The sequence below is a fragment of the Mycobacterium sp. DL99 genome, from assembly GCF_004762045.1.
Classification (GTDB): Bacteria; Actinomycetota; Actinomycetes; order Mycobacteriales; family Mycobacteriaceae; genus Mycobacterium.
This window is the reverse complement of the sequence record NZ_SJOM01000007.1, coordinates 1,628,916-1,743,300: the sequence shown is the minus strand read 5'-3', so window position 1 is coordinate 1,743,300 and position 114,385 is coordinate 1,628,916. Positions and strand designations below refer to the sequence as shown.

At 66.9% G+C, this 114,385-nt stretch carries 111 protein-coding genes (1 of these 111 running past the window's edge); 52 read left to right on the top strand and 59 right to left on the bottom strand.

Annotated elements, in window-relative coordinates; genetic code table 11:
* A protein-coding gene (locus EYZ64_RS08730) for a bifunctional methylenetetrahydrofolate dehydrogenase/methenyltetrahydrofolate cyclohydrolase (RefSeq protein WP_036445663.1) crosses the window boundary here: on the bottom strand, positions 1-473 show its 5' portion. It extends 379 nt beyond the left edge of the window; 473 of the gene's 852 nt are visible here — the first part of the coding sequence; the start codon lies at positions 471-473; its stop codon lies off the left edge, out of view.
* A 37-nt stretch (positions 474-510) separates the two neighbouring features.
* On the opposite strand from EYZ64_RS08730, the gene EYZ64_RS08725 reads away from it, so the two are divergent.
* Positions 511-1,734 (top strand): NADH:flavin oxidoreductase, encoded by a 1,224-nt coding sequence (locus EYZ64_RS08725; protein WP_135453081.1) that lies wholly within the window; start codon positions 511-513, stop codon positions 1,732-1,734.
* 7 nt (positions 1,735-1,741) lie between these two features.
* Positions 1,742-2,647, top strand: a complete 906-nt coding sequence (locus EYZ64_RS08720; RefSeq protein WP_135453080.1) for a diphosphate--fructose-6-phosphate 1-phosphotransferase — start codon at positions 1,742-1,744, stop codon at positions 2,645-2,647.
* On the opposite strand, the gene EYZ64_RS08715 is transcribed toward EYZ64_RS08720, so the two are convergent.
* Entirely contained in the window at positions 2,644-4,413 is a 1,770-nt protein-coding gene (locus EYZ64_RS08715; protein WP_135453079.1) for an outer membrane protein assembly factor BamB family protein, read from the bottom strand. The two genes, EYZ64_RS08720 and EYZ64_RS08715, sit on opposite strands and share 4 nt — an antisense overlap.
* Before the next feature lie 76 nt (positions 4,414-4,489).
* Between EYZ64_RS08715 and EYZ64_RS08710 the strand changes: the two genes are divergently transcribed.
* Entirely contained in the window at positions 4,490-7,138 is a 2,649-nt protein-coding gene (locus EYZ64_RS08710; protein WP_167857755.1) for an FHA domain-containing protein, read from the top strand.
* Positions 7,139-7,238: 100 nt separating this feature from the next.
* Here the strand turns inward: EYZ64_RS08710 and EYZ64_RS08705 are convergent, their stop codons facing one another.
* The 5 genes from EYZ64_RS08705 to EYZ64_RS08685 are packed head-to-tail and all read right to left on the bottom strand — an operon-like array spanning position 7,239 to position 12,180.
* Positions 7,239-7,802, bottom strand: coding sequence for a pentapeptide repeat-containing protein (locus tag EYZ64_RS08705; protein WP_135453077.1), 564 nt, complete (start codon positions 7,800-7,802; stop codon positions 7,239-7,241).
* 3 nt (positions 7,803-7,805) lie between these two features.
* On the bottom strand, positions 7,806-8,417 hold the full coding sequence (locus tag EYZ64_RS08700) for a GTP-binding protein (RefSeq protein WP_450070391.1): 612 nt from the start codon (positions 8,415-8,417) through the stop codon (positions 7,806-7,808).
* Positions 8,398-8,763, bottom strand: coding sequence for a DUF742 domain-containing protein (locus tag EYZ64_RS08695; protein WP_135453076.1), 366 nt, complete (start codon positions 8,761-8,763; stop codon positions 8,398-8,400). Before EYZ64_RS08695 ends, EYZ64_RS08700 begins: the two co-directional genes overlap by 20 nt.
* A 34-nt stretch (positions 8,764-8,797) precedes the next feature.
* Entirely contained in the window at positions 8,798-9,205 is a 408-nt protein-coding gene (locus EYZ64_RS08690; RefSeq protein WP_019346515.1) for a roadblock/LC7 domain-containing protein, read from the bottom strand.
* On the bottom strand, positions 9,202-12,180 hold the full coding sequence (locus EYZ64_RS08685; RefSeq protein ID WP_135453075.1) for a HAMP domain-containing sensor histidine kinase: 2,979 nt from the start codon (positions 12,178-12,180) through the stop codon (positions 9,202-9,204). Before EYZ64_RS08685 ends, EYZ64_RS08690 begins: the two co-directional genes overlap by 4 nt.
* Positions 12,181-12,511: 331 nt before the next feature.
* On the opposite strand from EYZ64_RS08685, the gene EYZ64_RS08680 reads away from it, so the two are divergent.
* A complete protein-coding gene (locus EYZ64_RS08680; RefSeq protein ID WP_135453074.1) occupies positions 12,512-12,976 on the top strand; it encodes a tRNA (cytidine(34)-2'-O)-methyltransferase in 465 nt (154 codons plus the stop codon).
* Positions 12,977-13,089: 113 nt separating this feature from the next.
* Here EYZ64_RS08680 and EYZ64_RS08675 read toward each other — a convergent pair whose 3' ends face one another.
* Positions 13,090-13,743, bottom strand: coding sequence for a nitroreductase family protein (locus EYZ64_RS08675; protein ID WP_135453073.1), 654 nt, complete (start codon positions 13,741-13,743; stop codon positions 13,090-13,092).
* Positions 13,744-13,890: 147 nt separating this feature from the next.
* Positions 13,891-14,463 carry an XRE family transcriptional regulator gene (locus EYZ64_RS08670; RefSeq protein WP_135453072.1) on the bottom strand — a complete coding sequence of 191 codons (573 nt, stop codon included), beginning with the start codon at positions 14,461-14,463 and terminating at the stop codon, positions 13,891-13,893.
* Between the two features lie 318 nt (positions 14,464-14,781).
* Between EYZ64_RS08670 and EYZ64_RS08665 the strand changes: the two genes are divergently transcribed.
* The gene (locus tag EYZ64_RS08665; RefSeq protein ID WP_135453071.1) at positions 14,782-15,720 is read left to right on the top strand and encodes a hypothetical protein; all 939 of its coding nucleotides are present in this window, start codon (positions 14,782-14,784) and stop codon (positions 15,718-15,720) included.
* Between the two features lie 11 nt (positions 15,721-15,731).
* Here the strand turns inward: EYZ64_RS08665 and EYZ64_RS08660 are convergent, their stop codons facing one another.
* Positions 15,732-19,016 carry an error-prone DNA polymerase gene (locus EYZ64_RS08660; RefSeq protein ID WP_135453070.1) on the bottom strand — a complete coding sequence of 1,095 codons (3,285 nt, stop codon included), beginning with the start codon at positions 19,014-19,016 and terminating at the stop codon, positions 15,732-15,734.
* Positions 19,017-19,158: 142 nt separating this feature from the next.
* Between EYZ64_RS08660 and EYZ64_RS08655 the strand changes: the two genes are divergently transcribed.
* Complete coding sequence (locus tag EYZ64_RS08655) at positions 19,159-20,169, top strand: hypothetical protein (protein ID WP_135453069.1); 1,011 nt, start codon at positions 19,159-19,161, stop codon at positions 20,167-20,169.
* Between the two features lie 172 nt (positions 20,170-20,341).
* Here EYZ64_RS08655 and EYZ64_RS08650 read toward each other — a convergent pair whose 3' ends face one another.
* From EYZ64_RS08650 to EYZ64_RS08640, 3 genes are all read right to left on the bottom strand, one after another.
* Positions 20,342-21,898, bottom strand: a complete 1,557-nt coding sequence (locus EYZ64_RS08650) for an APC family permease (RefSeq protein ID WP_135453068.1) — start codon at positions 21,896-21,898, stop codon at positions 20,342-20,344.
* Positions 21,891-22,787, bottom strand: coding sequence for a universal stress protein (locus EYZ64_RS08645; RefSeq protein WP_135459903.1), 897 nt, complete (start codon positions 22,785-22,787; stop codon positions 21,891-21,893). The genes EYZ64_RS08650 and EYZ64_RS08645 overlap by 8 nt, the downstream gene beginning before the upstream one ends.
* A gap of 115 nt (positions 22,788-22,902) precedes the next feature.
* The gene (locus EYZ64_RS08640; protein ID WP_135453067.1) at positions 22,903-23,772 is read right to left on the bottom strand and encodes a MaoC family dehydratase; all 870 of its coding nucleotides are present in this window, start codon (positions 23,770-23,772) and stop codon (positions 22,903-22,905) included.
* A 69-nt stretch (positions 23,773-23,841) separates the two neighbouring features.
* On the opposite strand from EYZ64_RS08640, the gene EYZ64_RS08635 reads away from it, so the two are divergent.
* Entirely contained in the window at positions 23,842-25,869 is a 2,028-nt protein-coding gene (locus EYZ64_RS08635; RefSeq protein WP_135453066.1) for an SDR family oxidoreductase, read from the top strand.
* A gap of 1 nt (position 25,870) precedes the next feature.
* Here EYZ64_RS08635 and EYZ64_RS08630 read toward each other — a convergent pair whose 3' ends face one another.
* Positions 25,871-26,518 carry a TetR/AcrR family transcriptional regulator gene (locus tag EYZ64_RS08630; protein WP_135453065.1) on the bottom strand — a complete coding sequence of 216 codons (648 nt, stop codon included), beginning with the start codon at positions 26,516-26,518 and terminating at the stop codon, positions 25,871-25,873.
* Positions 26,519-26,569: 51 nt separating this feature from the next.
* On the opposite strand from EYZ64_RS08630, the gene EYZ64_RS08625 reads away from it, so the two are divergent.
* The 3 genes from EYZ64_RS08625 to EYZ64_RS08615 are packed head-to-tail and all read left to right on the top strand — an operon-like array spanning position 26,570 to position 28,717.
* Complete coding sequence (locus EYZ64_RS08625) at positions 26,570-27,316, top strand: SDR family NAD(P)-dependent oxidoreductase (RefSeq protein ID WP_135453064.1); 747 nt, start codon at positions 26,570-26,572, stop codon at positions 27,314-27,316.
* A gap of 16 nt (positions 27,317-27,332) precedes the next feature.
* Positions 27,333-27,650, top strand: coding sequence for a DMT family transporter (locus tag EYZ64_RS08620; RefSeq protein WP_135453063.1), 318 nt, complete (start codon positions 27,333-27,335; stop codon positions 27,648-27,650).
* Positions 27,651-27,676: 26 nt separating this feature from the next.
* Positions 27,677-28,717 carry a nucleoside hydrolase gene (locus EYZ64_RS08615; protein WP_286174695.1) on the top strand — a complete coding sequence of 347 codons (1,041 nt, stop codon included), beginning with the start codon at positions 27,677-27,679 and terminating at the stop codon, positions 28,715-28,717.
* Between the two features lie 14 nt (positions 28,718-28,731).
* Here EYZ64_RS08615 and EYZ64_RS08610 read toward each other — a convergent pair whose 3' ends face one another.
* A complete protein-coding gene (locus EYZ64_RS08610; protein WP_135453061.1) occupies positions 28,732-30,321 on the bottom strand; it encodes a DNA polymerase Y family protein in 1,590 nt (529 codons plus the stop codon).
* Between the two features lie 3 nt (positions 30,322-30,324).
* A complete protein-coding gene (gene imuA', locus EYZ64_RS08605; protein WP_135453060.1) occupies positions 30,325-31,032 on the bottom strand; it encodes a DnaE2-dependent mutagenesis accessory factor ImuA' in 708 nt (235 codons plus the stop codon).
* A gap of 293 nt (positions 31,033-31,325) precedes the next feature.
* Here imuA' and EYZ64_RS08600 point away from each other — a divergent pair, with 293 nt between their 5' ends.
* The 11 genes from EYZ64_RS08600 (at position 31,326) to EYZ64_RS08550 (ending at position 42,693) form a co-directional block, all read left to right on the top strand.
* Entirely contained in the window at positions 31,326-31,613 is a 288-nt protein-coding gene (locus EYZ64_RS08600; RefSeq protein WP_135453059.1) for a hypothetical protein, read from the top strand.
* 42 nt (positions 31,614-31,655) lie between these two features.
* Positions 31,656-33,269 (top strand): S53 family peptidase, encoded by a 1,614-nt coding sequence (locus tag EYZ64_RS08595; RefSeq protein ID WP_450070398.1) that lies wholly within the window; start codon positions 31,656-31,658, stop codon positions 33,267-33,269.
* Positions 33,266-34,462, top strand: coding sequence for a zinc ribbon domain-containing protein (locus tag EYZ64_RS08590; RefSeq protein WP_135453057.1), 1,197 nt, complete (start codon positions 33,266-33,268; stop codon positions 34,460-34,462). Before EYZ64_RS08595 ends, EYZ64_RS08590 begins: the two co-directional genes overlap by 4 nt.
* On the top strand, positions 34,459-35,178 hold the full coding sequence (locus EYZ64_RS08585; protein WP_135453056.1) for a hypothetical protein: 720 nt from the start codon (positions 34,459-34,461) through the stop codon (positions 35,176-35,178). The genes EYZ64_RS08590 and EYZ64_RS08585 overlap by 4 nt, the downstream gene beginning before the upstream one ends.
* A gap of 144 nt (positions 35,179-35,322) precedes the next feature.
* Positions 35,323-35,613, top strand: a complete 291-nt coding sequence (locus EYZ64_RS08580) for a hypothetical protein (RefSeq protein WP_135453055.1) — start codon at positions 35,323-35,325, stop codon at positions 35,611-35,613.
* Between the two features lie 270 nt (positions 35,614-35,883).
* Positions 35,884-37,419: a zinc ribbon domain-containing protein gene (locus EYZ64_RS08575; protein WP_353653672.1), complete on the top strand. Its 1,536-nt coding sequence runs from the start codon at positions 35,884-35,886 to the stop codon at positions 37,417-37,419.
* Between the two features lie 92 nt (positions 37,420-37,511).
* Positions 37,512-38,510, top strand: a complete 999-nt coding sequence (locus EYZ64_RS08570) for an alpha/beta hydrolase (protein ID WP_135453054.1) — start codon at positions 37,512-37,514, stop codon at positions 38,508-38,510.
* The gene (locus EYZ64_RS08565) at positions 38,507-39,361 is read left to right on the top strand and encodes an SDR family NAD(P)-dependent oxidoreductase (protein ID WP_463741591.1); all 855 of its coding nucleotides are present in this window, start codon (positions 38,507-38,509) and stop codon (positions 39,359-39,361) included. The genes EYZ64_RS08570 and EYZ64_RS08565 overlap by 4 nt, the downstream gene beginning before the upstream one ends.
* Positions 39,361-40,281 carry a ferritin-like domain-containing protein gene (locus EYZ64_RS08560; protein ID WP_135453053.1) on the top strand — a complete coding sequence of 307 codons (921 nt, stop codon included), beginning with the start codon at positions 39,361-39,363 and terminating at the stop codon, positions 40,279-40,281. Before EYZ64_RS08565 ends, EYZ64_RS08560 begins: the two co-directional genes overlap by 1 nt.
* A 1-nt stretch (position 40,282) precedes the next feature.
* On the top strand, positions 40,283-41,773 hold the full coding sequence (locus EYZ64_RS08555; RefSeq protein WP_135453052.1) for a flavin-containing monooxygenase: 1,491 nt from the start codon (positions 40,283-40,285) through the stop codon (positions 41,771-41,773).
* Entirely contained in the window at positions 41,773-42,693 is a 921-nt protein-coding gene (locus EYZ64_RS08550; protein ID WP_135453051.1) for a MerR family transcriptional regulator, read from the top strand. The genes EYZ64_RS08555 and EYZ64_RS08550 overlap by 1 nt, the downstream gene beginning before the upstream one ends.
* Before the next feature lie 60 nt (positions 42,694-42,753).
* Here EYZ64_RS08550 and EYZ64_RS08545 read toward each other — a convergent pair whose 3' ends face one another.
* On the bottom strand, positions 42,754-43,452 hold the full coding sequence (locus tag EYZ64_RS08545; RefSeq protein WP_135453050.1) for a hypothetical protein: 699 nt from the start codon (positions 43,450-43,452) through the stop codon (positions 42,754-42,756).
* Entirely contained in the window at positions 43,412-44,971 is a 1,560-nt protein-coding gene (guaA, locus tag EYZ64_RS08540) for a glutamine-hydrolyzing GMP synthase (RefSeq protein WP_135453049.1), read from the bottom strand. Before guaA ends, EYZ64_RS08545 begins: the two co-directional genes overlap by 41 nt.
* Before the next feature lie 117 nt (positions 44,972-45,088).
* On the opposite strand from guaA, the gene EYZ64_RS08535 reads away from it, so the two are divergent.
* Positions 45,089-45,337, top strand: coding sequence for a DUF7683 domain-containing protein (locus tag EYZ64_RS08535; protein ID WP_135453048.1), 249 nt, complete (start codon positions 45,089-45,091; stop codon positions 45,335-45,337).
* 1 nt (position 45,338) lies between these two features.
* On the opposite strand, the gene EYZ64_RS08530 is transcribed toward EYZ64_RS08535, so the two are convergent.
* Together EYZ64_RS08530 and EYZ64_RS08525 are read right to left on the bottom strand one after the other, a co-directional pair.
* Positions 45,339-46,157: a cytochrome P450 gene (locus EYZ64_RS08530; RefSeq protein ID WP_135453047.1), complete on the bottom strand. Its 819-nt coding sequence runs from the start codon at positions 46,155-46,157 to the stop codon at positions 45,339-45,341.
* A gap of 33 nt (positions 46,158-46,190) precedes the next feature.
* A complete protein-coding gene (locus EYZ64_RS08525) occupies positions 46,191-47,090 on the bottom strand; it encodes a polyprenyl synthetase family protein (protein WP_286174692.1) in 900 nt (299 codons plus the stop codon).
* A 412-nt stretch (positions 47,091-47,502) separates the two neighbouring features.
* Between EYZ64_RS08525 and EYZ64_RS08520 the strand changes: the two genes are divergently transcribed.
* The 3 genes from EYZ64_RS08520 to EYZ64_RS08510 all read left to right on the top strand — a co-directional run bounded on the left by EYZ64_RS08520 (position 47,503) and on the right by EYZ64_RS08510 (position 52,182).
* Positions 47,503-48,237: a beta-phosphoglucomutase family hydrolase gene (locus EYZ64_RS08520; RefSeq protein ID WP_135453046.1), complete on the top strand. Its 735-nt coding sequence runs from the start codon at positions 47,503-47,505 to the stop codon at positions 48,235-48,237.
* 7 nt (positions 48,238-48,244) lie between these two features.
* Positions 48,245-50,611 carry a glycoside hydrolase family 65 protein gene (locus EYZ64_RS08515; RefSeq protein WP_135459900.1) on the top strand — a complete coding sequence of 789 codons (2,367 nt, stop codon included), beginning with the start codon at positions 48,245-48,247 and terminating at the stop codon, positions 50,609-50,611.
* Positions 50,612-50,727: 116 nt separating this feature from the next.
* On the top strand, positions 50,728-52,182 hold the full coding sequence (locus EYZ64_RS08510) for a catalase (protein ID WP_135453045.1): 1,455 nt from the start codon (positions 50,728-50,730) through the stop codon (positions 52,180-52,182).
* Here the strand turns inward: EYZ64_RS08510 and EYZ64_RS08505 are convergent, their stop codons facing one another.
* Positions 52,183-52,767 (bottom strand): TetR/AcrR family transcriptional regulator, encoded by a 585-nt coding sequence (locus EYZ64_RS08505; RefSeq protein WP_135453044.1) that lies wholly within the window; start codon positions 52,765-52,767, stop codon positions 52,183-52,185. It abuts the gene before it with no gap.
* Between the two features lie 74 nt (positions 52,768-52,841).
* Here EYZ64_RS08505 and EYZ64_RS08500 point away from each other — a divergent pair, with 74 nt between their 5' ends.
* Complete coding sequence (locus EYZ64_RS08500) at positions 52,842-53,741, top strand: TauD/TfdA dioxygenase family protein (RefSeq protein WP_135453043.1); 900 nt, start codon at positions 52,842-52,844, stop codon at positions 53,739-53,741.
* Between the two features lies 1 nt (position 53,742).
* Here EYZ64_RS08500 and EYZ64_RS08495 read toward each other — a convergent pair whose 3' ends face one another.
* Both EYZ64_RS08495 and EYZ64_RS08490 read right to left on the bottom strand, forming a co-directional pair.
* The gene (locus EYZ64_RS08495) at positions 53,743-55,671 is read right to left on the bottom strand and encodes a YhgE/Pip domain-containing protein (protein WP_286175268.1); all 1,929 of its coding nucleotides are present in this window, start codon (positions 55,669-55,671) and stop codon (positions 53,743-53,745) included.
* Between the two features lie 83 nt (positions 55,672-55,754).
* Positions 55,755-56,498, bottom strand: a complete 744-nt coding sequence (locus EYZ64_RS08490; protein ID WP_286174691.1) for a P-loop NTPase family protein — start codon at positions 56,496-56,498, stop codon at positions 55,755-55,757.
* A gap of 58 nt (positions 56,499-56,556) precedes the next feature.
* Here EYZ64_RS08490 and EYZ64_RS08485 point away from each other — a divergent pair, with 58 nt between their 5' ends.
* The gene (locus EYZ64_RS08485; RefSeq protein WP_234941143.1) at positions 56,557-57,171 is read left to right on the top strand and encodes a TetR/AcrR family transcriptional regulator; all 615 of its coding nucleotides are present in this window, start codon (positions 56,557-56,559) and stop codon (positions 57,169-57,171) included.
* A gap of 4 nt (positions 57,172-57,175) precedes the next feature.
* On the opposite strand, the gene phoU is transcribed toward EYZ64_RS08485, so the two are convergent.
* The 4 genes from phoU to guaB form a co-directional block, all read right to left on the bottom strand.
* Positions 57,176-57,835: a phosphate signaling complex protein PhoU gene (gene phoU, locus EYZ64_RS08480; RefSeq protein ID WP_135453041.1), complete on the bottom strand. Its 660-nt coding sequence runs from the start codon at positions 57,833-57,835 to the stop codon at positions 57,176-57,178.
* A gap of 67 nt (positions 57,836-57,902) precedes the next feature.
* Positions 57,903-59,639, bottom strand: a complete 1,737-nt coding sequence (locus EYZ64_RS08475; RefSeq protein ID WP_135453040.1) for a GMC family oxidoreductase — start codon at positions 59,637-59,639, stop codon at positions 57,903-57,905.
* A 159-nt stretch (positions 59,640-59,798) separates the two neighbouring features.
* Positions 59,799-60,926: a GuaB3 family IMP dehydrogenase-related protein gene (locus tag EYZ64_RS08470; protein ID WP_210115633.1), complete on the bottom strand. Its 1,128-nt coding sequence runs from the start codon at positions 60,924-60,926 to the stop codon at positions 59,799-59,801.
* Between the two features lie 38 nt (positions 60,927-60,964).
* Entirely contained in the window at positions 60,965-62,506 is a 1,542-nt protein-coding gene (guaB, locus tag EYZ64_RS08465; RefSeq protein WP_135453038.1) for an IMP dehydrogenase, read from the bottom strand.
* 146 nt (positions 62,507-62,652) lie between these two features.
* Between guaB and EYZ64_RS08460 the strand changes: the two genes are divergently transcribed.
* Entirely contained in the window at positions 62,653-63,057 is a 405-nt protein-coding gene (locus EYZ64_RS08460) for a DUF5319 domain-containing protein (protein WP_003882245.1), read from the top strand.
* Here EYZ64_RS08460 and EYZ64_RS08455 read toward each other — a convergent pair.
* The 3 genes from EYZ64_RS08455 to EYZ64_RS08445 all read right to left on the bottom strand — a co-directional run bounded on the left by EYZ64_RS08455 (position 63,048) and on the right by EYZ64_RS08445 (position 65,702).
* Complete coding sequence (locus tag EYZ64_RS08455; protein WP_135453037.1) at positions 63,048-64,232, bottom strand: anti-sigma-D factor RsdA; 1,185 nt, start codon at positions 64,230-64,232, stop codon at positions 63,048-63,050. The two genes, EYZ64_RS08460 and EYZ64_RS08455, sit on opposite strands and share 10 nt — an antisense overlap.
* On the bottom strand, positions 64,225-64,803 hold the full coding sequence (locus EYZ64_RS08450) for a sigma-70 family RNA polymerase sigma factor (protein WP_135453036.1): 579 nt from the start codon (positions 64,801-64,803) through the stop codon (positions 64,225-64,227). Before EYZ64_RS08450 ends, EYZ64_RS08455 begins: the two co-directional genes overlap by 8 nt.
* A 101-nt stretch (positions 64,804-64,904) precedes the next feature.
* Entirely contained in the window at positions 64,905-65,702 is a 798-nt protein-coding gene (locus tag EYZ64_RS08445; RefSeq protein ID WP_135453035.1) for a hypothetical protein, read from the bottom strand.
* A gap of 436 nt (positions 65,703-66,138) precedes the next feature.
* On the opposite strand from EYZ64_RS08445, the gene EYZ64_RS08440 reads away from it, so the two are divergent.
* The 12 genes from EYZ64_RS08440 to EYZ64_RS08385 all read left to right on the top strand — a co-directional run bounded on the left by EYZ64_RS08440 (position 66,139) and on the right by EYZ64_RS08385 (position 77,053).
* The gene (locus EYZ64_RS08440) at positions 66,139-66,429 is read left to right on the top strand and encodes a WhiB family transcriptional regulator (protein ID WP_029107049.1); all 291 of its coding nucleotides are present in this window, start codon (positions 66,139-66,141) and stop codon (positions 66,427-66,429) included.
* Positions 66,430-66,593: 164 nt separating this feature from the next.
* Positions 66,594-67,352: a GntR family transcriptional regulator gene (locus tag EYZ64_RS08435; protein WP_135453034.1), complete on the top strand. Its 759-nt coding sequence runs from the start codon at positions 66,594-66,596 to the stop codon at positions 67,350-67,352.
* A gap of 119 nt (positions 67,353-67,471) precedes the next feature.
* A complete protein-coding gene (locus tag EYZ64_RS08430; protein ID WP_210115489.1) occupies positions 67,472-68,236 on the top strand; it encodes a BtpA/SgcQ family protein in 765 nt (254 codons plus the stop codon).
* A gap of 10 nt (positions 68,237-68,246) precedes the next feature.
* Positions 68,247-68,705 (top strand): ureidoglycolate lyase, encoded by a 459-nt coding sequence (locus EYZ64_RS08425; protein WP_167857753.1) that lies wholly within the window; start codon positions 68,247-68,249, stop codon positions 68,703-68,705.
* The gene (locus EYZ64_RS08420) at positions 68,702-69,694 is read left to right on the top strand and encodes a carbohydrate kinase family protein (RefSeq protein ID WP_135453032.1); all 993 of its coding nucleotides are present in this window, start codon (positions 68,702-68,704) and stop codon (positions 69,692-69,694) included. The genes EYZ64_RS08425 and EYZ64_RS08420 overlap by 4 nt, the downstream gene beginning before the upstream one ends.
* A gap of 92 nt (positions 69,695-69,786) precedes the next feature.
* Entirely contained in the window at positions 69,787-71,346 is a 1,560-nt protein-coding gene (locus EYZ64_RS08415) for an ABC transporter substrate-binding protein (RefSeq protein ID WP_135453031.1), read from the top strand.
* The gene (locus EYZ64_RS08410) at positions 71,340-73,313 is read left to right on the top strand and encodes a dipeptide ABC transporter ATP-binding protein (protein ID WP_135453030.1); all 1,974 of its coding nucleotides are present in this window, start codon (positions 71,340-71,342) and stop codon (positions 73,311-73,313) included. The genes EYZ64_RS08415 and EYZ64_RS08410 overlap by 7 nt, the downstream gene beginning before the upstream one ends.
* Positions 73,310-74,170 (top strand): ABC transporter permease, encoded by an 861-nt coding sequence (locus EYZ64_RS08405; RefSeq protein WP_135453029.1) that lies wholly within the window; start codon positions 73,310-73,312, stop codon positions 74,168-74,170. The genes EYZ64_RS08410 and EYZ64_RS08405 overlap by 4 nt, the downstream gene beginning before the upstream one ends.
* Positions 74,171-74,181: 11 nt before the next feature.
* Positions 74,182-75,177, top strand: coding sequence for an ABC transporter permease (locus EYZ64_RS08400; protein ID WP_135453028.1), 996 nt, complete (start codon positions 74,182-74,184; stop codon positions 75,175-75,177).
* Between the two features lie 44 nt (positions 75,178-75,221).
* Positions 75,222-75,962, top strand: a complete 741-nt coding sequence (locus EYZ64_RS08395) for a glutamine amidotransferase (RefSeq protein WP_135453027.1) — start codon at positions 75,222-75,224, stop codon at positions 75,960-75,962.
* A gap of 2 nt (positions 75,963-75,964) precedes the next feature.
* Positions 75,965-76,648, top strand: a complete 684-nt coding sequence (locus EYZ64_RS08390; RefSeq protein WP_135453026.1) for a TenA family protein — start codon at positions 75,965-75,967, stop codon at positions 76,646-76,648.
* A 114-nt stretch (positions 76,649-76,762) separates the two neighbouring features.
* The gene (locus tag EYZ64_RS08385; protein WP_135453025.1) at positions 76,763-77,053 is read left to right on the top strand and encodes a WhiB family transcriptional regulator; all 291 of its coding nucleotides are present in this window, start codon (positions 76,763-76,765) and stop codon (positions 77,051-77,053) included.
* A gap of 76 nt (positions 77,054-77,129) precedes the next feature.
* Here the strand turns inward: EYZ64_RS08385 and EYZ64_RS08380 are convergent, their stop codons facing one another.
* Entirely contained in the window at positions 77,130-77,492 is a 363-nt protein-coding gene (locus EYZ64_RS08380) for a DoxX family protein (protein ID WP_135453024.1), read from the bottom strand.
* Positions 77,493-77,659: 167 nt separating this feature from the next.
* Here EYZ64_RS08380 and EYZ64_RS08375 point away from each other — a divergent pair, with 167 nt between their 5' ends.
* Together EYZ64_RS08375 and EYZ64_RS08370 are read left to right on the top strand one after the other, a co-directional pair.
* Positions 77,660-78,085, top strand: a complete 426-nt coding sequence (locus tag EYZ64_RS08375; protein WP_135453023.1) for an OsmC family protein — start codon at positions 77,660-77,662, stop codon at positions 78,083-78,085.
* 63 nt (positions 78,086-78,148) lie between these two features.
* Positions 78,149-78,556, top strand: coding sequence for a nitroreductase family deazaflavin-dependent oxidoreductase (locus EYZ64_RS08370; RefSeq protein WP_135453022.1), 408 nt, complete (start codon positions 78,149-78,151; stop codon positions 78,554-78,556).
* 15 nt (positions 78,557-78,571) lie between these two features.
* Here the strand turns inward: EYZ64_RS08370 and EYZ64_RS08365 are convergent, their stop codons facing one another.
* Both EYZ64_RS08365 and EYZ64_RS08360 read right to left on the bottom strand, forming a co-directional pair.
* On the bottom strand, positions 78,572-78,931 hold the full coding sequence (locus EYZ64_RS08365) for a hypothetical protein (protein ID WP_210115488.1): 360 nt from the start codon (positions 78,929-78,931) through the stop codon (positions 78,572-78,574).
* A gap of 36 nt (positions 78,932-78,967) precedes the next feature.
* Positions 78,968-79,516, bottom strand: a complete 549-nt coding sequence (locus EYZ64_RS08360) for a TetR/AcrR family transcriptional regulator (protein WP_135453021.1) — start codon at positions 79,514-79,516, stop codon at positions 78,968-78,970.
* A 134-nt stretch (positions 79,517-79,650) separates the two neighbouring features.
* Between EYZ64_RS08360 and EYZ64_RS08355 the strand changes: the two genes are divergently transcribed.
* Entirely contained in the window at positions 79,651-80,055 is a 405-nt protein-coding gene (locus EYZ64_RS08355) for a hypothetical protein (RefSeq protein ID WP_210115487.1), read from the top strand.
* Positions 80,056-80,073: 18 nt separating this feature from the next.
* Here EYZ64_RS08355 and EYZ64_RS08350 read toward each other — a convergent pair whose 3' ends face one another.
* The gene (locus tag EYZ64_RS08350; RefSeq protein WP_135453020.1) at positions 80,074-80,856 is read right to left on the bottom strand and encodes an enoyl-CoA hydratase; all 783 of its coding nucleotides are present in this window, start codon (positions 80,854-80,856) and stop codon (positions 80,074-80,076) included.
* Positions 80,853-81,887 (bottom strand): zinc-binding dehydrogenase, encoded by a 1,035-nt coding sequence (locus EYZ64_RS08345; RefSeq protein WP_135453019.1) that lies wholly within the window; start codon positions 81,885-81,887, stop codon positions 80,853-80,855. Before EYZ64_RS08345 ends, EYZ64_RS08350 begins: the two co-directional genes overlap by 4 nt.
* A 171-nt stretch (positions 81,888-82,058) precedes the next feature.
* Between EYZ64_RS08345 and EYZ64_RS08340 the strand changes: the two genes are divergently transcribed.
* A complete protein-coding gene (locus EYZ64_RS08340; RefSeq protein WP_135453018.1) occupies positions 82,059-83,270 on the top strand; it encodes a cytochrome P450 in 1,212 nt (403 codons plus the stop codon).
* A gap of 9 nt (positions 83,271-83,279) precedes the next feature.
* Here EYZ64_RS08340 and EYZ64_RS08335 read toward each other — a convergent pair whose 3' ends face one another.
* The 4 genes from EYZ64_RS08335 to EYZ64_RS08310 all read right to left on the bottom strand — a co-directional run bounded on the left by EYZ64_RS08335 (position 83,280) and on the right by EYZ64_RS08310 (position 87,128).
* Positions 83,280-84,059: a bestrophin-like domain gene (locus tag EYZ64_RS08335; RefSeq protein WP_135453017.1), complete on the bottom strand. Its 780-nt coding sequence runs from the start codon at positions 84,057-84,059 to the stop codon at positions 83,280-83,282.
* Between the two features lie 37 nt (positions 84,060-84,096).
* A complete protein-coding gene (locus EYZ64_RS08330) occupies positions 84,097-84,459 on the bottom strand; it encodes a heme-binding protein (protein ID WP_135453016.1) in 363 nt (120 codons plus the stop codon).
* A gap of 549 nt (positions 84,460-85,008) precedes the next feature.
* A complete protein-coding gene (locus EYZ64_RS08315; protein WP_353653671.1) occupies positions 85,009-85,596 on the bottom strand; it encodes an HD domain-containing protein in 588 nt (195 codons plus the stop codon).
* A 74-nt stretch (positions 85,597-85,670) separates the two neighbouring features.
* Positions 85,671-87,128, bottom strand: a complete 1,458-nt coding sequence (locus tag EYZ64_RS08310; RefSeq protein ID WP_135453014.1) for an FAD-binding oxidoreductase — start codon at positions 87,126-87,128, stop codon at positions 85,671-85,673.
* Between the two features lie 177 nt (positions 87,129-87,305).
* Here EYZ64_RS08310 and EYZ64_RS08305 point away from each other — a divergent pair, with 177 nt between their 5' ends.
* Both EYZ64_RS08305 and EYZ64_RS08300 read left to right on the top strand, forming a co-directional pair.
* The gene (locus tag EYZ64_RS08305) at positions 87,306-87,971 is read left to right on the top strand and encodes a DUF6891 domain-containing protein (RefSeq protein ID WP_135453013.1); all 666 of its coding nucleotides are present in this window, start codon (positions 87,306-87,308) and stop codon (positions 87,969-87,971) included.
* A gap of 66 nt (positions 87,972-88,037) precedes the next feature.
* Entirely contained in the window at positions 88,038-88,550 is a 513-nt protein-coding gene (locus EYZ64_RS08300) for a hypothetical protein (protein ID WP_286174685.1), read from the top strand.
* A gap of 11 nt (positions 88,551-88,561) precedes the next feature.
* Here the strand turns inward: EYZ64_RS08300 and EYZ64_RS08295 are convergent, their stop codons facing one another.
* Together EYZ64_RS08295 and EYZ64_RS08290 are read right to left on the bottom strand one after the other, a co-directional pair.
* On the bottom strand, positions 88,562-89,041 hold the full coding sequence (locus EYZ64_RS08295; protein ID WP_135453012.1) for an SRPBCC family protein: 480 nt from the start codon (positions 89,039-89,041) through the stop codon (positions 88,562-88,564).
* Between the two features lie 389 nt (positions 89,042-89,430).
* The gene (locus EYZ64_RS08290; protein ID WP_135453011.1) at positions 89,431-89,859 is read right to left on the bottom strand and encodes a hypothetical protein; all 429 of its coding nucleotides are present in this window, start codon (positions 89,857-89,859) and stop codon (positions 89,431-89,433) included.
* A 215-nt stretch (positions 89,860-90,074) separates the two neighbouring features.
* Here EYZ64_RS08290 and EYZ64_RS32740 point away from each other — a divergent pair, with 215 nt between their 5' ends.
* Complete coding sequence (locus EYZ64_RS32740) at positions 90,075-90,374, top strand: hypothetical protein (protein WP_135453010.1); 300 nt, start codon at positions 90,075-90,077, stop codon at positions 90,372-90,374.
* A gap of 695 nt (positions 90,375-91,069) precedes the next feature.
* Here the strand turns inward: EYZ64_RS32740 and EYZ64_RS08280 are convergent.
* A complete protein-coding gene (locus EYZ64_RS08280; protein ID WP_135453009.1) occupies positions 91,070-91,525 on the bottom strand; it encodes a hypothetical protein in 456 nt (151 codons plus the stop codon).
* Here EYZ64_RS08280 and EYZ64_RS08275 point away from each other — a divergent pair.
* A complete protein-coding gene (locus tag EYZ64_RS08275) occupies positions 91,491-92,243 on the top strand; it encodes a hypothetical protein (protein ID WP_135453008.1) in 753 nt (250 codons plus the stop codon). The two genes, EYZ64_RS08280 and EYZ64_RS08275, sit on opposite strands and share 35 nt — an antisense overlap.
* Positions 92,244-92,354: 111 nt before the next feature.
* Here EYZ64_RS08275 and groL read toward each other — a convergent pair whose 3' ends face one another.
* From groL to pdxR, 12 genes are all read right to left on the bottom strand, one after another.
* A complete protein-coding gene (groL, locus tag EYZ64_RS08270; RefSeq protein WP_135453007.1) occupies positions 92,355-93,974 on the bottom strand; it encodes a chaperonin GroEL in 1,620 nt (539 codons plus the stop codon).
* A 96-nt stretch (positions 93,975-94,070) separates the two neighbouring features.
* Positions 94,071-94,373: a co-chaperone GroES gene (gene groES / locus EYZ64_RS08265; protein ID WP_036390082.1), complete on the bottom strand. Its 303-nt coding sequence runs from the start codon at positions 94,371-94,373 to the stop codon at positions 94,071-94,073.
* Between the two features lie 176 nt (positions 94,374-94,549).
* The gene (locus tag EYZ64_RS08260) at positions 94,550-94,990 is read right to left on the bottom strand and encodes a nuclear transport factor 2 family protein (RefSeq protein ID WP_135453006.1); all 441 of its coding nucleotides are present in this window, start codon (positions 94,988-94,990) and stop codon (positions 94,550-94,552) included.
* A complete protein-coding gene (gene tsaD, locus EYZ64_RS08255; protein WP_135453005.1) occupies positions 94,987-96,009 on the bottom strand; it encodes a tRNA (adenosine(37)-N6)-threonylcarbamoyltransferase complex transferase subunit TsaD in 1,023 nt (340 codons plus the stop codon). The genes EYZ64_RS08260 and tsaD overlap by 4 nt, the downstream gene beginning before the upstream one ends.
* Positions 96,006-96,467 carry a ribosomal protein S18-alanine N-acetyltransferase gene (gene rimI / locus EYZ64_RS08250; protein ID WP_135453004.1) on the bottom strand — a complete coding sequence of 154 codons (462 nt, stop codon included), beginning with the start codon at positions 96,465-96,467 and terminating at the stop codon, positions 96,006-96,008. The genes tsaD and rimI overlap by 4 nt, the downstream gene beginning before the upstream one ends.
* On the bottom strand, positions 96,464-97,102 hold the full coding sequence (tsaB, locus tag EYZ64_RS08245) for a tRNA (adenosine(37)-N6)-threonylcarbamoyltransferase complex dimerization subunit type 1 TsaB (RefSeq protein WP_135453003.1): 639 nt from the start codon (positions 97,100-97,102) through the stop codon (positions 96,464-96,466). The genes rimI and tsaB overlap by 4 nt, the downstream gene beginning before the upstream one ends.
* Positions 97,099-97,566 carry a tRNA (adenosine(37)-N6)-threonylcarbamoyltransferase complex ATPase subunit type 1 TsaE gene (tsaE, locus tag EYZ64_RS08240; RefSeq protein ID WP_135453002.1) on the bottom strand — a complete coding sequence of 156 codons (468 nt, stop codon included), beginning with the start codon at positions 97,564-97,566 and terminating at the stop codon, positions 97,099-97,101. Before tsaE ends, tsaB begins: the two co-directional genes overlap by 4 nt.
* Entirely contained in the window at positions 97,559-98,647 is a 1,089-nt protein-coding gene (locus tag EYZ64_RS08235) for an alpha/beta fold hydrolase (protein ID WP_167857752.1), read from the bottom strand. The genes tsaE and EYZ64_RS08235 overlap by 8 nt, the downstream gene beginning before the upstream one ends.
* Positions 98,644-99,813 (bottom strand): alanine racemase, encoded by a 1,170-nt coding sequence (gene alr, locus EYZ64_RS08230; RefSeq protein ID WP_135453001.1) that lies wholly within the window; start codon positions 99,811-99,813, stop codon positions 98,644-98,646. The genes EYZ64_RS08235 and alr overlap by 4 nt, the downstream gene beginning before the upstream one ends.
* 69 nt (positions 99,814-99,882) lie before the next feature.
* Positions 99,883-101,265: a glutamate decarboxylase gene (gene gad / locus EYZ64_RS08225; protein WP_135453000.1), complete on the bottom strand. Its 1,383-nt coding sequence runs from the start codon at positions 101,263-101,265 to the stop codon at positions 99,883-99,885.
* Between the two features lie 14 nt (positions 101,266-101,279).
* Positions 101,280-102,692 (bottom strand): NAD(P)H-hydrate dehydratase, encoded by a 1,413-nt coding sequence (locus EYZ64_RS08220; protein ID WP_135459892.1) that lies wholly within the window; start codon positions 102,690-102,692, stop codon positions 101,280-101,282.
* Between the two features lie 124 nt (positions 102,693-102,816).
* Positions 102,817-104,223, bottom strand: a complete 1,407-nt coding sequence (pdxR, locus tag EYZ64_RS08215) for a MocR-like pyridoxine biosynthesis transcription factor PdxR (RefSeq protein WP_135452999.1) — start codon at positions 104,221-104,223, stop codon at positions 102,817-102,819.
* Between the two features lie 57 nt (positions 104,224-104,280).
* Here pdxR and EYZ64_RS08210 point away from each other — a divergent pair, with 57 nt between their 5' ends.
* Positions 104,281-105,189 carry a DMT family transporter gene (locus EYZ64_RS08210; protein ID WP_135452998.1) on the top strand — a complete coding sequence of 303 codons (909 nt, stop codon included), beginning with the start codon at positions 104,281-104,283 and terminating at the stop codon, positions 105,187-105,189.
* Here EYZ64_RS08210 and EYZ64_RS08205 read toward each other — a convergent pair.
* On the bottom strand, positions 105,146-106,225 hold the full coding sequence (locus EYZ64_RS08205; RefSeq protein ID WP_135452997.1) for a zinc-dependent dehydrogenase: 1,080 nt from the start codon (positions 106,223-106,225) through the stop codon (positions 105,146-105,148). The two genes, EYZ64_RS08210 and EYZ64_RS08205, sit on opposite strands and share 44 nt — an antisense overlap.
* Positions 106,226-106,420: 195 nt before the next feature.
* On the opposite strand from EYZ64_RS08205, the gene EYZ64_RS08200 reads away from it, so the two are divergent.
* Both EYZ64_RS08200 and EYZ64_RS08195 read left to right on the top strand, forming a co-directional pair.
* Positions 106,421-108,373, top strand: a complete 1,953-nt coding sequence (locus tag EYZ64_RS08200) for a PTS mannitol transporter subunit IICBA (protein WP_135452996.1) — start codon at positions 106,421-106,423, stop codon at positions 108,371-108,373.
* Between the two features lie 35 nt (positions 108,374-108,408).
* Positions 108,409-109,167: a DeoR/GlpR family DNA-binding transcription regulator gene (locus EYZ64_RS08195; protein WP_135452995.1), complete on the top strand. Its 759-nt coding sequence runs from the start codon at positions 108,409-108,411 to the stop codon at positions 109,165-109,167.
* Positions 109,168-109,186: 19 nt separating this feature from the next.
* Here EYZ64_RS08195 and EYZ64_RS08190 read toward each other — a convergent pair whose 3' ends face one another.
* Both EYZ64_RS08190 and glmS read right to left on the bottom strand, forming a co-directional pair.
* Positions 109,187-110,107, bottom strand: a complete 921-nt coding sequence (locus EYZ64_RS08190) for an alpha/beta fold hydrolase (protein WP_135452994.1) — start codon at positions 110,105-110,107, stop codon at positions 109,187-109,189.
* Positions 110,107-111,984, bottom strand: coding sequence for a glutamine--fructose-6-phosphate transaminase (isomerizing) (gene glmS, locus EYZ64_RS08185; RefSeq protein WP_135452993.1), 1,878 nt, complete (start codon positions 111,982-111,984; stop codon positions 110,107-110,109). Before glmS ends, EYZ64_RS08190 begins: the two co-directional genes overlap by 1 nt.
* A 142-nt stretch (positions 111,985-112,126) precedes the next feature.
* Here glmS and EYZ64_RS08180 point away from each other — a divergent pair, with 142 nt between their 5' ends.
* Positions 112,127-112,978, top strand: coding sequence for a dienelactone hydrolase family protein (locus EYZ64_RS08180; protein WP_135452992.1), 852 nt, complete (start codon positions 112,127-112,129; stop codon positions 112,976-112,978).
* Here the strand turns inward: EYZ64_RS08180 and EYZ64_RS08175 are convergent.
* Complete coding sequence (locus tag EYZ64_RS08175; RefSeq protein ID WP_135452991.1) at positions 112,968-114,107, bottom strand: CaiB/BaiF CoA transferase family protein; 1,140 nt, start codon at positions 114,105-114,107, stop codon at positions 112,968-112,970. The two genes, EYZ64_RS08180 and EYZ64_RS08175, sit on opposite strands and share 11 nt — an antisense overlap.
* The coding region (locus EYZ64_RS32355) for an aldehyde dehydrogenase family protein (RefSeq protein WP_286174684.1) at positions 114,104-114,385 on the bottom strand (282 nt) is incomplete at its 5' end. The genes EYZ64_RS08175 and EYZ64_RS32355, both read right to left, overlap by 4 nt.

The following is a 114,385-nucleotide window of genomic DNA, read 5'->3' as shown; positions in this document are numbered from 1 at the left end:
CCGGCGATCGGCACATCGAACCGGCGCAGCAGGTGCACTATGCCGCGCGGCGTGCACGGCAGCGGCGCATCTTTTCCGAGCACCAGTCGGCCCAGGTTGGTCGGATGCAGACCGTCGGCGTCCTTGGCCGGGTCGATGCGCTCCAGCGCGGCGTTCTCATCCAGATGCTTGGGCAGCGGCAGCTGCACGATGTAGCCCGTGCAGTCCGGGTTGGCGTTGAGCTCGTCGATCGTCTCATCGAGCTGGGCCTGCGTGATATCGGCGGGCAGGTCGCGGCGGATCGAGTTGATCCCGACCTTTGCGCAGTCAGCATGCTTGCCGCGCACATAGGCCTGAGAGCCAGGGTCGTCACCGACCAACACGGTTCCGAGGCCGGGCGTCCGTCCCGCTTCGGTCAACTTCGCTACGCGCTGCTTGAGGTCGACGAAGATCTCGTCGCGCGTCGCCTTACCGTCCAACACAATGGAACCCACGCTCCCCATTGTGTCAGCCGCGTGGCAGGCTCAGCATATGAACACCCAGCCCAATGTGTTCACTGATGTTTTCAGTGAGGCCAAGCTCGGCCCGGTGACGCTGCGCAACCGCATCATCAAGGCCGCCACCTTCGAAGCGTCCACGCCTGATGCGCTGGTCACGGAGGATTTGATCAACTACCACCGGCTACCCGCGGCCGGCGGTGTCGGCATGACCACCGTCGCCTACTGCGCGGTGGCACCCGGTGGCCGCACTGACGGCTGGCAGATCTGGATGCGGCCCGAGGCCGTACCCGGACTGACCAAACTGACCGAGACCATCCATGCCGAGGGCGCGGCAATCAGCGCCCAGATCGGCCACGCCGGCCCGGTGGCCAACTCCCGGACCAACAAGGCCAAGGCGCTGGCGCCGGTCCGGTTCTTCAACCCGCTGTCGATGCGGTTCGCCAAGAAGGCCTCGATCGACGACATCCGCGACGTCACCGAAGCGCACGCCAACGCCGCACGGCTGGCCATCGACTCCGGCTTCGACGCGGTCGAGGTTCACCTCGGCCACAACTACCTGGCCAGCTCGTTCCTGTCCCCGCTGATCAACCGGCGCACCGACGAGTTCGGCGGATCGCTGGAGAACCGGGCCAAGGTCGCCCGTGGAGTCGTGCGCGCGGTGCGCGACGCCGTCGACAAGCACGGCGACCGGAAGATCGCCGTCATCGCCAAACTCAACATGAGCGACGGTGTCCGCGGCGGCATCCCGATCGACGAGTCCCTGCAGACGGCGAAGTGGCTCGAAGAGGACGGCGGCCTGGACGCCATCGAGCTCACCGCGGGCAGCTCTTTGGTCAACCCGATGTACCTGTTCCGCGGCGGCGCGCCGGTCAAGGAGTTCGCCGCGAACTTCAAACCCCCGATCAGCTGGGGCATCCGGATGAGCGGCAACAAGTTCTTCCGCGAGTATCCGTACCACGAGGCGTATCTGATGCGCGACGCCGAGAAGTTCCGCGCCGAGCTGAGCATGCCGATCATCCTGCTGGGCGGCATCACCAACCGCGAGACGATGGACCGGGCGATGGCAGCGGGCTTCGAGTTCGTCGCGATGGGGCGCGCGCTGCTCGCCGAGCCGGACCTGCTCAACCGGATCAAGGCCGAGGAAGCCAAGGGTTCGGTCAAGTCGCTGTGTACGCATTGCAACATGTGCATGCCGACGATCTACAGCCACACTCACTGCGTGGTGACGGGAGCCCCGGACTCACTCGTGAGCTAATAGCTCCATGGTCGGCAACCCCAGCGACACCATGGTGACCTACCGCTACGTGCGGGTCGGTCTGGTGGCGCTGGTGGTGTTCCTGTTGTGTTCTCTCGCGTTGACCTGGGCGCACACTTGCCCGCAGGGTTCCATCAGCGCGTTCTTCTACACCCGCACCCACGCGGTGTTCCTTGCCTCCCTGTGCGCCATCGGCATCTGCCTGATCGCCTACAAGGGCAGCCGGGTGGGCGAAGAGGCGCTGCTGAACTATGCCGGATTCCTGGCCTTCATCGTCGCCCTGGTGCCCACCGGTCCCGCCGACCTGTGTCAGCCGTGGCTTCCCAGCGTGGCCGACCCGTTCGGCGGCGTCGCCAACAACGTCGCCGCGCTGTTCGTGGCCGTGGCCGTCGGCGCCACCATGTACTTCACGCTGGACCACTGGCGCCGCCCCAGGGACGCACCCGTGCCGTCCCCGCTGTCGTGCGCCGAGGCCGCCTCCCTGTGGAAGACCGTCGCCACCGCGTTGCTGCGATCCGAGAAATGGCTTCCCACAGTGTTGGTGATCCTCGCGATCGCCGGGGCGCCGCTCATGCTCTGGGACTGGTTTGCCGATCACGCACACGCCATCGCGGCGGTCGCGATGTTCCTGGCCATCACGCTCGTGGCGGTCTACCACGCGTGCTACGCCAGGGCCGCGGTGCGCCGGCACCTGGCCCGGTTCTATGCGGCGATCGCCGCGCTGATGCTGATCACCGTCGTGGCCGGCGTCGTGCTGCTGATCCTGGGATGGCACTTCGGGGTGCTCGCCGTCGAACTCATCCTCATCGTGCTGTTCGCCGTGTTCTGGGCGGTGCAGACCTGGGACGTCTGGGACGCCCAGGACCGCTACCCGGAAGAGGCCGTGCCCACGCTGGCCAACAGTCCCACTTAGTCCGTGTACCCGTCGATCTGCAGCGTCTGCCCGTCACGCCACAGCACCAGCACCGCGCCCGGCGCCGGGACGAATCCTTCGACCGATTTCACGGGCACCGCTGCGGTCTGAGCGCACGACTTCGCATCGAACGTGCGCAACGATGCCGCGCCGCCGCGCGGACCGCGGTCGGCGACGACGAGGGAACCGGACGCCGTGAAGTAGGCCGGTTGATCGACCGGCTGACTCGGCACGTTCGACCGGACCGGCTCGATATCGCCGGGGAGGCCACATCGTTCGCGTCCGTCGGGGCCGAACAGGGTCAGGCGGGTCGATACGTCCTCGAGGTACCACACCAGGAAGTCGTCGTTGAGGCCCGATGATTCACTGGGGCGTCCGCGAGGCGGCAGGGTACTGACGGTGCGGTCGACGATATTGGCGTACATCGCTCCGGCCGGTGCACCGGGTCCGACGGCCGACACGAAGACTCCGACGCGGTTGCCGACGCTCACCCCGAGCTTGAGGTAGCGCTGTTCGATCGGCGCCGCCGGGTCGATGTGGCTCTCGAACAGCGTGGTGTCCCAACCGATTTCCCCGGTTTGGGGATCGAGCACAGTCAACCAGACTTTGCCGTCCCGGCATTGCACCGCGGACACCACACCCGACGAGGTCACGGTTGGTTCGACGATGCCGCAATCGGGATGCGGCGCACGTACGTTCCACATCGGCCGGCCGGTCCGGCTGTCGTACCGGGTCCACATTTGCTCGTCGTTCCAGCCCACCACCAACGGTCCGGTGGCGAATCGGTAGCGCCCACGGGCCGCCTCGAGCAGATCCGGATCGCCACTGGTCCACAGCCGGTCGCCGGTGACGGCGTCGAGGCCGACGAGCCCGGCGTCGATGAAGGCCAGCACCGTGGCGCCATCGTCGACCACGCGCATCCCGTTGACGCGCACTTCCCCGGGCCCGGTCCGTGAGTAGTACCAGCGCTCCTTGCCGTCGGCGCCATAGGCCGTGATGCGGCCCTTCTGATAGACGGCGAAACCGGCTCCGGCGGCAGCGATGTCGTACAACGGCACATCTTTGTCGGTGAACGCGTCGGGCGCCGACACCGTGAACGTGCGCTGCCCCAGCGCACCGGGCATCGCCGGAACATCGCTAGCTGCCGCCGTCGTCGCATCGACGAAGCGGCCGTCATCACCGGCGCGCAACGCACCCACGGTCACCACCGCGGCAACCACGACGGCGATCGCTGCGCCGACAGCCAGCAACTTCACCGCGCCGCGCTCCAACCGCGGGAAGGCCCGTGCCGCCAGGAAGGTCGCCGCCGCCCCGGCCAGACACAACCACCACGACGCCATCCCGGCGGGCAGTGCCGCGGTAACCGGCGCGTTGTCCATCGCCATCCGGTAGAACGCCGGGATCCCCTGGGTGATGTACGCGATGACCAGCAGCGCCGCCACGCCTGCCGCCCCGGCCGGGGTGGCCGCCAGGTCACGGCCGGTGTGGCCGCGCCAGACGCCGTAGGCCATCGCCGCGATCAGCACCACCGCGATCACCGCCACCACCAACGCCATCCGGTTCGGCAGGGCGTCGCCCCACCGGTGCAGGCCCAGCACGTACCAGGAACTCTCCCCGGCGCTGCGCGGTGCGACCAACCGCGCCCATGCACCCAGCGCCGCGGCCCACACCAACAACACCACCGCCGCGCCGGCCAGCATCGTGCCGACCGCCCTCAGCAGGCTCAGCACGCGGCCGGCCGTCTTCTGCGCCCCTTCAGAAACCATGTGAGCCATAGTCACACGCCGCGACACCTCCGCAACGGCCCAGCCCCGGCGAAAAGTACCGATAGAGTTGAGCGCGATGAGCCCTGCGCTGACTGTTCGTTACGACGGATCGACCCGTACCTTTGCCCCGGGCAACGATGTCGTCATCGGCCGAGACCTCCGTGCCGACGTCCGCATCGCCCACCCGCTGATCTCGCGCGCCCACCTGGTGCTGCGTTTCGACCAAGGTCGGTGGATCGCGATCGACAACGGCAGCCTCAACGGCATGTATGCCAACGGCCGCCGGGTGCCCTCGATCGACATCCACGACGGCCAGGTCGTCAACATCGGCAACCCGGACGGACCCCAGGTGACCTTCGAGGTCGGACGGCACCAGGGCTCCGTCGGCCGGACACCGACCGCGGCGGTACCCATCGGGAACCGGCCCAGCGGGGCGTGGCCCACTCAGGCGTCGGCCCCCGGGCGTCAGCAGTACGGGCAGCCGCCGGCGCCCCAGCGCCCCGGATACTCGTCCGGCCCGCAGCCGCGCTACCCGACCCCGCCGACCGGATATCCGAGCGGCCCCCAGGGTGGTTATCCGAGCGGACCGCAGTCGGGATATCCCAGCGGCCCCCAGGCGTACCAGTCGCAACCGGTTCGCTCCCCGGCCCCGGCGAACCCGTCCCAGGCAGCGACTTCGATGGCGCCGGCCGCCGCCTCGGACCGCGGCGGCAGCGAGGCCGGCGGCAACATCGCGACCAGCATGATGAAAATCCTGCGGCCCGGGCGCACCGCAGCGGCGCCGGCAGGTGCGGTGAAGATCGGCCGCGCCACCGACAACGACATCGTCATCCCCGACGTGCTGGCCTCACGCCATCACGCCACGTTGATCCCGTTGACCGGCGGCACCGAGATCCGCGACGAGCGCAGCATCAACGGCACCTTCGTCAACGGCGCGCGGGTGGACAGCGCGATATTGCACGACGGCGACGTGGTCACCATCGGCAACGTCGACCTGGTGTTCAGCGGCGGCACCCTGGTCCGCCGCAGCGAGACCGAGGCCGACACCCGCACCGGCGGCCTTGAGGTACGCGGTCTGACGTGGACCATCGAGGGCAACAAGACGCTGCTCGACAACATCTCCGTCGACGCCCGGCCCGGCACGCTCACCGCGGTGATCGGCCCGTCGGGTGCGGGCAAGTCGACGTTCGCCAAACAGGTCGCCGGCTACACACATCCGACCACCGGCACCATCACCTTCGAGGGCCACGACGTCCACGCCGAGTACGCCTCGCTGCGTTCCCGGATCGGCATGGTCCCGCAGGACGACGTGGTGCACGGCCAGCTCACCGTCCGGCAGGCGCTGATGTACGCCGCCGAACTGCGGCTGCCGCCGGACACCACCAAGGAAGACCGCGAACAGGTCGTCATGCAGGTGCTCGAGGAACTCGAGATGACCAAGCACCTCGACACCCGCGTCGACAAGCTGTCCGGCGGGCAGCGCAAGCGTGCCTCGGTCGCGCTCGAACTGCTGACCGGCCCGTCACTGCTGATCCTCGACGAGCCCACCTCGGGCCTGGACCCGGCACTCGACCGCCAGGTCATGACGATGCTGCGCCAGCTGGCCGACGCCGGCCGCGTGGTGCTGGTCGTCACCCACTCGCTGACCTACCTCGACGTGTGTGATCAGGTGCTGCTGCTGGCCCCCGGCGGCAAGACCGCGTTCTGCGGCTCGCCCGACCAGATCGGCCCCGAACTCGGCACCACCAACTGGGCCGACATCTTCAGCACCGTCGCGGGCGATCCGGTCGAGGCCAACCGGCGCTACCTGGCCCGTACCGGCCCGGCACCGGCAGCCGAACCGTCGTCGGCACAGCCCGGCGACCTGGGCGAGCCGGCCAAGACCAGCCTGTTCCGGCAGCTGTCCACGATCGCTCGCCGGCAAGTCCGGCTGATCGTGTCCGACCGCGGTTACACCGCGTTCCTGCTCATGCTGCCGTTCATCATGGGAGTGCTGTCGCTGTCGGTGCCCGGTACCGTCGGGTTCGGTCTGCCGGTCCCGGCCGTCCAAGGCGGCGAGGCACCCAACGAACCGGGCCAGATCCTGGTGATGCTCAACGTGGGTGCCATCTTCATGGGCACCGCGCTGACCATCCGCGCGCTGATCGGCGAGCAGGCGATCTTCCGCCGCGAGCAGGCGGTCGGCCTTTCGACGACGGCCTACCTGCTGGCCAAGATCGCGGTGTTCGCGGTGTTCGCGGTGATCCAGTCGGCCATCGTCACGGTGATCACGATCCTCGGAAAGGGCTGGGGCCCGGGCTCAGTCGACAGCGGGGCCTTCATCGGCGGCCGCAACCTGGAGTTGTTCATCGACATCTCCATGACGTGTGTGGCCTCGGCGATGGTGGGCCTGGCCCTGTCGGCGCTGGCCCGCTCGGCCGAACAGATCATGCCGCTGCTGGTGGTGACCGTGATGAGTCAGCTGGTGTTCTCCGGCGGCATGATCCCGGTGACCGGCCGCGTGGTGCTCGATCAGTTGTCCTGGATCACCCCGGCCCGCTGGGGCTTCGCGGCCTCCGCATCCACCGTCGACCTGACCCGCCTGGTGCCGCCGCCGCTGCTGCCCGCCGATTCGCACTGGAAGCACACCCCGACGGTGTGGCTGATCAACATCGGCATCCTGTTGCTGCTGTGCATCATCTACACGGGGTTCGTTCGCTGGCGGATCCGGCTCAAGGCCGGCTGAGTCCTCCCACGAGCAGTCCCCCGCAAGCGGGAGGGCCCCCAATAAAACTGCCCCTTTTCGCAGGAAAAGGGGCAGTTTTGTGTCTGCTGGGCAGGAAAGGTCAGCCGCCGTGGACGTCGAGACCATGGGCGGCTGAGTAGGCCAGCGCCTGGGCGATGTCGATCTTGGCGCCGCGCAGCTTCGCGGTGGTCCAGAAGGTGGGGTCGACGCGGGCGCCACGCAGATCGGCCTCGTCGAGCTTGGCATCCTGCACCCGTGCGCCGGTCAGGTCCGCCTGCCGTAGCACCGCCTTGCGCAGGTCCACCCCGACCAGGCTGGCCTCACGCAACCGGCAGCCCGACAGGTCAACGCTGCGCAGATCGCAGCCGCCGAGAACGGCCAGGGTCAGATCCGACTCCACGATCTTGATGGGCCGCAGCCGGCACTCGGTGAACACCGAGCCCAACAGACTGCAGTTGGTGAACGTGCTGTGCCAGAGCGTGGCACGACGAAACGTGCAGTTGCGGAACGCCGAGCCGAAATGCTCCGACTCGGACATGTCCACACCGCTGAAGTCGCACTCGGTGAACACCACGCGCTCGGTGCGCAACCGGCTCAGGTCTTCCTCGCGGAAATCGTGACCGGTGAATTCCCTGTCCGCCCAGGCGGTTTCGTCAGCTACCACGCCTCAGCCAGGCAACGCGGAAAGCGTGCTCAGCGAGTACTCGGTGACCGCGATCAACGCGGCCTTGGCCGAGTTGCGGTCGCGGGCGTCCACGGCCACCACCGGGATGTGTTCCGGCAGCGCCAGGGCCTTGCGCACTGACTGGGTGGGATGCTTTGGCGCGTCGTCGAACTCGTTGACCGCGACGATGAACGGCAGCTTGCGGGCCTCGAAGAAGTCGACCGCGGCGAAGCTGTCCTGCAGGCGACGCACGTCGACCAGGATGATCGCACCGATCGCGCCGCGCACCAGGTCGTCCCACATGAACCAGAAGCGGCGCTGCCCGGGGGTGCCGAACAGGTACAGCACCAGATCCTCGTCCAGCGTGATCCGGCCGAAGTCCATCGCGACCGTGGTGGTGCGCTTGTCTGGAGTGCCGTCCAGGGCGTCGACGCCCTCAGACACGTTGGTGACCAACGCTTCTGTGCGCAGCGGCATGATCTCGGAGACCGCGCCCACGAATGTTGTCTTCCCTGCCCCGAACCCGCCAGATATGACGATCTTCGTCGAGGCGGCCCCACGTCGGGGGGCGCCACCGGCGGAGGCCGAGCGGGGTTCAGAGTGCTCGTAGGCCACGCAGGGTCCTTCCAATCAATTCGCGGCGTTCGTCGAAGCTAGCCGAATCATCAAGGGTGGCTTCCACCCGTAGATAACCCTGCGTCACCAAGTCCCCGATCAGCACGCGCGCCACGCCGAGCGGGAGAGATAAATGAGCGGCAATTTCGGCAACCGAAGGACTGCCGGTGCACAACTCTACGATCTGTGCGCGCACATCGTGCCCAGTCCAGCGCGGTTCACGTGTCGTGTCGGTTTTTTGTACCGGCGCTTCCAGCGGAAGGTGGACGCGCGAGTCGGTACGACCGGCCGTCAGGGTGTACGGCCGCACCAAACTCGGTCGATCGGTGGGTTCTGGTTCGCCCACAGGCACCTCGCGAAGGCAGAAGGGGACAGAGGACTCAGGACGGCTGCGGGGTACGGCGCGAAGACTGAACCACCGCGCCGACCCGCTCGACCAAGATCGCCATCTCGTAGCCGACCTGCCCGATGTCACATGACGGGGCGGTCAGCGTGGCCAGGTTGGAGCCGTCACCCACCCGCATCAGCAGCAGGTACCCGTTCTCCATCTCGACCACCGACTGCATCACGTGGCCACCGTTGAACAACTGGGACGCCCCGGTGGCCAGGCTGGCCAGGCCGGAGGAGACCGCGGCGAGCTGGTCAGCCCGCTCGACCGGCATGTGTTCGCTGGCAGCCATCAGCAGTCCGTCGGCCGAAACCAGCACCGCGTGGGACACCCCGGATACCTCGCGGGCGAACTTGGACACGAGCCAGTCCAGGGAGTCGCGCTGCGTCGGGCGGGTCATTCGTTATCGGTTCCTCTGGTCTCACGGGCATGCGATCGTCCGGCGTGCACGCCTCCGAAAAGGTTGCTGGTGCTCGTACGGACAGCCTCGGGGTCACGCGGTTTGAACGCCGCGAACATGCCGCTGTCAGGTTCGTCTGCCGATGCTACCGTCTCCGAGCCGTCGTCGTTACGGTGCACTCCACCGTTGCGGTGACGGCCGTTGGACTCGCCGGCCGCGCCCACGGCTGCGGCCACGCCACCCGGCACCAGGCGGGCACCCGGCGTACGCATGGGCAGGCCTTCCTCGGTGTGCTGCTCGACGGGCGCATCCTGCGCCGCGGCCGCCACCGTCCAGCCCTTCTCCCAGACCGTCTTCCAGTCCAGGTCGGCGCTGCGCACGTGGGTCGTCGGGTCGATCTCGAATTCCGAGACCATCGACTGATAGATCGAGTCGCCCTGGACCTCGGGGCTCTCGGCCTCGACCGCGGTGGATCCGACCGGCTCCTCGGGTGCGGGCTCGGCTTGGTGAGCCGCACCGTTGACGCCATTGAGGCCGTTTACGCCATTGAGGCCGCTGTGGCCGTTCAGGCCGTTGTGACCGTTGAGGGCGCCGGCTCCGTTGACACCGTTCGTGGCGGCCTGCCCTCGGGAGGCGAAGAACGACGAGGTGTTGGTCGGTGCCTGACGCCCGGCCTCCACGTCGTCCTCTTCGGCAGCCGCCGGGTCGGCCGCACCCGCGACGTCACCCTTGGCTGCTCCCTTGGCCAGGGCCGCACTCTCTTCGGTGTGCACCGGCCACTGCTGGGGCCACTCGCCGACCGGCTCGTCCGCGGGCTCCTCGACCGGCGCCTCGGCAGCCGGTTCCGGTTGCGGGGCAAGCGTGCCCGGCAGCTCCGAGATGCCACTGGCCCCGGGACTGCGCTGCGGCAGCAGGTCGAACGGCATCTCGGCACCGTTGAGGTGGGGCTCGGCTCCGCCGGACCCCAAGGCCGACGCATCGGCAGGATCGCCGTCCAGCGACAGGGCCGTGGCGATCCCGGCGTGGGCATCAACGGGCCTGCCATAAGGAAGGTCGTCGACCGAGTCTCCGCCGTCGCGGGCCAGAAGCGTGGCCGGGATGTACACCCCTGCCGTGGTACCCGAACTCGGCTCTTCGGCAACGGTGCTGCGCAGCCGCACCACCAGACCGTGCTGGGTGGCCAGTCGCCCGACCACGAACAGACCCATGTGACGCGCGGTGTAGGGGTTGACCTCACCGCCGGACTGCAGGCGGGTGTTCGCGACCCGCAGATCGGCCTCGGTCATGCCCAGGCCGACATCGCTCACCTCGATCACCAACGCGCCCTTGGCCGCGTGCACGGCAGACACCCGCACCTGCGAGATCGGCGGCGAGTAGCGCAGCGCGTTGTCGAGCAGCTCGGCCAGGAGGTGAATCAGGTCGCCCGCCGCCGAACCGGTGATCTCGACGTCGGCCACCGACGCGGTGACCACGCGGGCGTAGTCCTCGACTTCGGAGGCGGCGGCATTGATCACGGTGGCCAGCGGCACCGGACGGCTGTGCTCGCGCGCCAGCTTGGACCCGGACAGCACCAACAGGTTCGCGCCGTTCCGGCGCATACGGGCGGCCAGATGGTCGAGCCGGAACAGACTCTCCAGACGTTCCGGGTCGTCCTCGTTGCGCTCCAGCTGATCGATGAGCGACAACTGCTGGTCGACGAGCGAGCGGCTGCGGCGAGACAGCGTCTCGAACATGTCCGAGACCTGCAACTGCAGCTGAGCCTGTTCCCCGGCGAGGAACACAGCCTGCTCGTGCAGCTCGTCGACGGCATGGGCCACCTGACCGACCTCTTCGGTGGTCTGCACCGGGATCGGGGTGACCGGCACCAACTCTCCGCCCGCACGGACCCGTTCGATCTCCTTGGCCAGGTCCTGGTGCGCGACCTTGAGCGCGCTGTCACGAAGCGTCCGCAACGGGCGCACCAGTGAGCGGGCCACCAGCAACACGATGACCATGGCGCTGACGATCGCGGTCGCCACCAGGATCGCGTCGCGGATCGCGTCGTTGCGGGCATCGTTGGCCTGGGCCTCCACCGCGGCCGGAATGCCCGTGGTGGTGTCCTCGATGATCTGCCCGGCGATCTTGTCGGTCGCTTCCAGCGAGGCCAACATGTCCGGATTGCCGACGAGTGGGATGCCGGGATTCGACATCATCGCCATGCGCTTGACCATCTCGGCGCGAAGCGTCGCCGCCGCCTCAGAACCGCCGCCGAGCACCTTCGTCAGTGCGGCGACCGTGGACGGCTCGGTACCGGCCATCGTGATCATCGACGTGCGCAACAACGGCTCCGGCTCGTCCCCGCCCCGGTTGACCAGCATCCGCTGGATCGCCATCTGGCCGCGGGCGCCGACCGCGCGGGCCAGCGCCTCAACCTGAGCCTGAACCGACTGCTGGTTGCTGTGCACCGAGCCCGTGATGGCGGCTTCCCCGGTCAGCAGCAGCGGGCCGTAATCGAGGATGCGCTGACGCAGATCGATCGACTCGGACATCACCGCGTCGACAAGCTGCTGCCCCTTACCGAGAAGGCCGGCCACGGCCTGACCGACATCCTCAGACACATCGGTGGCATCGACTCGTTGCTGCAAGTCGGATTTGCGCTCATTGAACGTGGACACGGCCGACTGACCGTCGCCGCCTTCGGTAGCCGCGATGAGGACGCCCTCCATCGCAGCCATGTACCTGTCGACGTCGGGAATCACTTCGGCCCGGTCGGCCGCCAACCGCAGATCTCCGGCAGCACTGGCGCTGGCATAGATGCGCAGGCCACCGAACGTCGCCGCCAGGATGAGTGGCACGAGGACGATGGCAAGGACTTTTCGATTGACCGGCCAGTTGGCCGGCGACCAGCGCGAGGGGCGCTTGGCCGGAGCCGATGGTGCTGGGGAGAATTCGACGAGGGTGCCGTCAGCCTGTTTCAGCTGCGTAAAGGCAGTCATCGGCGCCCAACCGTAGTACCGGCTGCGTGGCCGCAATTAACTCGTGGGGCGTGATTCATAGGACTTCCTGCTGTTTCCGCCCACGCTCGGGCGGGCGTCAAACGCCTTGGCAATTGCACGAGTATGACAGCAGCTCGCGAGCGTTTCCACAATTCTTACTGAACAGACAGAGTTCGTGACCGAGCCGTAGCGCAGTTGTGTGGTAATCGAGCAAACAGCGCTGTCCTTGCCGAATCGCGTGCCGATTTCCACTCCCTATTCCGGGCGCCGATTCGGACCTCAATTACATCCCGATTCGCCCACGGGTGGGCATTCGTACGATCATCGTCGGATGTTCCGGGTGTTGTTCTTTTCTCCCCGCATCGCACCCAACACCGGCAATGCGATCCGGATGGTGGCAGGCACCGGGTGCGAGCTGCACCTGGTCGAGCCCTTGGGCTTCGATCTGTCCGAGCCCAAGCTGCGCCGGGCCGGCCTCGACTACCACGACCTGGCATCGGTGACCGTGCATGCCGATCTGGCGGCCGCGTGGCGGGCGTTGATGCCGGCCCGCGTGTACGCGTTCACCGCCCACGCGTCGACCTCGTTCACCGATGTCGCCTACCAGCCGGGAGACGTGTTGATGTTCGGCCCGGAACCCACCGGACTGGATGCAGAAACTCTGGCCGACCCGAATATCACCGCACAGGTACGCATTCCGATGCTCGCCGGCAGGCGCTCATTGAATCTGTCCAATGCCGCGGCAGTCGCCGCCTATGAGGCGTGGCGCCAACACGGGTTCGCCGGCGGCGTCTAGTTACGCCGCGGGCGTGGGCCGCCACGCGACCCACGCCCGAATCTCACAGAGAGTTCATACAGCGGCTTCACAATTGCACCGGGGGGCAACAGGCGCCCCAGGACGCCCTGGGCTCACCAACTGTCCCAGTGCGAGAACTGCTCGGCCGGAAGGCGCTTGGCCTTCTTGAAATCGGTGCCCAAGGTGTAGGCGATCGGGAACAGGCCCGCCTGCGCGTACCGATCGAACGGAATGCCCAGCAGTTCGGCGGCCTGCTTCTCGCCGTCACCGAGCAGGTGCAACGTCGTCCAGGCCGATCCCAGGCCGCGGGACCGCAGCGCCAGCATGAAGCTCCACACCGCGGGCAGCAGTGACCCCCAGTAGGACGCACCGATACCGGCGGGTGCGCCGTCGGGGCGGCCCTCAAGGCACGGCACCATCAGCACCGGCGCCTTCTCGAAGTTGTCGGTGAGGTACCTGGCGGAGCTCATCACGGCATCCGCCTGGTGATCGCGGATGTCGCCACGCTCGGGCGCGGGCAGGTCGAGGTACGGGTAGGCGTTGGCCCGGTAGATGTCAGCCAGGGCCTTCTTCTTTGCCGGGTCCTCGACGAAAACCCATTGCCAGCCTTGTGCATTCGACCCCGTGGGGGCCTGTAGTGCCAGGTCGAGACACTCCGTGATGACCTCACGCGGCACCGGCTTATCGAAGTCGAGACGTTTGCGCACCGAGCGGGTGGTGGTGAGGAGCTCATCGACGGTCAAGTTCAGGGCTGGTTCGGCTGTCATCCCGCGAGAGTACAACCGCGGACCGAAACCAGAGCAGCTCCCCAGCGGTTTGCTGGGGAGCTGCCAATCATCGTGCGCCGCAGTGGAACTCAGCTAACAGATGAGGGTTGCGGGCCGCCGCCTCATCGGCGACGGCGCGCGGGTCGATCAGCCGACGTTATCGGAGACCAGCACGGGGTCCCAGCCGGTGCCCTGCGACTCTTCGGCCGACCCGAAGTCGACCGCGTTCGGCACGGCATGGATGCCGTGATCGTCGCCCGGCAACCCGCCCAGAGCGGCAATGGTGTCGCGGATCTTCGTTGCCTCGGCGTCGGTCGGCGTTGCGCCGGCCTCGAGCTCGTCGAGCAGTCCGTCACGCAGACCGGCGCCGTTGGCCACTTCCTGGGCCGACAGCTTCGCGTGGACGCGGGTGACGTAGATCTGCTGCCCCAGAGAGGATCCCGGCGCCGCGGCGGCATGCGCCATCAGCGAGTCGTACCGCTGACGAACTCCGCTGAGCGCCACGATGACCGCGGGAGAAGGCCGGTTGCTGCTGGCCGCCTCAGCCAGGGAGGCACGCAGCTTGCGCAGGCCGGACAGGACGACGTCGGCGCGCTTGTGGAACTTCTTGTCCTCGGGGAAAGGCAGTGCGTCGATAGCGGCGGAATACATGTGCATCGCCGCCTCCGACAGACTGACGATGACCGCCGAATCACCTTCCAGCGTCGCGTTTTGTCCCATGGGCCCTCAATTCTCCAGCGAAAAGATCAACAGAAAGTGAGCGGCCGGTTGCCGGCCCCGTAGGTCCGATTCACCGCCGCTCGCGGTGAGCACGCCGATGACACTAGCGGTTTCCGAGCGGCCCGTCATCGCTAGGGGCACTTGAAGAATGACGAAAAACAGGGTATGCGAACACGAGTGCCGCCAGCCGGTAGCACCTGCCGCCGAGGATGGCCCTACTCTGAACGCCGGCCCGGTGGCAGGCTTGGCCGATGGGAGGTCGACATGGCCGGACTAACTGAATCGACAAGGGTCGCTGAGTCTTCAGGGGGTGCCCCGTTGAACTACGGCCAGAGCGGTGAAACGACCGAGCCGATGCGGGTGGCTGCGATGGATCAAGACCCGGCTCCCAAAGCCATGTCGATCGACACCAAGGCCGGCATCGGTTGGCTGGTGTGCGGCGGCCTGGGCAGCCTGGCCGTCGTCTGGTACCTGCTGTTCAGCCCGGGCGAGCTCGGCAGCAAGGCCGAGTGGTTCTTCGGTGCCGTCGTCTTCGTCGTCGTGATGGTGACGATGTGGCTGACCCTCACCGTCCAGCGTCAGGCCAAATACGACATCGCCCAGGCCGACGAGCGTCTGCGCCGCGAGCTCGCGGCCGCCGACGAACGCTCGGCGCTGGAACTCGCCCTGACCCAGAAATGGCATCGGGCCCAGATGGAGTCGCAGCAGAAGCTGCACGATGCCGAACTGGTGGCCCAGCGGGAACTGGCCCGGATCGAGCGCAACAACCTGCTCGAACAACTTCAGAAGCAGGCGATGATCGAGGTGTCGCGTGCGATCGGCGCACACACCCGGATGCTCGCCACGTTGTGGACCGAAGGCGCGACGCAACTGCGCAACCCGGACCGCGACGAGCGGGAAGCCGCGATGAACGCGCTCTTCGAGCAGATCAGCCAAGTTGTCAGCGACGTTTCGGTCGAGCTGGACAACGCCCACCTGCTCAGCCAGGACGACCGTCTGCAGGATGCGCTGAACCGGGTCAACGACGCGGTGCTGTTGGCCATCCAGGTCGCCGAGGACCTGCACGCCGACGTGGTCGAGGGACGGGCCCCGGAAACCAACCCCATCCCGGCAGTCCAACGCCTGCTGCACGAGCGGGCCACCGCCGCGCGGCGGCTGGCGTGGTCGCTGCTGCGGACCGGGCTTGAGGACAGCACCAGCGCGAGCCCGCCCAGCGTCTCCACCGTCTCCATCGCCTCCAGCGCCGATCCGAGCTGACCGCCGGGGCCTCAGCGGAAGTCTCGCGACCGGGAGCCGACCCTCAGCTCGACCGGGCTCATCCGGTCGGCGATCACGGTGACCGCACCGCTGGCGTTCTGCACGATGCCGCGGACCACCAGTGCCGGCGCCGTCTGCGCCAGCTTGCGGTAACGCGCCCACACCCCGGGCGCACACAGCACGTTGACCATCCCGGTCTCGTCTTCCAGGTTCATGAACGTCACCCCCTGTGCGGTCGCCGGACGCTGCCGGTGAGTTACCGCCCCGGCAACCAGGATCCGGGTTCCGTCGACGACATCCAGCAACCTGTCGGCGGGAATCACGCCCAGCGCGTCGAGGTCGGCGCGCAGGTACTGGGTGGGATAGCTGTCCGGCGAGACACCGGTAGCCCACACGTCGGCGGCCGACAGCTCCAGCGCGCTCATCCCCGGCAGCGGCGGGACATGTGAGGACGAGCCCACCCCCGGCAGCCGGTCCGGCCGCTGGGTGGCCGCCGCACCCGCGGCCCACAGCGCCTCGCGCCGGCTTACCCCGAAACAACCCAGCGCACCGGCGGTGGCCAGCGCCTCGGTCTGGGATACCGACAGCTGCACCCGGTTGGTCAGGTCGATCAGGGTGGTGAACGGCCCGTTGGCATTTCGTTCGTCGACCAGACGCCCCGCCAACTCGTCACCGATGTGGCGGACACTGCCCAACCCCAGCCGCACGTCCATGCCGTGGTTCTCGCATGTCGCGTAGGCCAGGCTGGCGTTGACATCGGGGCCGTGTACCACCACCCCGTGCCTGCGCGCGTCTGCGACCAGCGACTGCGGCGAGTAGAACCCCATCGGCTGGGCCCGCAGCAGTGCCGCGCAGAACGCCGCCGGATGGTGCAGTTTGAACCACGACGAATAGAAGACGAGCGACGCGAAACTCAGCGAATGACTTTCCGGGAAACCGAAATTGGCGAACGCCTCCAGCTTCTCGTAAATCCGCTCGGCCACCTCGCCGGTGATGCCGTGAAGTTCGGCCATGCCGGCGTAGAACCGGCTGCGCAGCCTGCGCATCTTCTCGGTGGAGCGTTTGGAGCCCATCGCCCGGCGCAGCTGGTCGGCCTCGGCCGCGGTGAAACCCGCACAGTCGACCGCCAATTGCATGAGCTGTTCCTGGAACAGCGGGATGCCCAGCGTCTTGCGCAGTGCGGATTCCATGGACGGATGGTCGTAGGTGACGTCCTCCAGACCGTTGCGGCGACGAATATAGGGATGCACTGAGCCACCCTGGATCGGGCCGGGCCGGATCAGCGCCACCTCCACCACCAGGTCGTAGAACTCCCTCGGCTTGAGCCGGGGCAGGGTGGCCATCTGCGCGCGGGACTCCACCTGGAACACCCCGACCGAGTCGGCCTTCTGCAGCATCTCGTAGACCGCCGGTTCGGACAGATCCAGCTTGGCCAGGTCGACGGTGATGCCCTTGTGCTCGGCCAGCAGATCGATCGCATAGTGCAGCGCCGAGAGCATACCGAGGCCCAGCAGGTCGAACTTGACCAAACCGATTGCCGCACAGTCATCTTTGTCCCACTGCAGCACGCTGCGGTTGGCCATGCGGGCCCACTCCACCGGGCACACGTCGGCGATCGGGCGGTCACAGATCACCATGCCGCCCGAGTGGATACCGAGGTGGCGCGGCAGGTTGGCGATCTGGGTGGCCAACTCGATCACCGGCTGCGGAATGTCCTCGGCCTCCGGCGAGTCCGGGCGACCGTTCCACCGGCTGAGCTGCTTGCTCCAGGCGTCCTGCTGTCCCTGGGAGAAACCCAGCGCCCGGGCCATATCGCGGACCGCGCTGCGGCCGCGATAGGTGATGACGTTGGCCACCTGTGCGGCGTAGTCACGGCCGTAACGCTCGTAGACGTACTGAATGACGTTCTCGCGCAAGTCCGATTCGATGTCGATGTCGATGTCCGGCGGCCCGTCGCGGGCCGGAGACAGGAACCGTTCGAACAACAGCTCGTTGGCGATCGGGTCGACGTTGGTGACCTTCAGTGCGTAGCAGACCGCCGAGTTGGCCGCCGATCCCCTGCCCTGGCACAGGATGTCGTTGTCCCGGCAGAACCGGGTGATGTCGTGCACCACAAGGAAATAGCCGGGGAACTTCAGCTGCTCGATGATGCGCAGCTCGTGTTCGATCTGCGCATAGGCCTTTCTCGCGTTGTCCACGGGCCCGTACCGCTCGGCCGCCCCGGCCATCACCAACTCGCGCAGCCAGCTGTCCTCGGTGTGCCCGGCCGGGACGTCGAACGGTGGCAGCTGCGGGGCGATGAGCGCCAGACCGAACGCACACTGCTCACCGAGATTGGCTGCGGCCGTCACGATTTCGGTACCGAACAGCCGGGCCATCTCCTCCCCCGACCGCAGGTGGGACCCGCCCAGCGGGGCCAGCCAGCCCGCCGCGGTGTCCATCGAGTTCCTGGCCCGGATCGCCGCCATCGCCATTGCCAGCCGGCCCCGGTCAGGGGCGGCGAAGTGCGCACCCGTGGTGGCAACCACATCGAGGCCGAACCGCGGGGCCAGCCCGGCCAGGACGGCATTGCGTTCGTCGTCACACGGATGGCCGTGATGCGCGAGCTCGATACTGACCCGGCCGGCCCCGAATCGGTCCACCAGGTCGGCCAGGGCGGCCGCGGCGGCTTCCGGCCCACCGCAAGAAAGCGCCTGGCGGACATGGCCTTTACGGCATCCGGTGAGAATGTGCCAGTGCCCACCGGCAGCCTCGGTGAGCCCGTCGAAGTCATAGCGGGGCTTACCCTTCTCACCACCGGCCAGGTGCGCCTTTGCGATCTCGCGGGACAACCTCCGGTAGCCCTCCGGCCCACGGGCCAGTACCAGCAGATGCGGGCCGGGCGGGTCGGGATCCTCGGTGCGGGGAATGTTCCCCAACGACAACTCGGCGCCGAAGACGGTGGCCACGTCCAACTCCCTGGCCGCCTCGGCGAACCGGACCACGCCGTAGAGCCCGTCGTGATCGGTCAGCGCGATCGCCCGCAGGTTCAGCCGGGCCGCCTCCTCGACCAGCTCCTCCGGCGTGCTCGCGCCGTCGAGGAAGCTGTACGCCGAATGTGCGTGCAGTTCGGCGTAACGGACCGATGTCCGCGGCCGGTCGAGTTCCGGCGGCTGATAACTACCGCGCTTACGCGACCAGGCCGGGCTGTCCCCGCCGTCGCCCGCGGGCTCCAACGGCAGTCCGGAACGGCGGGGCTTGCCGGTAAGTACCCGCTCCATCTCCGACCAGCTCGGCGGTCCGTTATGCCAGCCCACCACGTCAGTATATCGAACATTTGTTCGAGATCCAGCGGGGTGTGTCCATCCTGCCCGAACATGTAGGTCACCTCGTGATGCCGATCACGCCGCCGCCCCCTACGATGCCCGTGGGCTGGGGATCCGCTGTGAAAGGACGGTAATGGCGTCAACGAAGTACATCGGCTATGTCGGTGGTGTCGCGGTCGCGGCGGGAGTCGGGGCGGCGATCGCCGTGGCCGGCCAGGGCACCGCACACGCTGATTCGACGGACGGTGCGTCCAAGGAATCGACCAGCAGCAGTACATCGCAGCACGTCAACGCCGGGCCGAAGCGCGGTGAGGCCAAGGCCGGTGACACCAAGCGGGCCAAGCCCCTGTCCACGTTCAAGGACAACATCGACAAGCAGGCCGACAAGATCGAGAAAGCGGCGGCACACGTCAACAAGGCCGTTCAGGCCGCCAAGCCCGCCAAGCCCGTGTCCGTCAAGCCCAAGCCGAAGCTCAGTGCCGACGAGTTCGAGGCCGGCCAGGTCGCCAAGCTCAAGGACCTGTTCAACCCCAAGCAGGCCGCGACTCCCAAGCCTTCGCCCGTGGTGGCAGACCAGCCGGAGACCGAGTCCGTCGCGCAGCCGAAGAGCGGGACCTTGGCCACCCCGAAGCTCGGCGCGGTGCGGACCCAGGCCGATACCGCTGAGGCACGGGCGGATACACCGTGGAACCCCAACCCGTTCCGCGACGACGATCCGGAGCCGACGGACATCCCCGAGCCGATCCTGAATCTCCGGAACGCGTTGATGAACACCGCACTTCCCGACGAACTCGACCCGTTCATCAGGGAAGCCACCGAGCAGATCTACCGGGGCAGTCAAATCGTGCCGTGGGTGAACGCGGTGATTCCGATCAGCAAGATTCTGCCAAGCCTGGCGCCCGCCCTCGGCGATGATGCCGCGGCCCGCGATGCACGGCAGACGATCATCAACGAGCTGATCAAGACCACCCCGCCGGGATCGCTCCTGTACTACGGGTACGACATTGCCGTCGACCTGCTCAACGTGGAAGACCAAGGCGCCGATCTCAAGGTGCAGGCCGTCACCACGGTGTGGGATCTGCTTGATCCGTTCGAGCTGGCGCACAACAAAGGCAACTCCGGCATCGGCGGCGCGGCCGGATAGTTCGCGCACGTAACGTGGTGGCGATTTTCGAGGGGTTATTTTTGCGCCACCACGTTACATACGCGGAAAGTGAGCGTGGCCCCGCCACTGTGCCGCGCAAACAGCGCGATGTGGATCTAAATGACGTGCACTGTCGCTTATTTCACTGAATTCGCTGAACTGGAGAGTATGCCTACTCCACGAGCGACGGTGTGTCGTGCCGCAATGTCTCGCCCCTGAAGAATGCCGGGCTGACCGACCGCCAGACGAACATGAGCACGACGCCGAGCAGCAGGATGCCGAAGCCCATGAAGAACACCAGTCCGATACCGCCGATCGCGGCGCCGCTTCCGTTCTCCGGATCCATGCTCTCCTTGATCGCGAGGACGAACACCCAGGCCAGCACCAGGCCGCCGATCAACGGGAACAGGAACTTGAACAGCACGTTGTGGGCGCTGGTGAACAACTCCCGACGGAAATACCAGACGCAGGCGAACGCCGTGATGCCGTAGTACCAGCAGATCATGATGCCAAGGGCGGCAATGGTATCCAGTAGCGCACTCTCGGACAGCAGACTCACCACGGTATAGAACACCCCGGTGACCACGCCGGCGACGACAGTGGCGAAGGTGGGCACCAGATAACGCGGGCTGACCTCGGCGAATCTGGGCGGGAAAGCCTTGTAGGCCCCCATGGCGAGCATGGCCCGCGCCGCGGGCAGGAACGTGGTCTGCAGGCTCGCCACCGACGAGGCCAGGATCGCCAGGAACAGCAGCGGCCCGGCATAGGTGCCCAGCACAGGGTCGGCCAACGCGGCGAACACGTTCTCCGCATTGTCGGGATTGCCCAGGCCCAGATCGGTTTCACCGACCCCGGCGTACATCATCACCGCGACGGCGATGAGCAGATACGTCGCCAGGATGGACAGCACGCACAACAGCCCGGCGCGGCCCGGCACCTTCGTCGGGTCCTTGGACTCCTCCCCCAGCGTCAGGCAGGTGTCCCAGCCCCAGAACGCGAATATCGACCCGGTCACACCAACGGCGAAGACGCCGAAGGTAAGTCCGGTGAGTGGGTTGAACCAGTCCAGGTCGAAGGACAGCCCGGCCGGCGCGTCACCGCGACCCACGTGCACCAGCGCCATCACCGCGAACGCCAGCAGCACCACCATCTGGAACCCGACCAGCACGTACTGCACCCGTTCACTGGTGGTGATACCGCGACTGGCAATGGCGGTGGCAATGGCCAGGAACACCAGCGTGGTGGCGATGTTGATGACCTTGTTGCCGGCGAGCTCGGCGATCGGGTGGTGGTTGGTGACCCGGGCGATGAACAGGTAGAAGAACTCGACGGCGATCGCGGCGAGGTTGGACAGGACGATGATCGAGGCCATCACCATGCCCCACCCGCACATCCAGCCGACATACGGGCCAAATGCCTTGGTGGACCACGTGAACGACGCGCCGCAGTCCGGCGCCCGCGAGTTCAATTCGCGGTAGGCGTAGGCAGTCAGGAACATCGGGATGAACCCGGCGATGAAGATCGCCGGCATCTTCAGTCCGACGGCCGCGACGATCAACCCGATGCTCGCCGTCAGCGTGTACCCCGGTGCCACACACGAGATCCCGAGGATCGCACCCGAGAACGTGCCGACCTTGCCTGCGGCCAGCCCCTTGGACACCAGCCCCGCGGAGTGTTCGGCGTCCTCGAGCTTCTGGTGGGACTCGTGTTCCGATGCGGACTCAGCCATGAGCGTCCTCGCCGTCTTTCAGTTCGTCCCGGGGCACAACCACCATCGGCACGTCCAACACCCGCAACATCTTGGCCGCGGTGGAACCGAGGAAGATCCGCCGCGGTGCACTGAGCCGACTGGATCCGACCATGATGATGTCGCCTTCATCCCAGCCCAACTGTTCGACGGCGGCCTCGACGCTGGGACCGTTCACGATCGTGGAGGTCACCGGAAAATCGTCCGGCAGTTCATCTTTGGCGGCTTCCAGCGTCCGCTCCGCGTGCGCGAGTGCGTGTGCCCGGACCGCCTCGGCGTCACCTCGCAGCGAGCCGAAGGTCGGATCGAGCGCCACCAGCGACACCAGCCGCAGTGGGATGCCCGCGGCCCGACTGGCCCGTACCGCGGTGGCGAGCAACAGATCCGAACCCTGGCGTTGACCGATGGCACAGGTGATTTCGTGTACCCGCTCGATCGTCGAATCGCGGGTTCCGCGCGGCGCCACCGCGACCGGAACCGGCGAGGAGTGCAACAGCTCGTTGACCACCGACCCCAGCGAGTAGCTGCCGACCAGTCCCCCGCCGGCACCGCCGACCACGATGGCGATCGCCTCGAACCGCAGCGCCTGGCGGATCAGGCCGTCGGTGAACGACTCGTCGAAGCTCAGATGCGGGTGTGCCACAACGTCGTCGGGCACCAAGGCCAGGGCGTCGTCCAACCAGCCCTGCGCCTGCTCGGCCAGCACTTCCTCGTAGCCGCCGCCTTTGGGCACGGTACCCGGCGGCGCGGTGTCGGGCGGTAGCACGATGCAGATGTTGACCTCGGCACCCAGTGTTCGGGCGAACCGGACCGCCAGGGCCAACGCATCGGCGCCACCGGGAGTGGCCAGATATCCAACGACCAGGTTCACCTGCGTCATCTGCCACCACCCATCCCGGCACCGCGCCGTCCGACCGTAGTGGGTCGATCCTGTCAACCCACCACGCGGTGTGCAGGGCTTCTACGAAATTGCCGGATCGGCTGGATCACTCGGAATACTCGGCGGCGCCGTCCTCGAGTACGAGCCGGGCATCGGCACCGTCGGGCCCGGCGGCCTCGGTGCGGAACACCGCGCGTCCCGGTTCGGTACGCCAGATCGACGTCGTCAGCGTCTCGCCCGGGAACACCGGCGAACTGAACCGCGCCGCCACCGCATGAACCTTCGTGGCATCTCCGCCGCCGAGCGCGGCGACCAGCGCCCGTCCGGCCACGCCGTAGGTGCACAGCCCGTGCAGGATCGGCTTCGGGAAACCGGCGAGATTCTGCGCGAACCAGGGATCGCTGTGCAGCGGGTTGCGGTCCCCGGAGAGCCGGTAGATCAGCGCCTGGTCCTCGCGGGTGGGCAGCACCACCTGAGCGTCGGGTTCACGGTCGGGGATCTGCGGCGCCACCGGACGCTGCCCGGGCTGCCCGCCGAATCCGCCTTCACCCCGAATCACCACGGTGGTAAGGGTTTCCGCGACGACCTCACCGCTGGCCGGATCGGAACCGATGCCCTTGAGCATGACCACCGCGTTCTTGCCTTCGCCCTTGTCCTGGATGTCGGCGACCTCGGAGACCACGGTCAGCTTTCCGGACGGGGGCAGCGGCCGATGCAGCCGGATCTCCTGGGAACCGTGCAGCAGCATGCCGAAGTTGAAGGTGCCGATCTTGAGCGCTGCCGGGAAGGGCGAGCACGCGATCACCGCATACGTCGGCAGTACCTGCTGTTCGATCTCGTGACTGTTCTCGGTGGTGAAGGCAAGGTCATCGGTGCCTGCGCCGACGCCGAGGGCGTACAGCAGGGTGTCGCGGTCGGTCCAGTCGAACGGAATCGGATCGGTCGTCTCGCCAATGGCGTCCGGGTTGAGGGGCATGCGTGCCGACGATAGTTGAGTCGACCGCCCTTGTTGACGTTTGCCCGATCTGGGGCCACGATGGCTCGCATGCGTTATGTCGTTACCGGCGGTACCGGGTTTATTGGTCGCCGAGTGATCACCCGGATTCTGTCCCGCGAGCCCGGCGCCGAGGTGTGGGTGCTGGTGCGCCGCGAGTCGCTGACCCGGTTCGAGCGGCTCGCCCAAGGCTGGGACGAGCGGGTGAAACCGCTGGTCGGCGACCTGACGGCGGCCGACCTCGGCTTGACCGACACCGATATCGCCGAGCTGGGCGACATCTCGCACGTGGTGCACTGTGCGGCCATCTACGACATGACCGTCGGTGAGTCCGAGCAACGGGCCACCAATGTGGACGGCACCCGTGCGGTGATCGAGCTGGCCCGGCGCCTGGACGCCACGTTGCACCACGTGTCCTCGATCGCGGTGGCCGGAAACCATCGGGGCGTGTTCACCGAGGACGATTTCGACGTCGCCCAGGACCTGCCCACGCCGTATCACCAGACCAAGTTCGAGGCCGAACTGCTCGTGCGCTCGACACCGGGCCTGCGCTACCGGGTGTACCGCCCGGCGGTCGTGGTCGGCGATTCGCAGACCGGTGAGATGGACAAGATCGACGGCCCGTACTACTTCTTCGGTGTACTGGCACGTCTCGCCGCGCTTCCCAAGTTCACGCCGATGATGCTGCCCGACTCCGGCCGGACCAACGTCGTGCCGGTGGACTACGTGGTCGACGCGATGGTCGCGCTCATGCATGTCGAAGGCAAGGACGGTGAGACGTTCCATCTCACCGCGCCGAAGACCATCGGGCTGCGCGAGATCTACCGCGGGGTCGCCGCCGAGGCGGGGCTGCCTCCACTACGCGGATCGCTGCCGCGGGCCACCGCGGCTCCGGTGTTGCGAGCCCGGGGACGGGTCAAGGCAGTGCGCAACATCGTCGCCACCCAGCTGGGCATCCCGGGCGAGGTGCTCGACGTCGTCGAGTTGCGGCCGACCTTCACCGCGGACAACGCCACCGCCGCGCTACGCGGTACCGGGATCGCGGTTCCCGAATTCTCTTCTTACGCACCGAAACTCTGGCGATACTGGGCGCAGCACCTCGATCCGGACCGGGCGCGGCGCGACGACCCGTCCGGCCCTCTGGTCGGCAGGCACGTCATCATCACCGGCGCTTCCAGCGGCATCGGCCGGGCCTCGGCAGTCGCCGTCGCCGAACGCGGCGGCTGCGTCTTCGCCCTGGCGCGCAACGGCGACGCACTCGACGACCTGGTCGACGAGATCCGCTCGGCCGGCGGTCAGGCCTACGCATTCACTTGTGACGTCACCGATTCGGCGTCGGTCGAGCACACGGTCAAGGACATCCTCGGCCGGTTCGGCCACGTCGACTACCTGGTGAACAACGCCGGCCGGTCCATCCGACGATCCGTGGTGAATTCGACGGACCGGTTGCACGACTATGAGCGGGTGATGGCGGTCAACTACTTCGGCTCGGTCCGGATGGTGCTGGCGCTGCTGCCACACTGGCGCGAACGCCGGTTCGGCCATGTGGTCAACGTGTCGAGCGCCGGCGTGCAGGCCAACAGCCCGAAGTACAGCGCCTACCTACCGACCAAGGCCGCGCTGGACGCGTTCTCCGAGGTGGTCGGCACCGAGACCCTCTCGGATCACATCACCTTCACCAATATCCATATGCCGCTGGTGAAGACGCCGATGATCGCACCGTCGCGCAAGCTGAACCCGGTGCCCCCGATCTCCGCCGAGCACGCCGCGGCCATGGTGGTGCGCGGTCTGGTGGAAAAGCCGGCCCGGATCGACACCCCACTGGGCACCGTGGCGGATTTCGGTACCTACCTGACCCCGAAACTGTCTCGCCGCGTTCTGCATCAGCTGTATCTGGGCTACCCGGACTCGGCGGCCGCACGTGGGCAGGCCGGCGACGGCACCGACGTTACGACCGGTGGTGAGGCGCAACGACGGCCGAAGCGACCGGTCCGCAGCACCCGAAACATCCGGGTCCCGCGTGCGGTGTCGCGCCCGGTCAAACGGGCAGTGCGATTGGTGCCCGGGGTGCACTGGTAAGTCACGGCGTACCAACCGCTTTCGTACCGGCGCCTCCGGCCGCGCTGTCCCAGGCCAGCATTGCCAGGTCCACGGTGGCATCCATGTCAGCCCGGGGCGCGCCGTCTCTTGCCTGGATCGACAACCCGTGGAGCACGGTGATCAGGAACGACGCGAGCCGTTGCGAGTCCAGATCAGCCGGTAGTTCACCGTCGGCGATGGCCGCCCGGATCCGGGCCTGCAACTGCGCGCGGTCCTCGTCCCGGTACGCCTTGAGCAGATCCCGCAACGCCTCGGTCTCGGTCGAATAGGCGATCCCGGCGAGCACGATCAGGCAACCAGGCGGGCTGTCGGGGTCGGCGTACTGGTGCACGCTGTCGCGCAACATGGCCTCGACCGCGTCTCGAATCGGAACCGGGCGTTGCAGCGCGATCATGAGCGGGGAGCGTTCCGGGGCGCCGTAGTACGCGACCGCCTCGCGGAACAGGTCCTCCTTGGAGCCGAATGTCGCATACAGGCTCGGTGCGTTGAGTCCCATCGCCTCGGTCAGGTCACTCACCCGGGTGCCTTCGTACCCACGCTCCCAGAACACGTCAGTTGCGGCCTGCAGCGCGGTGTCTCGATCGAACGCGCGTGGCCGGCCGCGACGTGCTGTGGGTTGACGGGGCATACGGACAGTCTATATTTGTAGTGTCTATTACAAAATTGATTGGAGCCACGTATGGCGTTGAAAGCATTGACATCCAAGGCCGCACTCATCACCGGTGGCAGCCGCGGAATCGGTGCGGCAATCGCGCGCCGCCTCGCGGCCGAAGGCGCCGACGTGGCCTTCACCTACCACTCATCGCCCGAGCGAGCGGCCGAAGTGGTCGACGCGATCACCGGGTTCGGCGCGAAAGCCCTTGCACTACAACTCGACAGTGCTGCGCCAGACGCCGCACCGCACGCGGTCGATGCCGTCCTCGACGCGTTCGGCCGGCTGGACATCCTGGTGAACAACGCCGGAGTCTTTCCCAACGGTCCGCTGGACCGGGTGAGCGCCGGCGATATCGACCAGGCCATCAACCTCCACATCCGCGCGCCGTTCCTGTTCAGTCAGGCTGCCGCGGCGGCCATGGGCGAGGGCGGCCGGATCATCACGATCGGCAGCAACCTGGCCGACCGCACCCCCTTTCCCGGCGTGACGCTGTATTCGACGACCAAGGCGGCCGTCGGCGCGCTCGCCCGGGGACTGGCCCGTGATCTCGGGCCACGTGGCATCACCGCCAACGTGGTACAGCCGGGCAATACCGACACTGAGATGAATCCGGCCGACAGTCCCGAGGCCATCGCCGACCTCCCGAACATTCCGCTGGGACGCTTCGCGCAGGCCGACGAAATCGCCGCCGCTGTCGCCTACCTCGCCGGTCCGGATGCGCAATACGTGAACGGCACGACCCTGACCGTCGACGGCGGCTACAACGCCTGACGCCCGGGAGGCAACAATGTCATGGTTTCTGCTGGCCTTCGCCGGACTGCTGGAGATCGTCTGGGCGCTGGCCATCAAACAGTCCGAGGGCTTCACCCGACTGTGGCCGAGCGTGGTGTGCGTGATCGCCGCGGTGGTCAGCTTCGTGATCCTGGCCCTGGTGGTCAAACACCTTCCGGTCGGCACGGCGTACGCGGTGTGGGCCGGAATCGGCGCGGTCGGGGTCACCATCGCGGGCGTGGTGCTGTTCGGTGATGCGCTGACACCGCTGCGGATGACGTTCATCGCGTTGATCGTGGTGGGCCTGGTCGGCCTGCGATTTGTTGAGCAGTGAGCCCGCCCACGCTTAAGGTTGGCGACGTGACGTCGCTACCCGTATTCGCCGATGTCGATACCGGTGTCGATGACGCCATGGCGCTGACATATCTGCTCGCCAGCCCTGAAGCCGAGTTGGTCGGTATCGCCTCGACCGGGGGAAATGTTCCGGTGCAACAGGTATGCGCCAACAATCTGGGCCTGCTGGAACTGTGCGGGGTGGCGGGGATACCGGTCTCCAAGGGAGCCGAGCAGCCGTTGAGCGCACCGTTGCGCACCGCCGAGGACACCCACGGGCCACAGGGTCTGGGATACGCGCAATTGCCGAACACCGACCGGCTGCTGACCGCACACGACGCCGCCGAGGCCTGGGTACGCGCTGCACGTGCATACCCGGGTGAATTGATCGGGCTGGCCACAGGCCCCCTGACCAACCTGGCCCTGGCCATGCGCGCCGAACCCACCCTGCCCAAGCTGCTGCGCCGGCTGGTCATCATGGGCGGGGCCTTCGACTACCGAGGCAACACCACGCCGGTGTCGGAGTGGAACATCAGCGTGGATCCCGAGTCCGCCGCCGAGGTGTTCCGCGGTTGGAATGCCGCCTGGGGTCTGGATGAGGCGACACATGTCCCTATCGTGCTGGGCCTCAACCTCACCGAGAACATCGCGTTGACTCCCGCGCTGCTGAACCGACTGGCGGCCGCGTCCGGCTCGCCGTCGGCACTGATGAGTGTGCTCGACGAGCGGGGCACCCGGTCCACGGCGGACAACCCGTTGATCCGCGTGCTCGAAGACGCCATGCGGTTCTACTTCGAGTTCCACTTCGACACCGGCGACGGGTACCTGGCGCACCTGCACGATCCCCTGGCCGCCGCGGTCGCGCTGGATCCGGAATTGGTGAGCTGCCGGGAAACCACGGTCGATGTAGAGCTGAGCGGCACCCTGACCCGCGGTATGACGGTGGCCGACTGGCGCGGACACTGGGGCCGTCCGCCCAATGCGCTCGTCGGCACGGAGGTCGACCCGACGGTGTTCTTCGACCGGTTCATCAGCCGGGTCGGGGAGTTCGCGCAACGCCCGAGCTGATCCGGCCCAGACCCTCATTCATAGGCACCCTCCAGATACCACCGGCGCTGCCGGTAACACAGCAGCAGAGCCAGGTCTCCTTCGCCGGCCCCCTCGTGACCCCCCAGCAGCACCTGGACCCGCGCGGTGCGCCCGGCCCCTCGGTTCTCCGGATCCCACCACCGCTCGTCGACCGGCCACGGCCCCGCCCACCAGCGCAGCCTGCCGTCACGCTGGCCGGCGCCGGCCAGCTGCGCCGGGTCGGACGAGAACAACCCGCGGCTGGTGACCCGGACCGGGTTTCCTTGTACGTCAAGAAGTTCCACTGGATCATCGAGCAGTACGGTCGGTGAGGGCTCGGGAAGCTGGCCGGGCCAGGGCTGCCGCGGATCGGCTCGCGGTACCTGCTCATCCCCCAACGGCGTGAAGGTGATGCGCTCGGCAGGCCCGCGGCCGCCGCTGAGCACCGGCACCTTTACCGCTTCCGGCCCGAGCAGACCCTGGACCCGCAGCAGCGCACGCCGGGCCCGCAACCGGTCTTCCTCCCCGATCCCGCCCCACAGCGGCAACTGCAGCGCCGCGGCGGACACCACCTCCACCGGGCGCAGGCGCAGCACCGTGACCGGGGCCGTGGGCCGCTCGGAAGTGCGGCGGTTCAGCCAGCCGTCCAGCTGCCAGCGCACCCGGTCGGCGGTGGCATCCTCGGTCAACGGTTCAGCGCACCGCCAGACCCGTTCCAGCTCTTCACCATTGGCGGTGACGGCATGGATGGCCAACCGGGTACAGCCGACCCCGGCCGCCTCCAGATGACGATGCAGATCACTGGCCAGTGACCGTCCCGCGAAGGCTGCGGCATCCACCCGTTCGATCGGCGGGTCACAGTTCATCACCGCATCAAGTTCGATGGCCGGATCCCGTCCGGAGGGGCCACGGTCCGGCTCCCCACAGGCAAACCGGTGCGCCGTCACCGCATCCGCGCCGAACCGGGAGGCGACATCGGTACGGGACAACTCGGCGAACTGCCCAAGGGTTCGGATACCCATCCGCCACAACAGGTCTGCCAAGTCCTCACGGCCGGGAGCGGCCAGGGCCGGTTCGGTGGCCAACTGCCGGATCGACAGGCCAGAAAGAAACAGCGCGTCGTTACCGGGTTCGACGATGCAACCCGCCCGAGCGGCGAAGACAGCGGTGGAAAGTTGATCGGCGATACCGACCTGACATTCGGCCCCCGCCGCGGCGACGGCGTCGATCAATCGTTCGGCCGCCACCGGTTCGGACCCGAAGTACCGTGCCGCGCCGCGTACCGAGAGCACCAGCAGTCCCGGACGCAGCACCTCGGCGCGCGGCACCAGATCGTCGACGGCAAGCGTCACGTTCTCGAAATGGCGGGCATCCCTGGCCGGGTCGGCGGTGACGACATGCAGTTGTGGGCACCGGGCCTGCGCCTCGCGGCGGCGCAGCCCGCGTCGGACCCCGGCCGCACGCGCCGACGCCGAGCAGGCGATCACCCGGTTGGCCAAAGTGACCGCGACCGGCACCGTCGACGTCAGGCCTGCCGCCGTCGCCGCGGCCACCGCGGGCCAGTCCATACACCAGAGGGCCAGGACCCTGGAATCCGCGGGCATGAGCTATCCGCCTGCCGCGCAAGCCGGTCCGACGCCTCGACCACGGGCCCGCATGGCCAGCCGGACCCGGCTGATCCGACCGCGCCCGGGCACCGGGACACCCCGGTCGGCACCGACCACCTCATAGCCGGACACCCGGGCCTCCAGCCGAGCCGACGCGCCCTGCCAGTCACCATCGGTGACCAGCAGGGTGCAGCCCTTCTGCCGGGCCCGCGCCACCATCACCCGGGCCCGGCTCGGCGGCACCGAACGCCCACCCAACCCGAGCACCACCAGATCCATCCCGTCCATCAGCACCGCGGCCACCTCGACGGGATCGGCGCCCGGGTCGGGGATCACCGCGAGCCGGCTCAGATCGGCGCCCATCTCCACTGCGGCCAGCAGGCCGACATCGGGTTGACCGATGATCACCGCGTGCCCACCTGCAGCCGTCACCGCCGCCACCATCCCCAGCGACAGCGACCGGGCACCCGCGGCCACCGCGACGGACCCGCGTGGCAGCATCGTCGGCAGGCCCTCGGGCAGCGTCTCAACCAGCGCCTCAGGCGGCTCCAGCAAAGATTCTGGAGCCGGGACCACCGCCGACGACCTGGGCACACCGCGATGTACCGGGCCGACCTTCCCGGACACGGAGGCAATCTTGCGCCGGAGGTGTTCTACCTGTTCGGAGCGGGTAAGCAGGCGTAAATCGAGCTCTGCCGCAGCAGTCACAACAACACCTCCCGCACCATCTGCCCATCACCATTTTCGAATATATGTTCGATCGCTCGAGTAAACACCCACCCCCCGACAGCGTCAAGCTGCGAGAGCCGGCCACCGACCCCCCAGGACAAGGCCCCCCGTAATGGCTCTGCACCCGCGCGGACCTTGGGTTAGAGTTCCGTTCACCAGAACCCGCTTCGGGATGGGACTGGCCACAACTTGCGTTGCAGGTAGTGGGAATCCACTGCGATTCGCCGAAGGCCAAGTTCTGTAACAGCACGGGGGACAGTGAGGACAGCATCATGAAGTCTGGGCAGTTGACTCGTCGGCTCACCGTCATCGTGGGCGGTGCGGCAGTCATCGGGATGATCTCGTTCACCGCGGCGTGCGGTACCGAGGAGAAGAAGGGTCCCGAGACCACCACGCCAACCACCACGACGACGACCACCACCACCACGCCGGCCGCTCCCGCCCCGCCACCTTCGGTCGAGCCGACCGAGAAGTCGATCAACCCCACCGGCGGCAATCTGTTCACGCCTGACGTGAAGGCACCGCCGGCGCCGACCGGCATCCCCGGCACCCACCGCTAGGTCGCGGGAGCGCAGAAAGTCGGTCGTTCGCCCATGGCGGGGATGAACATCGCCCCCGGACGGGCGTTACTGGCGCTGATCCTGTTCAGCGCCCTGCTGGTCTCCGACCTGCGAGCCGGCCCCGCCACAGGCGATCGGGCGTACGGTCCCACGCAAATTACGGGACCGTACGCCCAACTGCTTTCTGCCTCAACGGATCTCGGACCCGCCGAGAGCGGCTCGGCACAGCTGACCATGACGCTGCACGGCATCACCCGACCGGCTGCGCTGTTCGGGTGGGCCGAGGAGCATTCGCTGTCGGTCCGGTGGCGACCCGGTGATGCCTGGGCGATCGCCGAAGGCCGATCCGCCGCGATGGCAACCGCTTTCGGCGTGGACATCCACGACTACCGCGGCCTACGCGGTCAGGAGTTCTATGCCTCACCGCAGCAGCCGTCGGTACCCGAACCACTGACCGGGGAGGTCTCCGGAGTCGGCCGCATCCTGGGCTACACGCCGTACCGGATGTCGCTGCCGGACCTGCGGAACCTGCCTATCGATGTTCCGGACCAGGGGTTGACGCCGCAGGCGGTGCTCAACACCTACAACCTCACCAACCTGGCGAAACAGGGGTTCACCGGCAAGGGCACCACCATCGTGTTCTTCGCATTCGACGGTTTCGATCAGGCCGATCTGGACACGTTCGCCACCACCTTCGGCCTGCCCAGGTTCACTCCCACCGTGGTCGGCGGGCAACCGAGTGCCCCGCACGGTGAGACCACGATGGACCTGCAGGTCGCCCACGCCATCGCCCCTGATGCACAGAAGGTCGTGGTCAACGCCCGGCCGACCGTTCAGGGGGACGGCGCCTACGAGAAGATCGGGAAGATGCTGGAGTCCGCGGACCAGCAGTTCCCCGGCGCAGTGTGGAGTTTCTCGATCGGCTGGGGCTGCGACAAGTTGATCACCGCAGCCGATCTCGCCCCCGTCCGCTCGGCACTGGTCACCGCACACACCCACGGCACCACGGCATTCAACGCCAGCGGTGACCTGGCCGGCCTGGAATGCAAAGGCGGACAAGACTGGTCGTCCGCACCCGAAGAAGATGACATCGGCCTGGACTCAGTGGCCTCCCTGCCGGAGATCACCGATGTCGGCGGCACGACGCTGTCCACCGACGCCGACGGCGGCTGGCTGGCCGAGCAGGCCTGGTTCGACGTCCCGCTGTCGCAGGGCACCGGCGGCGGGGTGTCCTCACTGTTCGACCGCCCCGAGTGGCAGCACGGACTGTCCGCACCCGGCGATCGCGGGGAGCAACGGCGACTGACCCCGGATGTGGCCGCCGTGGCCGACCCGTTCACGGGCGTGAAAATCGTTCTGAACGGCCAGGTTCTGGTCGGCGGAGGCACATCGCAGTCCGCCCCGTTGTGGGCCGGGATGGCCGCGGTGATGAATCAGTACCTGATCGCCAACGGCGGCCGCGCCCTCGGCGATCTCAATCCCCAGCTGTACAAGATCGCCAAAGGAGCACCGCTGCCGGCTTTCCGTGATGTCGATCTCGGCGGCAATGCGGTGGCCACCGCCGCACCCGGCTACGACCTGGTGACCGGGCTGGGCTCGCCTGACGTGGAGAACCTCGTCAAGAACCTGCTCGTCCTGCAGAAGGCGAACCGATGACCGACACGCCTGACGACACCGACGTCCCCACCACCGAGTGCCGCGTCTGCAAGGTCGACGTGCCCGACGGCAAATTCTGTGGGCTGTGCGGGGTACCGATCGACAAGGAGCGAGGAGACGGACCGGAATGGTTGCGCCTCAGTGCATCCTGCGTCGCCCCCGACGAGCATCTGCTGCGCCCGTCGATCACCAGCTCGCTGTTCCCCCACCTGTCGCACCAATCCCGCACCCCGTTCCGCGTCGCGATGCTGGTCCTGTTGGCCGGGTTGGTGGCGTGCGCGCTGCTGCGGCTGCCCGCAGCCCTGATCGCGGTCGCTGCGCTCGGCCTTCCACTGCTGTTCCTGATCTATCTCTATGAGTCCGACGCCTTCCGCGACCTGCGCCGCGCCAATCTGGTGCTGACCATCGTGCTGGGAATCGCACTGGGAGTCGGATGGGTGCTTCTCACCGGCCATGTCATGGCCAAGTCCTACGGCGTCCCGCTCGGTGCCGGGGTGACCGGTTTCCGGATCATGCGCAACGGCTTGGGGATTCCGCTGGGCGGTGCGGCCCTGATGCTGGTGCCCGCTGTCGTGGTCCGGATCACTCGACCGGCCAGCCGGGAATCGTTGGACGGCTTCATGATCGGCGCGCTCGGTGCGACAGCCTTCACCGCGGCCGCCACCCTGACCCGGCTGGCACCGCAGCTCACCGCCGGCATGGTGGCGCGTAACCGCCCGATGTCCGGCCTGATCGTCGAGGCCGGGATACGCGGTGTTGCCGTGCCTTTGACCGCAGCATCCATCGGCGGTCTGATCGGTGCGGCGCTGTGGTTCACCCGCCCCGCCACCAAGATCGACAAACATGTCGGCTATGTCCGGCTGGTGATGTTCTCCTGCGCGTTTGCGGTGCTGATCATCTACACCGGGCTGGGTCTGGTCGATGTTGCCCGTATCCCCCAGTGGATCCAGCTGGCGGTGCACATCACGGTGGCAATGATGGCGCTACTGGCGCTGCGCGTCGGTCTGCATCTGGCGCTGCTGCACGAAGCACAGGACGAGATCGCCTCCGACCAACCCATCTTCTGCCCGCGCTGCGGCCACGTCGTGCCCGACATGTCGTTCTGCCCGCACTGCGGTGCGGCCACCCATGCCTCGTCACGCACGTCCAGAGAAGAGCGTCGTGAGCACCGGCCGGTGCGTGACCCGGGATGAGCACGTTCTTTCCCGGCTATGCGGTACCTATTTCCACCGGCCGCACCCGGGCCATCCGCAAGACCTCGGCACTGAAAGTGCTGGCGGTCCTGGGTACGGGAATCGCCCTGGTTGCCGGCACGCTCGCCTGGGTCTCCCATGCGACGAGCAAGCCACCGGTGCGATACATGTGCCCGCCCGAGTGCGGACAACCCCCGACCGGGCAGGCGGTAGCGATCAATCCGGTGTTCACCGCCCCCGACGGCAGCTTTTCGGTGTCCTACCCGGTGGCGTCCTCGGCCTACAAGGTCACCGCCAACCCCACCGGTGTCACCGCGGAATTCCAGGCCGGTGACGGTGGCATGCTCCAGTTGTTCAGTGAGCCGGCCGGTGGACGCAACGCCGAGGACATCGCCAATTCTCTTGTCAAAAAGACATTTCCGGATACCAAGACGGCCTACGACATCCCCAACGCGATGGTCGGTTACCACCCCGGGTTCGGCCTGGTCGCCGACTGCTGGCCACAGGGCGCCACGAGTAACTACATGCGGATGCGGGTGCTGGTGTTGGTCGCGGTCAAAGACGACCTCGCCCTCATCGCATCGGCCGTCGGACCCTACCGGGAATTCGGCCCTGGCTCAGGGGCCAGCAAGCCCTCGGGCGCCAACCTGCAGCTGGCCCTGGACATGGGCAAATACGTCAACAGTTTCCGCTGGCGCGGGGACCCCAACCGCTGACCCCCGCGGTAGACGCGCCCGCTGCCGCGACCAGAAAACCTCGCAATTGACGTCCGCGCCGGAGCGCACTGGGCTAGGGTTTGCTGGCAGACCCTGTTCGGGGCCTGTTTCTGTATCGTCCGCGGGGGACAGTGAGGACTAATCATGAGGTCAGGCCCATCAACTCGTCGCCTCGCAGTCGCCGCAGCCTCCGCCGCGATCATCGGGATGGTCGGACTCAGTGCTTGCGGTACCGGCGAGAAAGCGCCCGAGACCACGAGCCCCACCCCGACCACCACGACAACGACGACGACCACGCCGTCGGCCCCACCGCCCGTGGCCCCCACCGAGAAGCAGGTCACCCCCGGTGGCGCCAACAGCTTCACGCCCACCCACGTGGAACCGCCCGGGCCACCCACCGGGCGTCACGGGATCGGCAGCCCCCACCGGCAGTAGCACCGTCGGAAATCGGCCGCTGACCCTGCGGCCACTCACGCCATGAGCACCGTCGATTGCCGAGCATGCCGAACCGATGTTCCGGCGGGCACATTCTGCGGACGGTGCGGTGCATACCTGGACCCGTCACGGGGTAGACCCGGGTGGTTACGAATCCGGGCGTACTGTGCGGGCCGCGAGCATCTGCTGCGGCCGTCGGCGGTCAGTTCGCTGTTCCCACAGCTACCGCAACATTCGCGCGCACCGTTCCGGCTGGCAGTGGGTGCGCTGGTGATCGCAGTGGTCGCTTGCGCACTGCTACGACTGCCGGCGGCGATGAACGCGTTCGCCGCATTCGGCGTGCCGCTCCTGTTCGTCGCGTATCTACGGAGATCCGTTGTCTCTCCGGATGTTCCGGTACGCACACTGCTGCCGACCGCCGTCCTGGGAGCCACGCTGGGCGCCGCCTGGACATTGACGACCGGAGCCGCAGTGGCCAGGGAGTACGACATGCCGATGGGCGTCGATGTGCCGCAGTTGCGGATGATGCGCGACGGTCTGGGTATCCCGCTCGGCGCCATGCTGTTGATGCTCACCCCAGTGGTGGCGATCCGCCTGCTCGGGCGGCGAACACGAGACCCGTTGGGCGGCTTTGCCATCGGTGCGCTCGGCGCCCTTGCGTTCACCGCGGCTGCCACGCTGAGCCGACTGGCTCCGCAATTCGACGACGGGATGGTGGACCACGACCGGCCGCTCAGCGGGCTGTTGGTACAGGCCGGCATCCAGGCGGTGGCGGTGCCGTTGACCGCCGCGGCCGCCGGTGCCCTCGTCGGCATCGCCCTGTGGTTCACCCCGGCGCCGGACAAAGCGCGGGTCCGCACGGCCGTGCTGCTGACGGCCGCATCCGTCCCAGCCTGCTATGCGATTCTCGGTCTGATCGACATCGCGCCGGTGTCACAGATCTTGGTGCTGGCAGTGCATTTGGCCGTGATGGTGTTGGCAATGCTGGCACTGCGAGTCGGTCTGCAGCTCGCATTGCTCCACGGAGCGCACGACGCCGTTCCCGATGACGGACCCCTGTCGTGCCCACAATGCGACCACCCCGATTCCGCCATGGCGTTCTGCCCGAACTGCGGGTCCGCGGTCCGGGCGTTGTCGCGACCGGTGTACGGGGCCGGCGACCGCCGGCTACTGGGGGCCTGGGGTGCCGGGGTCGCAACAGTGGCAGCGGGCCTCGCCGGGGTGTCGGCATTGGTCAGCCACGCACCCGCGCTCTACGCATGCCCGCCGGACTGCGGCACTCCGCCGACGGCCGAACCGGTGGCGGCCAATCCCCGCTTCACCGCCTCGGACGGCGCGTTCTCCGTCGCGTATCCGGCCGCCGGTGCGGCCTACTCGGTCACCACCGCCGACGACGGTGTCACGGCGGATTTCCTGGCCGGAGACGGCGGCACGATGCAACTCATCGGCAGGCCCGCGACCGGACGAACGCCGAAGGAGATCGCCACCGCTCTGGTCGATGACACGTATCCCGATTCCGACGTCGACTACGAGATCCCGAATGCCATGGTCGGCTATCAGCTCGGATACGGGATGGTCCTCGACAACTGGCCGCAAAACGCCACCGGTGACTACATGCGGATACGGGTTGTCATCGTGGCCGCGGTCAAGAACGACCTGGCACTGATCGCCGTCGCCACCGGCCCCTATCACGCCTTCGGCCCCGATTTCGGCCCCGGCATTCCGTCCGGTGCCGATTTGGACCTGGCGCAAGATATGGGCAAGTACGTCAACAGTTTTCGGTGGCGCGGCGACCCGGCCCGCTGAGCCGAATCAAACATCACCATCACCAATTGGTGACATTGACAAATGTCATCAATTGCTGATGTACTCCTCGCACGCTTCGACGAGGAGGCCCCATGTCCGGAACCACCGGAATTCCCCCGGCCCAACGCGGATCCTTGCGATCCCGCAGCGCGTCCACAGTGAGCAGCCTCACCCTGCGCCAGGTCAGCGCCGCTCTGCCGCCGGACACCGGCTGGGGCCTGTGGACTTCCCGCAGACTGATCGCCCGGATCATGGCCACCTTCGGGCCGTCACTGTCGGGCACCCGCGTCGAACACGTCGACGTACGCATGGCCGACGGTCGACGCGTCGTGGGTGAATGGGTGCGCGGCCCCGGAGTGACCGAAGGTGAACGCGCCATCTACTACCTCCACGGCAGCGGATTCGCGCTGTGCTCGCCGCGGACCCACCGTCGGCTCACCGCCTGGCTGTCGCGCCTGACCGGACTGCCCGTGTTCTGTATCGACTACCGGCTGGCTCCCGAACACCGGTTCCCCGCCGCCGCCAACGACGTTCGCGCGGGCTGGGACTGGCTCTGCACCGAACGCGGGCTCCATCCCGGCCGCATCGTGATGGCGGGCGATTCCGCGGGCGGACACCTCGCCGTGGATCTGCTGCTGCAACCCGATGTCGTCCACCCCGCCGGGCTGGTGCTGTTCTCCCCGCTGATCGATCTGACGTTCGCCCTCGCGCGTGGCCGCGAGAGCCTGCGCCCGGACCCCGCGATTCGCGTCGCCGATGCTGCCCGCCTGGTCGAGTTGTATTGCGGGAGAGTTGATGTCAGCCATCCGAAACTGAAACTGGACGTCGCGGGCGGGCGACAGTTACCGCGGGCCCTGATCCAGGCCGGCGGCGCCGAGATGCTGCTTGCCGACGCCCGCTCGCTCGACGCGGACATCCGCGCTGCCGGGGGCGATGCCGAACTGCAAGTGTGGCCCGACCAGGTGCACGTCTTCCAGGCCCTACCCCGGCTCAGTCCGGAGGCCGCCCCAGCCGTGCAACAAGCCGCAGGATTCATCTCGGAATCCCTGCGCTGCAACACCATCGAGAACAACATCGAGGTCGCCGGGTGAACATCTTCGGATCGAGCCGCAAGCGCAGCCGGTACGCCGACGCGGTTGTCACCGGTGCGGGCAGCGGGATCGGCGCCGCCTTCGCACGCGAACTGGCTACGCGCGGTGGTCGGGTGGTGTGCAGCGACATCGACGAGGCCGCCGCCCGCGCCACCGCCGAGGCCATCACCGCCGAGGGAGGGCAGGCCACCGCGGTGCGCTGCGACGTCTCGCGGATCGAGGAAGTCACCCACCTTGCCGACGCCGCGCAAGCCTGGTTCGGCGGACCACCCTCCCTCGTCGTCAACAACGCCGGCGTCGGGGCCGGCGGACAACCCATCGGCGACACCAGCATCGACGACTGGAACTGGGTGCTCGGCATCAACCTGTGGGGGCCGATCCACGGTTGCCACGTGTTTACGCCGATCCTGCGTGCCGCGGACACGGACCAACCACGCGGCATCATCAATGTCGCTTCCGCCGCGGCATTCGGCGCTGCCCCGGGAATGGCCGCCTACAACGTCAGCAAGGCCGGGACGCTGTCGCTGTCGGAGACCCTGGCCGCAGAACTGTCCGGCACCGGCATCAACGTCACAGTGCTGTGTCCGACGTTCGTCAAGACCAACATCGTCGAAGCCGGCCGGATCACAGCCCAATCGACGCAGCTGGCCGACCGGCTGATGCGCTGGACCGGGTTCTCCCCCGAGCGCGTCGCCCGCATGTGCCTGGACACCAACGACCGTGGCGGCCTGTACTGCATGCCGCAACCGGACGCCCGGATCGGTTGGGGCATAAAACGACTCACCCCGACGGTGTACACCCGCACGGTCGGCCTTGCCACCCGCATCAGCAGTTCTGAGGAGGTTTCGTAATGACGATGGACATGGAACGAATGCTGGCGAAGATCAAGGACCGCCAGTGGGCCCTGGCCGACATCGACTGGGATGCACCGGGGGCCGAGACCATCACCGACGAGATGCGGCCGAAACTCAAGGCTTTCATGGCCGATCTGTGCTGGATCGAGAATGTCGGTGCGCGTGGGTTCGCCGCGCTGGCCAAGAAGGCGCCGACCCCGACCATCGCCGAGATCTACCGCTACTTCCACGCCGAGGAGCAGCGGCACGCCAATGCCGAGCTGGCCCTGATGAAGCGCTGGGGCATGCTCGAAGACGGCGAGATGCCCGAACCGAACGTCAACATCCGGTTGGCCATCGAGTGGCTGGACACCTTCTCCGACAACATGTCTCTGTCGGTCCTCGGTACCGTCATCCCGATGCTCGAGGTGGCTCTCGACGGAGCACTGCTGAAGTTCCTGCTCGAAGAGGTCGACGACCCCGTGTGTCACCAGGTCTTCGAGAAGATCAACAACGACGAATCCCGCCATATCGCGGTTGATTTCGAGGTTCTCGACATGATCGGCAACTCCACCGCGCGGAGACTGGCGGTCGAATTCGTCGGCAACGTGGCTTCTCCCGGAGTGATCATCGGCACGTTGATGTATGTCCCGCTGCTCAACCGGATGCGCAACAACATCGTCGACATGGGCCTGCAACCGGAGAAGCTGTACAAGGCGATGATGCGTTTCAAGGAGATCGGAGGCCGCGGTGAGCACACCTGGCGGGTCCCGACCTATCAGCTGCTCAAGCTGCACGGCCGGATGGTCACCAACCCACGCCACCCCTATCACTGGATCGCCAATCCCATGGTGTGGGCCTCCGACCGCTATCCGAAGACGCTGCTGCGGCCGATCCCCTCTTGGTTCAAAGAACTGACCCACGAGCCGGCGGCCTGACATGGCGAATCGGACTTACGACACGCTGATCGTCGGCGCCGGGTTCACCGGCATCGGCACCGCGATCAAGCTCATCGAGGCCGGAGTCGATGACTTCGTCATCCTGGACCGTTCGGACCGCGTCGGCGGGACGTGGCGCGACAACACCTATCCCGGTGCGGCATGCGATATTCCGTCGCTGCTGTACTCGTTCTCGTTCGTCAAGAACCCGGACTGGTCGCGGGCCTATTCCCCGGCCGGCGAGATTCGTCAGCACATCGAGGACATGGTCGACGCGTTCGACCTGCGCCGGCGGATCCAGTTCGGTATCGAGGTCGACGGTCTGTCGTTCGATGAAGCCGACGGGGTCTGGACGGTCAAGACAACTGGCCGCAAGCGTTTTCGGGCCCGGACAGTGGTACTGGCCTCCGGTCCCCTGCCCGACCACAAGTGGCCCGACATCCGCGGACTGGACACCTATCAGGGCCACAAGATCCACAGCGCGAACTGGGATCACGACTACGACTTCACCGGCAAGCGCGTCGCCGTCATCGGCACCGGAGCCAGCGCCGTACAGATCATCCCGGAGCTGGTGAAGACCGCAGGCTTCGTCAAGGTGTTCCAACGCACTCCAGGGTGGGTGATCCCGCGTCTGGACATCGCCACTCCCCCGGCCGCGCGCACGTTGTTCACGAAAGTACCTGCCGTCCAACAGCTCGCCCGCCAGATCCTGTTCTGGGGTCATGAGGCGAGCGCGACGGCGATGGTGTGGGACACCCCGCTGACGGGCCTGGTCGCGCGGCTCGGCAAGGCGCATCTACGCCGGCAGGTTTCCGACCCGTGGCTGCGCAGGCAGCTCACCCCGGATTTCACCCCCGGCTGTAAACGCATGCTGGTCTCCAGCGATTACTACCCGGCGCTGCAGCGCGACAACTGCAAGCTGATCGACTGGCCGATCGCCACGATGAGCCCGGTGGGTATCCGTACCAGCGACGGCATCGAACACCACCTCGACGCGATCGTGTTCGCCACCGGCTTCGACGTCCATCTCACCGGTCCGCCGTATCCCGTCACCGGTCTCGGCGGCCGGTCGCTGGCCGATGAATGGACAGGCGGCGCCCAGGCCTACAAGAGCATCAACGTCCACGGGTACCCGAACCTGTTCCTGATGACCGGCCCCAACTCGGGGCCGGGCCACAACTCACTGCTCGTCTACGTCGAGGGCCAGATCGACTACGCCGTCGCCGGTATCCGCACGATCCTGCGCAAGAATCTGCGATATCTCGACGTGCGCGCCGACGTCCAGGAGCGCCACAACACCCGGTTGCAGCGGCGACTGACGAAAACCACCTGGATGTCAGGGTGCACCAGCTGGTACCTGACCGCGGACGGATTCAACGCGTCGATGTATCCCGGAACCGCCACCCAGTATCTTCGACAGATGCGGGATTTCCGGCTCGGTGACTACGACGTGGCACGCGACGCACGTGTCGCGATCAGCTCCTCGGCCTGATGGCGGCCAAGCAGCCCCGGCAGTCGGCGGGCGCCATCTCGACGATCCTCACCGGTCTGCGCCGGGCCCCCCGGCAGATCCGGCGCGGATCGCGCGACGTCATCGAAACGGCGGTGGCCCAACTCTTCGACGCCGCCGTGCAGCCGCACGGCGTCGCGGCGTCCGGCGAATACCGCATCGACGAACTCGCGCGGCTGGCCGACACCACCACCCGCAACATTCGGGTGTACCGCGACCGGGGACTGCTGCACCCACCGCTGCGGGTCGGCCGGATCGCGTTGTTCAACGACACCCACCTGACCCGGCTGCGGCTGATCACCTCGATGCTGGATCGGGGCTACAACATCGCGCACGTCCACGAGATGCTCAGCGCATGGGAGCAGGGCAAGGACATCGGGGACGTCCTCGGGCTGGAGGACGCCATCGCCGGCAACTGGGCGACCGAGAAGCCCGAACGCATGCCGCTCGCCGATGCGAAACGTCTGGTCGATGACGACGCTGCCTTCGACCGGCTGGTCGGCAACGGCGTGATCAAGCTCGAGAAGTCATCGGGTGAGGCAATCATCGTGCGGCCCAAGCTGATCGAGGCATTCAACGAGGTGCGGCAGTACGGTGTCCCGATCGACACATTGATCAACGTGCACGAGCAGGTGGTGCCGCTCCTCGACCAGATCAGCTCGATCCTGGTGCAGGCCGGGGTGGATCAGGTGTCCGAGAAGATCAAGCCCGGCGAGTCGCTGCCGGCGGATACCGAAGTGGCCGAACTGATCACGATGCTGATTCAATTCCGGACCCAGGCGGTGTCCGCGGTCAGCGCGACACTGGCCGCCTCGATCGAGTCGACCATCGAATCGGTCGTCAGTCAGATGCTGACCGAGTACGTCGAGAACGCTGCCACCAACCCCGGCGAGCGGACGTGACCGCGGCCCGAAACCCGCGGAAATCAAACGCCCGCCGTGCGGATGACGCCCTATGGCCTGTCAGTTGTTTTGCCGCACTTTGTTCCTGAAGTCCGCATAGTACTGCCGACCGTACTCATTGTTCGCGGATTGCATCTTCTTTTCCAGATACTGCACCACCGCGCCTCGGTGTTGTTCCGGAATATCGTCGCCATATAAGTCAAGCACCACCTCGAAGGATCGTTCGGCAACCTTCTTCGGAGACAAGCTCTTTATGCCGATGAAGTAATCCCACTTATTCTCTTCACTGGCCATAAACGTGCGCATGCGAGGAAGGAAGATCGCAACGTACGGCCCGACGTTATTTCTGCGAGCATTCGACAACATCAAGTCGTAGATTTCGGAGGTTTCCTGCAAGCCATACCGTTGAAGCATGTTACCGATCGCAGAGATGACCAGAATCGTCAGCTTGTCGTCATTCGGGCGAGCCTTCTGAATGCTCAGAAGCAACCGCGCGAATTCGCCATCCTCGAACAGTTCACGATAATACTGCGAGCGTTCCGCTCTTACCGCTCTGTCATATTTTGCAACAGCTGTCGACAATTCCTGGTCATTCAGGCTCCGCCAAGACCGGATCACGTCTTTGGCAAGGCGTATTTCCTCGAGGTTCTTTCTGATCTTCGCGGGGATGGTGTTGTTCTCAGACAAAGGGTTGCCAACCAATGCCCGGCGCGCCCCGTCATTCCCACTCGATGGTGCCCGGCGGCTTGCTGGTGACATCCAGCACCACCCGGTTGACCTCGGGCACCTCATTGGTGATCCGGGTCGAAATCCGTTCCAGCACTTCGTAAGGCACCCGGGTCCAGTCCGCGGTCATGGCGTCCTCACTGGACACCGGGCGCAACACGATCGGGTGACCGTAGGTGCGTCCGTCCCCCTGCACACCGACCGATCGCACGTCGGCCAGCAGCACCACCGGGCACTGCCAGATCTGCTGGTCCAGGCCGGCGGCGGTGAGTTCCTCGCGGGCGATCGCATCGGCACGGCGCAGCGTGTCGAGCCGGTCGGCCGTCACCTCGCCCACGATCCGGATGCCCAGACCCGGGCCCGGGAAGGGTTGGCGGCCAACGATTTCCTCCGGCAGGCCCAATTCCCGGCCGACCGCGCGCACCTCGTCCTTGAACAAGAGTCGCAGCGGCTCGACGAGCTTGAACTTCAGATCGTCGGGCAGCCCACCGACATTGTGGTGGCTCTTGATGTTGGCCGTGCCGGTGCCGCCGCCGGATTCCACGACGTCGGGATACAGCGTGCCCTGCACCAGGAACTCGATCTCGCCCTCGCTCGCGCCCAAGGTGTCGCGAACCACCCGCTCGAACGCCCGGATGAACTCGCGGCCGATGATCTTGCGCTTGCCCTCGGGGTTGGTCACCCCGGACAGTGCCTCGAGGAAGCGATCAGCGACGTCGAGGGTGACCAGTTTCGCACCGGTCGCCGCGACGAAGTCACGCTCGACCTGCGCGCGCTCCCCCGCCCGCAGCAGGCCGTGGTCGACGAACACACATGTCAATCGGTCTCCGATGGCGCGCTGGACCAACGCGGCCGCCACCGCGGAGTCGACGCCGCCCGACAATGCGCAGATGGCCTGGCCGTCGCCGATCTGGGCCCGCACCGCCTCGATCAGCTGATCGGCGATATTGGCGGCGGTCCACGTCGCACCGATGCCGGCGAATTCATGCAGGAAGCGGCTCAGCACCTGCTGGCCGTGCGGTGAATGCAGCACCTCGGGGTGGTACTGCACGCCGGCAAGCCGGCGGGCCCGGTTCTCGAAGCCGGCGACAGGGGCGCCGGCGCTGGAGGCGATCACGTTGAACCCATCCGGCGCCGCGGTGACCGCGTCGCCGTGGCTCATCCACACCGGCTGGGTGCCCGGCAGTTCGGCATGCAGGTCACCACCCGATACATTCAGCTCGGTACGTCCATACTCGCTGGTCCCGGTGTGTTCGACGGTGCCGCCGAGCGCCTGGGCCATGGCCTGGAAGCCGTAGCAGATGCCGAACACCGGGACGTCGAGATCGAACAACGCGGGGTCCAGTCGTGGGGCGCCCTCGGCATAGACACTGGCCGGGCCGCCCGACAACACGATGGCCTGCGGATCCTTGGCCTTGATCTCCTCGACCGTGGTGGTGTGCGGGATGACCTCAGAAAACACCCGCGCCTCACGGACCCGGCGAGCGATCAGCTGTGCGTACTGAGCGCCGAAGTCGACGACGAGGACAGGACGGGGAGATGCAGACGTCACCGCAACAGTCTAGTGGGCAGGTCAGAGCGTGCTCGCGGCGCCGGAAATCTCGGCAGATGGCACCTGTGAGCGGGTCCTATACTTCGGGTCGACGATCTTCCAGGGGGAGGTAGCGCCATGCCACTGCAGTGGGTTCTCGAAGGGTTCCACCCCGATACCGAACAACTGGTTCACGACTACCCGCTGCCCCGCTTGACTCCAGCAGCAATACGCCAGATCTTGAATGTGCCCGAAGACATTCCGATCGAGCCCTTTAGCTTCGACATACCGGACGACAGGTCGCTACACGCGCTGGCCGAATTCGCGGGAGCGCCCGTTACCCTCGATCCGACATTCACCTATCAACTCGGTTGCTACAGCGAGTAGATCAGCCATCACGTCGATGAACCGACGAGGGAAGCACCTGAACCCTGATGGAGTGCCGACTCGGATGAGCCGGCGTGACTGTCGCCATCACGGGGCCGACGGTATTCAGCGTCACGTCTGCCCGCGCCCGCAGGGGTGCCGTAGGCACGAGGTCCAGGCGTACGGACTGTGACAGGACGGCCAGAATGAGCGTCAGCTCCAACTGGGCCAATCTCGCGCCCAGACACATGTGACGACCGCCGCCGAACGGGACATACGCATAGCGCGGGCGGGTGGACGCGTTCTCCGGGAGGAATCGTTGAGGTTCGAATCGCTCTGGCTCTGGCCAGAATTCGGGATGACGGTGCAGTAGGTACGGCGAGAGTCCGACGGTGTCGCCGGCGGAAACCGGGATGCCCAGGAGGTCGTCGTCTTGCGCGGCGTCGCGATTGATGTAGCACGCCGGCGGATAGAGCCGCAGCGCCTCTGACACCACCGCCTGCGTCCACGGCAGCACCTCGACGTCGGCCGCCGCTGGGTCCCGGCCGCGCAATACGTCGTCCACTTCGGCGATCAGACGCTCGTAGGCGGCAGGAATCTGCGACAAAAGGGGCAGCATGAACGTCAGGGCATTGGTTGTGGTCTCGTGTCCGGCAATGACCAGGGTCATGACCTCGTCCCGGATCTCCGCGCGGGACAACGGTTGCCCATCCTGTCCGGTGGACAGCAGGTCGAGTAGGTCGATGGGTTCGTCGTGCGGCTCGCGGATACGCGTGTCGATGATCCGGGCGGTCAGCGAATCCAGCGTCTGTGAGGCACGACCCAACCCAGGCGCAATCACCGAGGAGCGCCTTCAACGGCCGGTACGTGAAGCTCACATCGAACGCAGGTCACCCAGACCGAGGACTTCCGCGACCGGGCTCGACCGAGTGGGGCTGACCTCGGCAACGGGCTTGGGCGACGCACGCAGCACCTGGTGGATCGCCCCGTCGGCGGAACGCCGCACCCGCTCCAGCATCGTGGCCCAGCCAACCTGTGAGCGGGCGGCCAGCACTGCCGCTGCCAGCCGCAGTCTTCGCCGGTACGGCGCGGGCGCCCCGACTGCCGTGCACAAGAACGCCGTGGTGGTGATGGTCATATGGGCCACCGCCGCCCGGGCACGGCGCCTGGAGACACACGGGCCGACCCGGGCCAGCAGGGCGAAGCTGCCCACTGCGGGGCCGCCCTCGACGTCGCGAACATCATCCATGATCTGAAAGGCGAGGGCGAGGTGGTCCGCGTACCGCATCAGGGCTGACAGCCCATGGTGGTGGAGTCCACCCGCAGTGCCGCCGTAGGAGCAGGCCAGCCGGAACAGGGTGCCGGTCTTCGCGCCGGCCACGAGCTCGTAATGCCGGCGCAGGGCGGCGGCGTCGTCGACGGCGGGCGGCAGGCTCTCGACAAGCTGGCCGGCGGAGAGCTCGGAGATCCGGTCGAGATATGTGACGCCCGGGACCTCACCGAGCCGCGCGAAGACGGCCGGGTTGTCGGCCAGCACTCGCGCGAGCACCTGCAGAGCTTTGCCGGCCAAATGAAATCCCGCCCGGGCGGCGGTGCGGACGCCGAACGCGGCGGGCACGGAAGGCGCATCGCGCCGCAAGAGCGATCCGTCGCAGATGTCGTCGTGCACGAGCGACGCCTCGTGGAACATCTCCATCGCACAGGCCACGTCGACGGCGTCGCTCAGCGGCACCGCGGCGGCCGAGGGCTGCAGACAGGCGCAGACCAGCGCCATCCCGGCTCAGACCCGTTTCCCGGGGACGGCCAGGATGTGGCGGTAGATGGCATCGAAACTGCCACCGCTGACAAGGACTTCGTACAGTCGATCCGCGACCAGGGGCAATTGATCGGAGGGACGGGTCGGCAACGGTCGGTCAACGCTGAGGGCGTCGGGCGCGACGGATGTGCTTGCCTCACCCATCATCGTCCCTGCCGCGGTATCCCGGCGAAACGGCGGCCACCGGATCCGGTGATTCGCTCCACAACGGAAATCGTGGCTGCCGCGTGTTGCGACGAGCGCAGTAGCGCGCCACTGCAATCTCGCCTGGGCTCGGATGGTGTTACTGAGGGAACGTCACGAAGTACCCCGCGCACCGAACTGGGCATGCTGAAGTGGTACCTGTACGCATCCGGAAGCGAGGTTGCCTGTGCTGGGTCTTCCCGACGAGGTGCGCGCCTGCCTGTTCGACCTCGACGGCGTGCTCACCGATACCGCCAGCGTGCACAAGAAGGCATGGAAGGCGATGTTCGACGGGTACCTGAAGGCACGGGCCGAACGCACCGGTGAACCGTTCGTCGCCTTCGACATCGACGCCGACTATCTGAACTACGTCGACGGTAAGCGCCGGCAGGACGGTGTCCGGTCGTTCTTGGCCAGCCGCGGGATCGAGCTGCCCGAGGGCACACCGGACGACGGCACCGACGCCGACACCGTCGAGGGCCTGGGCAACCGCAAGAACGCGATGTTCCACCAGACCCTGCAGTCCGACGGGGTCGAGGTGTTCGAAGGATCGCGGCGCTACCTGCAGGCCGTGGCGCAGGCCGGCCTGCGCCGGGCCGTGGTGTCCTCCAGCGCCAACACCGAAGAAGTACTCAAGCTGACGGGATTGGACACATTCATCGAGCAGCGGGTGGACGGGGTGACGATGCGCGACGAGAACCTGCCGGGCAAACCGGCGCCGGACAGCTTCCTGCGCGCCGCCGAACTCCTGGGCGTCTCCCCCGCGCAGGCCGCCGTGTTCGAGGACGCGCTGGCCGGGGTCGCAGCCGGGCGGGCCGGAAAGTTCGGCTTCGTGGTCGGCGTTGACCGGGTCGGGCAAGCCGAGCAGTTGCGCCGCGACGGCGCCGACATCGTCGTCACCGACCTGGCGGAGTTGATGTAGCGCCATGATGATCACCCACGACGCGTACCCGGTCGAACCGTGGCAGGTGCGCGAAACCCGTTTGGACCTGAACCTGCTGGCTCAGTCCGAATCGCTGTTCGCACTGTCCAACGGTCACATCGGCCTGCGCGGCAACCTCGATGAGGGCGAGCCGTACGGCCTGCCCGGGACGTACCTGGCCGGGTTCTTCGAGGTGCGCCCGCTGCCCTACGCCGAAGCCGGATTCGGCTATCCCGAGGCAGGGCAGACCGTCGTCGACGTCACCAACGGCAAGCTGCTGCGACTGTTGGTCGATGACGAGCCCTTCGACCTGCGCTACGGCGATCTGATCGACCATGAGCGCATCCTGGATCTTCGCGCCGGCACCCTGACTCGCCTCGCGCACTGGCGCTCCCCGGCGGGAAAGCAGGTCCGGGTGGTCTCCACCCGCCTGGTGTCCTTCGCGCACCGCGGCGTGGCCGCCATCGAGTACACAGTGGAGGCTGTCGGCGAATTCACCCGGGTGACAGTGCAATCCGAACTCGTCACCAACGAGGATCAACCCGAGACCGCCGGCGACCCACGGGTATCGGCGGTGCTCAAACATCCGCTGCACGCCGTGCACCACGAAAACACCGACACCGGTGCGCTTTTGGTGCACCGCACCAGAAGCAGTGGACTGATGATGGCGGCCGCGATGGACCATGACGTCGAGGTGCCGGGGCGGGTCGAGGTGAGCACCGACTCCCGTGACGACCTGGCCCGGACCACCGTCATCTGCGGGCTGCGGGCCGGACAGAAGCTGCGCATCGTCAAATATCTCGGCTACGGATGGTCGAGCCTGCGTTCGCGTCCCGCCCTGCGCGATCAGGCCGCCGGCGCCATCGCCGGCGCCCGCTACAGCGGGTGGCAGGGGCTGCTTGACTCCCAACGCGCCTACCTCGACGAGTTCTGGGACTCCGCGGACGTCGAGGTCGAAGGTGACCCGGATTGCCAGCAGGCGGTGCGATTCGGGTTGTTCCACGTGCTGCAGGCCAGTGCCCGTGCGGAGCGACGTGCGATCGCCGGCAAAGGGCTGACCGGCACGGGTTACGACGGCCATGCCTTCTGGGACACCGAGGGTTTCGTGCTGCCGGTGCTGACGTACACCAATCCCCAGGCGGCCGCCGACGCACTGCGGTGGCGGGCCTCCACGCTGGACCTCGCCCGCGACCGTGCGCAACAGCTCGATCTGAAGGGCGCCAGTTTCCCGTGGCGCACGATCCGAGGTGAGGAATGCTCGGCGTATTGGCCGGCGGGCACCGCCGCATGGCACATCAACGCCGACATCGCCGCCGCGTTCGAGCGCTATCGCGTTGTCACCGGCGATGATTCGCTGGAGCAGGAATGCGGCCTGGAGGTCCTGGTAGACACCGCCCGGCTGTGGATGTCGTTGGGTCACCATGACCGCCACGGGATCTGGCATCTGGACGGCGTTACCGGACCCGACGAATACACCGCGGTGGTGCGCGACAACGTCTTCACCAATCTGATGGCCGCACACAACCTTCGGGTGGCCGTCGACGCCTGCACCCGCCACCCGGAGGCGTCCTACTCGATGGGCGTGACCACCGAGGAGACCGCGGCCTGGCGCGACGCCGCCGACGCCGCCCACATCCCCTACGACGACGAACTGGGGGTGCACCCGCAGTGCCAGGGCTTCACCACGCTGGCCGAATGGGACTTCACGTCCAACACCACCTATCCGCTGTTACTGAACGAGCCGTATGTCCGGCTCTACCCGGCCCAGGTGCTCAAGCAGGCAGATCTGGTGCTGGCCATGCAGTGGCGGAGCCACGCGTTCACCGCGGAACAGAAGGCCCGCAACGTCGACTACTACGAGCGGCGCACCACCCGCGACTCGTCACTGTCGGCATGTACCCAGGCGGTGATGTGCGCCGAGGTCGGCCACCTCGAGCTGGCCCACGACTACGCCTATGAGGCCGCGCTGATCGACCTGCGTGATCTGCAGCACAACACGCGCGACGGTCTGCACATGGCCTCGCTGGCCGGTGCCTGGACGGCTCTGGTGGCCGGCTTCGGTGGGCTGCGCGACGACGAGGGCGTCCTGTCGCTGGACCCGCATCTGCCCGACGGTATCTCGTGCCTACGTTTCCGGTTGCGCTGGAAGGGATTCCGGTTGACGGTCGACACGCATCACGACGCCGTCACGTACACCTTGCGCGACGGGCCGGACGGGTCGCTGGCCATCCGCCACGCCGGGGACGACGTGGTGCTCAGCACCAGTGGACCGACCACAGTCGCGGTCGTTCCCCGCCATCCGCTGCTGCCTCCGCCGCCTCAGCCGCCCGGCCGGGAACCGGTACGCCGTCGCGCCGGCCACGCCGAACAGTAACGACCCGGCTCGCCGGGTGTGGATTCGAAAGCCACTGGGTACTCAGCTCCCGTCCGTCACAGCGGTGGCGTCGCATCGCGCGGCGCTTTCCGCTGAAGAGCGAGAGGAGCGACGGGGTGACCGGTACCCAGCCCAAGCCGACAACCACCGACGCCGGAATTCCGGTGTACAGCGACGAACATTCGCTGACGATCGGTCCGGACGGACCGATCCTGCTGCAGGACCACTACCTGATCGAGCAGATGGCGATGTTCAACCGGGAGCGCATCCCGGAACGCCAGCCGCACGCCAAGGGCGGCGGCGCATTCGGCCACTTCGAGGTGACCAGCGACGTCAGCGCCTACACCAAGGCCGCACTGTTCCAGCCGGGCGTCAAAACCGATACCCTGACCCGGTTTTCGACCGTGGCCGGTGAGCGCGGCAGCCCCGACACCTGGCGTGATCCTCGTGGCTTCGCCACGAAGTTCTACACGACCGAGGGCAACTTCGACATGGTCGGCAACAACACCCCGGTGTTCTTTATGCGTGACCCGTTGAAGTTCCAGCACTTCATCCGCTCCCAGAAGCGGCGCGCGGGCAACAACCTGCGTGATCACGACATGCAGTGGGATTTCTGGACTTTGTCCCCGGAGTCGGCCCATCAGGTGACGTGGCTGATGGGTGATCGCGGCATCCCCCGCGATTGGCGGCACATGAACGGCTACTCCAGCCACACCTACAGCTGGATCAACGCGGCCGGGGAGATCTTCTGGGTCAAATACCACTTCAAGACCGACCAGGGCGTCGAGTTCCTCACGCAGGAGGAAGGCGACAAGATGGCCGGGATCGACGGCGACGCCCACCAGCGCGATCTCTACTCGGCCATCGAGCGCGGCGAGTTTCCGACCTGGTCGTTGAAAGTGCAGATCATGCCGTTCGAGGAGGCCAAGGACTATCGGTTCAACCCGTTCGACCTGACCAAGGTGTGGCCGCACGGCGACTATCCGCTGATCGACGTCGGCACTCTGCGCCTGGACCGCAACGTCACCGACTACCACACCGAGATGGAGCAGGCCGCCTTCGAACCGAACAACCGCGTGCCCGGCACCGGCTTGAGTCCGGACAAGATGCTGCTGGCCCGTGACTTCTCGTATGCCGACGCCCACCGCGCTCGGCTCGGGACCAACTACAAGCAGATCCCGGTCAACTCGCCCAAGGTCGACGTGCACAGTTATTCGAAAGACGGCGCCATGCGCATCACGAACGCCTCCGATCCGGTGTACGCCCCGAATTCGTACGGCGGCCCGCAGGCCGATCCGGCCCGCACCGGCGAATCACTGTGGCACGCCGACGGCGACATGGTTCGCGCCGCGTACACGCTGCACGCCGAGGACGACGACTGGGGCCAGGCCGGCACGATGGTGCGCGAAGTGCTCGACGACGCGGCGCGGGCCCGGCTGGTCTCCAACATCGCCGGTCACCTGTCGAAGGGCGTCTCCGACCACGTCCTGGAACGGGCCTTCGAGTACTGGAAGAACGTCGACAAACAGCTCGGCGACAAAGTCGAAGCCGCGGTCAGCGGCGGCGGCTGACTAACCCGCAGAAGAGTCGTCGGGTGCGAGGATCTGTGCGATCTCCGCGCTCACCGTGGCGCGCACGTCGTCGTCGCTGATCGAGTCCAGGCCGGTCGCCGACTTCAGGAACGGTTCGAACAAGCGCCACCCCAGTTGCAGCGCAACGGCGTTGGCGACGGCCAGCCGCCCGGTGCGCTCATCCTCGAAACGCGGCAGCACCTGTCCGAGCAGCCTCGTGACCCCCGGAAACTGGGTCTGCAGCCGGCCCACGGGGTAGCCGTCGAGCAGCGCTCTGGCCATCAACCGCATGTGTTGGTCCATGGTCCGGTCGATCTCGTCGGCTGGGCCCCCGTCGTCCAACAGCACGGTGAGCCGGCCACCGAGATGATCGAGTACGGCGCCGACCAACTGCTCCTTGGTACCGAAGTGCCGGTAGATCAGTCCGTGGTTGACCTTGGACCTGGCCGCGATGTCACGGATGGACGTGGCCGCCGGGCCGTGTTCGGCGAACAGTTCGGCCGCCGCGGACAGTGCCGCGGCCACCACCTCGTCGCGGCCCACCGGGCTCGCCGGATCTTTCGCCGGTGGCGTCGGTGTAGTCACGTGGTTACACTAGCTCACATGCAGGTGTAGTCACTTGACTACAGTTGTTCCCACCAGCGAAAAGGACTGTTCCGATGACCGCTTCCACCATCGCTCCCCTCACCGTCAAGAAGCTCGGCAGCCGTATCGGCGCCCGTATCGACGGGGTCCAGTTAGGCGGGGATCTCGACGAGAGCACGGTCGCCGACATCCGGCGCGCGCTGCTCGAGCACAAGGTGATCTTCTTCGGCGGCCAGCACCACCTCACCGACGAGGGACAGCACGCCTTCGCGCGACTGCTGGGAACCCCGGTCGGTCATCACGCGCTCAAGAACGACGGCGCTCCGATCATCACGCCGATCGACTCCGAGTACGCCAAGGCGACCCGCTGGCACACCGACGTCACCTTCGTCCCCGACTACCCCGCCGCATCCATCCTGCGCGCAGTCACCCTGCCCGAGTACGGCGGCTCCACCCTGTGGGCATCGACCGCCGCGGCTTACGAGGCACTACCCGACCCGCTCAAGCACCTCACCGAGAACCTCTGGGCAGTGCACAGCAACCGGTACGACTACGCCGCCGCAGCCGCGATCGCGCTCACCGACGAACAACAGCAGATGCGTGCCGCGTTCGAGAAGCCCGATTTCCGTACCGAGCACCCGGTGGTCCGGGTGCATCCGGAGACCGGCGAGCGCACCCTGGTGGCCGGCGACTTCACCCGCGGCTTCCTCGGCCTGGACAGCCACGAATCCGCGACGCTACTGGAGTTGCTGCAGCGCCGGATCACCGTTCCGGAGAACACCATTCGTTGGAACTGGGCGCCCGGCGACGTCGCGATCTGGGACAACCGGGCCACCCAGCACCGCGCTGTCGACGACTACGACAACCAGCGCCGGGTGATGCACCGCGTGACGCTCTCCGGTGACGTGCCCGTCGACATCCACGGGCAGCGCAGCCGGCCGCTCGCGGATGCCGCTCTGCTCCAGGCGGTCTGACTCACATCTTGATCGCCGGCATCAGCCGGATGATGTTCCACAGCCGGTTGCGCCGGGCCGACAGCGACGAGATGGTCAGGGCACCGACCCAGATCAGCAGCAGGGTGATGATCGCCTGCCAGAGCCGGTGATCGATACCGCCGAGGATGAGCTGACGTAATCCGTTGACACCGTATGTCATCGGGTCGTAGTTGTGGAACGCCTGGAACGGGCGTGACGTGGTCTCCACCGGATACATCCCGCCTGCGCTGACCAGCTGGAGCATGAGCAGGGCCATCAGCAGCACCCGACCCACCGCGGGGCCGACGAATGCGTTGATCGCCTGCGTCGCCGCCACGAAGGTGCACGAGATCAGCATCATGAAGCCCAGCATCGCGACCGGATGTGCCACCTGCATGCCCAGGGCGAACCGCACCACGCAATACAGGATGATGGCCTGGAAGATCCCGATCACCGCGGCGGGCACGTAGCTGGCGAGCACCACTCGGATCGCCAGTACCTCCGCGGCGATCGGGCGGTTCTGCAACGGACGCAACACCATCCACAGCACGAGCGCACCGAAGAACAGGGCGAGCGTGATGAAGAACGGCGCCATCCCGGTGCCGAAGTTCGGCGCGGCGTTCTCGGCCGAGTTCTGCAGGTGGACCGGGCCGCCGATGGTGTCGGCGATCGCCTCCTTCTGCGCGGGTGTCCAATCGGGCACCTGGCCGGCGCCGTCGGCGAGCTTGGTCGCCAACTCGGCCGATCCGGACCGCAACTGCGAGGTGCCGGATTTCAGCTGCCCGGCACCGGTGTCGAGTTTGGCTATGCCACTCGCCAATTCGGCGTTGCCCGAGGCCAGCTGCTGAGCTCCGCTGCGCAGCTGGTTCAGCTTGGCGTTGAGATCGGAGTTCTTGCTGCCGACCTGATCGAGCGCGGAGTTCAGCGGGCTGCCGGGGTTGCGCAGCGACGAGGTCATCGAGATCGCCGCATTCTCCGCATCGGTGAGCTGTTGGCGGATCTGCGGGGTGAGCTGGTGGGCCCGAAGGTCATCCTGGACACCCCGCAGCGTTCCGGCCGCGTTGTTGGCGAGCGGATCCGGGCTGGCCGAGAGCTGATCGATCACCGACGTCAGCGCCGTCGCAGCGGAATCCTGCGCCCCGGTGATGGCACCGATCTGGTCATTGGCCTGACGCAACGCCGCGGTGCCGTCTTCGAGTTTCTGGGTGTCGCCACCGACCTTCGACAGCGCCGAGCTCACCGCGACCAGCGGGTCAGTGGCCTTGGTGATCCCGTCGGAGAGCTGCTTGGCGCCGGTGGCCAACTGGGCCGAGCCGGACCGGGCGCTGTGAAGCCCGGTTGCCAGCTGACCGGCGCCGTCATCGACTTTCACCGCCCCGTCGGCGAGTTGGGCCGCACCGTCCGCAGCCTGCTTGATCCCGGCGCCCGAGCTGACCACGACCGAGAGCACCTGGTTGACCGCCTGGCCCGAGATCCGCGTCGACACCGCATTGAGCACCTGGTCGATCGCGGTGCGGCCGATGTTCGACGAAATGTAGTTGTTGGCGTCGTTGTAGACCGCATTCAGGTTGGCCTGCTTGGGGTTCCCGGTCAGCGGTGACGCGATCGCCTCACTGAAATCGGCCGGGAGCTCAAGCATGAAGTAGTACTGGCCGTGTTCGACGCCGCTACGCGCCTCGTCGTCATCCACCACATGCCAGTTCAGGCTCGCATCGTCGGTCAGGCTCTTGGCGATCTCGGCACCGACATTGATGTGCTGGCCCGAAACCACCGCGCCCCGATCGGCATTGACGAGTGCCACCGGCATCTTGTCGACCTGACCGAAGGGGTCCCAGTACGCCCAGAGGTACAACGCGCCGTACACCAGCGGCAACAGCATCAGCACCACTATCGCGGCGCGGGTCATCCGGCTGCGGCCGAAGCGTTTGATCTCAGAGCCGAAGGCGAGTCCGGCGGCCGGGGCACCGAAGTTGATTCCAGCAAGCGGGGATGAGCCGCTTGCGCGAAGAAAATTCAACACTGTTCGTTCTTTCCGGTCAGGATGCGGTGATCGTGCAGACCGTGGTCGGGGGCTTCGACACCGAGCGGATTGGTCACGCCGACAACGACGGTGCGCTGGGTGGCGATGGCGCCGAGTCGTTCGACTGCAACCGCCCGGCGCGAGTTGTCCCTTACCTGTTCGAGGTCGCCGACCACCAGGATCGGACGATTCGAGAACAGGGCCAGGGTGACCTTCAGCAGGAACAGATCGAGATCGGACAGTTCGCTGATGTAGGTCTCGGCCGCGGGCGGCGTCAGTTCTCCGAAGACTTCACGCAGTGCGTATTCGCCGGCCTCGATCGGAACCCGTCGATACCACGGGGCCAGCCACCGGCGCTGCTCGGCGAGCACCGTCTGCACGGTGACCGAGTCCTCCAGCTCGTCGATGTCGGCGAACGCCGCGATTGCGCAGTGCCGCCGGATCGCTCGGGGGGCGGTCTCGCCGCAGACCGTCACTGTGCCGCGGGTGGGCTTGAGCCGGCCGGCCAGCGTGAGCAGCAGTGCGGTCTGGCCCCAGCCGCCGGGCATCTGAATGGCGTGGAATCCCGGCGTGAGCTCGAGGTCGATGTTCGAGAACAACGGTCCGTGCTCGCCGTCCACCCCCAACCCGGCCGTGACGATCTGCGGCGCGTCCTGCGCGGCGTCCTCGTCGGGCGCCTCGGTCGCGTCGTCCCCCTCGGACGCCCGGGTGTCCTCGGCGTCGTCCTGATCTTCCATCTCCGACCTTTCGATACTCGCTGGTATCCAAACGATACCAGCGAGTATTGTGTTCCCCATGTCGGCTGTCAAACCCGCCCGGACCCGTCCCACCCGCGACGAGGTCCGCGACCGGATCCTCGACGCAGCGCTCAAGGTTTTCGCGGCCGAAGGGTTCGCCGGCGCCACCATCGACGCCATCGGTCACGCCGCGGGATTCACCAAAGGCGCGGTGTACTCCAACTTCGAATCCAAGGACGAGCTGTTCCTGGCCCTGTTGGACCGGCAGTTCGAGAGTCGCGGCGCCCTCATCGCAACCGCTCTCGACAGTGGGCACGGCGACACCGCCGCGATCGCCGCGGCATTGAGCCGGTCAACGCTTGATTCGATACACGATCAGACCGAGTACCAGATCGTGCTGACCGAGTACTGGCTGCGTGCGGTCCGAGATCCCCAGCTGCGCGAACGCCTGGTGGCCCGCCGCCGCGCCGCTGCCGATCAAGCGCTGCGCATCGTCGAACAGGCCGGCACGTCCCTGCCCGGTCACCAGCTGTCGGCACTCGCCCAACTGGTGGTCACCATCATCTCCGGCATCGCCACCGAGGAGGTGCTGCAACCGGGGACGGTCGATGTCGACACACTCACCCGGCTGTTCACCGCGCTGCTCGAATCCAGCCCGGCTCCCGGCCGGTAGCGGCTCAGGCCAGCTTCTTGTGCACCGGCCGCCCGCCGGTCGCCTCGAAGATCACCCGCTTGCCGATCTCGACGGCGTGATCGGCGAATCGCTCGTAGTAGCGGCCCAGCAGTGCGACGTCGACCGCCGAGCACACCCCGTCATCCCAGGGGCGGTCCAGCAGCAAAGTAAACAGATGTCGATGCGCGGCGTCGACGGCATCGTCCTCGTCGCGCAGACGTGCGGCGGCATCGGGGTCGCGGGAAACCAGCACCTCTTCTGCGGCCCGCGCCAGGCCCACCGCCTGGTCTCCCATCTCGGCAAAACAGGCGCGCACCTCCTCCGGCAGGGCGCAGTCCGGATGGCGCAGCCGGGAGATGTCGGCGACGTGCACCGCAAGCGCTCCCATGCGGTCGAGGTCGGCGGCGATGTGCATCGAACCGACGATCGCGCGCAGTTCGCCGGCGACCGGCTGCTGCAGGACCAGCAGCCGAAACGCCGACTCCTCGATACGGCAGTCGTAGGCGGCGATGTGTTCGTAGTCGGCGATGACCTGCTCGGCCAACGACAGGTCGGAGTCGAGCAGGGCCGCATTGGCGCGCTGCATCGCACTCACCGCCAGCGCGCACATCTCGGCGAGTTGAGTGGACAGTGCCGCCAACTCGTCGTGGAACACCTTCCGCATGCGCCACACCCCTCCCGGCCGGACCTCGCCGCCCGGCGACGGTTAGGTACCCGGAACGGGGCGGGAACTAACCGCCCGAGTTGACGGGTTCGATCGGCAGCCGCCGCAGTCCGGCAGGCGCCTCGGCCGGCACCACGGGATGCTCGGGCGCGATCGGCGCCAGTTTCCGGTACGGCTCATTCTGCTCCGGACGCTGGTCGTCCTGGCCCTTGTTCGGCCACAACGACGCAGCGCGTTCGGCTTGGGCCGTGATCGACAACGACGGGTTCACCCCGAGGTTCGCCGAGATCGCGGCGCCGTCCATGACATAGAGCGTGGGGTAGTTGTACACGCGCTGATACGGGTCGATGACACCGTGGTCGGCGCTGTCGCCGATGGCCGCCCCACCCAGGAAATGCGCGGTGAGCGGGATGTTGAACAGCTCGCCCCAGGTGCCGCCCGCAACCCCGTCGACCTTCTCCGCCATCCGCCTGGTGAACTCGTTCCCCACCGGGATCCACGTCGGGTTCGGCTCGCCGTGGCCCTGTTTGGACGTCATGACCCGCTTGCCGCCGGGCCCACGCTTGGTGAACGTGGTGATCGAGTTGTCCAGATGCTGCATCACCAGGGCGATGACCGTGCGCTCACTCCACCGCTGCGGGTTGAGCAGACGGATCAGCTTGCCCGGATCCTGGCGACCCTGTTCGAGGAACTGCCGCCAGCGGGGCACGTCGGTGCCCTGCGGCCCGGTGCCGTCGGTCATCAGCGTCTGCAGCAGCCCCATCGCGTTCGAGCCCTTGCCATAGCGCACCGGCTCGACGTGAGTGTCGGCGGTGGGATGCACCGAGGAGGTGATGGCCACGCCGTGGGTCAGATCCATGCCGGGTGTCACCGTGAGGGTCTGCGCACCCACGATGGACTCGGAGTTGGTGCGGGTCAGCACGCCGAGCTTGGCCGAGAGCTTGTTCAGCTTGCCGGTATCGCGCATCTTGAACAGCAGCTTCTGGGTGTTGTACGTCCCGGCCGCCAAGATCAAGTGTGTCGCGGTGAAGGTCTTGCGGCGACGACGCAGCTTGCTGCCGGTGCGCACGGTGGTGACCTCCCACAGACCGTCGGCACGCTGCTCGAAGCTTGTCACCGTGGTCATCGGATGCACTTGCGCCCCAGCCGATTCCGCCAGCCCGAGGTAGTTCTTGACGAGCGTGTTCTTGGCGCCGTGGCGACAACCGGTCATGCATTCCCCGCACTCGATACACCCGGTGCGGGCCGGTCCGACCCCGCCGAAGAACGGGTCGGGCACGGTCTTGCCCGGTGTCATCTCGCCGTCGAGGCCGAAGAACACCCCCACCGGCGTGGCGACGAAGGTGTCTCCGCAGCCCATATCGTCGGCGACCTCTTTGACTATGCGGTCCGCGTCGGTGAAGGTCGGGTTCTTCACGACGCCGAGCATCCGCTGGGCCTGGTCGTAATGCGGCATCAGCTCGGCACGCCAGTCGGTGATGTCCTTCCACTGCGGGTCGTTGAAGAACGGCGCCGGCGGCACGTAAAGGGTGTTGGCGTAGTTCAGCGATCCGCCGCCCACACCCGCACCGGCCAGGATCATCACGTTGCGCAACAGGTGGATGCGCTGGATGCCGTACATGCCCAACTGCGGAGCCCACAGGAACTTCCGCAGATCCCACGAGGTCTTGGCGAAGTCCGCGTCCGCGAACCTCTGGCCGGCTTCGAGTACACCGACCCGATAGCCCTTCTCCGTCAGCCGCAGCGCACTGACGCTGCCGCCGAACCCCGAACCGATCACCAAGACGTCGTAGTCAGGCTTCATGTGATCAGTATGACGCTACCGCCGGGTAACTTCTAGACAGGAAGCCCTAACTTGTAAAGAAGGGTCCCGTCATGCCGCGGCGATTTCTACGTCTGGGTCGCGATCTGAGCCCATCACTACCGTGGTGTAGAAATCGGCGATGCGATCCCCCGCTCGGCGCTAAGACCCGACCGTCAGGCCGACCTTCTGGAACTCCTTGAGATCGCAGTACCCGGCCTTGGCCATCGACCGGCGCAGGCCACCGACCAGGTTCAGCGAACCGAACGGATCATCGGACGGCCCGGTCAGCACCTGCTCCAGGCCCGGCCGCTCCCCGACCGCCACCTGCAGCAGGGCACCGCGCGGCAACGACGGGTGCGCGGCCGCGGTCGGCCAGAACCAGCCCCCGCCCTGGGCCTCGGCGGCCACCGCCAGCGGCGTGCCCAACACGACGGCGTCGGCGCCGCAGGCGATCGCCTTGGCCAGGTCTCCGGAGGAGTGAATGTCGCCGTCGGCCAGCACGTGCACGTAGCGTCCGCCGGTCTCGTCGAGGTACTCGCGGCGCGCGGCGGCCGCGTCGGCGATCGCCGTGGCCATCGGCACGCTGATGCCCAGAACCTCGTCGCTCGTGGTGACCCCGGCCGTGGAGCCGTAGCCGACGATCACGCCGGCCGCGCCGGTACGCATCAGGTGCAGTGCGGTGCGATGGTCGAGTACACCGCCTGCCACCACGGGCACGTCGAGCTCGGAGATGAACGTCTTCAGGTTCAGCGGCTCACCGTCGGATGCGACACGTTCGGCCGAGATGATGGTGCCCTGGATGACCAGCAGGTCGATCCCGGCAGCCACCAGTGTCGGCGTCAGTGCCTGGGCGTTCTGCGGGCTGACGCGGACGGCCGTGGTCACGCCGGCCTCACGGATGCGGGTCACCGCCGCACCGAGGAGCTCGGGGTCCAGGGGTGCGGCATGCAGCTGCTGCAGCATCCGGATGGCGGCCGAATCATCGTCGGCTGTCGCCGCGACGTCCAGGACCTGGGCGATCTTGTCCTCGACATCGGCGTGCCGGCCGATCAGCCCCTCGCCGTTGAGCACGCCGAGCCCGCCGAGCCGACCCATCTCGATCGCGAACTCCACCGACACCAGGGAGTCGGTGGGATGCGCGACGACCGGAACCTCGAAGCGGTAGGCATCGAGTTGCCAGGTCGTCGAGACGTCCTTGGACGAACGGGTGCGCCGCGACGGCACGATCGTGACGTCGTCGAGCTCATAGGTACGGCGGGCGGTTCTGCCCATGCCGATCTCAACCATGTCGCGCATGACTGTTCTTAGTCTCCTGCCCCACCGATTCAGCGGGTGTAGTAGTTGGGGGCCTCGACAGTCATGGTGATGTCGTGCGGGTGGCTTTCCTTCAACCCGGCCGCCGTGATCTGGACGAACTGCGCCTGCTGCAGCTGCTCGATGGTGCCCGAGCCGGTGTAGCCCATGGCTGCCCGCAACCCGCCGGTCAGCTGGTGGATCACCGAACCCAGCGGACCGCGGAACGGCACCCGGCCCTCGATACCCTCCGGCACCAACTTGTCCTCGGAGAGCACATCGTCCTGGAAGTAGCGGTCCTTGGAGTAGGACTTGCCACCGCCGCGTCCCTGCATGGCGCCCAGTGAGCCCATGCCGCGGTAACTCTTGAACTGCTTGCCGTTGACGAAGATCAGGTCACCGGGCGACTCCGCAGTGCCGGCCAGCAGCGACCCCAGCATGGCCGTCGAAGCGCCGGCGGCCAGCGCCTTGGCGATATCGCCGGAGTACTGCAGACCGCCGTCGGCGATCACCGGAACCCCGTAGGGCTTGCAGGCCGCGACGGCCTCCAGGATGGCGGTGATCTGCGGGGCGCCGACACCGGCGACCACGCGGGTGGTGCAGATCGAGCCGGGGCCGACACCGACCTTGACCGCATCGGCACCGGCCTGCACCAGAGCGGCCGCCGCGGCGCGGGTCGCGACGTTGCCGCCGATCACCTCGACGCGGTCGCCCACCGTCTTCTTCACGCGCGCCACCATGTCGAGCACGCCCCGGTTGTGGGCGTGGGCGGTGTCGACGACAAGCACGTCGACCCCCGCGTCGACCAGCGTCATGGCCCGGGCCCACGCATCGTCACCGACGCCGACAGCGGCGCCGACCAGCAGCCGGCCGTCGCTGTCCTTGGTGGCCAGCGGGAACTGCTCGGTCTTGACGAAATCCTTGACCGTGATCAGGCCGGTCAGCTTTCCGTGCCCGTCGACGATCGGCAGCTTCTCGATCTTGTGACGGCGCAGCAGGCCCAGCGCGGCTTCTGCCGAGACGCCTTCCTGCGCGGTGATAAGCGGCGGCTTGGTCATCACCTCGGCGACGGGCTTGTTCTCGTCCACCTCGAAGCGCATGTCGCGGTTGGTGATGATCCCCACGAGCGAGCCGGCGTCGTCGACGACCGGCAGGCCGGAGATCCGGAACCGGGCGCACATCGCGTCGACCTCGGCCAGGGTGTTGGTCGGCGAACAGGTGACCGGGTCGGTGACCATGCCGGCCTCCGACCGCTTCACCGTCTCCACCTGGGCGGCCTGTTCGGCCGCCGGCAGGTTGCGGTGCAGTACGCCCATGCCACCTGCACGGGCCATCGCGATGGCCATCCGCGATTCGGTCACAGTGTCCATCGCGGAGCTGACCATCGGCACCCGCAGACGGATGTTGCGGGTCAGCTGGCTCGAGGTGTCAGCGGTGGCCGGGACCACATCGGAGGCTGCCGGGAGCAGCAGCACATCATCAAAGGTGAGACCGAGCATTGCGATCTTGGTGGGATCATCGCCGCCGGTCGGCACGGGTACGGCAATGGGAACGCTGCTTTCAGCGATCGACATGGGTGGGGCCTCCAGTGGCAGGCGTGGGGCTTGTAACCCGATTCTATCGGCTCGGATATTGACAGTGATGTTGCCGTTCCTTGCACCTCACGGCGCACATCAGGACGGCTGGCGCGATGGGAGTACGGCTGCGTAGTGTGGGACTCGTGCGTGACCACCTCCCCCCTGGTTTGCCGCCCGATCCGTTTGCCGACGATCCTTGCGATCCGTCGGCTGCGCTGGACGCGATCGAGCCGGGCCAGCCTCTGGACCCCCAGGAACGGACGGCTGTCGAGGCTGATCTAGCCGATCTCGCGGTGTACGAAGCGTTGTTGGCGCACAAGGGAATTCGTGGCCTCGTCGTCTGCTGCGACGAATGCCAGCAGGACCACTACCACGACTGGGACATGCTGCGGGCCAACCTGCTGCAGCTACTTGTCGACGGCACGGTACGCCCGCACGAGCCGGCCTATGATCCCGAGCCTGATGCCTACGTGACGTGGGACTACTGCCGCGGTTACGCCGACGCCTCCCTCAACGAGGCCACCTCGGACACCGACGGCTACCGCTGATTGCCGCCTAGCCCCGGCAACAGGGGCAGTTCGACCGTCGGCAACGCCGACCCCCCACCTCGCCCGCCCGCCGGGCCCTCGTGATCTGCGCCACTACCGTTCTCGACAGGCGCAGGCGTCGTGGCGCGTACCGGCGGTGCCGACGGCACAGACGTGGGTTCCACCGCAGGCGCGACGGTCGTGGTGGTCACCGGCGGTGGCTCAGCTGCCGGAGCGGCCGAGGTGGTCGGTACCGATGTCGTGTGCGTCGCCGAAGGCTGTGAGGTCGCCGACGACGGAGCGGTCGCCGGGGCCGACGCGCTCGTCGTCGGCTCGGCACTGGTCGTCGGCGACGGTGTCGCGGACGAGGACGGCGGCGTCGACGGCGCAGTGGTCGTCGGTTGCGAGGTCTCCGACGGCGTCGATGTCGCCGACGGGTTCGATGTCTCCGAGCCGGGTGTGGTCTCGGTCGGTGAGGTCGAGGGTCCGGTTGTCGGCGTCGTCGTCGGGGTCTGCTCGGACGTGCTCTCAGCCGGGGACGACGGTGTCGTCGTCACGGTCACCTCAGGCAACACCACCGGCGGCGCATCAGGCGGCACGGTCGCGTTCGGATCGCGGTTCTCCACCTTCACCGACAGCTGCTGCCACTGGTCGACGAGTTCCTGTTTGCGCTGCTCGTCACCGACGGTGGCGACCGTGGTGGTGAGGGTCTGCAGCTTCTGCTGCGCCTGCTCCCACTGCCCTTCGTCGATCAGCTGCTGAACCTGTTTGAGCTCACTGGACGCCAACTCGACGCCCACATCGCGCGTCACCGGCGCCGACCCGAAGACCAGTCCGCGCACGCCGTAGAGCGCGTCGCCGGGGCCCGAGCCGTACACGGCCGCGCCGAACCCGCCGAGGCACAGCAGCGCGGCGGCCATCGACCCCACCAGCGCCATCGGCATGCGCACACGCCCCTGCCCGGTGGCCTTGTTGAGCGCCGCAACCGCCTCGCGGGGCGTCGCGATGCCCGACATCGGGGTGCGCCGTGCGTCGTCACGCCACCCGGCCAGCAGGACGGCCAGTTCGGCCTCCTCCCGGTCGGTGGCATAGACCTGACGCTCGAGGGACAAGGCCTCGATGAATTTCTCGGACCGGTTGATCTCGTTGAGGGACGGATCACCACCGTTTGAGGTCCAGCGGCCGAAGTCAGGCATGATCCCGCCCCGTCGCCATGATCTCGTTCTTCAGCCGGGCCAGGGCACGGTGCTGAGCGACGCGCACCGCACCGGCGGTGCTGCCGACCGCCTCGGCGGTCTCCTCGGCACTCATGCCGACCACGACACGCAGGATCAGGATCTCGCGCTGCTTTTCGGGCAGCACGGACAGCAGCCTGGCCATCCGTTCAGAAGATTCGGTGTCGAGCGCAGACTGCTCGGGCCCCGCGTCAAGGGAGAACCGCTCGGGCACCACATCGGTGGGCTCGGCACGATTCCTGGCCGCCGCGCGGTGCGCGTCAGCAACCTTGTGCGCAGCGATGCCATACACAAAGGCCAGGAACGGGCGTCCCTGATCTTTGTAGCGCGGCAGCGCCGTTATGGCGGCCAAGCACACCTCCTGCGCAACGTCATCAGCTGACAGACCACTGCGCTCGGTCGCCCCCACCCTCGCCCGGACATACCGAACGACGATCGGCCGAATGATCTCCAGCACTTCCGAGAGCGCGTTCCGATCACCTGCCACTGCCTCAGCAACGACAATGTCGAGACGGTCTCCCGAACTTGTCATCGTGGGCGATCTCTCCAGCGTTACGTTGCACCGACACTCGCGGCGATTGGCTCAGCTAAACAATAACGATCAAATCAGGCGGAACCGTGACGGTGCCGGTTCTACGCGCCGGCCCATACCCCGCCTCTGCGACGCACTGTATCGGCGCTGAGGTCACGGATCCGGCCGATTTGCGCGGCGTCGTGCGAGGCACTCCCGATATCGGCCAGCACGCAGGCCACCGCCCACCGCAGCGGGATCAACCCGGATTTCTCGGTGGCCGGCAGTGCCGCGTCGGCGACCTCCCGCGCCGCGTCCACCTCGCCGGCACTACACAGCGCTGCGGCGAGCACGACATCAGATTTCACGGCGTGGCGCGTCGAACGGTGACCGGCAGCCGCCGCCACACCGCGGCGGGCGTGTTCGACCGCCGTGGCACCGTCGCCCTGCACCATCGCCAGTTCGGCGCTCACCCATGCCAGCCGGATCCGCTGACGTGAGTCGCCGGGCGTGTCGACGGCGCGCGCCCGGTCGAGCAGCCGGGCCGATACACCGAAGCGCCCGACCCCGAGGGCATCGGCGGCCAGCCCGACGAGCGCGTCGGAGGCAGCCTCGTCATCGTCGCCGCAGTGAGCCCACGCCTGACCGTCGGCGCCGCGAGCGCGCTCATGCCCACCCAGCTGGCGAAGGAACGAGGCCCGGGTGCTGTGCGCCAGCGACACCAGCGGACCGGAGTCCCGGCACCGCAGGATCGCGTCGAGTTCGGTGAGGGCACAGCCGTAACGCCCCTGCGCTCCGGCGGCGACCGCCCGCAGCCACCGCTCGTGCGGGGTGGTTGCAGGGGGCAACGGCCACCGGCCGGGGTCGGCCCCGAAGGCGGCGTCAGCCAGGGCCGGAGCGGCCGCTGCGATTGCAGTCATCGGTTCGCGACGCTATCAATCCCGAGGCCCTTGCAAACCCCCGGGCAACGCGGGGCCGGCGGATACTCCGAAATTCACTTTGCTCCCCGGTCATTAGTTAACAATTGATGACTCAAATGTTAATGGCATGTCAACTAACTATCGCCCGCCCGGAATTGCACACAACGCTCCCGCCTGCCCGAACAGGGGAAACCTGAAGACCGTTGCCACTGCCCTAACACTCATGTCTCCGTCAAGGCATCGCAACGATGAACGTGATGTAAATTCTCGACCTGCGATTATGCCCTTTAGCACACCGGCAGGCTATTGACGCGGTTTATTCAGTCCCCCTAGTTTGTGTGCACGAGCGGTCATCGGCGACATGAGCTCAGTTCGGTTCCACCGACTCAAACCCGCCCGCGTTGGCGAAATGGGCGAGCAGAGAGGGGTTTTCCAAATGCCGCAGCCGCAGCAGCTTCCCGGACCCAATGCGGATATCTGGGATTGGCAAATGCAAGGACTTTGCCGTGGTGTCGATTCATCGATGTTCTTCCACCCCGATGGTGAACGCGGACGGGCCCGGGCTCAACGTGAGGTGCGCGCCAAGGAGATGTGCCGCAGCTGCCCGGTGATCACCCAGTGCCGTTCACACGCACTGGCCGTCGGCGAGCCGTACGGCATCTGGGGCGGCCTGAGTGAGTCCGAGCGCGAGCTCTTGCTCAAGCGGGGCATCCGCCGCAGCGCCTGAGCTTCACAGCAAACTTCATACGCCGAGCTGACAAGGCCCCATCCCGCAAGGGATGGGGCCTTTTTCAGTGGGACGTGACTCCGGTCCCATGGAACCCTTGACGTGATCGAGCTCACTGGGATAGATGTATAGACAGGTAGACAACTACCCCGGAGAGGACGCCGATGACGCTGTTGGACGACGAGCAGGATCGCTCACCGCTGCTGGACGAGCAGGATCGCTCACCGCTGTACGTCCAGATCGGCGCCTATCTCAAGCGCATGATCGTGTCGGGCGCGTACCCCGACGACAGCCTCCTGCCGTCGGAGTCCGAACTGCAGCGCATGTTCGGGACCACGCGTGGGACGATCCGCAACGCCCTGGCCATCCTGGTCAGTGAGGGAATGGTCCAGCAGGTCCGGGGTAAAGGGACCTACGTCCGGATGGCGCCGGTGAGCCACAGCATCTGGAACTTCGGCAGCTTCACCGAATTCGCCCGCAGCCAGCAGCAACGGCCGACGACCAAAGTCATCCAGTGCGAGGTCGATCACCGCACCGGCGAGCCGATGCTGCACCTGGTGCGCGTCCGAGGATTGAAGACCGACTCCAAAACCGTCTTCGTCAACATCGACGAATCCCGACTGTCACTGGAACGCTTCCCGAACCTGGACCAGCACGACTTCTCCGTCGAATCGCTGTATCAGGTTCTCCGCGAGGAGTACGGCGTCTCCCCACACCACACCGAACTGGAGATCTGCGCGGTGCCACCGACCGATCTGGCGCGGGAGTGGCTTGACCTGCAGCCCTCCGTGTGCTGCCTCACCCAGGTCAATGGCGTGGTGCACGACGCCGCCGGAGAGATCGTGGAACGCACGACGGTCCAGTACTCACCGCAGGCCGCCGCCGTGCGGGTCATGGTCACCGTGGGCGGGACCGATACGTAGGCCTGCGAGCGCACAGACCCGCCACCCACCTCGAACCCGACGCCCGACGCCTGTCGTCGGCGTGTCACGACCAGCAAGTTTGCCGGCGCCATCGCCGGTGTGAGAACAGGAGAACCACAGTGAGAACTGCGCGTGTGAGATTTCGCGAGTGCTTTGGCGTCGACCAACCGCTGATCGGCATGCTGCACCTTCGCGGAGACGACAACGCCGAGAAGGTCGCCATCGCGAAGGAGGAACTCGACCAGTACCTGGACAACGGGGTTGACGCTGTCATCGTCGAGGACTACTTCGCGACCCTCCCGGTCGTCGAGGAAGTCCTGGATTACCTGGCCTCGCACCGGTCAGATGTCGTGTACGGCGTCAATGCGCTGCGCGACATGGAAGCGGGATTCCGTCTGGCAAGCCAGTATTACGCGCGATTCGTCCAGCTCGATTCGGTGGCCGGACACCTTCCCCCCGACCAGGATGCCGAATTCGGCAGCCGGCTGGCCGAGTTGCGCTCATCCACCGGCGTCGTCGTACTCGGCGGAGTGCGCTTCAAGTACCAGCCGTACTTGTCCGGATTGCCCCTGCGGGACGACCTCGCCCTGGCCGAACAGCGGTGCGATGCGGTGGTCGTCACGGGTACGGGGACCGGACGCGTGACGGACATGAACAAGATCGGACGTTTCCGGGATCTGCTCGGACCCGACTTCCCGCTGATCGTGGGTGCCGGGGTGACGGAGCAGAACGTGGCACTGCAACTCGCAGATACTGATGGCGCGATCGTCGGAAGCTACTTCAAGCGCTTCCACCGCGATGACCAGCCGGTGGAGACCGAGCACGTCGCCAGCCTCGCGACAGCCTTCGAGGCGGCACGGCGACAGGTCAGCCATGCGGTGTGACGCTCGGCCGGTGTCCTCGGCCGGCTTCGCGGCCTACGGTTCCCACTTCCGCCTGTCCGAGGACTCAGACGATGTCGGGCGGGGTGCGGGTATCGGTTGGAGCGACGTACACACCCGAAGCGAATTGACCTTGGGCTCAGCCCAATTGGGCATGACGTCATGCGCCCAAGGCCCGTGGGAATGCAAGCAGATGGAGCGGCACCGCACCACGACAGAGGTCCTCGTGTGCACGAACGCCCCGATCGTGCTCGCTGTCGCGCCGCCCACCCAGGGGCCTGCGCCCATGGCCGCGCAGGTCGAGGCTTTCACTCTCGAACGTGGTGATGTCGTCATTCTCGAGCCGGGTGTCTGGCACGACGCCTGCCGCGGCCGGGACTCGGCGACGAGCTACCTGTGGATCGCCGGCCGCGTCCCCGAATCGGACGCGGCGTGGGTGGACCTGCTCGACGGCCCCGTGGTGATCGGATGAGCGCGCCGGTCCCTGCCGCCGGGCGCACCGCCGTCTTCATCGGCGATGTTGCCCTCGACGAGTACTACCGCATGGAGAAGTGGCCGACTCCACCCGACAAGGCGATGGTGCAGATGCTCCCTCCGGTTACGGGCGGGATGATCGCAAACGCGGCCTGCCGGTATGCCGGGTACTCCGGTTCCTGCGAACTGGTGACGGCGCTCAACGGTGGGGCGGTGGCAGAGCAGTTGCTGCACCGTCTCGGGGACAACGGCGTCGGGGTGAGCCACGTGCTCACCGATCCGGCATTGAACGACTCACGGACGATGATCTACCTCGTCGGGGACGAGCATGTGGTGTTCATTCCCGAGGTCGGGGAATACCAGGTCCCCGTAACGCCTGAGTTGGGGCGAGATCTCGCGACGGCACCGTTCATCTACTCCACGCCGATGGAATTGCACCGGCTCCGGCCGCCCGGTGACGTCTCGGGCCGCGAGCTGCTGCAAGACGTGCGCGCGGCGGGAGTCACCGTGGCGGTGGACCTCGATGTCTGCGCCGAAGGTGAAGAACACGACGACCTGCTGAGCGCGGTCGACATCGTTCTCGTCAATGAGGTGGGCATGGCCCGGCTCGATGCGCGTTCACCCGGAGGGAGTGGAGTCGAGGCTCTGCTCGCGAAGGGGATCAGGACCGTCGTCGTCACCCTTGGTGCCGGCGGCGCCACGGCCCACACCGACGACGGCACCCGGATCGCGATCGCCGGCATCCCCGTCTCGGCCGTGGATGTCACCGGCGCCGGCGACGCCTTCGGCAGCTCGCTGATGTACGGCCTCACTGCCGGCTGGGACCTGCAGGCCGCACTGGTATTCGCCAATGCGGCTGCCGCCAGAACCGTCACCGAGTTCGGCCCTCAGGCCGGGATCGGGCCCGTCGGCGACGTCGTGCAATTTCTCGACAACCACGACCCAGCGGGTGCTGCGGTCGTGCGCCGCTACCTCACCGAAGCCTGACAACACCCGGCGACAACCGCACGTCGCCCAACCCTTGCCTCCCTCATCGAACAATCTCAACCGCCCACACCCGATCGGATGGTGCCCTGACCATGAATCGACGACTCGTTCCCACGGTGCTCGCCACAATCGCCCTGGCATTCACGGTCGCCAGCTGCGGTGGCTCCAACGTCGCCGGCCAGCCTCCCGGCGATGCCTTGCGCCTGGCCTTCTCGTACGACCCCGGGTCGCTGGACCCGGACGTCTTCATGGACGGCGAAGGGATGAGTGTGGTCCAGGCGGCCTACGAAGGCCTGGTCCAGTACCGCGGGGACTCCTCGACGGAGATCGATCCGCTGCTGGCCACCTCCTGGGACGTCTCACCCGACCGGCTGACGTACACCTTCCACTTGCGTGACGGGGTCAAGTTCCACGACGGCACAGCAATGGACTCCGCGTCCTGGAAGGCCGAGATCGAACGCCGTAAGGCTCTCGACCTCGCGACGGTGTACCTCGTCAAGGATGTCGAGACCATCGAGACGCCCGATCCAATTACCCTCGTGCTGAAACTGTCACAACCCAATTCGGCCTTCCTGCACTATCTCGCGTCCCCCTACGGAATTCGCGCTGTGAGCTCAAAAGCGGTGGCGGACAACACTGTCGACGGGGACCACGCACAGAAATGGCTTGCGACACACTCGGCGGGCACGGGTGCCTACCAACTCGGGGCGGTAAGCCCCGGGCAGAGCTATCAACTCAAGCGCTTCGACGGGTATTGGGGTGAGAAGGCCGGCTTCCCGACGATGCAGTTCTCGATGGTCCCGAACTTCACCACCCAGCAGCTCATGCTCGAACAGGGGCAACTCGACCTGATCTACCACGGGGTGCCGTTCCGCGACCTGCAGCGGTTCGCCGAGCCGAAATTCCAGACCCAGATGTTGCCGTCCATCGTTCGGCTCAACGCCTGGATCAACCCGGACATGGAGCCGTTCAACTCCGAGCCGGTACGCCAGGCGATCGCGCAGGCAGTGGACCGCAAGGCCATCGTCGATCAGGTGTACGGAGACACCGCTTCGGTGGCGACGAGCATCCTCCCGGCTGGCGTGCTCCCCGGGGGCAAGGGCGTCTTCAACCCGACCTACGATCCGAGCAAGCTGAAGGCTCTGGTCGCGACGCTGCCCTCGAAGAAAGTCGATCTGGCCTACACCACCGACGACGCGCTGAACGCCCAGGTCGCCCAGTTGCTGCAGACCCAGTTGAGCGCTGCCGGGCTCGAGGTCACCACCCGCGGGGTCACTCAGGAGACGACCTGGGCCTGGCCGACGCAGGATCAGGGTCGTCCCAACATGCTCATCCTGCCGGCCAACTCTGACGACGCGGACCCCTCGGCGTTTCCGACGGTCTTCTACTCCCGCACAGGCGGACTGAGCTATTTCGCCCCGACGAACGTGGCTGCCGCTGATCAGCTCATCGTCGATGGCTTGCGGGCGGAGTCCGAGGCGGCAGCTGCACAGAAGTACGCGGCGGCGGCAGACCTCTACACCACCAGCGGGAACTACCTGCCCTTGGCGGATCAGCGGGCCGTCATCGTGGCGCGCTCCGGTCTGTGCGGGTGGGAGCACGACTTCACGACGATGTGGGCGTTGCGCCTCCCATCGATCAAGCCATGCTGAGCCCGTCGCCCGCGAAGGCGGATCGATCGGAGGAAGCGACCCCGGCTCCGGTCGCCGGCCTGAAGGACGTGCGGGTGTCCTTCCCGACCGGGGACGGAACGGTCCGCGCCGTGCGTGGGGTGTCTCTGGACATCCAGCCGGGCGAGGTGGTGTGTCTCGTCGGCGAGTCCGGGTCGGGCAAGACCGTCCTGGGGCTGAGCCTGCTGGGCCTGCTGCCCGACGAGGCCGGGCCCGTCATCGAGGGCGAGATGGCAGTGTGCGGTGTACCTGTCATCTCGGCCTCGCCGGGCCAAATGCGTGAGCTGCGACGGAATTCGCTGGGAGCCGTCTTCCAGGATCCGATGACCTCGCTCAACCCCACGATGACGATCGGCAACCAGATCCTGGAGGTTGCGACCGATCGGGCCGAGGCGATCCGCATCCTCTCCGAAGTCGGCGTGCCCCAGCCGGAAGAGCGGATGAGCTGGTACCCGCACCAGATGTCCGGCGGCCAGAGACAGCGCGTCATGCTGGCGATGGCCATCGTCCGGCGGCCGCGCCTGATCGTTCTGGACGAACCGACGACGGCCCTCGACGTCACGGTTCAGGCGCGTGTCCTCCGGCTCCTGCATGACCTGCGGGGCCAGTCCGATGCGTCCATGCTCTTCATCACCCACGACCTCGGGGTGGCGGCACAGATCGCCGATCGGATCGCCGTCATGTACGCCGGGCGCCTCCTTGAGGCGGGGCCGGCTTCTGAGGTCATCCACACGCCCCGGCATCCCTACACGCGGGCTCTGCTGCAATCTCGCCTGAGTCTGTCCACCGACCGCACCCACCGCCTCCCCCAGATGCCTGGTGATCTTCCCGCGCCGACGAGTGAGCCGGGCGGGTGCATCTTCAGCTCCCGGTGCGAGTACCACCACGACGCGTGCGATGCCGGAACCCCGCAGTTCCGTGGACCCGTGCCCAAGCACCTGGCCGCCTGTGTCCTCGATGACGTGCCGGCGCCGACCGCCGACACCGGGGCGGTCGGGCAGCTGATCGACTCACAGGTCATCGCCGACGCGGCGGCGACAACCGTCCCCCTCGAGGTCCGCGACGTCAGCGTCACGTTCACGTCGCGGTCGGGTTGGGGCCGCCGCCACGTCCTGCACGCCCTGGACGGAGTGAACCTCACCGTCGGGAACACGGAGTGCGTCGCCATCGTCGGAGAGAGCGGTTCGGGCAAGTCGACATTGCTGCGGGCGGTGGCCGGGCTCCAGTCGGTGTCGGCCGGCCAGTTGAACTTCGGCGGCGCGGTACGACCTCAGATGGTGTTTCAGGATGCCGGCGCGTCTCTGACGCCGTGGATGACCGCTGCCGAACTCATCGGTGAGCGATTGCGGGGTATCGGGCTCGATCGGGCGAGCCGGCTGGAGAAGGTCCGGGTCGCCTGTACCAATGTCGGATTGCCGCAGTCCGCCTTGCCGCTCAAGCCCCGCCAGCTGTCCGGCGGTCAGCGGCAACGCCTTGCGCTCGCTCGCGCGATCGTCGAACCCCCGGCCCTACTTCTCGCGGACGAACCGACGAGCGCGCTCGATGTCTCGCGCGCCGCCGGGGTACTCAATCTGCTGGGCGACCTGCGCCGGAACCTCGACATGGCAATGCTCTTCGTCACTCACGACATCGCCGCAGCGCGCATCGTCGCCGATCGGCTCGTCGTCATGTACATGGGCCGGATCGTGGAAGAAGGACCGGTCGAGGAAGTCATCTCCGCGCCCCGGCATCCCTACACGAGGGCACTGCTCGATGCGATACCGAAGTTGGAACCCCACCCGCACGTCACCGCCGCTGCCACCGATGAATCCGGACTCCCCCAGGACGGATGTGCCTACCGCCTGCGGTGCGATCGCGCACTGCCGGAGTGCACGGCAATACCCACGTTGACGGCCACGCCCGTGGTCGGGCAGCGCGTCGCTTGCTTCAATCAGGAGGCCCCGCAATGACCGAGGTCGCTGTCCGCCCCGGCCGTTGGTTGATCCCCCGCCGGGCGATCCGCACTGGCACGCACGCGGGCTGGTCCGAGCGGTTCTGGGTGGGGGCCCTGATCGCGCTCACCCTGGTTGCGCTGACCGCGCCATTGCTGGCGCCGCACAGTGCCCTGATTCCGGCCGGAACTCCCCTCACCCCGCCGGATTCCGCATTCCTGTTCGGCACGGACGATGCCGGCCGGGATCTCCTCAGCCGGTGCCTGTTGGGCCTGCGGACGAGTTGGTTCGCTGCCTTGGCGGTGATCGCCTCCGGCCTGGTCATCGGCGGCGGAATCGGTCTGGTTGCCGGAGCGGTGGGCGGCTGGGTCGACACGCTTCTCATGCGCCTGACCGATCTCTTCCTTGCCTTGCCGGCGCCGGTGCTCGCCATCGCGGTCGTCTCCGCCCTCGGGCCTTCGCTGACCCACACCCTGATCGGCGTCGCCGTCGTGTGGTGGCCCTACTACTCCCGGATCGTCCGCGGGGAGATCCGCCAGCTCGCCGCGCGGCCTCACGTCGAGGCGGCTCGGGTGGCCGGGGTCGGAGTACTCCGGCTCTGGGGGCGGCACCTGCTCCCCGGTGCGATCCCCACAATCCTGGTCGCTGCGAGCCTGGACGTCGGCGGCCTGATCGTCACCCTGGCCGGGTTGTCGTTCATCGGCCTGGGCGCACCCCAACCGGCACCGGAGCTCGGAAGCATGGCCGCCGCCGGTATTCCCATGCTGCTCAACGCCGCCTGGATCTCCGTCGCGCCTGCAATGACGGTTCTTCTGGCCGCCTTCATCGCCAACAAGGCCGGGGACGCCCTCCGCATCATGCTCGGCAATCGATAGGAGGTAGTTCAATGATTCGATTTGTCGTCAATCGACTGCTCGCGCTCGTCGCCGTGTTGCTCGTCCTCACCGGCACCCTGTTCCTGCTTCGCCAGGCCACGCCGGGAGATCCCGCCAAGCAGATTCTCGGCGCCAGCGCATCGCCGGAGGCGTTGGCGGCCAAGCGTCACGAGTTGTGGCTGGATCGATCGCTGCCCTCCCAGTACATCCACTACATCGATCGGCTGCTCCACGGCGATCTGGGTATCTCCATCCGCACCCGGCGACCGGTCAGCGAGGACGTGCTCCAGTACCTGCCGGCCAGTCTCACCCTGCTCGCGTTGGCGCTGACGCTGGCTGTTGTCGTCGGATTGACGGTGGGCGCGCTCGCCGGGCGCGGTGTCCGCGGCACCTCGGTGCTGAACAACGCACTCATCGGTCTGGCCTCGGTCCCGCCGTTTCTGCTGGGGCTGATCGCCGTCGTGGTGTTCTACGCCCAACTTGCGTGGCTTCCGGCCAGTGGTCAGACCGCGGCGTTCGATGTTCCCCAGAGCCCCACCGGGGTCGTCTTCATCGACTCTCTGCTTGCCGGCGACTTCGCACTGGCCGGAGATGCCGCCCTGCATCTGGTTCTCCCGGTCACCGTCCTTGCGCTGACTCCCGCGGTTGCCGTCGCCCGCGTCTTTCGCAGCAGCTTGACCAACACGATGGACTCGGACTACATCCGCACCGCGCGGTCAAAGGGCCTCGGCGAGTGGAGAGTCCTGTCGCGGCACGGCATTCGGAACTCGATCGGCTCGACGCTCTCGATGATCGGGCTTCAGGTAGGCGGCATCTTCGCCAGCCTGGCGGTGGTCGAGGTCATCTTCGGCTGGCCGGGAGTGGGCGCGTATGTGGCCCAGAGCATTCCGTCCGGCGACTTCCCCGGGATCGCGGGTGTGACGCTGGTGGTCGGTGTCGGGTACGTGACCGTGAACGCGATCATCGACGTACTTCAGGCGGCGGCAGACCCACGCATTCGCATCTGACCGCTTCGACTTTTCGCACCAATGTCTACACAAGGAGAAAACGCATGAGCGACATATTGCTAATTGGAGAGAGTTGGATCCGAAACACCACGGACGTCAAAGGATTTGACTCCTTCACCTACAGCTCGTACGGCGTGGGTACCGAATGGATCGAGCGGGCGGTCACCTCGGCCGGACACCGCTTCCATCACCTCCCGGCGCATTTGGTGGACGCCCAATGGCCGGAGCTGGACAAGTACGACGCCGTGCTCCTCAGTGACGTGGGCGCCAACACGTTCATGTTGACCGCGCAGTGTTGGGAGCGGGCGACCCCGACCATCAACCCGTTGACTCAGATCGTCGACTACGTGCGCGCTGGAGGCGGGTTCGCCATGATCGGCGGGTACCTCTCGTTTGCCGGCTTGGAAAACCGTGCCGCCTATGCGAATACGCCGATCGCGGAGGTCCTTCCGGTGACCATCGCCGCGGCCGATGACCGCGTCGAGCTGCCTCAGGGGGTCGATCCGACAACCGCGCATCCGGACCACGCGGCCCTGGGTGGTGCCCAGACCTTCGGCCCGCTTCTCGGCTACAACCGGCTGGTGGCCCGCGACGGCGGCGACGTGCTCCTCAACGTCGGGGCGGATCCGATTCTTGTCACCTGGCCGTACGGCGAGGGCAGGGCGTTGGCCTACGCCAGCGACTGCAGCGAGCACTGGGCTTCACGGCAGTACCTCGATTCGCAGGACTACTCACGGCTCTGGGGCGGCTTGGTGACCTGGTTGATCAACGGAAAGGAAAACTGACAATGTCAGTGCAGCAGACCGGAACAACTTCGCAGTCGACGGCAGTGAGCCCGGTGAGCGAGCGCCTGATCGGGGCGGCCGCCTCGGCGTGGGAGGCGAAGCTCGACTCGCGGTTCATCAGGGAGGCGACCGACGGCACGCTCTCCGAAGACGTCCTGGCGCGCTACATGCTGCTGGAGGCCGAGTTCGTCACCGTGGCGGCACGCGCCCTCGGGTCGGCCATCCTGCGAGCGCCGGGACTGCCGGCGATTCGCGGACACGCGGCCACCATGGCCTCGTTCATCGGTGACCAGCACGACTTCTTCGACCAGGTATCGGCGGCGGGCGGCGCGGCCGAACCCGGACCGAACGCCCGGCGTCGCGCCGAGCAACTCGGCGAGCGCGTGCTGGAGATCTGCGATACCGGAACCTATGCGGAGATCGTCGCCTGCATGTACCCGTCGGAACGGCTCTACGCGCTGTGGTGTTCGCGAGCAGCCGCCGTGCCGGCCCAGCGGTCGGAGGCCCTGCAGGAATGGATTACCTCGCATGCGGAGCTGCCCTACATCGACACCGTCGACTTCCTCACCCATGAGGTCGACAGCCTCGTCGTGAGTGACGACGAGATCGAGCACCTCGGCGCCCTGGTGTCCGAGATCCTCCACCTGGAAATGGAATTCCTGGAGGCCTGCTACGACCTCGACTGAGCTGTCCTGAGTTGATCGGGCCGACCGAACCCATCGACATCCTCAGTTGGGTTCAACCGAATTCAAACCCCGCCCGCTTTGGCGAGATGGGCGAGCAGAGAGGCGGTTTTCCAAATGCAACATCCGCAGCAGCTTCCCGGACCCAATACGGATATCTGGGATTGGCAGATGCAGGGACTTTGCCGTGGTGTCGATTCGTCGATGTTCTTCCACCCCGATGGTGAACGCGGACGGGCCCGGGCTCAACGTGAGGTGCGCGCCAAGGAGATGTGCCACAGGTGCCCGGTGATCACCCAATGCCGTTCACACGCACTGGCTATCGGTGAGTCGTACGGCATCTGGGGCGGCCTGGGTGAGTCCGAGCGCGAGCTCTTGCTCAAGCAGGGCATCGGCTGTAGCGCCTGAGCGTCACGCCGAGTTGAAAGGCTCCATCCCGCAAGGGATGGGGCCTTTTCAGTTGTGTCGAGTTGGGTCCAGGTGGTCAGCCCGCGACAAAGGCCCCCAGCGACAACACCGCGAGCACGAGGAACGTAGCGGGAAAAGCGATGTTGTAGAACACCTGTGCGCGGATGTGGGTGATGACGGCACCGATGAAGAACGCGATCAGTCCGATCGCGGCCGCGACGCCGAGCGGTGGGAACGCGAGCAGGCCCACGAGCAGTCCGACGGCTGCCGCGCCCTTGAGTAACCCGAGCACCGGTACCCAGGTCCGCGGGACGCCGACCTCCGCCGAGTTGGCCAGCACGAAGCTGGCCCCGACAAGGTTCCCGAGCGCCATTGCCGCATTGGCCGCGATGGTGATCGCGACGATCAGCGTCGCGATCACGCCGAGTTGTAGGGTCATGGTTGTCGCCTCCGATGTCCGGCCGCCAAGGGGTTCACCTTGTTGACGATTGCCGCGCGTGAAAGGTGACGACATGAACGACCAACAGGTTCGGCGAGCAGTCACAAAACTGCCCAAAGATCAGCATTTCGAGGCAGTTTTGCGTCTGCTCGCGGAAACTCGTGAATATGACCACTGACGTGACGGTCGCCGAGACAGGCGCAGGGACCTACACCCAGCAGATCACCGCCGGGCGCCACCAACTCATCGCTGACGAACCCCTCCCGGTGGGCGACGATGCCGGCCCGAATCCCTATGACCTGGTGTTGGCCGGTCTGGGAGCATGCACGTCGATGACGGTGCGGATGTACGCCAACCGCAAGGGCTGGCCCCTCGATAAGGTGCGAGTGATGTTGCGGCACTCACGCATTCATGCGAAAGACTGTGCCGACTGCGAGACCACCAAAGGCATGATCGACCATATCGACCGCGAGATCGAGTTGATCGGCGAACTCGACGACACTCAGCGGCAGCGGCTCATGGACATCGCCGAACGCTGCCCGGTACATGAGACTCTGACGTCGTCGGTCCACATCACCACTACCGAGCGATGAATCGACCGGGCGATTTCGTGATCTGCATGCACCGTCGCGGAGCCCAGGCGTAGGAAGGAAGTCATGGCAGACAACTGGAATGACAACATCATCGCCGAGTTCCGCGCCAACGGCGGCAAGGTCGGCGGACCGTTCGAGGGCGCGACGCTGCTTCTGCTGCACACCACCGGGGCCAAGAGCGGCAAGGAGCGCGTCAACCCGGTGATGGCGTTCGACCTCGACGGCAAGCTCGCCATCGTCGGTTCGTACGCGGGCGCCGACGTCGACCCCGCGTGGTTACACAACCTGCGCGCGCATCCCGATGCCCACATCGAGATCGGCACCGACGCCTATGCCGTGCACGCGCGGGAGATGCCGCTGGCCGAGCGCGACGCCGCTTATCCGCGCATCGTCGAGCAGGCCTCGGGATTCGGCGAATACCAAACCAAGACCGACCGCGTCATCCCGATCATCGAGCTGCAGCGCCGGTGAGCTCAGCCGACACGGTCAGCTGACCTCCGTCTGAGACCAAGCCGCCACAGGCAGGGTCAGATAGACACCGATCCGGCAGCCCGCACCGGTCGCGGTCTGCGCGGCGGCAAGTATGGCGTCGGCACCGGCCTGCCGATCCTCAGCCCGATCTGGAAAGAACTTCGACTTGACCTCGATCAGCACATCGAGGTCGAACCGATCGAACGGTCCGACGTCGTGGAACCGGATCAGCACATCCCCCGGCTGGAGGTTGCCATCGTAGGGTTCGTCGCCGCATTCGACGGCGATCGAGACCGCCGCCGGTAGCACTTCCGCCAGCCGCGACCGCACGGCATCGGTGGCCCACGCCCCGCACGTCACATCGATCAACGGCACTGCTTCTTCAACCCCCTGTCTGCTTCGTGGAGCAGGCTATTTGCCCGCCCGCACCGCGGGCCAGAAAAGCTTGAACAAGCGTTCCTCCCAACCGTCTTCGATGTCACCGATGCGGGCATTCTCGGCGATGTACGCACCGACCACCCCGTCTATCAGCGTCTCGGAATCAACGTCCGCGCGGATCGAACCATCGGCCTTGGCGTCGTCGATCACGGCGGCCAGCGCCGCGCGCTGGTCGATCAGGATCCGCCGGAACACCGTGGTGAATTCGGGGTCATCCTCGGTGAGCAATGCCGCGAGCCCGCCGAGTCCGATGCCGCCCTCGACCGTTGCGATCGCGTGGGTGATGAGCCACCGGAGCCGTTCCGGGGCGTCGGCGCGGGGATCGAGTGGCCCCGGTGAGGCGAGTCGCGACAGCGCGCCGGCCAACATGTCCCGCCGGTTGGGATGCCGTCGGTAGATCGTCGTCTTCGCAATTCCTGAGTGCGCGGCAACAGCTTCGACGGTCACCGCCCGAGGTCCTCCGGCGCGCAACAGGTACAGCGTCGACTCAGCGATGCCGTCTTCGACCCGCCCTTGTGCCATCGGTCCCCTACCCGGTCTGTCCGTCAGTCGACGGGAATACTTCGGCCCCGCCATGCGCTACGCTATACGTAGCAATCGATACGCTACGCGTAGCGTAGTTATTCGGTAGGTTCGAGTTCTCGTGAGGTGATCACATGTTCAAAGGCGTGGGCCGTATTCCGGTTCCCGGCCTTGCGTACGTTCTGCTGCTCGTCGGGTTCGTCTCGCTCGGGCTTTTCGTCGCAGCCCTGGCATCGGGCAGTGACCTGGCGGTGGTCGCCGGCATCGCGCTGATCGCATGCCTGGTCGGCGCCGTTGCCGGCTTCCGCACCGGCGCCCGCAATCTGGCCCGAGACCGGCAACCCGATGCCCCGACCAACAACGTGAGCATTTTCTCCACGCCGCTGCGCCGGGATGAAATGGACCGGTACCTGCGGAACTACCGCGGTGACAGTGAAGAAGGTGCCACCGCGGACCGGGCAATGGCCGTGGTTCGCGGCGACGAATCGAATGCCGTCGAAGTGTCATCAGCGCAGGCAGGCCACCGCCGCGCCGCCTGATGCGGGACGACTCGGCTGCTACGTCGGCGCCACCGACCAACGCGGCGGGCGCTTGTCGATGAAGGCCTGCACTCCTTCGAGTGCGCTCGGATCCATCATGTTGCAGGCCATCGTCGCGCCCGCGTCCGCGTAGGCGGACTCGATGTCGACGTCAATCTGCCGGTAGAACAACGCCTTACCCATCGCGACGGCGACGCGGGGCTTCGCCACGATGCTCGCGATCACCGCCTCGACCTCGGCGTCGAGGGCGTCCGCTGCCACTACCCGGTTGACCAGACCCAGGACCCGGGCCTGCTCGGCAGAGACGAATTCACCGGTCACGAGCATCTCGAAGGCAGCCTTGCGGGGCACGTTGCGCGACAGCGCCACACCCGGAGTGGCACAGAACAACCCGACGTTGACGCCGCTGACCGCGAAGCGCGCGTCATCACTGGCCACCGCAAGATCGCACATCGCGACGAGCTGGCAGCCCGCCGCCGTCGCGAGGCCTTGAACCCGCGCGATCACCGGTACCGGCAGCCGCTGGACCGACAGCATCATCGCGGTGCACTGGGCGAACAACCGCTGGTAGTACTCCAGGGACGGCTCAGCCCGCATCTCTTTGAGATCATGCCCGGCGCAGAACGCCTTGCCGGATGCCCCGAGCACGACGGCACGCACCGTGTCGTCCTGCGCCAGAGCGTCGAAGGCGTCACCGAGCGCGGTCAGCATCGCCTCGGACAACGCGTTGAACGCCTGCGGGCGGTTCAGTGTCAGGGTGACGACGACACGGTCGTCGCGATCTTGCAGCAGCAGTGTCATGGCTCGATCAACACCTTGAGGGCCTCGCGGTCGGCCATCGCGCGGTAGCCGTCGGGGGTTTCGTCGAGACCGATGGTGCGGTCGAAGACCCGTCCGGGTTCGATGGCGCCGTCGAGAACGTCGGGCATGAGTTCCTCGATGTAGGCGCGGGCCGGCGCGACTCCGCCGGTGAGGGTGACGTTGCGGAAAAACGTGCCGAAACCCATTGGCACCTCAGTGTATTGAGATACCCCGAGCCGGCTGACGCGGCCGCCGGCGCGTACCGCGTCGAGAGCGGTGGCGACCGAGGGCTCGGTCCCGACGCATTCGATCACCGCGTGGGTACCGTCGCCGCCGGTCAGTTGGCGGATCTTCTCGACGGCTTCGTCGCCGCGTTCGGCGACGACGTCGGTGGCGCCGAACTCGCGACCCAGGTCGGTCCGGACGGTGTGCCGTCCATTGAGGATGATCTGCTCGGCACCCAGCCGCTTGGCGGCCAGCACCGCGCACAGTCCCACCGCGCCGTCCCCGATGACGGTCACCGACGATCCCGGCCCCACCCCGGCGGTCACCACGCCGTGATGGCCGGTGCAGAAGACGTCCGACAAGGTCAGCAGGGAGGGCATGAGCGCAGAATCCTCGGCCACCGGAAGCTTCACCAAGGTGCCCTGCGCCTGCGGGACACGCACGGCCTCGCCCTGGCCGGCATCGACACCCCGCTCACCCCAGCCGCCACCATGGCGGCACGACGTCTGCAGCCCCTCCTTGCAGAAGTCACACGTGTTGTCCGCCCAGACGAAGGGGGCCACCACCAGATCGCCGCGCCGGAATCCGGACACATCCGAGCCGACGTCCTCGACGACGCCGATGAACTCATGACCCATCCGGCGGCCGCCATCCTTGTGCGGCATCGACTGGTACGGCCACAGGTCGCTGCCGCAGATACAGGCACGGGTGACGCGCACGATGGCGTCATTCGGCTCCTTCACGATGGGGTCGGGCACATTCTCGACACGCACGTCGCCGGCGCCGTACATCACGGTTGCTCGCATGCTCAGTTCCTTCACTCGTCCGGGTGGCAGGTGAGACCCAACGCCTCGAGGCTAGGCCGGTGTGCGTGGCCTGGGGAGTGAAGTGCGACTCGAGTTGACTCCCCCATGGGCGCGAACCCGCATCGCGAGAAAACCTAACATTTGTTCTACCGGGCCGATAGGTTCGTACTCATGACCCGGACCGTCGGCGACGACGTCGACCTGCCCACCATCCCGAGGCCGCGATCCGCACGATGCCCGCTGGCACCACCACCCGAATTCTCCGAGTGGCGCGAATCGGCTGCACCACAACGAGTGATATGGCAGGGCCGGCCGACGTGGGTGGTCAGCCGGTACGAGGACATCCGGGCTTCGTTGGTCGATCCTCGCCTCAGCGCGGACACGATCAAGCCGCGTCTGCGCGAGGTCGGCGCCGGCGACGCCTTGCCGGTGATCTTCGCACGCATCGACGATCCCGAACACAATCGACTGCGCCGCATGATGACTCGCGATTTCACCTGGCGGCGGGCCGAGGCGATGCGACCGAAGATCCAGGAACTGGTCGATCAATTCCTGGACACCATGATCGAGACCGGACCGCCGGCAGATCTCGTACGGGGCTTCGCGTTGCCCGTGCCGTCGCTCGTCATCTCGCTGTTGCTGGGTGTGCCCTACAGCGATCACGCGTTCTTCCAACACCACAGCACGGTCGGGCTGGATGCCCGGTCGTCCGAGGACGAGAAGGCCCAGGCGATCGGGGCACTCTTCGGCTACATGTTCGACCTGGTCGCACGCAAAGAACGCGAGCCCGGTGATGACCTGATGAGCCGGCTCATCACCGACCACGTCGCATCCGGTGAACTGAGCCGTGAGACGGCCGCCATGAACGGACTGATCCTCCTGCAGGCCGGACACGAGACCACAGCCAGCATGATCTCCCTGGGAACCGTTGCACTGCTGCAACATCCCGATGTCTTCGAGGTGCTCAGCCGGACCGACGACACCGCCGTCGTCGCCAACATCGTCGAAGAGTTGATGCGCTACCTCACGATCGTGCACAGCCAGGTGGACCGGGTGGCGACCGAGGATCTCACCCTCGGCGGCGAGTTGGTCCGCGCCGGGGATTTCCTGTTGATGAACCTGCCTGCCGGGAACTGGGATCCCACGTTCGTCGACGATCCCGCCCTCCTCGACATCGACCGGAACACCCGTGGGCATTTGGGTTTCGGATTCGGCGTGCATCAGTGCATCGGGCAGAACCTCGCCAGAGTCGAAATGCAGGTCGCACTGTCCACGCTGGCCCGTCGACTGCCAGGACTGTCCCTGACTGTCCCTGTCGACGAGCTGCCGTTTCAGAACCAGCAGGAAATCTATGGCGTTGAGGAAGTGCCCGTCACGTGGTGACCTCACCGCCTACTTTCCTTGATCGACCCCGTCGAAGACCTGCACGGCGTAGTCGAGCAATGTCGGCGTGACGCCGAGCTGCTGCCCGAACGGATGGTCGAGCCAGAAGATGAGGAACAGCAGAAGGCCGAGCAGGATGGCGATCGCGCTCGACAGGATCATGTGACTCACCACATTGCTGAGATGTGTGAAGCCGATGAGCCCGATGAGAAGGACAGCCCCGAACAGCAGGCCGCTCCACAGCAGACCCGGTATCCGGGGCTTCGCGTCGAGGACTCTCGTGTTCCGTTGCGATGTAAGGACATTGAGCTGATCGCGGATCTCGGCGTTGACCGGGTGGGCGGTGGGCGCTTCTTGACCCAGTACCCGGTACATGTCGGTGATCGCCCCTCGCGCCGAATCACTCGCGACATCGCGTTGCCGCGTATCCCACTCGGCCTGTGCGGCGACAGTGTAGGTACGCAGCAGTTCCCGCATTCGCGCCTGCTCAGGCCCCGGCAGGCTCACAGTCTGCCGGTACATCGTCGCCAGCGTCGATGACTCATTGGTGACGTTCTCCTCCGCCGAGGAGAACTGCTCCCACGCGACAACGACCGTGAAGCCCAGCAGCGCGCCGTAGACGAGAGCCACGGTGGTCAGAAACGGTGACAGAGTCCCCGTTTGTTTCTCGGCGCCGGACCGGTACACCGTTTTGTTGGCGATCCACACGCTCCCGACAGCCAGCAAGGCTGACGCTGCGAGGACCCCCGCTAGAAACAACCCCAAGCCCGCCAGGCTCAAGCCGCCCATCGCTCACCTCTGCTCTGGGTCGATGGACATCAAACCATCAGGGAGTCGCGGGAAGTCCGCAGCGCTCCCGGAAGTCAGAAGACGGTTGCCTGATGCGGTCGAGATCCCCGCGAACGGCGGGATTGGCATCGAGATAACCGCGAACCTTCTCCCCGATCTGGTCCTTGGGCTGGCCCTTGAGGCTGGTGAAGAAGTCGTTGACGTCGGGGTGGGCGGTCAGATAATTCGAGGTCTCGAAAGAGACGCCGGACATCACGCGCGCCATTTCGGCGGCCGTGCACGGGGGCGGGACAGGTGGATCCGCCGCGGCCGCCGCGGCACTCAGAAGTGTCAGGCCGACGAACACGCCGGCGCCGATCGCTGCGCCGGCGGCGCGGTGTGTGAGATGAGAGGACGACATGTTGGCTCCTTCAGCAAGTTGTCCACGGTTCATGACGTAGTTCCTCAACGCGGTCTGATGCCGCCACCGCCACCCGGACGGCCGGGGCCTCCCGGACCACCAGGACCTCCTGGACCACCGGGCCCGCCGGGGCGGCCCGGATCCCAGATGACATCGAGATCCCATCCGGTATCGCAGTACCAGTCGTTGGCACAGGGATAGGGAACTACCGGTGTGGCTGCCCGTGGCACTCCATCTGCGCCGCGCACGTCGCCCTGCGCACAGACCGTGGCATAGCCCGAACTTGTGCAGTCCGCCCTCGCCGGAGGTGCCATCGTGGTGACGGCTCCGAACGGGAGCATCGCCGGTAGCAGTCCTAAAATCAGGTAGCGCTGTGGTGTTCGCACGCCCGCCCCCTTTTGTCAGTTCGGCCGGGGTCTATGCACGGATGTATATCGCACTACCAGCGACAATGTGGAGTATTGACGCTCATGCCGGGTATTTCGTCGCCACTCTTCTTGACTCGGAAAGCATTTCGAGCGCTCCGTCTCGGGCTTGAAGCGACTTCGCCTAGGTGTCTAACGGATTGGCTCTGATGCGTTCGGCACCATTGTTGGCCACCGACGCAGCAGCGGCGCCACCCGGTTTGCGTCGCGCCTGATCCTCGAAGCACGCAATGAATTCGCTGCCGAACCCTTGCCTGGGATAGCGCGCAAGTATGTCGGCTCGCGTCGCGGTGGGGAACTCCTCTGGCCGGCGTCCGACGACGTCCCAGCCGGTGGCCACCTGCAAGAGGTGGGACTCGGGATCGACCGCCGCCGAAACGTCGTCGCGCATGTGCAGCACGATGATCTCCGTCGCCCTGGCTGCCCGGTCGGCAGGCCAGCCGGCGGCCACCCCGAACACCCAGGCCAGGTCCCCACCCGCCTCCTCGAACGACACCCGGTGGCTGTCGAACGGGCCGGTCAGACCGATGTCGTGCAGCAGGGCCGAGACGTAGTAGAGCTCGTTGTCGAAGGTGATGTCATGTGCCGCTGCGTACGTCGAACCCCACAGATACGAACGGATGCAGTGATTGAGCAACGCAGGCGAATAGAATTGCGTTGCGACGGCAAGGGCTGCTGCAGCCGCCGGTGTCTGCGGAACCATCTCGTCCATCGCGCCTTCTCTCAAAGAGCTGATGACCAAGATAACGCTGCGCGCGCACGATGTGGACGGCTGTCAGTACTCCGTCAAAAGTTCAAGCCCGAGAACATGATCCGACCGGGGTCATACTTCTGCCGGGTGGCGGCCAGCCGGGCGAGGTTGGCGCCGAAATACCGCGAGGCCGGCTGGTTCACCTCGAGATAGTTCACGTAACCACCCACCGAATACGCCGCCACCGCTTGGTGGGCGGTGTTGAGCCACTGGGCCGCCGCCGCCGGAGAGCCGGAGTTCTCGACGTACCACTGCACCAGTGCGGACTGCCGCCGCCACGGGAAGGCGGTGTCCCCCGGGCCCACGGTGGCGAGCGCGCCGTCGAGCGCGTGCATGATCACCAACGGACGGCCGGCTCCACTGGGAAAGGCGTTGAACGCCGCGGCGATCCCCTGGGCGACAGCCGGGGTGATCGACTGGAAGACATCGGATCCGCCGACATAGCCGAGCGGCGACGGGTTGAGGTTGTTGACGGCCAGGAATTGCACCAGGTCCAAGTAATTGAACGTGTGCTTGTCCACCCCGGTCGGTTGCAGCCCGACCGCTTGGGAGACCGCGGCCGCCACTGCGTCACCTGAGCCTGCCGGGCAGGTCGCAAGGATGCGACAGTGCGCGCCTCCCGGGTCGGTGACCGTGTCCGCCAGCGCCCAACTGTTGCGGTCGGCGGTACGCAGCCAGTTCTGCCAACCGACCAGAACCTGCGCGAATGACTGCAGCGGGAAGTGAAGACTCACCGCATCCACATCGCTGGTCGGGAAGGTGGCGAAGGTCAGCGCCGTCGTCACCCCGAAGTTGCCGCCGCCCCCGCCGCGCAACGCCCAGAACAGATCTGGGTTCTCATTGGCCGAAGCGTTGACCGCCGCGCCGCCGGGTAACACCACCGTCGCCGACACCAATTGATCGGACATCAGGCCCGCATGCCGCGATTGGGCGCCCAACCCGCCTCCCAGAGCGTGTCCGGCAGCGCCGACCGACGGACAGGTACCTGTCGGGATCCCCCGGCCGGCTCCGGCCAGCGTCTGGTGAATCGCATACAGACCGGTTGCAGGGGTCACCGTGACATACCCGGTGCCGGCGTCGTAGTTGATGTCACCGGGCAATTGGCGCAGGTCAAGGACCATGGTGCCGTTCGCCGTCGATGCGCCCACATAGGAGTGCCCACCGCCGCGCGGAGCGACTTTGAGATTGTGATTGGCAGCGAAGGCCATTGCCCTCTGTACGTCCGCCGTCGAACTCGGGGCGACGACCGCCGCAGGAGCCAGGCCGTTGAAGTTGGTGTTGAAAACCGCCTTGGCCGAGGCGAATTGCCCACCGCTGTCCGGCAGTATCACCTGCCCCCTGATGGCGGCAGTCAGATCGCCCCAGCCCGAGGTTGCCGGATCGGCACTGGCCCGCGTCGTTCCGAACACCGCCCCGACTGCCAACGCCCCAGCGGCACCCCGCAGAAACGTCTGACGTGAGATACCACGCGGTGACTCCCGCGGTTCCGTCATGCCCGAATTTTGAGGTACCCGGGGCGAAATCCGCCGCACCGTGCAACGTGTCGAGGTATCGGTCCGATACCGATTCGGCGTCGGCCCCCTGGGCGATGAGATCAGCGCCGTCCGAAGCTACGATCGCCACCGCCGGGTGATCCGCCCGGCTCCGACTGCAGACCTGGAGGCCAGCGCGTGAGCGCACCGTCGAACCCGAACGCGATCCCGACCCAAGCCACGCTCCCGAACCTCCCACTGGACGATGAGGCCCGCGCCACCCTCACCTCCGAGATCTGGGGCATGCTGGTCACCGGCAACGACGACGTCGAAGAGTTCCTCGAGATCTACGCCGAGGACTACGAACTCACCGAGGAGCAGCTCACCGACGCCTTCGCCGCTCTGCGCGAGGCGAGACTGCGCCAGCAGACCGAGATCGGCGACTACCAGTCACGGACCCGGGCGGCGTTCGACGAGTTGAACGCCAACGGCGTGATCGCCCGTGCCGACTTCTCCTGCTGCGGTACCTGCGCTTCGGCCGAAATCGGCGACGAGCGCGACGACAGCCGCCACTGGAGCGGCTTCATCTACTTCCACAGCCAGGACACTGACCGCCTGGTCGAGGACGGCTCCACCTACGTCGGCTACGGAGCGTTCGAGCCGGAGAACTTCGACGAGGAGGCGTACAACCGGCTCAGCGATCAGGCGAAGGAGGACCTGTACTTCAGCGACGTGGCCCGGATGCTCGACGAGGTCGTCTTCCCCATCGTGCGGCGCCACGGCATCGAACCGGAGTGGAACCGCGACCTCGGCACCCGGGTGCTGCTCACCAACGCCGACTGGTACGCCCCGATCGACAGCTGACGATCTGTAACTTCCGTGGCGGACGCGCCGACATATAGTTCAGCGCGTCCGAAGGGGGTAAGCCCGATGCCGAACGATCGCCGCCGTGTGATGGCAGCCGTCGGTGCTGCAGTAGCGGCACTCGTGATTCCGACCGTCCTGAACGTTGCCCCGGCCCAGGCGAACCCGCTGCCTGGCTTTTGCGTGCCGCCCAGTGTTGTCGACAACGTCTGCACCGCGCGCCTGACGTCGGTGACGGCCGATGTCGTCGACGGGACGATCACCGGGACACCTGTTGGCGGCGGCCCGGCGATCACCCTTGCGGGACCAGCAGATGCGTACCAGAAATCAACGGGATTCGGCGACACACCGCCAGATGCGGTTCAGCAATGGGACACCTCGATCGACAAGGTCAGTGACCTCGACACCTCCCCCTCCGACCCCAATTGGTACGGCAACGCCAAGGCCAGGGTGTTCCTGCCCAGGACCTTGAATGACCTGGCGACCAAGCTTCCCGCCGACGTCCTCGTCGTCCGGTTCACGCCGGACGACGCTCGGCCGGATACGTTCCGGCTGGTGTCGATTCAGCCGACGGCCTAGGACGAAACGGGCTATGCCCGATCCTGCGCCAGCCCGGCCAGGTGTTTGAGCGAGTTGTCCAGATGCTGCCGGTCGAACGGCGGGAATTCGATGTGTTCGCGAGTGGCCGCCGGCACCGCCGACCAGTCATACGTCAGGGTGACCTCCGTCCGGTCGTCGCCGAGTGGCTTGAGGTCGTAGCGCCAGATCCAGCCGCCGAAGTCGAGGTTGGCGTCGTCCGCGCCTTGGCCCGGCAGCCACGCGATCGCGTGGGGAGGCTCGAATACCTCGATCCGGTTGGCCATCTCGTAATGCAAGCCCCCGTAGTTGTCGTGGTACATCGCCATCCGGAAGATCTGCCCGGCTTCGGTCAGCCGCTTGCCGTCGAGCGACTCCCGCACCCAACCGGTGCCGTCGATCGCCTGATGGGTGGTCGGGTCGGCCAGCACCGCGAACACGGTTTCGGCCGGCGCATTGATGGTGCACGCGGTGCTCATGATGTCGTCAGTCATACCTGTACCGACCGACGACGGGTCACAAACTCATCGAGACTGCGCGTGGATCATCGAGCCTGCGCTCAGATCGCTTTTTCGCCGAAAATCGCGATCTCACCGCAGTCTCGGCGCGGTGGGACTATGGGTTGAGCCCGAAAACCTGTACGACGGCTGCACCGCGAGAAGCGAAATCACGCAAGCCGCCCACAAGTACCGTGCTCCGTACCGATCCCACGCCCATTGCCAGATTCGGTCCATGGCGCGACGGTAGACGCCATCAGCCCACCAAGTTCGCAGAAAGCGAAAACACCCCCGGCCCAAAAGGACCGGGGATGCTCCACGTGACTACCTCGTGGGCGTGGCCCTGGCGATGCTCGCCGCCTCGGTGATGCCGGGTATCGACCGTCCTAGGTGACGACGAAAGACATCTTCACTGAACAGTTCTGGCCGTCGTCCTCGAAATCCGTGATCTCGTGTGGCCGTGTGCTGAGCTGGCCAAACGAGAACTGCTCCTCGTAGCTGCCGAGTTGATCATTCGGACCGAAGTCGTCCTGCTCACCCAGATGACCTGTGATCTTGAGGAATTCCCCTTCATTGACCCGGAATTCGGCTCTGGTGTTGAGAACGAACTCGGTGCCCTGACTGATCTCCAGGGCGTTGTCGCCGTTGTGGTCGAACAGAGTGACCGCGCCTAGCGTCACGATCTCCCCGATGTCGGGGTTGAACATATTGTGTGAGACATCAAATCGACCGAAGATCTCAAGGGCGTTCCCTGGATCGGATCCGTTATGCACATTCCTGATGCTGTGCAGCGTCACGATGACGTTCTTGGACATTTCGCGCTCCCAACGTTGCCGGTTGTACCTCGACTGGTTTTAGGCAGGTCGGTGAGCGGCCGAAGCATCCGCTAACTCATCCTCTTCACCCGTTCCGTGACCCCCACAGCAACTATTGAGCTTTCTCCAAGAATTGGCGTGAGTAGTCCGCTACCTGAATTCCCAAGGGCTGTACTCCAACCCGGAGTCGATCGACATCCAACCACGTGAAGCCGTTGCCGCTCAGCCAAACCCACCTGCATCCGGTTGAACGAAGCCGACAGCGCACCGAGGTCGACGTCCTGGACCACGGGCAGCTGTCACCGGCGACGGCGGTCCGCACCGGCCGTATCGCTCCCTCCACGAAACTGTGGATATTGATCACCCCGATGGCAGCGCCGTACGCGGCACCGACGATCGCGTACTGGACCAGTCGCCAGCCGGTCGCCCCGGCGATCCCACCGACAACGACCCCGAGCAGAGGTGCCCACATCACATCGGTCGCGAGCGTTCAGATCGTCGCCTTCCGCGCGTAGGTGGAAGGTGGCGCCGAGTGACCCGGGCGTCGATGCCTGGCTACCTTTCGCTGCGGCGGCTTCAGCTGTGGCCGGCGCCGAGCACAACGTAGCCAGCTGTGCGCCCGAGTCGACTTTCCCTTGTCATACCCCAGCGATCCGAGCACCGCGAGACCAAGGACACCGAGAGCTACACACCGACTGCCTTCCCGGCACCTCGCTTCCTCGAAGCGGGCGGAGGCGGGCGCCAACTCGCCCGCGCGGCGCTTGGTTGTTTTCGCAAATTTCGAACCGAAAATGGCCCTATCCGGGTCTTGACAAAATCTGTCCCCCATCAGGATATTGAGCACAGCTGTTAGTTACGTCACGCTCGATCCTCGTGTCAGTGGCAAACACAATGCTCCGCTGCGAGGAGATGCCATGGCCACACGTATTCACCAACTAGCGGGCGTGTGCCTATTGACGACCGGACTCCTGATGAGCTGCATGAGCGGGGCGATTGCATCCGCGGATTCCGAGAACAATGCCAAGTCGGATTCGAGTCCGGGCACCAATAGCTCCACCAGTGAGGGCGGTAGGACCTCGATCCTGTCGACCACCTCGACAGCGAAGACCGGTACTTCTGCAGATGATCCGGTGGCCGCCGCAGAACGTGCCCCCAAGAACACGGGAGTTTCAGGGGCCGGCGCCGACAAACCCACTTCGACCGTCTCCGCTCAGACGAACACATCCTCGGGCACCGCGGAAGCGGCGAGCACCGCGGGCACCGCAGGCACCTCAGGCACCTCAGGCACCGCGAGCACCGCAGGCACTGCAGGCACCGCAGGCACCGCAGGCACCGCGGACGCCAAACTGCCGGCGTCACCCGAAACGTCCCGCACGGCCGCAGCCGAACCGACAGCGGCGGTAGCTGTGATTGCGGATCCGTCCCCCACGGCCGGCTCGCAGATCCAGACTCCTTTAGTAGACGAGATCCTGGCCGGCACCGACGCCCCGAGCGAATCTGCCGCCAACTCGACCGCCAACTCGGCTGCCTCCGATGCGACAACGAGCAGTTCGGACACCGCCGAATCTGCGCAGCCGCTGGCTTCGACTTCCTCAGCGACTTCCTCAGCGACTTCCTCGGCGACTTCTTCAGTGACCGCCTCGGTGACAGCCACGGCAGAGGACACGTCGACACCATCCGTCGGGACCACCAGCACCGCGGCCCCAGCCGCGACGTCGCCGGAGGCTCCCGTCGCGGCACCGACGTTCCGAGAGGCCGTTGTCTACTTCCTGCGGGTACTGGCATCGGCCAAAGATTTCGTCGACGCGATCATGCACCTTCCGGCGGAAATCCGTGCTGCGCTTGGCATTCCGTGGAATACACCAAGTGTCGGCGATTACCACGCACTGATGTCCACCCCAAACGTCGCGCTCTTGAACCTGTTGGTGGTCTCACTCTCACAGGCTCCTTCGGGTCCCGGCAGCAGCCCCCTTGCGGTCCATGGCAGCGGTATCGAGGCGGACGGGGGGATCACACTGCTGACCGCACAGCGGCAGCAACTGGAGCCTGCACCACTCGCGGCTCCTGCGCCCCCGCACCGCTCGGCGCCCACGGTTATCAAGGACACCGTCGCGGCGATTGTGGTGGCGCTGTCGCTATGGTCGATCTTCTATGCGGCATTGCCCGGCCTCGGCGGTTTACTCTCCTTCGGGGCAGCCGGCGTACGGATCGGTTACCGTCAAGCCAACGCCGGGCTCGCCTTGCACACAACTGAAGTGGCACGTTTCCTTCGACCCGGTCCGATCGGTGTCGTACGTACCGGCTCACTCGTTTCCATTCACTCACGCACTACACCTCCCTCCGGCCGCACGACCCAACGGCGTTACCTCAAACCCGCCGCCTAGCGGTGCGGAGGCGGCTCGCATTCGGCCTGACGGGCTAGCCGCGTCGTCCCACCTACAGCGAGACGAAAACACCCCCGGCCCAATAGGACCGGGGGTGTTCCACGTGACTACCTAGTGAGCGTGGCCGTGATGGCCGTGCCCGTGATCTTCTTCCTCGGCAGGCTTGTCCACGACGGCCGTCTCGGTCGTCAGGATCATGCGTGCCACGGATGCGGCGTTGAGCACCGCGGAGCGGGTCACCTTGACCGGATCCACGATGCCCTCGGCGACCAGGTCACCGTAGGTCAGGGTGGCGGCGTTGAAGCCATGCCCGTTGGACTGCTCGCTGACCTTGTTCACCACGACCGAGCCGTCCAGGCCGGCGTTGGTGGCTATCCAGTACAGCGGGGCCGACAGCGCGGAGGAGAACACGTCGACGCCGAGGGCCTCGTCGCCCTTGAGCTCGCCGCGCAGCTTGTCGAGAGCCGAACGAGCCTGCACGAGTGCGGCGCCACCACCGGTGACGATGCCCTCCTCGACGGCAGCCTTGGCCGCCGCGACGGCGTCCTCGACTGCTTCCTTGCGCTTCTTCAGGTCGGTCTCGGTGGCCGCGCCGACCTTGATCACCGCGACACCGCCGGACAGCTTGGCCAGCCGCTCCTGCAGCTTCTCCCGATCCCAGTCGGAATCGGTGGTCTCGATCTCGGCTTTGAGCTGCTTGACCCGGTCGGCGACCGCCTCGGCGGAACCGCCACCGTCGACGATCACGGTGCTGTCCTTGGACACCACCACGCGGCGGGCAGAGCCCAGCACGTCCAGGCCGGCCTCACGCAGCACCAGGCCCACGTCGGGGTTGATGACCTGGCCACCGGTGACGATCGCGAGATCGTCCAGGAACGCCTTGCGACGATCGCCGAAGAACGGCGCCTTGACGGCGACGGCCTTGAGCGTCTTACGGATGGCGTTGACGACCAGTGTGGACAGGGCCTCGCCCTCGACGTCTTCGGCGATGATCAGCAGCGGCTTGCCGGCCTCGGCGACCTTCTCCAGCAGCGGCAGCAGGTCGGGCAGCGAGCTGACCTTGTCGCGGTGCAGCAGCACCACGGCATCCTCGAGCACCGCTTCCTGGGCGTCGAAGTCGTTGACGAAGTAGGCCGAGATGAAGCCCTTGTCGAAGCCGACGCCCTCGGTGACCTCGAGCTCGGTGTTCAGCGTCGAGGACTCCTCGATGGTGACCACACCGTCGTGACCGACCTTGGTCATGGCCTCGCCGACCAGCTCACCGATCTGCTCGTCGCGCGAGGACACCGTGGCGACCTGGGCGATGGCGGTCTTGTCCGACACCGGGGTGGCGGCGGCCAGCAGGGCCTCGGACACCGCGTCGGCGGCCTTGCCGATACCCAGGCCCAGCTCGATCGGGTTGGCACCGGCGGCCACGTTGCGCAGGCCGGCCTTGACCAGGGCCTGTGCCAGCACGGTGGCGGTGGTGGTGCCGTCGCCTGCGACGTCGTTGGTCTTGGTGGCCACCGACTTCACCAGCTGGGCGCCGAGGTTCTCGAACGGATCTTCCAGGTCGATCTCCCGGGCGATCGTGACACCGTCGTTGGTGACCTGCGGGCCACCGAAGGCCTTGGCCAGCACCACGTTCCGACCGCGCGGACCCAGCGTTACCTTGACCGCATCGGCGAGCTTGTCGACGCCGGCCTCCATGGCCCGGCGCGCAGTCTCGTTGAACTCAATCTGCTTGCTCATAAGTCTCTTTCATGACTCCTAACGCATACCGCCCCGGAAACCGCCCGTGCTGAACACGGGGATCTCCGGGGCGGTTACACGAGGTCCTTTACGGAACTACTTTGCAACGACAGCCAGCACGTCGCGTGCCGACAGGATCAGGTACTCCTCGCCGTTGTACTTGATCTCGGTGCCGCCGTACTTGCTGTAGATGACGGTGTCGCCCTCGGCAACGTCCAGGGGGATCCGCTTCTCGCCATCCTCATCCCAGCGGCCGGGGCCAACTGCGACGACGGTGCCTTCCTGCGGCTTTTCCTTGGCGGTGTCCGGGATGACCAGACCGGAAGCGGTCGTGGTCTCGGCCGCGTTGGCCTGAACGAGGATCTTGTCCTCGAGTGGCTTGATGTTGACTGCCACGATGGAAGCCCTCCACTTTTCGGGGTGTGGATCCGGGGGGATCCCCAGATGCCGGTTACCAGGTGTTCGGCAAGCGTCCGTGCCCTTGCTCCGTCGTCGCGGGTGCCGGCGCTGGGTTAGGCCGCATGCCACCTAGCACTCTATACATGCGAGTGCTAGCACTCAAGGGTGGCCTCTGATTACCGGCTGAAAGCGCTCGGATCCATCATGAGGTGGTCAGACACATTCCCGACCATCTCGACGTCGACTTTGCGCTCGGTGAAATACCAGCCGTTTTCGTCACGGGCGAACACGTCGGCGTAGCGGCCGACCACGATCGGTTGCAGCGGCACGGTGTCGGTGTTCTGCACGACGCAGAACGTCGAGCGAGCGGCTGCGCGCTCGCCGTCGATGTCGACGATCGGGTTGAGCACCAAATGCCTGGTCCGCGGGGTGTTGCCGTGGTCCGGAAAGCGCCGGGTGCTGGCGGCGAACAACTTGGCGATGGCCGGCGCACCCGCCACCCCCATGAACTCGCCGCGGCCGAGCAGCTCCCCGACCCCGTCGAAGTCGCCGGCGTCGATCAGCTCGGCATAGCGGTACAGCAGCTCGGTGACCTCAAGCTTGTCAGCGACGCTCATGCCACCTGCCCCTTCACCACCGGCAGCCCCGGATCGCTGGCCGCGTCCAGCGGCGACGGCGCCGCGCCGGCCGCGATCAGGTGCGCGGCGAACGAGGCGATCATCGCGCCGTTGTCGGTGCACAACCGTGGCCGCGGTACCCGCAGCGTCAGGCCGGCCGCCGCACAGCGTTCCTCGGCGAGTTCACGGAGCCGCGAGTTGGCCGCCACCCCGCCCGCGATCAGCAGGGTGGACACTCCGAGGTCGGTGGCCGCACGCACAGCCTTGGCGGTAAGCACGTCGGCGACCGCCTCCTGGAAACCGGCCGCCACGTTGGCCTGCGAGGCATCCGGGTGGGCCTCGACGTAGCGGGCCACCGCGGTCTTGAGGCCGGAGAAGCTGAACACGTACGGGTCGTCCCGCGGTCCGGTCATCCCCCGGGGGAACACGATGGCGTCACGGTCCCCGGTGCGGGCCAGCTCATCGAGCACCCGCCCGCCCGGATAGCCCAGCCCGAGCAGCCGGGCCACCTTGTCGTAGGCCTCCCCGGCGGCGTCGTCGACGGTGCTGCCCAGCTCGATGATCGGCTCCCCCAGCGACCGGACGTGCAGCAGGTGGGTGTGCCCACCCGAGACGAGCAGGCCCACGCTCTCGGGCAGCGGCCCGTGGTCGTACACGTCGGCGGCCAGGTGTCCGCCAAGGTGGTTGACCCCGTAGAACGGGACGTTCCAGCCGGCCGCGTACGCCTTGGCGGCGGCCACCCCGACCAGCAAGGCTCCGGCCAGCCCGGGCCCGATGGTCGCGGCGACGACGTCGGGCCGCTCGATGCCGGCGACGTCGAGAGCCCGGCGCATGGTCGGCCCCAATGCCTCCAGGTGCGCGCGCGAGGCGATCTCGGGAACGACGCCACCGTAGCGGGCGTGCTCGTCGACGCTGGAGGCGACTTCGTCGGCGAGCAGCCGTACGGTCCCGTCCTGCGCCAGGTCGGCAATGCCGACTCCGGTTTCGTCACAAGAACTTTCGATGGCCAGGATGATCACGTCGGGTCCCCCTGGGGAAGGCGTTGCATGGTGTAGGCGTCGGCCCCGCTGACGCGGTAATACCGCTTGCGTAGGCCGATGTTGACGAATCCGGCGCTCTCATACAGCGCGATGGCCGCCTCGTTGTCGGTGCGCACTTCCAGGAAAACCGTGCCGCCCGAGGCGAAGTCGAGCAGATCGTGGAGCAGCCGCCGCCCGATCCCCTGCCCCTGGAAGTCGGGGTCGACGCCGATGGTGTGGATCTCGTACTCGTACGGGCGCATTCGGCCCAGTCGGGAGATACCGGCATAGCCGACCAGCTGCCCGTCGCTGCGGGCCGCGATGTAGCGATTGTGCTTGGCATCGAGTTCGGCCAGGAACGCCCGGGCCGGCCAGGGATCGTCACCGACGAACAGCTTGGCCTCCAGCTCCGCGCACCGCGTGGCATCGGCACTGGTCAGCGCGTCGAATACGGTCATTTCCGCACCGCCACAGAGGGTTTGGCGTCCGGCCTGCGCAGATACAGCGGAACCAGCGGCTGCGGGTCATCCCAATCGGTGACGGCGCGCACCAGGCCCGCAGGCGTCGGATACACCACGTCGAGCCGGGGCAGGGTGAACATTGCGGCGTGCTCGGGTGATCCGGCCACGGTGGCCACTGAGCTCTGCAGTACGGCCGCGACATCGCCGGGCGCGTTGACGGCGGGGCCGTCGACCCGGACCCCGTCGCGGTAGTGCGCCCAGTACACCTCACGCCGCCGCGCATCGGTGACCACCAATACGTCGCCGTCGGTGTGGATTCCGATGGCGTCCAGGCTGCACACCCCGTGCACCGGGACGCCGAGCGCATGACCGAATGCCGCGGCGCTGGCCATCCCCACCCGCAGCCCGGTGAACGGGCCGGGTCCGCACCCGACGACGACGGCGTCGAGATCGGCAACCGTGATCCCGGCATCGGACACGGCGCCCAGCACGTTCGGCGTGAGCTGTTCGGCGTGGGCGCGGGCGTCCACGGTCACACGTTCGGCAAGGGCCTCCACCGTGCCGTCCTCGGCGCGACGGACCACGCCGGCACTGACCGCCGGGGTCGCGGTGTCGATGGTCAACACGTTCATGGGGCGCTCCACTGCCAGATCACCGTGCGCGTCTCGGTTTCGGTGTCCCGCTCGATCCGGATGTCCAGGTGATGTTCGGAAAGACGTTCAGCCAGACCTTCGCCCCATTCGACGACCACCACGGCGTCGTCCAGGTCCGTGTCGAGGTCGAGTGCGTCGAGTTCCCCCAGCAGGTCGACGCCGGGGTGGTCGAGCAAGCGGTACATGTCCACGTGGACCATCGCCGGACGGCCGGGCTGACGGGCGCGATGCACGCGGGCCAGCACGAACGTCGGCGAGACCACCGGCCCGTCCACATCCATGGCCTGCGCGATGCCCTTGGCCATCACCGTCTTGCCCGCACCCAGCGGGCCCGACAACACCACCACGTCACCGGCCTTGAGACCCGCGCCCAGCGTCGCGCCCAGGGCAATCGTGTCCTCGGTGGTGGTCAGCTGGGCTGTGCCGGCGCTGCGTTCAGCCACGGAACCGGACCCGGTCGCGGACCCGGCGGGTCAGGGTGACCAGTTTGGAGGGCGTGGCCCGCTCCACCAGACGGACCAGTGCGTCGTCGATCACCACGGGCTCCTCAAGCTGGACCAGATGACCCGCTCCCCCGACGATCACCAGTTCGGAACGGGGTAGCTGTGCGGCCATGGCCTTTGAGTATTCCATTGGGGTGAGCAGGTCACGGTCACCGCAGGCGATCAGTGTCGGCACTTTCGCCAGCACCTGCAGGGCCCCGGCCTCGTCGTGGACCTCGAGGGCATGCAGGAACTCGACCAGCGTGGTGATCGAGGTGCCGTGCATCATCCGCTGGGAGAACTCGACCACGCTGGGGCTGACCGCCTCGTCGCCGTAGGACGCCGCGCGCAGAACCGGCCCGATCACCGACCGGGCCGCACCGCGGGTGCGGTGCACCGCGCCGGGGGCATAGCGGGCCACGAACCGCACCGCCTCCAGGGCCGGGTTACGCAGAATCTCCCCCAACGGCGAGCGGGACACACCTTCGACCGCCGAAGAGATCACCGCGGCGCCGACGATCTGTTTCGGATAGCGGTGCGGGAACTGCCGCGCATGCGACAACACCGTCATGCCACCCATCGAATGACCGACCAGAACCGCGGGTCCGCGTGGAACCGTCACGGCCAGAACGGCTTCCAGATCACGCCCGAGTTGCTCAACGGTGTAGGTGTCCGGTGACGCGGCCCCGGACTGACCGTGGCCCCGCTGGTCGTAGAACACCATCCGCACCTGCGGACCCCACTGTTCGGCCAGCCGGGTGCGCTGAAAGTAGAAGGCCCCCATGCGCAGGCAGAAACCATGAGCGAATACCACCGTCAGCGGAGCGTCGTTGGGGCCGACTTCGCGTACCGCCAGCGGCACCCCGTCGTCGGTCGTCACCACGGAGCTGCGGTCAGCATCGAGGCGTTCGAAATCCTCGCTCAGGTAGGGATCCTCGCCGGCTCTGCGCCGGGTCAGCGACCGCGCCACCGATCTGCCCGCGACCGTACCCACAGCGGTCAGCCCGGCGGCGCCGGCCAGCCACTGCGCATTGCGGCTCAACGCGCGCGACCCGCCTGCAGATACGTGCGGGTGATCCGGCCGCGCGGGCTGGTCACCACCTCATAGTTGATGGTGCCCAGCAGTTCGGCCCAGTCCTGGGCGGTCTGTTCCCCCTGCGTACCGGGGCCGAACAGGATCGCGTCATCGCCTTCGGTGACGTCGGTGGCGCCCGGGCCGAGGTCGACGACGAACTGGTCCATACAGATCCGCCCGACGGCCGGGCAGCGCCGGCCATTGATCAGCACCTCGATCTTCCCGCTCAACGAGCGGAAGATGCCGTCGGCGTAGCCCACCGGCAGCAGGGCCAGGGTGGTGTCCCGGTCGGCGATCCATCGGTGACCGTAGGACACTCCGTCGCCGGCATGCACCGAACGCACCAGCGCGACAGGGCATTTCAATGTCATGGCAGGAATCAGCCCCATGTCGCCACGCTCCGGGATGGGGCTCAGTCCGTAGACCGCGATCCCGGGCCGCACCATGTCGAACGCCAGGTCCGGACGGGTCATCGCCGCCGGCGAATTGGCCAGGTGGGCCAGCTCGAACACCACACCTTGGGCCGCGGCCTGCTCCCGCATCGTGGTGAGCCGCTTGGCCTGCAGATCGTTGAACGGATTGTCGGGCTCGTCGCCGTGCACCAGGTGACTCATGATGCCGCGCACCTGGATCGCCCCGGCGGCCTGGGCACGGCCCAGCCCGGCGATCACCTCGGGGAAATCAGCCGGGCTGACACCGTTTCGGCTCAGGCCGGTGTCGACCTTCACCGTGACGGTCGCCGTTCGCCCGGTCTGATGCACGGCCGCCACCACATCGTCGATCTGGCGTACCGAGGACACCGCGATCTGCACATCCGCCTCGAGCGCGGGGGCGAAGTCGGTACCCGGCGGGTGCAGCCAGCACAGCACCGGAGCGGTGATCCCGCCGGCCCGCAGTGCCAACGCCTCGGCGATCGTCACCACCCCGAGTTCGGCGGCCCCGGCCGCCAGGGCGGCCCGGCCCACCTCGACGGCACCGTGCCCGTAGCCGTCGGCCTTGACCACAGCCATCACCCGGGCGCTGCCGGCGTGTTCACGCAGCAGGCGGACGTTGTGGTCGATCGCGGCGAGGTCCACAACTGCCTGCGGGGATGCGTGCGGGGTCAGCGATGTCTGGAGTTCAGTCGTCTGCATGTCATATCACCGCCGACCATTGTCCCAGAGGCACTCATCGGGGCAGATCAGCGGACCGATAGGCCCCGTTTAGTGCGCAAACGGCTGCAGGTCGTTGAATGCTCCGCTCGGCTTCAGCTTGTCGAGTCGCTGAAGCACCGTGATCATGTCGTCCTTGAGCGCCCGGGCCAGGTCCGCGGAGAACCCCTCACGCACCACGACCCGCAGCACCACGACGTCGGTGGCCCCCTCGGGCATGGTGTAGGCCGGCACCTGCCAGCCGAAGGAGCGCAACCCCTCGGACACGTCGAACTCGGTGTAGCCCGGTTTGCCTTTGAGGCGGAAGCTGACGACGGGGATGGCCGATCCATCGGTGATCAGCTCGAAGTGCTCACTGTCACGCAGCTCGTCCCCCAGCCAGCGCGCCGTCTGCGACAGGCATTGCATCACCTGGGTGTATCCGGCCCGGCCGAGCCGAAGGAAGTTGTAGTACTGGCCCACCACCTGGTTGCCGGGCCGCGAGAAGTTGAGCGTGAACGTCGGCATGTCGCCGCCGAGGTAGTTGACCCGGAACACCAGATCCTCCGGCAGGTACTCCTTGCTGCGCCACACCACGAAGCCGATGCCCGGGTAGGTCAGCCCGTACTTGTGGCCGCTGACGTTGATCGACACCACGCGCGGCAACCGGAAATCCCACTCCAGGTCGGGGTGCAGGAACGGGACGACGAATCCGCCGCTGGCGGCGTCGACGTGGACGGGGATGTCCAGGCCCTTGTCTTGAGCGAGCTGGTCCAGCGCCGCGCAGATCTCCGCGATCGGCTCCAACTCCCCGGTGTAAGTGGTGCCCAGGATCCCGATGACGCCGATGGTGTCCTCGTCGACCGCGTCGAGCACCTGCTCCGGGGTGATCACGTAGCGCCCCTCCTCCATCGGCAGGTAACGCGGCTCGACGTCGAAGTAGCGGCAGAACTTCTCCCACACCACCTGGACATTGGAGCCCATCACCAGGTTCGGGGTGCGCCCCTTCCAATCCTTACCTACCTTCTCGCGCCACCGCCATTTCATGGCCAGGCCGCCCAACATCACCGCCTCGCTGGAGCCGATGGTGGAGACGCCGCACGCGGCCGACGAATCCTCGTCGCTCAGGTCTTCGGCGTGGAACAGTTCGGCGACCATGCTCACGCAGCGCGCTTCGATCGCGGCGGTGGCCGGGTACTCGTCCTTGTCGATCATGTTTTTGTCGAACGTCTCGGCCATGAGTTTCTCGGCCTCGGGGTCCATCCAGGTGGTGACGAACGTCGCGAGGTTCAACCGGGAGCTGCCGTCGAGCATCAGCTCGTCGTGGATGAAGCGGTACGCCGCACCGGGTTCCATCGCGTCATCGGGCAGGCGCAATGAAGGAACCGGGGCCATCGCCAACCTGCCGGTATACGCCGGTGAGATGTGCGGGGTGCGAGGGTGCTTGTGCGGCATGGAGATCCTTTTCGTTACAGCGCCGCGATTGCGGCGCGGACATGGGCGAGGATGCGTGACGCCGAGGTCGGCGCCGGATTGGGACCGGGATCGGCCGCCGACAGGTTGGCGGCACGGGCATGGACGAAGGCTGCCGCGGCTGCGGCCTCGCCGGCGGGCAGTCCGGCGGCCAGCAGGGCGCCGATGATTCCGGACAGCACATCGCCGGATCCGGCTGTGGCGGCCCAGGATTGGCCCGCCGGGTTGAGATATGCCGTTCCCCCAGGCGAGGCGATGACGGTGACGTTGCCCTTGAGCAGCACGGTGGCGCCGAGTCGCTCGGCCAGGCCGCGGGTGGCGGCGACGCGATCGGCGCCCGGGGGATCTCCCGCCAACCGCTGGAATTCGCCGGCATGCGGGGTGAGCACAGTGGGTGCGCTGCGCCCGGCGAGCGGGCCGGGATCGGCGGCCAGCAGCGTGAGAGCGTCGGCGTCGACGATCACCGGCAGGTCGGATTCGAGCGCGAACCGCAGCGCGGCCTCCGCCGTGTCATCGGTGCCCAGCCCGGGCCCGACCACCCACGCCTGGACCCGCCCGGTCTCCTGCGGGCTGGGCGCGGCGATCACCTCAGGCCAATGTGAAAGCACCTGCGGTGCAGCACTTCCCGCATAGCGGACCATGCCGGAGGTCGCGGCCACCGCGGCGCCGGTGCTCAGCACGGCCGCACCGGGATAGGTCGCCGAACCGGACAGCACACCCGTCACCCCTTGGGTGTACTTGTCGTCGTGCGGGCCCGGGATCGGCCAGTGGGCCCGGACATCGGCCACCTCGAACCCGGCCAGGTCGGTCGGCGCCAGGTCCAGGCCGATGTCGATGAGTTCGACGCGGCCGCATTCCCCCAGTGCGTGTACGGGTTTGAGACCGCCGAACGTGACGGTCAGCGCGGCACGCACATGTGGGCCTTCGGCGGCTCCGGTCTGTACGTCGAGCCCGCTGGGGATGTCGACGGCGACGACGGGGGCGGTGTTGGCCTCGAATACCGCCGCGGCATTGGGGCGCAACGGGCCGCGCCCGGAGATGCCGACGACTCCGTCGATCACCAGATCGGTTGCTGCGGCGATGCGGGAAACCACGTGGCCGCCGGCCCGCCGGAACGCCGCCAAGGCTTTCGCGTGAGTTTTGTCCGGATTGAGCAGGACGGCATCGGCGGCCGCTCCGCGGCGGCGCAGGAACGTCGCCGCCCACAGGGCGTCACCGCCGTTGTCGCCGGAGCCCACCACCGCACAGATCCGCCGGCCCGCAACACCACCGGTCCGCAGCTTCAGTTCGGTGGCGATCGCCGTCGCCAGCCCATAGGCGGCACGGCTCATCAGCACACCGTCGGGCAGCGATGCCAGCAGTGGGGCCTCGGCGGCACGGATCGCATCGGCCGAGTAGTAGTACCGCATCAGCTCCCGTTCCACTCGAGATGTGTTCGACTTTGCCGCGCGCCAACAGGTTACGTGTGTTTGCTCGGGACGTCACCGAAAGTGACGCTATGGCTGCTGCCGACGCGCAGGAACGACCGCTGCGTCACTTTCGCGCGATCCGCGCGATGGTGGCTGCGGCTTCGCGTAACCGGTCCGGTGGATGCGAGGCGTACCCGAGCACCAGCCCGGGCGGTCCGGGCAGCCGCCGGTGCCAGGACACGGGATGCGCGAGGACACCGGCTGCACGCAGATCGTCGGCCAGTGCGACGTCATCGATGCCCTCGGGCAGCGTGACGAGCAGGTGCAGGCCGGCGGCGACACCGCTCACCTTCGCGGCGGGCATCGCGACCGACAACACGTCCAGCAGTGCATCGCGCCGGGCCCGGTGCCGTGCGCGCACCAGCCGGACATGCCGGTCGTACTCACCTGATTCCAGTAGCCGGGCGAGCACCAGCTGCGGCAGGGTCGGGCTGCCGAGGTCGGTGGCATGCTTGGCGGCCACCAGGTCCGGATGGCGCCGCGGGGGCGCGACCACCCAGCCCAGACGCAGCGCGGGCGCCAGGCTCTTCGAGGTGCTGCCGGCATACGCGATGCGATCGGGCGCCGACGGGTGCAAGGCCGGCACGGGTGCCCGGTCATAGCGATATTCGGCGTCGTAGTCGTCTTCGATGATCAGCTCCCCGTCCCACTCGAGCAGCTCCCGGCGCCGATGCGGGCCGAGCACCACGCCCGTCGGGAACTGATGCGCCGGGGTCAGGAAGACGGTGGGTGCGCCGGTGGCGGCCAGCTCCGTGACGACGATGCCGTCGTCGTCGACGGGGACGGGAACCGGGCGCAGACCCCAGTACTCGAGTTCGTCGACGGCTCCGCGCGAACCGGGATCTTCGACGGCGATCGTGTCGAGGCCTTCGCGATGCAACTGCTGCGCGAGCAATGCGACGGCCTGGGCGACACCCGCGACCACCAGGATGTCGTCGGGTTCGATCCGCAGCCCACGGGCCCGGCCCAGCCACGGGGCGAGCGCCGCCCGCAACCGCGGATGGCCGTGCGGATCTCCGTAGCCGAGGTCTTCCGGCGAGGTCTCGGCCAGCACCGCGCGCTCGGCGCGCAACCAGGTGCCGCGCGGGAATGCCGACAGATCGGGCACACCCGGCGAGAGATCGATTCCTTCGCCGACCGGCAAACGGGGCCGCGGCAGCCGTGCCACCGCCGGCGCCCCGACGTCTGCCCGCGGCGGCCGGACCGGCTGCGTGAGTACGTGGGTGCCACCACCCGCATGCCCGCTGACCAGACCTTCGTCGGCAAGGCGCCGATAGGCCTCGACAACCACACCGCGTGACACCGCGAGTTCGCCGGCCAGCACCCGGGTCGCCGGGAACCGGGTGCCTGGGACGAGCCTCCCGTCTGCGATCGCGGTGCGCAGCGCATCCGCGAGCCAGTCGGTGAGTCCGCGGGTCGGGGCGGACGCCGGGTCGAGCTGCAGAAAGTCTGCGCCCGCAACTTGGTCCATGACATATATCCAAACTTGGTTCTACTTGTTGGACCATATTGGCGCCAGCATAGGAGCATGTCCAGCTCCACCCGCGCCGGCCTGTCCGGCGCACTCGGCATGACGTTCGTCGGCGGCAGCGTGGCGGTCTCAGGTGCACTCGCCGATGCGCCCATGCACACCGCGCAGGCATTGCGCTACGCCATTGCCTGCGCGCTGCTGCTCGCATGGGTCCGATTCACCGGCCAACCCCTGCGCCGCCCCCGAGGCACCGAGTGGCTCTGGCTGATGGGGGTCACCGTCACCGGCCTGGTGCTGTTCAACCTCGCCCTGGTGCGTGGATCTCAGCACGCCGAACCGGCAGTACTGGCAGTGGCAGTGGCGTGTGTACCGGTGGCACTGGCGACGGTGGGGCCACTACTGGAAGGCCACCAGCCGCGAAGGCGGGTGTTGGCCGCGGCTGTCGTGGTCAGCATCGGGGCGGTCGCCGTCGAAGGGCTGGGCCGCGCCGATACCGTCGGACTCCTCTGGGCCGTAGTCGTTTTCGGCTGCGAGGCCGGCTTCACGCTGCTGGCGGTGCCGGTACTCGGCTCACACGGGCCTGCGGGAATATCGGTGCACACCACCTGGATGGCCGCCGCGACGTTCGGCGTGCTCGCGCTGAGCGCCGAAGGGTGGAGAGCAGCAAGCAATTTCGACACGGGCCAGATTCTGGCCATCGGTTATCTGGCCGTCTGCGTGACGGCGGTCGCCTTCATCCTCTGGTACACCTGCGTGCGGCAGCTGGGCGCCGGGCGGGCCGGCCTGCTCACGGGAGTGGCGCCGGTGGCCGCCGCCGTGATCGGGATGCCCGTCACCGGGGCGATTCCCGGCACGGCGGTTTGGGCCGGGATCGGCCTGATCGCGTGCGGGCTGGCGCTGGGCTTCAGCGAGGACCGCGCCGTCAGACCGCTGCCGTCGCGGCGGCAGGCTCAACCGTCACCTTGATGGCCTCACCGTTCTGCACGATCGAGAACGCGTCGAGCACATCGTCGAGCGGGATGTGGCGGGTGATGAGGTCCTTCACCGGCACCTGACCGGTCGAGATGTACTGCAGCGCACGCTTGTTGTGCACCGGCGCGGAACCGTTGGCGCCGTGGATGTGTAACTGCCGGTAGTGCACCACATTCGAATCACAGGTGATGGTCGGGTTGGTCTTGGGCAGTCCACCGAAGAAAGAGATGCGCCCGTTGCGGGCCGCCATGGCGATGGCCTGCTCCTGGGTGATGTTGGCCGCGGTGGCGGTGATGACGATGTCCGCGCCGCGGCCGCCGGTCAGTTCCATCACCTTCTCGACGACGTCGACCTCCGCCGCGTTGATCACCTCATCGGGACGCACGGCGTCGGCCGAGATCTTGAGCCGGCCTTCGTTCACGTCGACGAGATAGACCGGGCCGCAGCTGTGCACACCGCGCGCGATGCGGATGTGCATACAGCCGATGGGGCCGGCGCCGAACACCACGACGGTGTCGCCTTCTTCGATACCGAGCAGATCCTGCGCGTTGATCGCGCACGCGAACGGTTCGGCCGCCGACGCCTCGTCGTAACCGACGTTGTCCGGAATCCGGTTCAGCCCATCGACTTTGAGTACCTGGTGCGGAACGATCATGTACTCGGCGAACCCACCGTCGTACTGGTAGCCCATCGATGTCTGGTTCTGGCACACAGCCATCCAGCCCTTGCGGCACTCGTGGCATTCCCCGCACGGGACCGCCGCGATCACCTGAACTCGGTCACCCTCGGCCCAATCGGTGCCATAGGTGGAATTCACGTCGGCACCCACCTCCACGATGTCACCGGCGATCTCATGGCCGATGGTGCGCGGTGGGGTCAGGTTCTGGTGCCCGTTGTGCAGGATCTTGACGTCGGTGCCGCAGGTGGAGCAGTTGCGAACCCGGATCTTCACCTCATCTGGGCCGCATTGGGGCTCGGGCACATCCTCCAACCGGACGTCCTCGGGGGCGTAGTAACGCAGGGCTTTCATGGCGGTCCTCTCGACTCACACAGGGACTGGCGATAACCGGTTCGGTATCAGCACCCTAACTCCGATGCGGTCATAAAACCACATTTTAGTCTGCCCATTTACGCCCGATTGCTTGCACTAGTGCCCACTTGTGCGGTGTACTGAGGTGCATGTGACCGGCGTCACCCAGCAGCCGGCAAGATCGGAGGTCGTCAGATGTCCACTGTCGAAGCGCCACGCACCGGAGTCCGGGTGCACGTGCAGAAGCTGGGCACCTCGCTGTCGAACATGGTGATGCCGAACATCGGCGCCTTCATCGCCTGGGGCCTGATCACGGCCCTTTTCATCGAGCAGGGCTGGCTGCAGGCCATCTTCTCCGGACTCAAGGACCCCGACGGATGGGTGGCCAGAATCGGCGGCTGGGGCAGCTACGACGGCGCCGGCATCGTCGGCCCGATGATCACCTACCTGCTCCCGGTCCTGATCGGGTACACCGGTGGCCGGATGATCCACGGCAACCGCGGCGCCGTCGTCGGGGCGATCGCCACCATGGGGGTGGTCGCCGGCGCGGATGTCCCGATGTTCATGGGCGCGATGATCATGGGGCCACTGGGCGGCTGGGCGATGAAGAAGGCCGACGCGCTCTGGGAAGGCAAGATCCGGCCCGGCTTCGAGATGCTCGTCGACAACTTCTCCGCGGGCATCCTCGGCATGCTGCTGGCCATCCTCGGCTTCTTCGGGGTGGGACCGATCGTGTCATCGTTCACCCGTGCCGCCGGAAACGCGGTGGACTTCCTGGTCAGCAACGACCTGCTGCCCCTGACCTCACTGCTCATCGAACCGGCGAAGGTGCTGTTCCTCAACAACGCCATCAACCACGGGGTGCTGACACCGCTGGGCACCACCCAGGCACTGGAGACCGGCAAGTCGATCCTGTTCCTGCTCGAGACCAATCCCGGTCCCGGCCTGGGAGTCCTGTTGGCGTTCATGGTGTTCGGCCGCGGCGCTGCCCGCGCCTCGGCACCGGGCGCCGCGATCATCCAGTTCTTCGGCGGCATCCACGAGATCTACTTCCCGTATGTGCTGATGAAGCCCAAGCTGATCGCCGCCACCGTCCTCGGCGGCATGACCGGTGTGTTCATCAACGTGCTGTTCGGTTCCGGGTTGCGCGCGCCGGCCGCGCCCGGTTCGATCATCGCGATCTACGCGCAGACCGCCGGCGGCAGCTTCCTCGGGGTGACGTTGTCGGTGCTCGGGGCCACCGCCGTCTCGTTCGCCGTCGCCTCACTGCTGCTCAAGACCGACCGTGCCGGCGACGAACCCGATCTGGCTGCGGCCACCGCCGAGATGGAGGCACTCAAGGGCAAGAAGTCCAGTGTGGCCTCCGCCCTGGTCGGCGCACCCCGGGTTCCGGTGACCAGCATCGTGTTCGCCTGCGACGCCGGTATGGGCTCCTCGGCGATGGGAGCGTCGGTGCTGCGCAAGAAGATCCGTTCCGCGGGATTCGGCGACATCGCCGTGACCAACCAATCGATCGCGAACCTCACCGACACCTACGACCTGGTGGTGACCCACCGCGACCTGACCGACCGCGCCCGCCTGAAAACCGGTTCGGCCGTCCATGTCTCGGTGGAGGACTTCATGAGTTCACCCCGCTACGACGAGATCGTCGAGATGCTCGGTGACACGAACTCTGCCAGCGGCGCAGCGGTTGCCGAGGAACAGCCCGTGAGCAAAGCAGACGACGTGCTGCCCCTCGATTCGATCGTGCTGGCCGGCACCGCCACTTCAGCGGACGCCGCCATCGACGAGGCCGGTGCCCTGTTGGTCGCGGCGGACGCCGTCGAGCCGGCCTACGTGGACGCCATGCACGAGCGTGAGAAGTCGGTGTCGACCTACATGGGCAACGGTCTGGCCATCCCGCACGGCACCAACGAGGCCAAGACCGCGATCCGCCGCACCGGGATCTCGTTCGTGCGCTACCCCGAACCGATCGACTGGAACGGCAAGCCCGCTGAGTTCGTCGTCGGCATCGCGGGATTGGGCAACGACCACATGGCACTGCTGACCAAGATCGCGCACGTCTTCCTCGACAAGGACGAGGTGGCCCGGCTGCGGGCGGCGACCAGCGCCGACGACGTGCGCGCAGTGCTTTCCGACAGCAAATAACCGACGCCGCACCCGGGTGCCCCAGAATGGCAAGCGTGGATTCAGATACCCGCCAGAGTCGCATCGTCGAGTTCGCGCGCAGCCGGGGCCGCGTCGATGTGCTGACGCTGGCCGACGAACTCGACGTCGCGGCCGAGACCATTCGCCGCGACCTCAAGGCGCTGGCCGGGAGACGACTGCTCAAACGTGTGCACGGCGGCGCGATCCCACTGGAGACCGCAGCGTTCGAATCCACCGTCGAATACCGCAGCCAGGTGGACCTGGCTCAGAAGCACCGCATCGCGGCCGCGGCGGCACACCTGTTGCACGGCGCCGAAACCGTCTACCTGGATGAGGGTTTCACGCCGCGGCTGATCGCCGAACAGCTCGCCGATCAAGAACTGACCGTGGTGACATCATCGCTGCTGGCCGCCGAAGCGCTGGCGCACAGCGAGACCGTCACCGTCCTGATGATCGGCGGGCGAATGCGGGGACGCACCCTGGCCACCGTCGACCAGTGGGCGGTAGAGCGACTGAGCAGCCTGGTAATCGATATCGCCTTCCTGGGCACCAACGGGATCACTGTCGAGCATGGCCTCACCACACCGGATCCTGCGGTGGCAGCGGTGAAGCAGACGGCGGTGAAGGTCGCGCAACGGTGCGTACTGGTGGCGGCGCATTCCAAGTTCGGGGAGACGAGTTTCTGCCGGTTCGCTCACGTCTCCGATTTCGAGTGGATCGTCACCGGCACCGAGTTACCCGCGGAGGAAGCTCAGCGCTATGAAGCACTGGGCCCGTCGGTGATCCGAGCCTGAGGAACAATCAGGCGGAGGTTCACAGCTCGTCCCAGAACCTGCCCGCACGTTGCGCGATCTCTTCCGGGTATTCACCGTTGACGGCATGCGATGCATCGGACCAGAGTTCGACCTGCGCGCGCGGCAGCAACTCTCGGGCCCGCGCAGCGGCGCGCGTCGGTTCGAGCATGACACTGCGGCCCGCGATCAACGCGAGCACCGGGACGTCGAGCCCCCGGAGCTGCTCATCGCCGAACAGTTTCGGCATCGGTGTGCGCAGCGTGAAATCCTTTGCCCCGGCATCGATCAGCGCGGATTCGAGCTCGGCGGCCTCCACATCGGCGCCCCCGGCTATCCAGCTGTGCACCCGCCGGCGCCAACGTTCCGGCACGCGCGGCGCGAACAGTGCCACCGACGCCAGTATGGCCTTGGCCGGAACGCCGGTGAAGGTGAACACCGGATCGAGCAGGGTGAGCGATGCGATCCGGCCGGGCCGGTGCACCGCGCAATTCACGGCCGTCCAGCCGCCTATCGATACCCCGAGCAGATGTGCCCGTTCCAGTCCGAGACCGGCCAGCGCCCCATCAAGCCACTGCGCCTGATCCTGAGCGTCACGAATCACCTTGTGTTGCACCGACAGACCGGCCTCACCGAGCAGGTCGATGCCGTATACGGTGCGACGTTCCAGCAACGGCCGGAGGTTGGTCTCATACATCGGCGTCGACGCGTTGCGGCCGGGTAACAGGACCACCGGCGTGCCATCCCCCGGGCCGGCGAAGCGGTAGGCCCGCACCGTCCCGAATGAGGTTGGCACATCGAACAGTTCGAACGGCGGCAAGGCTGCCATCCCGGCCCGGTAGGTGCCCAGGAAATGCTCGAACGCCCCGTCGGAGACGAATGCGCCCAGCCCACTCCGGTCCCACCGCCCGGCGATGTTGACTGTGGGAACCCGCAGATCCACTACTCGACGGTGACCGACTTGGCCAGGTTGCGGGGCTTGTCGACGTCGTACCCACGTGCCCGAGCCACCCCGGCCGCGAACACCTGCAGCGGGATGGTCGACAGCAATGGCTGGAAAAGCGTTGACACGGCCGGGATCTCGATCAGGTGATCGGCGTACGGCCGCACCGTGTCGTCGCCCTCCTCGGCGATCACGATGGTCACCGCGCCGCGCGCCTGGATCTCCCGGATGTTCGAGAGCAGCTTGGCGTGCAGCATCTGCGCGTTCTTGGGCGACGGCATCACCACGATGACCGGCAGGTCCTCGTCGATCAGGGCAATCGGACCGTGCTTGAGCTCACCGGCGGCGAAGCCCTCGGCGTGCATGTAGGCCAGCTCCTTGAGCTTGAGCGCGCCTTCCAATGCCACCGGGTAGCCGACGTGCCGCCCCAGGAACAGGATCGTGGGCGACGTCGCGAACCGCTGTGCCAGCTGGAACACCGGCTCGATCCCGGCCAGCACCCGGCTGACCAGGTCCGGCATGGCTTCCAGCTCGCTGTACTCGCGCTCGACCTCGTCGGGGTACTTGGTCCCGCGGGCCTGCGCCAGGGCCAGGCCCACCAGGTAGTTCGCGGCGATCTGGGCCAGGAACGTCTTGGTGGCGGCCACGCCGATCTCCGGCCCGGCCCGGGTGTAGAGCACCGCGTCGGCCTCGCGCGGGATCTGGCTGCCGTTGGTGTTGCAGATCGCCAGTACCTTGGCCTTCTGCGTCTTGGCGTGCCGCACCGCCTCCAGCGTGTCGGCGGTCTCGCCGGACTGCGAGATGGCGATCACCAAGGTGCTGCGGTCCAGCACCGGGTCGCGGTACCGGAACTCGCTGGCGAGCTCGACCTCGACCGGCAGCCGGGTCCAGTGCTCGATGGCGTACTTGGCCAGCAGGCCGGAGTGGTACGCGGTGCCGCACGCGACGATGAAGACCTTGTCGATCTCGCGCAGTTCCTGATCGGAAAGGCGCTGCTCGTCGAGCACGATGCGACCGTCGACGAAATGCCCCAGCAGGGTGTCGGCCACCGCGGCGGGCTGCTCGGCGATCTCCTTGAGCATGAAGTAGTCGTAGCCACCCTTTTCGGCGGCGTCGAGATCCCAGTCGATGTGGAATTCCCGGTAGTCCCGGCCGGCCTGCAGATCGTCCCGGCCGAAGAAGTCGGTGATCCGGTAGCCGTCGGCGGTCAGCACCACGGCCTGGTCCTGGCCGAGCTCCACGGCGTGCCGGGTGTGCTCGATGAACGCCGCCACGTCGGAGCCGACGAACATCTCGCCCTCACCGACGCCGACGACGAGCGGGGTGGACCGGCGAGCGGCCACGATCGTGCCCGGATCGTCGGCGCTGGCGAACACCAGGGTGAAGTGGCCTTCCAGGCGCTGCAGCACGGCCAGCACGGAGGCCGGGAAGTCTCCGGCGGTGTCGCCGTTGGCGTACTGCCGGGCCACCAGGTGCACAGCCACCTCGGAGTCGGTGTCGCTGGCGAACTCGACCCCGTCGGCTTCCAGCTCGGCGCGCAGGCCGGCGAAGTTCTCGATGATGCCGTTGTGGACGACGGCGATCTTGCCTGCCGCGTCGCGGTGCGGGTGCGCGTTGCGGTCGGTAGGCCGGCCGTGGGTGGCCCACCGGGTATGGCCGAGTCCGGTCGTGCCGGTCAGCACGCCGTCATCGGTCTCGGCGAGGGTCGACTCCAGGTTGGCCAGGCGGCCGGCGCGGCGACGCACCGTCAACCCGCCGTTGCCGTCGATCAGCGCGATTCCCGCGGAGTCGTAACCCCGGTATTCCATCCGGCGCAGCGCGTCGACGACGATGCCGCGGGCCGGGCGCGCCCCGACGTAGCCGACGATTCCACACATAGGATCCCAGGGTAGTGCAGACGGAGCCCTGGCCCGATTCTGCGCGACGGCCTTTGACGCAAATCACCACGAAAGCACCCGGGCGCGCCTCAGCCTCAATTGGCGCGTCACGCGCCGCGTCGCCCTGCGCTACGGTCAACGCGTGGCCAGCACAAAGAAGCTCTTCGCAGGGTTGACCCGCCGCGGACCGCATCGGGTTCTGCGCGGTGACTTGGCGTTCGCCGGCATGCCGGGAGTGGTGTACACGCCGGAGTCCGGCCTGAATCTGCCCGGTGTGGTGTTCGGCCACGAGTGGATGACTCAGGCGGACAACTACACGCGCACGTTGGAGCACCTGGCCTCCTGGGGCATCGTGGCGGCGGCACCCAACACCGAGACGGGGTTGGCTCCGTCGGTGCTCAATTTCGCCTTCGACCTGGGCGCGGCCCTCGAAATCATCACCGGGGTGCGGCTGGGGACGGGCAAGATCAGCGTGCACCCCGGCAAGCGCGGTGTGGTCGGGCACGGTTTCGGCGGGTCCGCCGCCGTGTTCGCCGCCGCGGGCATGGGAGGCGACGCGCACCGCCCGAAGGCCGTGGTGTCGCTATTCCCGACGGTGACCAAGCCGCCGGCCGAACAACCGGCGTCGACGCTGAAGGTGCCCGGCCTGGTCCTGACCGCCCCCGGCGACCCGATGACGCTGCGCTCGAACGCCGTGGAGCTGGCGCGGGCCTGGGAGGGTGCGACGCTGCGGACAGTGAGCAAAGCGCAGGCCGGTGGCCTGGTCGAGGGTCGTCGACTGGCCCGGTTCATCGGGCTGCCCGGCGCCGACCGGGACACCCAGAAGATCGTTCGCGGCCTGCTCACCGGGTATCTGCTGGCCACGTTGGCCGGCGACAAGACCTACCGCGACTTCGCGGATCCTGAGGGCGATCTGCCGCACACGGAACCGGCCGACCCGAACGCCGATCCGGTCGCCCTTGAGGACAAGGTCGTCGCGCTACTCAAGCCGTGATGCCGGCGGGGTCGCCGAGCACGTGCCCTCCCAGTCGAGGCGGTGCACTGCGGTATTGCACCGGCGTCGCCGACAGCGACACGGGGTTGGCGACCTGAGGGGTGCTGTTCCCGGGAACCGGGACGGTCACGGCCAAGCCCAGCTTCTCGGCGAAGGTGAACGCCTCGGCCATGTCGTTGATGGGCCCGGCGGGCACTCCCACAGCAGTGAGGACGCCATACCAGTGATCGGCGCCGTGATTGCTGAATTCGGCCTCCAACAGAGCGCACAGCTCATCTCGGTGACGCACGCGTAGCGCGTTCGAGGTGAATCGTTCGTCGTCGGCGAGCGCGTCGAGCCCGAGGGCCGTGACCAGTAGCCGGAACTGCTTGTCGTTGCCGACTGCCAACGCGATGGGCCGATCCGCGGTATTGAAGGTTTGATAGGGCGCGATGCTCGGGTGGCGATTTCCCATGATCGTCGGGACGCTGCCGGCGCCCAGGAATCCCGAGGCCTGGTTGACCATGGACGACAACAGCACTGACAGCAGGTTGGTGTCGACGCGTTGTCCCTGCCCGGTGCGGTCGCGGTGGGCCAGCGCCACCAGGATGCCCGTGACGGCATGCAGGCCGGCCAGTACGTCGACCAGTGCCACGCCGGCCTTGGTCGGATCGCCCGGTTCGGTTCCGGTGACGCTCATCAACCCGCCGACCGCCTGCACCAGCAGGTCATAGCCCGGCAGTTCGGCGCCGCCGTCACGGCCGAATCCGGTGATGGAGCAGTAGATGAGATCGGGACGGATCGCGCGCAGGTCCTCGTAGCCCAGCCCGAGTTTCTCCATGGTGCCAGGCCGGAAGTTCTCCACCACGATGTCGGCGCCGGCCACCAGGGATCGGGCGCGCTCCCGGTCGTCCGGGTCGGTCAGATCCAGCACGACCGACCGCTTGTTGCGGTTGACGGAATTGAAATACGTTGCCACGCCTGATGAATCGTACGGCGGCCCCCACTCGCGGGTGTCGTCCCCGACGCCGGGCCGCTCAATCTTGATGACGTCCGCACCGAAGTCGCCGAGCATCATGGTCGCGTACGGGCCGGCGAGTACGCGACTGAAGTCGACAACGGCAATTCCGTCGAGCGCACCGGCGATCATGAGCGCGGCGCTCCGCCGCGCAGGTACACCGTTGTGGTGTGGGTGAAGAACTCCCGGGCCGCCGGTCCCTGTTCCTTGGGGCCCAGTCCGCTCTTCTTGGCGCCGCCGAACGGTACGTGCGGATCGGCGCCGGCCGACTCGGAGTTCACATGCAGCACGCCCACGTCGATCTGTTCGACAGCCTGCAGTGCCCGGGTCAGGTCTTGGGTGAAAATCGCTGCCGAGAGCCCGAACTCGCTGTCATTGGCAAGGCTGAACGCGGCCTCGGCGTCGGCGGC

Coding starts and splice junctions, on each gene's coding strand:
- EYZ64_RS08570 (WP_135453054.1), top strand. CDS start 37,512: ATGTCCGGAACCACCGGAATTCCCCCGGCCCAACGCGGATCCTTGCGA.
- EYZ64_RS08405 (WP_135453029.1), top strand. CDS start 73,310: ATGACCGAGGTCGCTGTCCGCCCCGGCCGTTGGTTGATCCCCCGCCGG.
- EYZ64_RS08435 (WP_135453034.1), top strand. CDS start 66,594: ATGACGCTGTTGGACGACGAGCAGGATCGCTCACCGCTGCTGGACGAG.
- EYZ64_RS08620 (WP_135453063.1), top strand. CDS start 27,333: ATGTCATGGTTTCTGCTGGCCTTCGCCGGACTGCTGGAGATCGTCTGG.
- EYZ64_RS08470 (WP_210115633.1), bottom strand. CDS start 60,926: ATGGTTGAGATCGGCATGGGCAGAACCGCCCGCCGTACCTATGAGCTC.
- EYZ64_RS08675 (WP_135453073.1), bottom strand. CDS start 13,743: ATGACAGCCGAACCAGCCCTGAACTTGACCGTCGATGAGCTCCTCACC.
- EYZ64_RS08500 (WP_135453043.1), top strand. CDS start 52,842: ATGACCGCTTCCACCATCGCTCCCCTCACCGTCAAGAAGCTCGGCAGC.
- EYZ64_RS08550 (WP_135453051.1), top strand. CDS start 41,773: ATGGCGGCCAAGCAGCCCCGGCAGTCGGCGGGCGCCATCTCGACGATC.
- EYZ64_RS08420 (WP_135453032.1), top strand. CDS start 68,702: ATGAGCGCGCCGGTCCCTGCCGCCGGGCGCACCGCCGTCTTCATCGGC.
- EYZ64_RS08370 (WP_135453022.1), top strand. CDS start 78,149: ATGGCAGACAACTGGAATGACAACATCATCGCCGAGTTCCGCGCCAAC.
- EYZ64_RS08350 (WP_135453020.1), bottom strand. CDS start 80,856: ATGACACTGCTGCTGCAAGATCGCGACGACCGTGTCGTCGTCACCCTG.
- EYZ64_RS08515 (WP_135459900.1), top strand. CDS start 48,245: ATGATCACCCACGACGCGTACCCGGTCGAACCGTGGCAGGTGCGCGAA.
- EYZ64_RS08555 (WP_135453052.1), top strand. CDS start 40,283: ATGGCGAATCGGACTTACGACACGCTGATCGTCGGCGCCGGGTTCACC.
- rimI (WP_135453004.1), bottom strand. CDS start 96,467: ATGACCGTATTCGACGCGCTGACCAGTGCCGATGCCACGCGGTGCGCG.
- EYZ64_RS08715 (WP_135453079.1), bottom strand. CDS start 4,413: ATGGTTTCTGAAGGGGCGCAGAAGACGGCCGGCCGCGTGCTGAGCCTG.
- guaB (WP_135453038.1), bottom strand. CDS start 62,506: ATGTCGATCGCTGAAAGCAGCGTTCCCATTGCCGTACCCGTGCCGACC.
- glmS (WP_135452993.1), bottom strand. CDS start 111,984: ATGTGTGGAATCGTCGGCTACGTCGGGGCGCGCCCGGCCCGCGGCATC.
- EYZ64_RS08295 (WP_135453012.1), bottom strand. CDS start 89,041: ATGACTGACGACATCATGAGCACCGCGTGCACCATCAATGCGCCGGCC.
- EYZ64_RS08200 (WP_135452996.1), top strand. CDS start 106,421: ATGTCCACTGTCGAAGCGCCACGCACCGGAGTCCGGGTGCACGTGCAG.
- EYZ64_RS08690 (WP_019346515.1), bottom strand. CDS start 9,205: ATGACCCGCCCGACGCAGCGCGACTCCCTGGACTGGCTCGTGTCCAAG.
- EYZ64_RS08380 (WP_135453024.1), bottom strand. CDS start 77,492: ATGACCCTACAACTCGGCGTGATCGCGACGCTGATCGTCGCGATCACC.
- tsaB (WP_135453003.1), bottom strand. CDS start 97,102: ATGAACGTGTTGACCATCGACACCGCGACCCCGGCGGTCAGTGCCGGC.
- EYZ64_RS08290 (WP_135453011.1), bottom strand. CDS start 89,859: ATGTCCAAGAACGTCATCGTGACGCTGCACAGCATCAGGAATGTGCAT.
- EYZ64_RS08310 (WP_135453014.1), bottom strand. CDS start 87,128: ATGACGGAACCGCGGGAGTCACCGCGTGGTATCTCACGTCAGACGTTT.
- EYZ64_RS08545 (WP_135453050.1), bottom strand. CDS start 43,452: ATGTCACCAGCAAGCCGCCGGGCACCATCGAGTGGGAATGACGGGGCG.
- EYZ64_RS08590 (WP_135453057.1), top strand. CDS start 33,266: ATGACCGACACGCCTGACGACACCGACGTCCCCACCACCGAGTGCCGC.
- EYZ64_RS08410 (WP_135453030.1), top strand. CDS start 71,340: ATGCTGAGCCCGTCGCCCGCGAAGGCGGATCGATCGGAGGAAGCGACC.
- EYZ64_RS08415 (WP_135453031.1), top strand. CDS start 69,787: ATGAATCGACGACTCGTTCCCACGGTGCTCGCCACAATCGCCCTGGCA.
- EYZ64_RS08355 (WP_210115487.1), top strand. CDS start 79,651: ATGTTCAAAGGCGTGGGCCGTATTCCGGTTCCCGGCCTTGCGTACGTT.
- EYZ64_RS08680 (WP_135453074.1), top strand. CDS start 12,512: ATGTTCCGGGTGTTGTTCTTTTCTCCCCGCATCGCACCCAACACCGGC.
- phoU (WP_135453041.1), bottom strand. CDS start 57,835: ATGCGGAAGGTGTTCCACGACGAGTTGGCGGCACTGTCCACTCAACTC.
- EYZ64_RS08445 (WP_135453035.1), bottom strand. CDS start 65,702: ATGACTGCAATCGCAGCGGCCGCTCCGGCCCTGGCTGACGCCGCCTTC.
- EYZ64_RS08450 (WP_135453036.1), bottom strand. CDS start 64,803: ATGACAAGTTCGGGAGACCGTCTCGACATTGTCGTTGCTGAGGCAGTG.
- EYZ64_RS08725 (WP_135453081.1), top strand. CDS start 511: ATGAACACCCAGCCCAATGTGTTCACTGATGTTTTCAGTGAGGCCAAG.
- EYZ64_RS08475 (WP_135453040.1), bottom strand. CDS start 59,639: ATGAAGCCTGACTACGACGTCTTGGTGATCGGTTCGGGGTTCGGCGGC.
- EYZ64_RS08335 (WP_135453017.1), bottom strand. CDS start 84,059: ATGGGCGGCTTGAGCCTGGCGGGCTTGGGGTTGTTTCTAGCGGGGGTC.
- EYZ64_RS08395 (WP_135453027.1), top strand. CDS start 75,222: ATGAGCGACATATTGCTAATTGGAGAGAGTTGGATCCGAAACACCACG.
- EYZ64_RS08455 (WP_135453037.1), bottom strand. CDS start 64,232: ATGCCTGACTTCGGCCGCTGGACCTCAAACGGTGGTGATCCGTCCCTC.
- EYZ64_RS08440 (WP_029107049.1), top strand. CDS start 66,139: ATGCCGCAGCCGCAGCAGCTTCCCGGACCCAATGCGGATATCTGGGAT.
- EYZ64_RS08525 (WP_286174692.1), bottom strand. CDS start 47,090: ATGGCGCTGGTCTGCGCCTGTCTGCAGCCCTCGGCCGCCGCGGTGCCG.
- EYZ64_RS08330 (WP_135453016.1), bottom strand. CDS start 84,459: ATGTCGTCCTCTCATCTCACACACCGCGCCGCCGGCGCAGCGATCGGC.
- EYZ64_RS08490 (WP_286174691.1), bottom strand. CDS start 56,498: ATGGAAGATCAGGACGACGCCGAGGACACCCGGGCGTCCGAGGGGGAC.
- EYZ64_RS08710 (WP_167857755.1), top strand. CDS start 4,490: ATGAGCCCTGCGCTGACTGTTCGTTACGACGGATCGACCCGTACCTTT.
- EYZ64_RS08345 (WP_135453019.1), bottom strand. CDS start 81,887: ATGCGAGCAACCGTGATGTACGGCGCCGGCGACGTGCGTGTCGAGAAT.
- EYZ64_RS08625 (WP_135453064.1), top strand. CDS start 26,570: ATGGCGTTGAAAGCATTGACATCCAAGGCCGCACTCATCACCGGTGGC.
- EYZ64_RS08205 (WP_135452997.1), bottom strand. CDS start 106,225: ATGAAAGCCCTGCGTTACTACGCCCCCGAGGACGTCCGGTTGGAGGAT.
- EYZ64_RS08600 (WP_135453059.1), top strand. CDS start 31,326: ATGAAGTCTGGGCAGTTGACTCGTCGGCTCACCGTCATCGTGGGCGGT.
- EYZ64_RS08685 (WP_135453075.1), bottom strand. CDS start 12,180: ATGACTGCCTTTACGCAGCTGAAACAGGCTGACGGCACCCTCGTCGAA.
- EYZ64_RS08175 (WP_135452991.1), bottom strand. CDS start 114,107: ATGATCGCCGGTGCGCTCGACGGAATTGCCGTTGTCGACTTCAGTCGC.
- EYZ64_RS08720 (WP_135453080.1), top strand. CDS start 1,742: ATGGTCGGCAACCCCAGCGACACCATGGTGACCTACCGCTACGTGCGG.
- EYZ64_RS08635 (WP_135453066.1), top strand. CDS start 23,842: ATGCGTTATGTCGTTACCGGCGGTACCGGGTTTATTGGTCGCCGAGTG.
- EYZ64_RS08400 (WP_135453028.1), top strand. CDS start 74,182: ATGATTCGATTTGTCGTCAATCGACTGCTCGCGCTCGTCGCCGTGTTG.
- EYZ64_RS08360 (WP_135453021.1), bottom strand. CDS start 79,516: ATGGCACAAGGGCGGGTCGAAGACGGCATCGCTGAGTCGACGCTGTAC.
- EYZ64_RS08560 (WP_135453053.1), top strand. CDS start 39,361: ATGACGATGGACATGGAACGAATGCTGGCGAAGATCAAGGACCGCCAG.
- EYZ64_RS08390 (WP_135453026.1), top strand. CDS start 75,965: ATGTCAGTGCAGCAGACCGGAACAACTTCGCAGTCGACGGCAGTGAGC.
- EYZ64_RS08375 (WP_135453023.1), top strand. CDS start 77,660: ATGACCACTGACGTGACGGTCGCCGAGACAGGCGCAGGGACCTACACC.
- EYZ64_RS08210 (WP_135452998.1), top strand. CDS start 104,281: ATGTCCAGCTCCACCCGCGCCGGCCTGTCCGGCGCACTCGGCATGACG.
- EYZ64_RS08340 (WP_135453018.1), top strand. CDS start 82,059: ATGACCCGGACCGTCGGCGACGACGTCGACCTGCCCACCATCCCGAGG.
- EYZ64_RS08385 (WP_135453025.1), top strand. CDS start 76,763: ATGCAACATCCGCAGCAGCTTCCCGGACCCAATACGGATATCTGGGAT.
- EYZ64_RS08630 (WP_135453065.1), bottom strand. CDS start 26,518: ATGCCCCGTCAACCCACAGCACGTCGCGGCCGGCCACGCGCGTTCGAT.
- EYZ64_RS08220 (WP_135459892.1), bottom strand. CDS start 102,692: ATGCGGTACTACTACTCGGCCGATGCGATCCGTGCCGCCGAGGCCCCA.
- alr (WP_135453001.1), bottom strand. CDS start 99,813: ATGCAGACGACTGAACTCCAGACATCGCTGACCCCGCACGCATCCCCG.
- EYZ64_RS08300 (WP_286174685.1), top strand. CDS start 88,038: ATGCCGAACGATCGCCGCCGTGTGATGGCAGCCGTCGGTGCTGCAGTA.
- EYZ64_RS08595 (WP_450070398.1), top strand. CDS start 31,656: ATGAACATCGCCCCCGGACGGGCGTTACTGGCGCTGATCCTGTTCAGC.
- EYZ64_RS08315 (WP_353653671.1), bottom strand. CDS start 85,596: ATGGACGAGATGGTTCCGCAGACACCGGCGGCTGCAGCAGCCCTTGCC.
- EYZ64_RS08640 (WP_135453067.1), bottom strand. CDS start 23,772: ATGCCCCTCAACCCGGACGCCATTGGCGAGACGACCGATCCGATTCCG.
- EYZ64_RS08485 (WP_234941143.1), top strand. CDS start 56,557: ATGTCGGCTGTCAAACCCGCCCGGACCCGTCCCACCCGCGACGAGGTC.
- EYZ64_RS08610 (WP_135453061.1), bottom strand. CDS start 30,321: ATGCCCGCGGATTCCAGGGTCCTGGCCCTCTGGTGTATGGACTGGCCC.
- EYZ64_RS08585 (WP_135453056.1), top strand. CDS start 34,459: ATGAGCACGTTCTTTCCCGGCTATGCGGTACCTATTTCCACCGGCCGC.
- EYZ64_RS08650 (WP_135453068.1), bottom strand. CDS start 21,898: ATGGCTGAGTCCGCATCGGAACACGAGTCCCACCAGAAGCTCGAGGAC.
- groL (WP_135453007.1), bottom strand. CDS start 93,974: ATGAGCAAGCAGATTGAGTTCAACGAGACTGCGCGCCGGGCCATGGAG.
- EYZ64_RS08670 (WP_135453072.1), bottom strand. CDS start 14,463: ATGGGACAAAACGCGACGCTGGAAGGTGATTCGGCGGTCATCGTCAGT.
- EYZ64_RS08655 (WP_135453069.1), top strand. CDS start 19,159: ATGGCGTCAACGAAGTACATCGGCTATGTCGGTGGTGTCGCGGTCGCG.
- EYZ64_RS08580 (WP_135453055.1), top strand. CDS start 35,323: ATGAGGTCAGGCCCATCAACTCGTCGCCTCGCAGTCGCCGCAGCCTCC.
- EYZ64_RS08260 (WP_135453006.1), bottom strand. CDS start 94,990: ATGAGCGTCGCTGACAAGCTTGAGGTCACCGAGCTGCTGTACCGCTAT.
- pdxR (WP_135452999.1), bottom strand. CDS start 104,223: ATGGACCAAGTTGCGGGCGCAGACTTTCTGCAGCTCGACCCGGCGTCC.
- EYZ64_RS08535 (WP_135453048.1), top strand. CDS start 45,089: ATGCCACTGCAGTGGGTTCTCGAAGGGTTCCACCCCGATACCGAACAA.
- gad (WP_135453000.1), bottom strand. CDS start 101,265: ATGCCGCACAAGCACCCTCGCACCCCGCACATCTCACCGGCGTATACC.